Source organism: Rhodocaloribacter sp., assembly GCF_056451265.1.
Genome location: NZ_JBWOPL010000054.1, coordinates 1 through 90,949 on the forward strand (window position 1 = coordinate 1; position 90,949 = coordinate 90,949).

77 protein-coding genes and 2 pseudogenes are annotated in these 90,949 nt (G+C 67.0%); 31 read left to right on the forward strand and 48 right to left on the reverse strand.

Annotated features, from left to right (window positions below; all coding sequences use genetic code 11):
- The 4 genes from AC1HIY_RS10065 to AC1HIY_RS10080 form a co-directional block, all read right to left on the reverse strand.
- Positions 1-2,752 (reverse strand): Hsp70 family protein (locus AC1HIY_RS10065; RefSeq protein ID WP_479576602.1); only part of this gene is annotated, 2,752 nt, incomplete at its 3' end.
- Positions 2,753-2,810: 58 nt separating this feature from the next.
- Entirely contained in the window at positions 2,811-4,652 is a 1,842-nt protein-coding gene (locus AC1HIY_RS10070; protein ID WP_479576603.1) for an Hsp70 family protein, read from the reverse strand.
- A gap of 82 nt (positions 4,653-4,734) precedes the next feature.
- Positions 4,735-5,373 (reverse strand): DUF2760 domain-containing protein, encoded by a 639-nt coding sequence (locus AC1HIY_RS10075; protein WP_479576604.1) that lies wholly within the window; start codon positions 5,371-5,373, stop codon positions 4,735-4,737.
- Between the two features lie 669 nt (positions 5,374-6,042).
- Positions 6,043-6,642: a hypothetical protein gene (locus tag AC1HIY_RS10080; protein WP_479576605.1), complete on the reverse strand. Its 600-nt coding sequence runs from the start codon at positions 6,640-6,642 to the stop codon at positions 6,043-6,045.
- Between the two features lie 464 nt (positions 6,643-7,106).
- Between AC1HIY_RS10080 and AC1HIY_RS10085 the strand changes: the two genes are divergently transcribed.
- The 12 genes from AC1HIY_RS10085 to bshB1 all read left to right on the forward strand — a co-directional run bounded on the left by AC1HIY_RS10085 (position 7,107) and on the right by bshB1 (position 20,796).
- Positions 7,107-7,658 (forward strand): sigma-70 family RNA polymerase sigma factor, encoded by a 552-nt coding sequence (locus tag AC1HIY_RS10085; RefSeq protein WP_479576606.1) that lies wholly within the window; start codon positions 7,107-7,109, stop codon positions 7,656-7,658.
- A 3-nt stretch (positions 7,659-7,661) separates the two neighbouring features.
- Positions 7,662-10,445, forward strand: a complete 2,784-nt coding sequence (locus tag AC1HIY_RS10090; protein ID WP_479576607.1) for a serine/threonine-protein kinase — start codon at positions 7,662-7,664, stop codon at positions 10,443-10,445.
- A gap of 67 nt (positions 10,446-10,512) precedes the next feature.
- Entirely contained in the window at positions 10,513-10,968 is a 456-nt protein-coding gene (locus tag AC1HIY_RS10095; RefSeq protein ID WP_479576608.1) for a nuclear transport factor 2 family protein, read from the forward strand.
- A gap of 81 nt (positions 10,969-11,049) precedes the next feature.
- Complete coding sequence (locus AC1HIY_RS10100; protein ID WP_479576609.1) at positions 11,050-11,574, forward strand: DinB family protein; 525 nt, start codon at positions 11,050-11,052, stop codon at positions 11,572-11,574.
- Between the two features lie 34 nt (positions 11,575-11,608).
- A complete protein-coding gene (locus AC1HIY_RS10105) occupies positions 11,609-11,914 on the forward strand; it encodes a hypothetical protein (RefSeq protein WP_479576610.1) in 306 nt (101 codons plus the stop codon).
- 224 nt (positions 11,915-12,138) lie between these two features.
- On the forward strand, positions 12,139-12,552 hold the full coding sequence (locus tag AC1HIY_RS10110; protein ID WP_479576677.1) for a DUF6567 family protein: 414 nt from the start codon (positions 12,139-12,141) through the stop codon (positions 12,550-12,552).
- 269 nt (positions 12,553-12,821) lie between these two features.
- Positions 12,822-13,217 carry a RidA family protein gene (locus AC1HIY_RS10115; RefSeq protein ID WP_479576611.1) on the forward strand — a complete coding sequence of 132 codons (396 nt, stop codon included), beginning with the start codon at positions 12,822-12,824 and terminating at the stop codon, positions 13,215-13,217.
- 313 nt (positions 13,218-13,530) lie between these two features.
- Positions 13,531-14,196 carry a hypothetical protein gene (locus tag AC1HIY_RS10120; RefSeq protein WP_479576612.1) on the forward strand — a complete coding sequence of 222 codons (666 nt, stop codon included), beginning with the start codon at positions 13,531-13,533 and terminating at the stop codon, positions 14,194-14,196.
- A gap of 219 nt (positions 14,197-14,415) precedes the next feature.
- Positions 14,416-16,596, forward strand: coding sequence for a molybdopterin dinucleotide binding domain-containing protein (locus AC1HIY_RS10125; protein WP_479576613.1), 2,181 nt, complete (start codon positions 14,416-14,418; stop codon positions 16,594-16,596).
- A gap of 43 nt (positions 16,597-16,639) precedes the next feature.
- Positions 16,640-17,041: a DUF1330 domain-containing protein gene (locus AC1HIY_RS10130; protein WP_479576614.1), complete on the forward strand. Its 402-nt coding sequence runs from the start codon at positions 16,640-16,642 to the stop codon at positions 17,039-17,041.
- A gap of 196 nt (positions 17,042-17,237) precedes the next feature.
- A complete protein-coding gene (gene leuS / locus AC1HIY_RS10135) occupies positions 17,238-19,988 on the forward strand; it encodes a leucine--tRNA ligase (RefSeq protein ID WP_479576615.1) in 2,751 nt (916 codons plus the stop codon).
- Between the two features lie 43 nt (positions 19,989-20,031).
- Entirely contained in the window at positions 20,032-20,796 is a 765-nt protein-coding gene (gene bshB1 / locus AC1HIY_RS10140) for a bacillithiol biosynthesis deacetylase BshB1 (RefSeq protein ID WP_479576616.1), read from the forward strand.
- Between the two features lie 187 nt (positions 20,797-20,983).
- Here the strand turns inward: bshB1 and AC1HIY_RS10145 are convergent, their stop codons facing one another.
- The 16 genes from AC1HIY_RS10145 to AC1HIY_RS10220 all read right to left on the reverse strand — a co-directional run bounded on the left by AC1HIY_RS10145 (position 20,984) and on the right by AC1HIY_RS10220 (position 36,850).
- The gene (locus tag AC1HIY_RS10145) at positions 20,984-21,619 is read right to left on the reverse strand and encodes a hypothetical protein (RefSeq protein ID WP_479576617.1); all 636 of its coding nucleotides are present in this window, start codon (positions 21,617-21,619) and stop codon (positions 20,984-20,986) included.
- Positions 21,620-21,838: 219 nt separating this feature from the next.
- Positions 21,839-23,176, reverse strand: coding sequence for an RAD55 family ATPase (locus AC1HIY_RS10150; RefSeq protein WP_479576618.1), 1,338 nt, complete (start codon positions 23,174-23,176; stop codon positions 21,839-21,841).
- Positions 23,177-23,817: 641 nt separating this feature from the next.
- The gene (locus tag AC1HIY_RS10155) at positions 23,818-24,033 is read right to left on the reverse strand and encodes a hypothetical protein (RefSeq protein ID WP_479576619.1); all 216 of its coding nucleotides are present in this window, start codon (positions 24,031-24,033) and stop codon (positions 23,818-23,820) included.
- A 26-nt stretch (positions 24,034-24,059) separates the two neighbouring features.
- Positions 24,060-25,478 (reverse strand): Na+/H+ antiporter NhaC family protein, encoded by a 1,419-nt coding sequence (locus tag AC1HIY_RS10160; RefSeq protein WP_479576620.1) that lies wholly within the window; start codon positions 25,476-25,478, stop codon positions 24,060-24,062.
- 108 nt (positions 25,479-25,586) lie between these two features.
- Positions 25,587-26,171 (reverse strand): thioredoxin family protein, encoded by a 585-nt coding sequence (locus AC1HIY_RS10165; protein WP_479576621.1) that lies wholly within the window; start codon positions 26,169-26,171, stop codon positions 25,587-25,589.
- Between the two features lie 70 nt (positions 26,172-26,241).
- A complete protein-coding gene (locus AC1HIY_RS10170; protein WP_479576622.1) occupies positions 26,242-27,807 on the reverse strand; it encodes a glycoside hydrolase family 3 protein in 1,566 nt (521 codons plus the stop codon).
- Positions 27,808-27,844: 37 nt separating this feature from the next.
- Positions 27,845-28,429, reverse strand: a complete 585-nt coding sequence (nadD, locus tag AC1HIY_RS10175) for a nicotinate (nicotinamide) nucleotide adenylyltransferase (protein ID WP_479576623.1) — start codon at positions 28,427-28,429, stop codon at positions 27,845-27,847.
- Positions 28,430-28,468: 39 nt separating this feature from the next.
- Positions 28,469-29,278 (reverse strand): outer membrane protein assembly factor BamD, encoded by an 810-nt coding sequence (locus tag AC1HIY_RS10180; protein WP_479576624.1) that lies wholly within the window; start codon positions 29,276-29,278, stop codon positions 28,469-28,471.
- A 158-nt stretch (positions 29,279-29,436) separates the two neighbouring features.
- Complete coding sequence (locus AC1HIY_RS10185) at positions 29,437-30,882, reverse strand: ABC transporter substrate-binding protein (protein WP_479576625.1); 1,446 nt, start codon at positions 30,880-30,882, stop codon at positions 29,437-29,439.
- A 35-nt stretch (positions 30,883-30,917) separates the two neighbouring features.
- Positions 30,918-32,486 carry a glutamine-hydrolyzing GMP synthase gene (gene guaA, locus AC1HIY_RS10190; RefSeq protein WP_479576626.1) on the reverse strand — a complete coding sequence of 523 codons (1,569 nt, stop codon included), beginning with the start codon at positions 32,484-32,486 and terminating at the stop codon, positions 30,918-30,920.
- A gap of 126 nt (positions 32,487-32,612) precedes the next feature.
- A complete protein-coding gene (gcvH, locus tag AC1HIY_RS10195; protein WP_479576627.1) occupies positions 32,613-32,999 on the reverse strand; it encodes a glycine cleavage system protein GcvH in 387 nt (128 codons plus the stop codon).
- 132 nt (positions 33,000-33,131) lie between these two features.
- Positions 33,132-34,481 (reverse strand): acetyl-CoA carboxylase biotin carboxylase subunit, encoded by a 1,350-nt coding sequence (accC, locus tag AC1HIY_RS10200; protein WP_479576628.1) that lies wholly within the window; start codon positions 34,479-34,481, stop codon positions 33,132-33,134.
- An 88-nt stretch (positions 34,482-34,569) separates the two neighbouring features.
- Positions 34,570-35,094, reverse strand: coding sequence for an acetyl-CoA carboxylase biotin carboxyl carrier protein (accB, locus tag AC1HIY_RS10205; protein WP_479576629.1), 525 nt, complete (start codon positions 35,092-35,094; stop codon positions 34,570-34,572).
- A 58-nt stretch (positions 35,095-35,152) separates the two neighbouring features.
- Positions 35,153-35,722, reverse strand: coding sequence for an elongation factor P (gene efp / locus AC1HIY_RS10210; protein WP_479576630.1), 570 nt, complete (start codon positions 35,720-35,722; stop codon positions 35,153-35,155).
- Between the two features lie 79 nt (positions 35,723-35,801).
- Positions 35,802-36,356 (reverse strand): T9SS type A sorting domain-containing protein, encoded by a 555-nt coding sequence (locus tag AC1HIY_RS10215; protein ID WP_479576631.1) that lies wholly within the window; start codon positions 36,354-36,356, stop codon positions 35,802-35,804.
- 263 nt (positions 36,357-36,619) lie between these two features.
- The gene (locus AC1HIY_RS10220) at positions 36,620-36,850 is read right to left on the reverse strand and encodes a hypothetical protein (protein WP_479576632.1); all 231 of its coding nucleotides are present in this window, start codon (positions 36,848-36,850) and stop codon (positions 36,620-36,622) included.
- Positions 36,851-37,123: 273 nt separating this feature from the next.
- Here AC1HIY_RS10220 and AC1HIY_RS10225 point away from each other — a divergent pair, with 273 nt between their 5' ends.
- From AC1HIY_RS10225 to AC1HIY_RS10240, 4 genes are all read left to right on the forward strand, one after another.
- Positions 37,124-37,447 (forward strand): hypothetical protein, encoded by a 324-nt coding sequence (locus tag AC1HIY_RS10225; protein ID WP_479576633.1) that lies wholly within the window; start codon positions 37,124-37,126, stop codon positions 37,445-37,447.
- Positions 37,448-37,450: 3 nt separating this feature from the next.
- Positions 37,451-38,920 carry a dihydrolipoyl dehydrogenase family protein gene (locus tag AC1HIY_RS10230; RefSeq protein WP_479576634.1) on the forward strand — a complete coding sequence of 490 codons (1,470 nt, stop codon included), beginning with the start codon at positions 37,451-37,453 and terminating at the stop codon, positions 38,918-38,920.
- A 508-nt stretch (positions 38,921-39,428) separates the two neighbouring features.
- Entirely contained in the window at positions 39,429-39,728 is a 300-nt protein-coding gene (locus AC1HIY_RS10235) for a hypothetical protein (protein WP_479576635.1), read from the forward strand.
- Between the two features lie 269 nt (positions 39,729-39,997).
- Entirely contained in the window at positions 39,998-42,400 is a 2,403-nt protein-coding gene (locus AC1HIY_RS10240) for a protein kinase domain-containing protein (RefSeq protein ID WP_479576636.1), read from the forward strand.
- A gap of 24 nt (positions 42,401-42,424) precedes the next feature.
- Here AC1HIY_RS10240 and hprK read toward each other — a convergent pair whose 3' ends face one another.
- The 3 genes from hprK to AC1HIY_RS10255 all read right to left on the reverse strand — a co-directional run bounded on the left by hprK (position 42,425) and on the right by AC1HIY_RS10255 (position 45,925).
- A complete protein-coding gene (hprK, locus tag AC1HIY_RS10245) occupies positions 42,425-43,441 on the reverse strand; it encodes an HPr(Ser) kinase/phosphatase (RefSeq protein WP_479576637.1) in 1,017 nt (338 codons plus the stop codon).
- A 47-nt stretch (positions 43,442-43,488) separates the two neighbouring features.
- On the reverse strand, positions 43,489-44,484 hold the full coding sequence (locus AC1HIY_RS10250; protein ID WP_479576638.1) for an AAA family ATPase: 996 nt from the start codon (positions 44,482-44,484) through the stop codon (positions 43,489-43,491).
- A 190-nt stretch (positions 44,485-44,674) separates the two neighbouring features.
- Positions 44,675-45,925, reverse strand: a complete 1,251-nt coding sequence (locus tag AC1HIY_RS10255) for a galactokinase family protein (RefSeq protein WP_479576639.1) — start codon at positions 45,923-45,925, stop codon at positions 44,675-44,677.
- A 391-nt stretch (positions 45,926-46,316) separates the two neighbouring features.
- Here AC1HIY_RS10255 and AC1HIY_RS10260 point away from each other — a divergent pair, with 391 nt between their 5' ends.
- Entirely contained in the window at positions 46,317-46,916 is a 600-nt protein-coding gene (locus AC1HIY_RS10260; protein ID WP_479576640.1) for a hypothetical protein, read from the forward strand.
- An 18-nt stretch (positions 46,917-46,934) separates the two neighbouring features.
- Here AC1HIY_RS10260 and AC1HIY_RS10265 read toward each other — a convergent pair whose 3' ends face one another.
- Positions 46,935-48,020: a DUF1028 domain-containing protein gene (locus AC1HIY_RS10265; protein WP_479576641.1), complete on the reverse strand. Its 1,086-nt coding sequence runs from the start codon at positions 48,018-48,020 to the stop codon at positions 46,935-46,937.
- 168 nt (positions 48,021-48,188) lie between these two features.
- On the opposite strand from AC1HIY_RS10265, the gene AC1HIY_RS10270 reads away from it, so the two are divergent.
- Positions 48,189-48,758, forward strand: coding sequence for a TRAP transporter small permease subunit (locus tag AC1HIY_RS10270; protein WP_479576642.1), 570 nt, complete (start codon positions 48,189-48,191; stop codon positions 48,756-48,758).
- On the forward strand, positions 48,755-50,074 hold the full coding sequence (locus AC1HIY_RS10275; protein WP_479576643.1) for a TRAP transporter large permease: 1,320 nt from the start codon (positions 48,755-48,757) through the stop codon (positions 50,072-50,074). The genes AC1HIY_RS10270 and AC1HIY_RS10275 overlap by 4 nt, the downstream gene beginning before the upstream one ends.
- A gap of 10 nt (positions 50,075-50,084) precedes the next feature.
- On the opposite strand, the gene AC1HIY_RS10280 is transcribed toward AC1HIY_RS10275, so the two are convergent.
- On the reverse strand, positions 50,085-50,747 hold the full coding sequence (locus AC1HIY_RS10280) for an alpha/beta hydrolase (RefSeq protein WP_479576644.1): 663 nt from the start codon (positions 50,745-50,747) through the stop codon (positions 50,085-50,087).
- Positions 50,744-51,292, reverse strand: coding sequence for a DinB family protein (locus tag AC1HIY_RS10285; protein WP_479576645.1), 549 nt, complete (start codon positions 51,290-51,292; stop codon positions 50,744-50,746). Before AC1HIY_RS10285 ends, AC1HIY_RS10280 begins: the two co-directional genes overlap by 4 nt.
- Before the next feature lie 293 nt (positions 51,293-51,585).
- Between AC1HIY_RS10285 and AC1HIY_RS10290 the strand changes: the two genes are divergently transcribed.
- From AC1HIY_RS10290 to AC1HIY_RS10300, 3 genes are all read left to right on the forward strand, one after another.
- Positions 51,586-52,062: an Lrp/AsnC family transcriptional regulator gene (locus AC1HIY_RS10290; RefSeq protein ID WP_479576646.1), complete on the forward strand. Its 477-nt coding sequence runs from the start codon at positions 51,586-51,588 to the stop codon at positions 52,060-52,062.
- 32 nt (positions 52,063-52,094) lie between these two features.
- Positions 52,095-53,423, forward strand: coding sequence for a trans-sulfuration enzyme family protein (locus tag AC1HIY_RS10295; RefSeq protein WP_479576647.1), 1,329 nt, complete (start codon positions 52,095-52,097; stop codon positions 53,421-53,423).
- A gap of 398 nt (positions 53,424-53,821) precedes the next feature.
- Complete coding sequence (locus AC1HIY_RS10300) at positions 53,822-54,313, forward strand: N-acetyltransferase family protein (protein WP_479576648.1); 492 nt, start codon at positions 53,822-53,824, stop codon at positions 54,311-54,313.
- Between the two features lie 27 nt (positions 54,314-54,340).
- On the opposite strand, the gene AC1HIY_RS10305 is transcribed toward AC1HIY_RS10300, so the two are convergent.
- Positions 54,341-54,577: a hypothetical protein gene (locus AC1HIY_RS10305; RefSeq protein ID WP_479576649.1), complete on the reverse strand. Its 237-nt coding sequence runs from the start codon at positions 54,575-54,577 to the stop codon at positions 54,341-54,343.
- 253 nt (positions 54,578-54,830) lie between these two features.
- On the opposite strand from AC1HIY_RS10305, the pseudogene AC1HIY_RS10310 reads away from it, so the two are divergent.
- The 3 genes and pseudogenes from AC1HIY_RS10310 to AC1HIY_RS10320 form a co-directional block, all read left to right on the forward strand.
- Positions 54,831-55,508: pseudogene (locus AC1HIY_RS10310) on the forward strand (carboxypeptidase-like regulatory domain-containing protein); the annotation flags it as partial.
- Between the two features lie 78 nt (positions 55,509-55,586).
- On the forward strand, positions 55,587-57,095 hold the full coding sequence (locus AC1HIY_RS10315) for a TonB-dependent receptor (protein ID WP_479576678.1): 1,509 nt from the start codon (positions 55,587-55,589) through the stop codon (positions 57,093-57,095).
- Positions 57,096-57,103: 8 nt separating this feature from the next.
- Positions 57,104-57,952, forward strand: a complete 849-nt coding sequence (locus AC1HIY_RS10320; RefSeq protein WP_479576650.1) for a hypothetical protein — start codon at positions 57,104-57,106, stop codon at positions 57,950-57,952.
- A gap of 9 nt (positions 57,953-57,961) precedes the next feature.
- On the opposite strand, the gene AC1HIY_RS10325 is transcribed toward AC1HIY_RS10320, so the two are convergent.
- The gene (locus tag AC1HIY_RS10325) at positions 57,962-58,384 is read right to left on the reverse strand and encodes a hypothetical protein (protein ID WP_479576651.1); all 423 of its coding nucleotides are present in this window, start codon (positions 58,382-58,384) and stop codon (positions 57,962-57,964) included.
- A gap of 253 nt (positions 58,385-58,637) precedes the next feature.
- Between AC1HIY_RS10325 and AC1HIY_RS10330 the strand changes: the two genes are divergently transcribed.
- Together AC1HIY_RS10330 and AC1HIY_RS10335 are read left to right on the forward strand one after the other, a co-directional pair.
- On the forward strand, positions 58,638-59,444 hold the full coding sequence (locus AC1HIY_RS10330; protein WP_479576652.1) for a DUF6503 family protein: 807 nt from the start codon (positions 58,638-58,640) through the stop codon (positions 59,442-59,444).
- 96 nt (positions 59,445-59,540) lie between these two features.
- Positions 59,541-61,145, forward strand: coding sequence for a tetratricopeptide repeat protein (locus tag AC1HIY_RS10335; protein ID WP_479576653.1), 1,605 nt, complete (start codon positions 59,541-59,543; stop codon positions 61,143-61,145).
- Positions 61,146-61,151: 6 nt separating this feature from the next.
- Here AC1HIY_RS10335 and AC1HIY_RS10340 read toward each other — a convergent pair whose 3' ends face one another.
- The gene (locus AC1HIY_RS10340) at positions 61,152-62,189 is read right to left on the reverse strand and encodes an endonuclease/exonuclease/phosphatase family protein (protein WP_479576654.1); all 1,038 of its coding nucleotides are present in this window, start codon (positions 62,187-62,189) and stop codon (positions 61,152-61,154) included.
- Between the two features lie 244 nt (positions 62,190-62,433).
- Between AC1HIY_RS10340 and AC1HIY_RS10345 the strand changes: the two genes are divergently transcribed.
- From AC1HIY_RS10345 to AC1HIY_RS10355, 3 genes are all read left to right on the forward strand, one after another.
- Positions 62,434-63,846 (forward strand): TolC family protein, encoded by a 1,413-nt coding sequence (locus AC1HIY_RS10345; RefSeq protein WP_479576655.1) that lies wholly within the window; start codon positions 62,434-62,436, stop codon positions 63,844-63,846.
- A gap of 59 nt (positions 63,847-63,905) precedes the next feature.
- Positions 63,906-64,538, forward strand: a complete 633-nt coding sequence (locus AC1HIY_RS10350; protein ID WP_479576656.1) for an MlaC/ttg2D family ABC transporter substrate-binding protein — start codon at positions 63,906-63,908, stop codon at positions 64,536-64,538.
- Positions 64,539-64,635: 97 nt separating this feature from the next.
- Complete coding sequence (locus AC1HIY_RS10355) at positions 64,636-65,610, forward strand: hypothetical protein (RefSeq protein ID WP_479576657.1); 975 nt, start codon at positions 64,636-64,638, stop codon at positions 65,608-65,610.
- Between the two features lie 33 nt (positions 65,611-65,643).
- Here the strand turns inward: AC1HIY_RS10355 and AC1HIY_RS10360 are convergent, their stop codons facing one another.
- The 11 genes from AC1HIY_RS10360 to AC1HIY_RS10410 all read right to left on the reverse strand — a co-directional run bounded on the left by AC1HIY_RS10360 (position 65,644) and on the right by AC1HIY_RS10410 (position 80,920).
- Positions 65,644-67,284 carry a hypothetical protein gene (locus AC1HIY_RS10360; RefSeq protein ID WP_479576658.1) on the reverse strand — a complete coding sequence of 547 codons (1,641 nt, stop codon included), beginning with the start codon at positions 67,282-67,284 and terminating at the stop codon, positions 65,644-65,646.
- Between the two features lie 59 nt (positions 67,285-67,343).
- Positions 67,344-68,159 (reverse strand): undecaprenyl-diphosphate phosphatase, encoded by an 816-nt coding sequence (locus tag AC1HIY_RS10365; protein ID WP_479576659.1) that lies wholly within the window; start codon positions 68,157-68,159, stop codon positions 67,344-67,346.
- A 111-nt stretch (positions 68,160-68,270) separates the two neighbouring features.
- Positions 68,271-69,926 carry an Rqc2 family fibronectin-binding protein gene (locus tag AC1HIY_RS10370; RefSeq protein ID WP_479576660.1) on the reverse strand — a complete coding sequence of 552 codons (1,656 nt, stop codon included), beginning with the start codon at positions 69,924-69,926 and terminating at the stop codon, positions 68,271-68,273.
- Positions 69,927-70,164: 238 nt separating this feature from the next.
- Positions 70,165-72,207 carry a methyl-accepting chemotaxis protein gene (locus AC1HIY_RS10375; protein WP_479576661.1) on the reverse strand — a complete coding sequence of 681 codons (2,043 nt, stop codon included), beginning with the start codon at positions 72,205-72,207 and terminating at the stop codon, positions 70,165-70,167.
- Between the two features lie 658 nt (positions 72,208-72,865).
- Positions 72,866-73,696, reverse strand: a complete 831-nt coding sequence (locus AC1HIY_RS10380; RefSeq protein ID WP_479576662.1) for an N-acyl homoserine lactonase family protein — start codon at positions 73,694-73,696, stop codon at positions 72,866-72,868.
- A gap of 106 nt (positions 73,697-73,802) precedes the next feature.
- A complete protein-coding gene (locus AC1HIY_RS10385; RefSeq protein ID WP_479576663.1) occupies positions 73,803-74,492 on the reverse strand; it encodes an HD domain-containing protein in 690 nt (229 codons plus the stop codon).
- Between the two features lie 97 nt (positions 74,493-74,589).
- Entirely contained in the window at positions 74,590-76,242 is a 1,653-nt protein-coding gene (gene bshC / locus AC1HIY_RS10390; protein WP_479576664.1) for a bacillithiol biosynthesis cysteine-adding enzyme BshC, read from the reverse strand.
- A gap of 127 nt (positions 76,243-76,369) precedes the next feature.
- A complete protein-coding gene (locus tag AC1HIY_RS10395) occupies positions 76,370-76,948 on the reverse strand; it encodes a bifunctional nuclease family protein (protein ID WP_479576665.1) in 579 nt (192 codons plus the stop codon).
- A gap of 168 nt (positions 76,949-77,116) precedes the next feature.
- Positions 77,117-78,229, reverse strand: a complete 1,113-nt coding sequence (gene hisC, locus AC1HIY_RS10400) for a histidinol-phosphate transaminase (RefSeq protein ID WP_479576666.1) — start codon at positions 78,227-78,229, stop codon at positions 77,117-77,119.
- A gap of 247 nt (positions 78,230-78,476) precedes the next feature.
- Positions 78,477-78,902, reverse strand: a complete 426-nt coding sequence (locus AC1HIY_RS10405) for a DUF3276 family protein (RefSeq protein WP_479576667.1) — start codon at positions 78,900-78,902, stop codon at positions 78,477-78,479.
- Between the two features lie 275 nt (positions 78,903-79,177).
- The gene (locus tag AC1HIY_RS10410; protein WP_479576668.1) at positions 79,178-80,920 is read right to left on the reverse strand and encodes a trypsin-like peptidase domain-containing protein; all 1,743 of its coding nucleotides are present in this window, start codon (positions 80,918-80,920) and stop codon (positions 79,178-79,180) included.
- Between the two features lie 295 nt (positions 80,921-81,215).
- Here AC1HIY_RS10410 and AC1HIY_RS10415 point away from each other — a divergent pair, with 295 nt between their 5' ends.
- Entirely contained in the window at positions 81,216-81,713 is a 498-nt protein-coding gene (locus AC1HIY_RS10415) for a hypothetical protein (RefSeq protein ID WP_479576669.1), read from the forward strand.
- Positions 81,714-81,740: 27 nt separating this feature from the next.
- On the opposite strand, the gene AC1HIY_RS10420 is transcribed toward AC1HIY_RS10415, so the two are convergent.
- The 8 genes and pseudogenes from AC1HIY_RS10420 to AC1HIY_RS10455 all read right to left on the reverse strand — a co-directional run.
- Entirely contained in the window at positions 81,741-82,571 is an 831-nt protein-coding gene (locus AC1HIY_RS10420) for a purine-nucleoside phosphorylase (protein ID WP_479576670.1), read from the reverse strand.
- Between the two features lie 42 nt (positions 82,572-82,613).
- Positions 82,614-83,753 carry an AI-2E family transporter gene (locus AC1HIY_RS10425; RefSeq protein ID WP_479576671.1) on the reverse strand — a complete coding sequence of 380 codons (1,140 nt, stop codon included), beginning with the start codon at positions 83,751-83,753 and terminating at the stop codon, positions 82,614-82,616.
- Positions 83,754-83,852: 99 nt separating this feature from the next.
- Positions 83,853-84,506 (reverse strand): RecX family transcriptional regulator, encoded by a 654-nt coding sequence (locus tag AC1HIY_RS10430; protein ID WP_479576672.1) that lies wholly within the window; start codon positions 84,504-84,506, stop codon positions 83,853-83,855.
- Positions 84,507-84,589: 83 nt separating this feature from the next.
- A complete protein-coding gene (locus tag AC1HIY_RS10435) occupies positions 84,590-85,519 on the reverse strand; it encodes a DUF4249 family protein (protein ID WP_479576673.1) in 930 nt (309 codons plus the stop codon).
- A 34-nt stretch (positions 85,520-85,553) separates the two neighbouring features.
- Entirely contained in the window at positions 85,554-88,202 is a 2,649-nt protein-coding gene (locus tag AC1HIY_RS10440) for a TonB-dependent receptor (protein WP_479576674.1), read from the reverse strand.
- A 187-nt stretch (positions 88,203-88,389) separates the two neighbouring features.
- Positions 88,390-89,547, reverse strand: a complete 1,158-nt coding sequence (locus tag AC1HIY_RS10445) for a FecR family protein (protein ID WP_479576675.1) — start codon at positions 89,545-89,547, stop codon at positions 88,390-88,392.
- Positions 89,548-89,649: 102 nt separating this feature from the next.
- Positions 89,650-90,222 (reverse strand): RNA polymerase sigma factor, encoded by a 573-nt coding sequence (locus tag AC1HIY_RS10450; RefSeq protein ID WP_479576676.1) that lies wholly within the window; start codon positions 90,220-90,222, stop codon positions 89,650-89,652.
- 213 nt (positions 90,223-90,435) lie between these two features.
- Positions 90,436-90,949 (reverse strand): annotated as a pseudogene (locus tag AC1HIY_RS10455) (hypothetical protein); the annotation flags it as partial.

The window sequence follows — 90,949 nt, forward strand, 5'->3', positions numbered from 1 at the left end:
GGTTGAGCAGGCGTTCGCGGAAGTGCGCGCCGCCGGGGACGCGGGTCAGCCACCGGGCGACGCGGTTGACGACGGACTCGGGCAGGTCGCGTGCGCGGTCGCCGGTGCGGCGGGCGAGCCGGACGAGCGCGTGCGCCACGTATTCCTTGCGTTCGAGCCGAACGTTGAAGATGGTCTTGAACCACGTCGTCACCTCCGCCGGGGGCACGACGCCGTCGAGCGGGCCGTAGATGGGTCGGCGCGCGCCGATGCGGCTGAGCGACCACCACGCCATCTTGTGCGGCGCGAGCCCTTTCTTGAAGTGCGCGGCGAGGAGCCACCGTCCGAGGTTGGCCTTGAGGTCGGCCGGGAGGCGTTCGAGGCTCGCCATGGCCATCCACATCTCCATCCACTCGCGGGGCTCCATGCGGCGGGGGATGAAGCGGTGGGCCTTGCCCGTGCGCACCTTCGGCTGGAGATACGGGCGCACCTCGTGATAGACCTGCTCCTGCCGGGTCGCCGTCAGTCCCCCGGCCACGCGTCGCCAGAAGACCCACCACTCGAAGCGGGACTGCGCCTTTTCGGCGAAGGTTGGTCCTTCGAGCCAGAGTGCCCACACGCGCCGCATGCGCAGGTCGTCCATGGGGTCGCCGAAGCCGGGGCGCAGGCAATAGCCGAGGAGGTTGAGCCACCGCGCCTCGTGCGCCGCGCTGCGGTCGCGCGGGGCGGCGAGGATGGTGTCGGCGAGCTTGCGCAGGAGCGGGAGCGGCCACTCGGCGCGCGGCAGCTCGAGCGCCGTTTCGAGGCGTCGGCGGAGCGGGGCCGGGTCGTCGCCCGTCTCGAAGACCTCGCGGATGACGGCCTCGGCGCGTTCGACGAGGGTTTCGTCGAGGGTGGCTTCGAGGGGCGCGCCGGTCTCCTCGGGCGCGGCTTCGCGGCGCACGTCGAACTGGAGCCGCCACCGGTGCTCCGTCTGCTCGGCGAGGCACCACAGTTCGAGCGTGCCGACCTCGGTGAGGCGCACGGCGAGCCGGACGGGCAACTCCGTGACGGCGCCTTTCTTGCCGTACCGGAGCACCGTGCGGATGGGCGGGAGTACGGTCACCTCTTCGGGCGAGAGCCGCACGACCTCGCCGAGCCGGTCGCCGAGGCGGGTGCTGGAGGTGATGAGCTGAAAAGCGACGGGCTGGTTCGTGCGGGCGAGGAAGCCGGGGGCGTCGAGGTGGGCCTCCGCGCCTTCTTCCATGCCGCGCGGGGCCAGGCATACGGCGGTGTAGGCGTCGTCGTCGGTCCGTTCGTCCGACGTGACGACGACGTAATAGGCGCGCGGGCTGCCGCTCCCGACGCGCACGCCTTCGCCCAGTCGCACCTTGCCGTAATACGCCGCGCCGGCGGCCACGGCGAGGTCGGGGCGCGGGTTGGCGAGCTCCTCGGGTGTCCATCCCTCGCCCGCCGCCTCGCGAAACCACCCGCCGATGATGCGCCGGAGCCGCTCGCGGAGCGGCGCGGGGGCAAGCGCGCCGCCGTTGAAAAGGACGAAGTCGGGATAGACGTCGTCGCGGCCGGTCTCCTCTTTGAGATAGTCCGCAAAGCGATGCCAGAACGCGGTGAGGTGGCGGGTGACGGCGGGGTCGTGCTCGTAGGGCAGGCCCAGTTCGGTGAGCCCGCCGCGGCGGCTCGTCTCCGGAGCGGCGTCGGGCGGCACGTCGGGGAAGAAGCCTTCGAGGAGGAGCCGGTGCACGTCGTCGCGGGTGAGCGTGCCCTTGAGCGTGCCGGCGATGAGCTTGCCCGCCTCTCCCATGAGGGTGACGTCCACGGCATCGTGCGCCTCGGGCGCGCCGAGGAGCTTTTCCTTCGCTTTCCGGCACTCGTGGACGAGCTGATGCCAGCGCCGGGCCTCGAGCTTGCCGGGTCGCCCCATCAGTTGGGTTTCGAGGTGGCGCGCCAGCGCGTGATCCATGTTGTCGCCGCCGAGGAGCAGGTGATCGCCGACGGCGAGGCGGTCGAACCGGAGGCCGCGCGCCCCCGCTTTGACGCCGATGATCGAGAAGTCGGTCGTCCCGCCGCCGACGTCGCAGACGAGGATGAGCCGGCCGTCGGCCATGTCGTCTTGCCAGTGGGCTTCATGCGCCGAGAGCCAGGCGTAGAAGGCCGCGAGGGGTTCTTCGAGCAGGACGACGCGGGGCAACCCTGCCTGTCGGGCGGCTTCGAGGGTCAGTTCGCGGGCCACCTCGTCGAAGGAGGCGGGGACGGTGAGCACGACGAGCTGTTCTTCGAAGCGGAAGCCGTCGCGGCCTTCGGCGACGGCGAAGTTCCACGCCTCGCGGAGATGCAGGAGATACCGGCGGCCGGCCTCGACGGGCGAGACCTTCGGGACGCCTCCGGGCGCGCCCCAGGGCAGGATGGCGGCGGTGCGGTCCACGGCGGCATGGCTCAGCCACGACTTCGCCGAGGCCACGAGCCGCCCCGGCACGCGCGCGCCCTGCTCCCGCGCGAAGACGCCCACGGCGTACGCCCGCTCCGGGTCCCACGGCAAGGCGGTGCTGCCGGGCGGAAGGTCGTATGCCCCCGGCAGGTAGAGGAACGAGGGCAACACCGGGTGCGGCGCGATCTCTCCCGGCGCGACGAGCTGCGGCGGCTCGAAGAAGCGGATCCGCCGTTTCGCCCCGCGTTCGCCGAGGTCGACGTAGGCCACCGCCGAGTTGGTGGTGCCCAGGTCCACCCCGATGACGTATCGGAAAGGCGTGTCTTCGGCTTCGAGAGGGTGTTCCACGTCGTTCACGTTGCGGGTTTCGGCTGAGAGGCGCCGGGTCGCTTTCCGCCGGGCCGGGTCACGATCCGTGCGGTTCCGCCGCGTCCGCCTCGCGGGCTTCCCGGAGGTTGAATTCGAGCTTCCACCGCCGGTCGCCGTCGCGGGCGACGCACCAGAGCTCGAGGGTGCCGATCTCGGTGACGCGGCTCAGGAGCCATACCGGGATGATCGTCCCGCCCGCCTGATCGTCGGTGGCGGGCAGCACGGCCTCCATCGTCACGACCTCGTGAATCTCTCCGCCCCAGTCCTCGACGATCTCGCCTACGTGGTCGCTCTTCCGGGTGTTCGAGGCCAGGAGGGAGAAGACGGCGTCCTCGCCGACGACGAGGCCGAACTCTTTGCTTCGGATCTCGGCTTCGGAGCCTTCCTCCATGCCGAAAGGCGCCACGCACAGCGCCTTGACGGGCGTCGGGATGCCGGGCACGGCGGGCATTGCGCTCTCGACGCCGATGTAGTACGTCTGTGCCGTGCCCGCGCGGATGCGGATGCCGCGGCCCTTGCGGGCCAGCCCGTAATACGTCGCGCCGAGGGCCACGGCCTGATCGAGGTCGGCCGAGGGGAGGGCGCGGAGCGCATCGTTGCCGCTCCACCGGCGGAGCGCCGCGAGCACCTGTTCCTGAAGGATGCCCGCCTTCATCACGCCGCCGTTGAAGAGGACGGCGCTCGGGAAGGCCGTGCCCGCCTCGCCCTCGGCGGCCACCTGCCGGTTCAGGAAATAGGCGAGATGCCGCGTGATGGCGGGGTCGGACTCATACGGCAGCCCCATCTCGCGCATGCCCATGCGCGGCTTCCGCTGCGGAAACTCGTGCGCCTCGGTCTGCGGGAAGAAGCCGTTGACGAGGATCGTCTCGATCTCCTTCCGGGTCAGCTCGGTGCGAAGGGCGCCGCCGATGAGCGAGGAGCCGCGTCCGAGGACGACCACCGGCTCGGCGTCGAGGTCGGGGTTGCTCAGGAGGCGCTCCTTCGCCTTCCGGCAACTGTGCACGAGGCCGCGGAACTGCCAGGCGTCGAGGTTCGTGCCGCTTTGTGCGAGCCGGGCCCGGACGGCATAGGCAAGCGTCAGGTCCATGTTGTCGCCGCCGAGGAGGATGTGGTCGCCGACGGCGGCGCGACGCAGGTCGAGGTTGCCGTCCTCCTCCACGACCTCGATGAGGCTGAAGTCGGTCGTTCCTCCGCCGACGTCGCAGACGAGGATGGATTCGCCGACGGAGATGGTCTCGCGCCACGCGTCGCCCTGCGCCTCGATCCAGGCGTAGAAGGCGGCCTGCGGCTCTTCGAGGAGCGTCAGGTTCGTCAGCCCGGCGTGTTGGGCAGCCTGCACCGTGAGCTCCCGCGCCACGGCGTCGAACGAGGCGGGGACGGTGAGGTAGAGCTCCTGACGTTCGAGGCGCGCCTCGGGGTCGTCCGCCGCCATGAAATGGTTCCAGGCTTTGCGGAGGTGTTCGAGGTAGCGCGTGGCGGCCTCCACCGGCGAGATGCGGCGGGCGTCCGGCGGGGCGTCCCACGGCAGGATGGGCGCGGTGCGGTCCACCCCCGTATGACACAGCCACGACTTCGCCGAGGCGACGAGCCGGTTCGGGATCTCCGCGCCGCGCTCACGGGCGTAGACGCCCACGGCATAGTCCACGTCGGGGTCCCACGGCAGCGCCAGAGCGCCCTCGGGCACGTCGTGCGGGCCGGGCAAAAACAGGAACGACGGCAAAAGCGGCAGCGCCTTCACTTCGCCCGGACTCACCACCTGCGGGATCTCGAAGAGGTGGATCTCCGGCGTTTCGAGCGGGTCGGCGTCGGCCCTCGTGAAGGCCACGACGCAATGCGTGGTCCCGAGGTCGATGCCGACGATGTATTTCGATGTGCTCAAGGTCTTCTCGGATGGGTTGCACAGGCGAGCGCCGGGTCTCTCGTCCGGAGGATTCCTTCCCTGAAGTCCCGGTCGCTCTTCGTCACGCGACTTCCACCTCGGCGGGCGCGAGGACGCGATCCTTCGCCTGCATGAGCTTCGGCAGGTCGATCCGGGTCACGCGCCACCCCCGATGGCGGAGCGCGCCCTTGAACGGCGGGTCCCCGGCGATGTTGCCCGAGAGCCGGACGGCGCGGGCGTCGAAGTCGGGGGCGACGGTGACGACGCTGCCTTCCGGCACGTCGTAGATCGGCTCCAGCGTGACGTGTGTTTCGAGCGCGCGCTTGCAGCCCTCGTGGATGCTCCGCACCGCCGCGCCGATCTGCGCGTCATCGTACCGGCTGAGGTCCTCCTGCAAAAAGTCGATCAGGCGTCCCTCGCGCTGAAGGATGGACAACAGCTGGAGCGCCGAGGCCTCGGAGGGCTGTTCCGGCAGCGCCTTCGGCGCCGGTTTCGACGCCGGCTTCGGAAGCTCCGACGGCGCGCCCGCGCCGAGCTTCCGGACGAGCTGTTGGACCGCGCCCCACAGCGCCAGCGTGACCACCGCGCCGACGCCGAGGACGAGCAGGCCCTTGCCCGCCAACGCCTCCCCGGCAACGAGATAGATCGCCGCAATCAGAACGGCGTTCAGCACCAGAATCACGAGCAGACTCTGAAGGGCAAAACTGGACTTCTTTTCCATGAGAAACACCTTTATGACGATGGCCCCCAAAAAACCTCTGGCGTGCCCGTCTGCGGACGAGCCTGAGACCCGGCGCTGTCGTATTGCGTGTGGTTGCCGTTTTTACGAGACGCGCACGACGAACGACGGAAGCGCGCCTCCGGGGGGATCAGACCAGAGCGTCTTCGGGGCTCTTTGTTGGACAAGGGTTCGAGAGGCGCAAAATTACAGGAGAAAAAGGACTTAGCACAAGCGCCTCCCGTTAAGGCATGATGAGGAATCGTTCAAAGACGATCTCGCCGCGTGGTTCCCGGCGCTCCCGGTGCGTTGGGGGCTCGCCGTGAGAGGAGCGTCATCGTCGAAGATGCCTTCGTTTCCCACGAGACCTCCCCCGTGCGGAGTCGAAAGGCCGTCGCCTCACACGCGGCGCGCCGACCGGAATCAAGCGCCGGTTTCGGATCGACTCGCGGCGTTTCCGGCATCGCGAAGAGACGTGATTCGGTTCCCGAAGAAGTCGACGCGGCCGGCCTTCCGTGGTTTGACCGGAGCCGCGCGACGGGGAGCGGTCCGGTAAAAGAATGGGCCCCCGGCGACAACCGGAGGCCCACGTATGCCGGGCAGACGGGAAACGCTTGCCGGGTTCGCCCGTCTGCCCGGGTTCACGCGTCGGCAGGGCTCACGCGGATGAGGTCACGTGGTCACGGTGCGCCCTGCCGCTGTATACTGAAGGACGATCTGGCACTCTTTGCTGGCGCCGATGGTGATGGAACGCACGGTCGAACCCTGTTCGAAAGGTACGGTCTTCGAGCCGTGGCGGCGACTCATCCGGCTGTCGCGCACCGGGCCGTCCCACTCCGTCCCGTACAGGGTTACGCTGAGCGTCGGAGCTTCCCCCGTTTTGCGCCAGGTATAGGTCTCGTCGTCGAAGTCGATGAATTGACCGGCCACGCGTCCGGTTACGACGCCCAGTCTCGAATCGAAACCCTGGCTTTCCAGCGATTCCACTTCTCCTTCGCCGGTGAACTCGTATCGGTACTGAAACTCACCCTGAGTGGCCTGGCCGAGCACCTTGTCGCAGGATCCGTTGACCTCGATGTAGTGGGTGGTCACTTCCAGAAGGAAGGTCGTTTCCCGGGGTGTCGGGTCCGGGGTTTCGTTGTCATCCCCGTCGACGCCGGTCACGTTGTCTACGCAAGCGGTCAGGCTCAGGGAAAGAACAAAAAGGAGCAGCGCAGAGGCGCGTCGCAGTATCGTTCGGGGGAAGAGGGACGTTTTTTGTTGCCGTTTCATGATCATTCCTCAATTGAATGGTTGTTCGTTGGAGGTTGGAAGACAGCGCTCACCGCCTTGATTCTCTCCTCCTAACACAGCATCCGGTCGCCAAAGTGATAAGGGGGGCGCAAATTTTTTTTCCGGGCTTGCGCGTCTTCCGTTTCGTGTCGCGCGAGGAATTTGAAGAAGCGGGAGAAAAACTCGCGGGACGTGATCGCTCTCGCGTGGTTTTGCTGTTTCTATGCAGGAACGGTGTATGGAAACGGTTCGTCCGGGCCGTCGCCGCTTCGGAAGGCCCGACGTTCGCGCGCGCTTTTCGGGGAGGGCCGGTGGGCGTTCGGAGTCCTGGTTTTCGCTTGTAAAACTTTGCTTTGCCGGGAGGAATCCTTTAATTCCTGCGTTGCTCCCTGTGCAAGAGCGCGGGGGGTTGAGGGACGCCTTTCACCGTATCGATACCCATCATGTCGGGTTCAAAGGATCAAGTGACCGCATTGCTTGTCGCGATGGGCGGGGGCCGGCCGGAAGCGGCGGGCGCGCTGATGCCGCTGGTCTACGAGGAGCTGCGGGGGTTGGCCCGGCGGCAGCTTCGCGGCGGGCGGGCGGGCGCGACGCTGAACACGACCGCGCTGGTTCACGAGGCATACCTCAAGCTGGTCAATCAGCAGGAGGCGACGTGGAAGGATCGGGCGCATTTTCTTGCGGTGGCCGCCCTGGCGATGCGCCAGATCGTCATCAACTATGTGCATCGGCAACGCGCCCAGAAGCGCGGCGGCGGGATGGTTCCGGCTACGTTCGATGAGGCGCTGATGGGCGGGGGAGGTACCCGGGCCGAGGCGTTGCTCGCGCTCGACGAAGCGCTGGAACGGCTCGAGGTCATCAGCCCGCGGCAGAGCCGGGTGGTCACGTACCGCTTCTTCGGGGGGTTGACGCACGAAGAGATTGCCGGGGCGCTGGAGGTCTCGACGCCCACCGTTCGACGGGACTGGCGCATCGCCAAGGCCTGGTTGCTTAGAGAACTATCAGAAGACGGTTGAACGATGTCCATGACGCCGGAGCGCTGGGAGCAGGTACAGGCCCTTTTTGAAGCCACGCTGGCGCGCGCCGTCGTCGAGCGCGATGCCTACCTGCGTGAGGCCTGCGGGGGCGACGCCGACCTCTTGCAGGAGGTCGCCTCCCTGCTGGAGGCCGACGGGCAGTCCGGGTCGTTTCTGGAGGGCCATGCGCTGGAGGGGATCGACGTGTCGGCATGGGCCGACGATCGCTTGCCGGAGGGGACCCGGGTCGGGCCTTATCGGCTGCTGCGGCTGGTCGGCGAAGGGGGGATGGGGCTCGTCTATCTGGCCGAGCGGGCCGACGGGGTGTTCGATCAGCGGGTGGCGCTCAAGCTCATCAAACGTGGCATGGACACCGCGCTGATCGTGCGCCGCTTCGAAGCCGAACGCCGGATTCTGGCCCGACTCCAGCACCCGCACATCGCCCGCCTGCTCGATGGCGGCGTGACGGACGAGGGACGCCCCTACTTCGTGATGGAATACGTCGACGGACAGCCCATCGACCGGTACTGCGACGCCCACCACCTGTCGATCGATGCGCGGCTGGATCTCTTCGTGACGGTCTGCAAGGCGGTGCTCTACGCGCACGCCAACCTGGTCGTCCACCGCGACCTGAAGCCGGAAAACATCCTGGTGACGGCGGAGGGTACGGTGAAACTCCTCGACTTCGGCATCGCCCGGCTGCTGGAGGAGCGCGAAGACGGAACCCGTCTGACGCAGGCCGGCATGCGGGTGCTCACGCCGGGCTATGCCTCGCCGGAGCAGCTGCGCGGGGAAGTGGTCGGGACCTCGTCGGACATCTACTCGCTGGGGGTGGTGCTCTATGAGCTGCTGGCCGGTCAACGCCCGTACGGGGACCCCGCACCGGCATCGACGACCGTCACGACGGAGCCCGAGCGGCCCTCGAGTGCGGTGGATCGCGCCCTGCGAGAGCCCGACACCGCCGAGACGATCAGCCGGGCGCGGGGCACGGAGCCGGGGAAGCTCCGCCGAAAGCTCTCGGGCGACCTCGACGTGATCTGCCTCAAGGCCTTGCGCCCCGAACCCGAGCGCCGCTACGGGTCGGTGGAGATGTTCTCCGAAGACATCCGGCGGCATCGGACGGGACTGCCGGTCCGGGCACAGCCCGACAGCCTCGGCTACCGGGTGCGAAAGTTCGTCCGGCGACATCGCACCGGCGTGGCGACGACCGCCGTCCTCACGCTGTTGGTCTCGGCCCTCATCGGGTTCTATACGCTGCGCCTGACGCAGGCGCGAGACCGCGAGCATGCGGCGGCGGTGAAGGCGCAGGAGATCGCCGAGTTTCTACAGAGCCTCTTCGAGGTGTCGAACCCTTCGGAAAATCTCGGGGAGACGCTGACGGCGCGCGCATTGCTGGACCGGGGCGCCGAGCGGCTTGAAGCCGAACTGGGGGATCAACCGGAAGTCCTGGCTGAGATGTTGGGCGTGATCGGAGACGTTTATTCGGGGCTCGGGATGTATGAAGCCTCCCTGTCGATGTGGCAGAAAGCGCTCGACCAGCGTGTGCAACGCTACGGCGAGGAGCACGAATCGGTGGCGAAGGGTCTGCACATGATGGGCGAAGCCATGAGGCTGCTCGGCAACGTTCAGGCGGCCGATTCCCTGTATCGTCGATCGCTGGAAGTCATGCATCGGCTCCCGAAACCTGCGCGCGACGAAGAAGCCGTTCTTTTGACCGACATGGGCCTGTCCGCCTATAGCCGGGGCGATTATGCCGCGGCCGAGTCGCTCCACGCGGCGTCGTTGGCCATTCAGCGGGCCTTGCCCGAAGCCAACCGGGAGGACCTGGCGGCAAGCCTCAACAACCTGGCGTTGGTCTTCACCAGCCTCGGCAAGTACGAAGAAGCCGACTCGCTCTATCAGGAGGTGCTGGACATCTTGTCCCAGATGTACGGTGCGGTGCATCCTCACCTTGCCACGACCCTGAGAAACCGGGCCATCCTGCAGCGGCGGTCCGGAAATCCTGCAAAGGCGGAAGCTTTATTCCGCGAATCCCTGGCGATGCGGCGAACGCTGTACGAAGCCGATCACCCGCTGATCGCTTCCGGTCTGACCTCTCTCGCGAATGTCCTCATCACCAAAGGAGCCTATGATGAAGCCGAGTCATTGTTGATGGAAGCCCTGGCGATTCAGCGGGAGACCCTTGGCGACGAGCATCCCCGGACGGTTACCGTGATCGATGGCCTGGCCCGGCTTTATTCGAAAACGGGCAATTACGAAGCGGCCGACTCGCTCCGCCGCAAGGCTCTCGCCTTCAACCGGAAGCGCTTTGGACCTACGCATCCCCGGATTGCCGGAGATCTCGGCGCTCTTTCAACGTTGCTTTCCAGGCAGGGCGCGTATGCGGAAGCCCTGGCGTCACGGCGGGAAGCCCTGGCAATGTGGCGCGCCGTTTACGGAAAAGAACACCCCAATATCGCGCGCGACATGCACCTTACAGGCGAACTCCTCACGTACCTCGGGCAGTATGGCGAGGCCGAGCAAAAGCTGCGCGAAGCCCTGGAGATGCGCATCAAGCTCCAGGGGGAAGACCACATAGACGTAGCCCGGAGCCGCAACCGACTCGCCGAGGTGCTCATCAAAACCGGGCAGTTTGCGGAGGCCGAAACGCTGCTGTTGGCTTCCCGCTCGCGCTTCGAGTCAGCCGGTTCACCGGCCGAGGCGAAGCGGGCCGGGGAAGACCTCCGAACCCTCTACCAGGCGTGGGGCAAGCCGGAGCGCGCGGCGCCTGCATCGGGCGGCCCCTGATCCGCCTCACGCCGGGGCTCCTTCGGCGAAACGTTCGAACACAAACCATGCTGGAGCGCACGCGACCATGAATAGAAGAATGTGGGCGGCCGTGACGGGTATGCTGTTTCTCCTCCCGGCTTGCCGGGGCGATTCCGCCGCAGACAACGCCGCCGAAGCGCAACGCGTACTGGCGGCGGAAGACGCGTACGTTCAGGCCGAGATCCACAGCGACGAGGCGGCGATCCGCCGCATCGTGGACGACCGCTTCGTGTTCAACGCCAGTGACGGGACGACGTCCGGGAAGGAGGACCTGATCGAAATGGTCGTCGGCTGGAACATGACGGGGCAGACGATCTCGGAGCGGAGCATCGTGGTGGCGGGGGCGACGGCCGTGATCTTTGGGACGACGGAACTGCGTTTTGCCTCCAAAGGCGGGGGCGAGAAGGTGTCGCGCCTGCGATACACCGCCACCTATACGAAGGAACACGACGCCTGGCGTTTCCTCGCGTTGCAGATGGCCCCGCGCGCGCCTTCCCCGTGACGGGTCATATCGACGGGGTTGCCGCGCGCAACGAACGCGCGCATCGGCCCGCTATTTTTCCGCTAACCGACAGGATATCCCATGACGGAAAGACCTCATCCCGGCGAGATCGGAGCGTACTATCTGACCTACATCGACCAGGTCCCGGAAGGCGACGTTCTCGAGGTGCTCGAAGCCCGGGGACGGGAGACGCTCGCGCTCTTTCGCGGCCTCTCCACCTCCGAGTCGCTGTATCGTTATGCGCCGGGCAAATGGAGCATTCGGGACGTCGCCAACCACATCACCGATTGTGAACGCCTGCTCGTGAGCCGCGCGTTCTGGTTTGCCCGTGGGCACGAGGAACCCCTGCCGGGTTTCGATCAGGACGTCGCGGCAGAGGCGGCTCGCGCCGATGACCGTCCGTGGGAGAGCCACGTGGAGGAGTTCGAGGCCGTTCGGGCTTCCACCCTGTCGTTCTTTCGGTCGCTGTCGGCGGAAGCCTGGGAGCGACGCGGCATCGCGAGCGGCCATCCCTTCTCGGTGCGGGCGCTGGCATACGTGACGGCGGGCCACGCCATTCATCACACGAAGATTCTGCGCGAACGCTATCTGCCCCACCTCGGATGACGCCGCGCCCACGAAGGCCCACGGGTTGAATCTCATGAAAAGGCCGTTCTCTTTCCAGGCGCGATCATTCTGGGCTTTCGGGCTCGTTTCCGGCGCACTGGCCGCGTTCTTCGTCACGTTGTTCATGACGCTCCGGGAATGGATCGAAAATCCCGGCGGCATTTTTCGGGGCGCGGAGGGGACAAACTGGACGTTTGTATACGATACGGCGATGAGTTGGCTGGTCCCGACCTTCGTGCAAGTTGCCGTTGCCGCCTCGGCGATGTGTCTCGTCTATACGGGGCTCCGCTCGATGCTTCGAAGGCGCAGGGAGCGACGCTCGGGCGGCGCAAAAGCCTGAAGGGACGCCGCGTCGCCGGCGCGGGGTGCGCACCACCGAATCTTTTTTTTCGGCGCCTCGAATGAAGCTCATGAGGATGCTTTTCCCTCAATGAAGCGGGCTCCGCTGTATTGAAGCTGAGGCTAAGACGTGTACGGTAGAAAAAGCGTGGGCGTCGTGGCTGTGGAGGGCATGATCGACCGGTCGAGAGTTCATGAATCATGGAGGAAACGGACGTGAAAAAGATGATTTGCCTGGGGGGAATCGCCCTCGTTCTGACGGCGTTGACGGGATGCGCGAGCACGGGCGTATTCAACGCCGCCAACCTGACCAACGTGGAGCTCTCGAAGGATAATTATCGGGTCGTCGCCACGAACGTGCATGGGGAAGCATCGGCGGAATATCTGTTCGGCTTCAGTGTGGCTCAGCGCGGGGAGATGCAAACCCTGGCGCTGATTCCCCTCGGCGGAGACCGCCTGTTGTATCAGTCCGCGCTGGAAAACCTGTGGCAGAACTTCGCCGAGGCACATGGCGACGTCGAGGGGCGGAGTCTGGCGCTGGTCAACGTGCGCTTCGACTCCGACGCGCAAAACGTGCTTTTCTTCTACACGAAGCCCACCATTTCCGTACGGGCCGACGTCGTCGAGTTCGTCAAATAAGGACGGTTCGGCGGGCGCATGAACCGCGTCGTCGCCGGCGGCCCGCATCGGATGGGAGCGTTGCTCCGGGGCGCTTCGGAATCCGGGCGCTCGTCCCGCCCGTGTGGCTCGCCGGCCCGCGTGATGAGCCGATTGCGCGAAAGTGTCGTTTAGGAAGGTAGAGGCCCCGGCGAATCCTCCCACGAGGTCCATCGCCGCGCCTTCTCCCCCTCTCCTCTCACTCATGCGCGCCCCCGGCGGGTTGCGAACGGAAACCACGGAGAAAAACGATGAGCGTCACCAGAGAAGTCGCCCGCTTCGGACCGTTCAAGGATTTCATCGCCAACGGGGTCAGGGTCGGCGATGCGCTCTATCTCTCGGGACAGGTGAGCCTCGACGACGAGGGCGCCCTCGTGGGCGCCGGCGATCTTGCCGCGCAGGTGCGGCAGGCGTACGTCAACGTCGCAGAGGTGCTGTCCCGCTTCGGCGCGACGATGGACCACATCGTCGATGAGATGTGGCTCGTGACGGATAGGCAGACCACGATGACGAACCTCGAGACCTTGTTCGGAATCCGCGCCGAGGCGTACGGAAAAACCCCCGAAGTCTCGCAGACGCTGGTGCAGGTCGCCGGGCTGGTGATGCCCGAACTGCTCATCGAGATCAAGTGCATCGCGCACCTGTGACGCGGAACGCCCGCCCGCATCCTGCGGGCAAACCGGAATACAGCCTGCGTGTCCGGCTGTCACGACGGCGGTCCCTTTCCCCGGGGCCGCGCTCTTAAGAAACGGTCCGGGACGTCTGCTTGCAGCCCGGCATGAGACGAATCCGCCTGGCGAGGGCAAGGGATCGGACCGCTTCTAACCTTTCCACCCGTGAGGTAACCCTATGAAACATCCCCTAACTCTCCTGCTTGCCGTGTTGATCGGCATGGCTATGGCGATGCCCGCTCAGGCGCGCCAGAACGACATGGCTCAGCAATGGGAAATGTAGCCCAGGATGGGCCACACCGAAGCGCTTCAGACGGCGCTCGCGGCTCATGTCCGGTGGCGTCAGGAGCACGACGACCCCTGGACCTGGAGCGTTTTCGAGGTGATTACCGGGCCGACAGTCGGAACGCTCATCGCTCGCTCCGGACAACACACCTGGGCCGACTTCGACACGTATCGGACGTGGGAGCACGGAGCGGCGGCCGACCGGCACTACGAGACGACGGTGGCGCCTCACCTTGCCGCCGTGCGGTCGGCCATCACGATGGGGGACGAGGAGAATGTATACTGGCCCGAGGATCCCGCCGAGGCCCGGGTCATCAACGTAATCGGCTTTGACATCCGCCCCGGCATGATGGAGCAGTTCGTCAAGGGCGTCGGCGCCTATCACAAGGCCATCGTCGAAAACGACTTCCCCGCCTATCATTACGTGGACTATAATGTGAGCGGTGATACGCACGATGCGTTCCTCGTCATCCCCGGCGGATCCATGGCCGACTTCGCCCGTCCGGAGAAGACGGTGGAGCAGTTGATGGTGGAGGTGCATGGCGAGAAGGCGTTCAAAGCGCTGCAGAAGAGTTTCGATGCCGCCGTCGAGAACGTGGAGAGCATCATGCTCGTCCATCGTCCCGACCTCTCGATCGTCGGGGCGGGCGCCATGGCGACCGGCAATTAGCGCGTGGTCCTCCGCTTCGACCTTCTTTCTCGAAACCAGCCGAATCTTCGGCCCCGGCCCGGGCGAGCCTCACGCTCCCCGGGTCGTTTTCGTCGGCGCTGCCCGGGAAGGATTTGATGCGCTTTTTTTGTACCATGACATCCGCCGTTCTCCGGCTCGCTCGTCCCCGGCGGGTCCGGATCGGAACACCGCGGACGTATCATTACAGGGAGGACGAGCATGAGCGTCGCTCTGAAAAACGGGACGCATTTTCGCACGTGCAATCTGTGCGAGGCCATGTGCGGCATCGCCGTCGAGATGGAGGGGGGGCGCATCCGCCGCATCGCGGGGGACAAAGCGGACCCGTTCAGCCGGGGGCACGTCTGTCCGAAGGCGGTTGCGCTCCGGGACGTGCACGAGGATCCCGACCGGCTGCGCCGGCCGCACCGTCGCACCTCCCGGGGCTGGGAGGCGGTCTCGTGGGAAGCAGCCCTCGACGAGGCCGCCGTGCGGCTCCGGGAGGTGCAGGCGGCGCACGGCCGTGACGCCGTCGGCGTGTATCTGGGCAACCCCACGGTGCATCATCTCGGCGCGATGCTCTTCGCCCCGCCCTTCGTCCGTTCGCTGCGCACGCGCAACCGTTTCTCCGCGACCTCCGTCGATCAGCTGCCTCACCATTACGCCGCCCACTTCATGTTCGGGCACCCGCTTTTGTTGCCCGTGCCCGACGTCGACCGGACCGCCTTCTTCCTCATCTTCGGCGCCAACCCCGTCGTCTCGAACGGCAGTCTGATGACGGCGCCCGGCATGCGGCGGCGGCTTCGCGGCATCCGGGCGCGCGGGGGGAAGGTGGTGGTGGTGGACCCGCGCCGGAGCGAGACCGCCGCGCTGGCCGACGCGCACCACTTCATCCGCCCCGGCACGGACGCGCTCCTTCTTCTGGCGATGCTCCACACCTTCTTCGCCGAGGGCCTCGTGCGTCCCGGGCGGCTTGCCGGGTTCACCGACGGCATGGCGCGCATCGAGGCGCTCGCGGCGTCGTTCCCCCCGGAGCGCGTCGCGGAGCGGACGGGCATCGACGCCGCCGCCGTGCGGGAGCTGGCGCGGGCGTTCGCCTCGGCCGAGCGCGCCGTGTGCTACGGCCGCATCGGCGTCTCCACACAGGCTTTCGGCGCGGTGTGCCAGTGGCTCATCAACGTGGTCAACGTCGTCACGGGCAACCTCGACCGACCGGGCGGCGCGATGTTCACCACGCCTGCGGTGGACGTGGTGCGGCAGGCGAAGGGGCGGCGTCCGGGCCGGTGGAAGAGCCGCGTGCGGGGGCTGCCGGAGTTCGGCGGCGAGCTTCCGGCGGCGACGCTCGCCGAGGAGATCCTCACCGGGGGCGAAGGGCAGATCCGGGCGCTCGTCACTTTTGCCGGCAACCCGGTGCTCTCCACGCCCAACGGCGCCGGGCTCGAACGCGCGCTGCCGAAGCTCGACTTCATGCTGTCCATCGACCCTTATCTCAACGAGACCACCCGCCACGCCCACCTCATCCTCCCGCCCGCCGGCACGCTCGAGTCGGCGCACTACGACCTCGTCTTTCACCTCCTCGCCGTGCGAAACACCGCGAAGTATTCGCCCGCGCTCTTCGAGCCGGAGCCGGGCGCGAAGCTCGACTGGGAGATCCTTCGAGAGCTTCGGAAGCGGATGGAGGCGGGCCGGCGTCCGAAAGACGCGGGCGCGTGGTTCCGCCGCAAGGTGTTCGATTGGATGACGCCGGAGCGTATGCTCGACCTCGGGCTTCGGCGCGGGCCGTACGGCGTGTGGGGCGGGCGCAAGCTGTCGAGAGACGGGCTGAGCCTGAAACGGCTGAAGCGCCGGCCGCACGGCATCGACCTCGGGCCGCTCGTGCCGCGCCTGCCGGAGCGTCTCCATACCTCCGATCGCCGCATCCATCTCGCGCCGGAGGCGCTCGCGGCCGACGTGAAGCGCGTCGAGGACGAACTGCTGGCGACGGAGGCGGACGCCGGGTTCGACCTCATGCTGATCGGCCGGCGGCAGCTCCGGAGCAACAACTCGTGGATGCACAACACCGAGCGGCTGGTGAAGGGAAAAGAGCGCTGTACGCTGCTCCTCCACCCGCGCGATGCGGAGGCGCGCGGCATCCGGTCGGGGCAGCCGGTGGAGGTGCGCTCGCGCGTGGGCGCGGTGGTCCTCCCCGCCGAGGTGAGCGACGAGATGATGCCGGGCGTGGTGAGCCTCCCCCACGGGTGGGGGCACCACCGGCCGGGCGCGCGCCTGCGCGTGGCCGAACGACATCCCGGCGTGAGCCTCAACGACCTGACCGACGAGCGCCTCGTCGATCCCCTGTGCGGCAACGCCGCCTTCAGCAACGCGCGCGTCGCCGTGCGCCTGCACGAACCCGAGCCCGCGTGACCCCCCGCCCCCCTCGTATCGTACACCAAACGGAGCTTTCCCGATGAGAACGATTTCGCTGAACGAAGACGAACTTCGCCGTTTCATGGCGCACCCGGACGACGGGCCGGTGGTGATGATCAACCTCCTGCGTTTCCGACCGGCTACCGACGACGGTGAGCGCGGAGAGGCGGCGTACGCGCGATATGCCGGGCGTGCGGCGTCGTTCGTGGCGCAGGTGGGCGGGCGGCTGCTGTGGCAGGGCCGGGCGGACCAACTCCTCATCGGGGGCGAAGAGGATCGGTGGGACCGCGTGCTGATGGTCGAGTATCCCTCGCGAGCGGCGTTCCTGAAGATGGTCGCCATGCCCGAGTTTCAGGCGACGCAGGCCGACCGGGTGGCGGCGCTCGAAAGCACCGTACTCATCGCCGCGACGACGGAGCGGGGCGTCCTCTCCGAAGGCTGAGAGGCGTCGTCCGCGTGCGAACCTTTGCGCCGCGCCGGGCGTATGTCCCGCCCGCGTTGCCGGACCCGCCGTCGGGAGACCGGACCTCGTTTTACCGAATATGCATGGCCCGCCGCATGAGAAGGCAGGGCTTTTTGCATATTTTGAAAAGTCGCCGTTTACGCAGCCGAATCGAACACCCGCAAGCTTTCACGCCATGGCCGGATATTCATTTCAGGAAATCGAGGAGAAGTGGCAGCGATACTGGGAGGCGCACAAAACCTTCCACGTGCCGCGCGACGTCGATCAGCACAGGCAGAAGTTTTACGTGCTCGACATGTTTCCATACCCGAGCGGCGTGGGGCTTCACGTGGGGCACCCGCTCGGCTACATCGCCACGGACATCGTGGCGCGGTACAAGCGCATGCGCGGCTTCAACGTGCTCCACCCGATCGGCTTCGACGCCTTCGGGCTGCCCGCCGAGCAGTACGCCGTCGAGCATGGCGTGCACCCGCGCATCACCACGGAGCAGAACATCGCGAACATGATCCGGCAGCTCAAGGCCCTCGGGCTGAGCTATGACTGGGACCGGATGATCTCCACCACCGACCCGAAGTATTTCAAGTGGACGCAGTGGATCTTCCTCCAGATGTTCAAAAGCTATTTCGACGAGGAAACGCAGCGGGCCAGGCCCATCGAGCACCTCATCGAACGGCTGCGGAAGGAGCGTCCGGACTGGGACGAGATGACGCCGGCGGCGCAGGAGGAGATCCTTCAGCAATACCGGCTGGCGTACGTGGCCGAGGCGCCCGTGAACTGGTGCCCGGCCCTCGGCACGGTGCTGGCGAACGAGGAGGTGACGAACGAGGGCCGGAGCGAGCGCGGCAACTATCCGGTGTACAAACGCCCGCTCCGCCAGTGGATGCTCCGCATCACCGCGTACGCCGAACGCCTCGAAAAGGACCTCGCGCTCGTGGACTGGCCCGAGCCGATCAAGCTCATGCAGCGGAACTGGATCGGGCGAAGCGAGGGGGCGAACATCGACTTCCCCGTGCCCGGAAAGGAAGAGCGGATCCGCGTCTTCACCACGCGCCCGGACACCATCTTCGGCGCGACGTACATGGTGCTCGCGCCCGAGCATCCGCTCGTCGAGCAGCTGACGGCCGACGCCTGGCCCGAGGGCACGCCGGAGCGCTGGACGGGCGGCGCGCCGACGCCGAAGGAGGCCGTCGAAGCATACCGGCGCGCGGCCGAGGCAAAGTCGGACGTGGAGCGGCAGATGGAGTCCCGGGAGAAGACGGGCGTCTTCGTCGGGACCTACGCGCGCAACCCGGCCACGGGCAAAGACCTCCCGATCTTCATCGCCGACTATGTGCTCATGGGCTACGGCACGGGCGCGATCATGGCCGTCCCCGGTCAGGACGAGCGCGACTGGGAGTTCGCCGAGGCGTACGGCCTGCCCATCATCCGCACCGTGCAGCCGCCGCCGGACTTCGAGGGCAAGGCGTACACCGGCGACGGGCCGGCCATCAACAGCGGCTTCCTCAACGGCCTGACCATCGCCGAGGCCAAAGAAAAAATCATCGCGTGGCTGGAAGAACACGGCTACGGCGCGCGCGCGGTCAACTATAAACTCCGCGACTGGCTCTTCTCGCGGCAACGATACTGGGGCGAGCCGTTCCCGATTCTCTATGCGCCCGACGGACGCATCGTGCCGGTGGACGAGGAGGACCTGCCGGTGCCGTTGCCCGAGATGGAGGACTTCCGTCCCTCCGCCGGCGACGACCCGGAGGCCCCGCCGCGCCCGCCGCTGAGCCGCGCCCCGGAGTCGTGGCGCTTCGTCGAGAAGGACGGCGTGCGATACGAGCGCGAGTACAACACGATGCCGCAGTGGGCCGGCTCGTGCTGGTATTACCTGCGGTTCATCGACAACGAGAACGACGAGCGCTTCGTCGATCCGGCGCTGGAACGGTACTGGATGACGCCTCGCGGCGTGGACCTCTACGTGGGCGGCGCGGAGCACGCCGTTTTGCACCTGCTCTATGCTCGCTTCTGGCACAAAGTGCTCTATGATCTGGGCCACGTATCCACGCCGGAGCCGTTCGGTAAGCTGTTCAACCAGGGCTACATTCAGGCCTATGCGTACCGGGATCGGCGCGGCGTGGCCGTCCCTGCCGAGGAGGTCGTCGATCAGGAGGGGCGTCCGGCTACCGAGGTGCAAGATCAGCCCGGCCGCCGCTTTTTCTACAAAGGCGAGCCGGTCACGCAGGAGTACGGCAAGATGGGCAAAAGCCTGAAGAACGCCGTCAGCCCGGACGAGGTCAACGAGCAGTACGGCTGCGACACGCTTCGTCTCTACGAGATGTACCTCGGCCCGCTCGAAGCCTCGAAGCCGTGGAACACCCGGGACATCGTGGGGGTGCACCGCTTCCTCCGGCGCGTCTGGCGCAACTTCGTCGACGACCGCACGGACGCGCTCCGCCTGAACGACGCCGAGCCGCCGGAGGCGCTCCTGCGCACGCTCCACAAAACCATCGCGCGCGTGACGGAGGACCTGGAGCGGCTGAGCTTCAACACGGCCATCGCCGCGATGATCGAGATGAACAACGAACTCGTGAAACTCGAGGCGATCCCGCGCGCCGTGGCCGAGCCGTTCGTCCTCCTGCTCGCGCCCTTCGCGCCGCACGTCGCCGAGGAGTTGTGGCGTCGCATGGGGCACGAGGCGTCGCTGGCCTATGAGCCGTGGCCCGAGGCCGACGAGCGATATCTCCGGGAAGACACCGTTAAAATCGCCGTGCAGGTCAACGGTAAGATGCGGGCGACGATCACCGTGCCGGCCGGAGCGGACAAGGAGACCGTGCTCGCCGCCGCCCGCGCGCATGAGAACGTGGCCCGTCACCTCGACGGCAAGAGCCTCCGCCGCGAGATCTACGTGCCGGGGCGCATCGTCAACTTCGTCGTCGGATGAGGCGCCCCCCGCCGCTTCTTTCGTGCAAACCCTCCCCGAAACGATGATCCACCCTCGACTCGACGTGCTCGCCCTCGCCGCGCATCCGGATGACGTCGAGCTGTGCGCGGGCGGCACGGTCTGCCTGCTGGTGCGGCAGGGCTATGCCGTCGGCATCGTCGACTTCACGCGGGGCGAACTCGGCTCGCGGGGCACGCCGGAGCAGCGCCTGGAGGAAGCCGCCGAAGCCGCCGCCGTCCTCGGCCTGACCGCGCGCGAGAACCTCGGCCTTCCCGACGGCGACATCGCCCAGACGAAGGAGAACCGGGAGAAGGTCATCCGGATGATTCGCCGGCACCGCCCGCACGTCCTCCTCGTCAACGCGCCCGAATGTCGCCATCCCGACCATTGCGCCGCGGCGAAGCTCGCCACCGATGCCGCCTTTTATGCGGGGCTGCGGAAGGTGGTCACGCGAGAGGACGACGGCGCGGAACAGGAGCCGTGGCGGCCCCACCACATCCTGCACTACATGCAGGCCGTGCCCTTCACGCCAACGTTCGTCGTGGACGTGACGGAGACGTGGGCCCAGCGCATCGAGGCGATTCGGGCGTTCCGCTCACAGTTCTTCAACCCGGACTACGTGCCGGAAAAGGACGAGCCGGAGACCTATGTCTCGAACCCCGACTTTTTCCGGTGGATCGAGGCGCGGGCGCGGACGTACGGCTATCAGGTCGGCGCGACGTACGGAGAGCCTTTCCTCTATCGCGGCGGTCCCGTCGGCGTGGACGACCTCATGGCCGCGCTCGGGCGGGAGAGGCCCTTTCGCTAAAGCGGCGGCGCGGGAGGACGGCTAAGAGTGCCTGACAAAACCCTGCTTTGGAAAGTGAGCGTGAGCGAGCCGTTTCGTCGCAAGGCGCGCGAAGCAGACGTATCCGCAGCGATACGGCGATGCAGCGGAACGCCGCGACGGAGCGGCGCAGCCACGCGCAACCCGAATTGAGGTTTTGTTAGGTGCTCTAAAGCCAGATGAACGCGTCATCGTTCTCCTCCTCCGAACGCCGCGAGATCCGGACGGGGACGAGTTGCCCCGGTCCCACGTATTCCCGGAAGAATGGCTCCGGGAGCGCCTGCGCCCGCTTTTTCGCTTCCTCGGCTTCCATCGTCTCGGCTTCCATCGTCTCGGTCTCCATCGTCTCGGTCTCCATCGTCTCGGCTTCTATGGTCTCGGCTTCTATGGTCTCGACCTCCTTTGTTTCCGTTGCGGTCTCCTCCTCCGCAACTTCCACCGTTTCGGTCATCGTCTCTGGTTCGGGCGTTTTGGACTCCGTTCCTCGTTCGGGGCGCTCCGTCTTCGTTTCGTCTTTCGTTTCGGACGCCGGCGCGGCTTCGGATGCCGGCGCGGCTTCGGTTTTCGGCATCTCCTTCGGCGGCGTGAACATCTGTGCGGGCACGGGCGGTGCGGTCATGACGGGCGTTCGCTCGCGCGGCGTTGCGGGCGTCGGGGCCGACGGGGCGATTTCGGCTTCGCGGGGAGGGACCTCGGTCGTGCGGCGCGTCCGGATGCGATGGACGAGGTACGCCGCCGCGGCCATGAGCAGCGAGGTGAACGTGCAGGCGAGCACGACGGTGAAAAAGAGGGGAACGGGTTCCATGGCGAGCATGCGGGATAGAGAGAACATCGAACCGGAGTGGAAGGCAAGCCGCGTGCCCACTTTCGCAGGGGGGCGTTAGAGGCCGAAAAACGGCTGTTGCTTCTCGTCAGGAGACGAAAAGGGCAACGGACGGTCCATTTTGAGACGCCGCCGCGCCTTCTCCGGGTCCGGCGCCTCACGGGTATGACCCGGGGGGCGGACGCAAACCTGCGCGGGCCTTCACACTTCGTCGAGGGCGTACGAGAGGAACTCTTCGGCGGTCTGGAACGGGCGGCCGTCCGGCACCACGATGGCCGAGACCGAATGCAAGAGATGGTCGGCCTGTTGCGGCGTATCCTGGCGCAACCGGTTCTTGAGTTGGGAGAAGAAATTCTGTGCTTCCTCGGGACGGCTGTTTGCCAGGAGCACCACGAGGCGCTCCTGCTCCATGTCCGCAAGCATGGCATCCTGTTCCCGGAGCGACTCGCTCACCAGATCGAGGATGAACTCGAACTCGAACGGGCGCACGGTCTTCTGGTTGGTCCGGTCCATGCGCATGGCCAGCAACAGAAACGGCGTGTCGTTGAGGTCGCGTTCGAGGAAATGCTGTTGGAGAAGGTCCCGGAAGGCGGCGCGGTCGGTCAAGGTCTGCGGCGGCTCCGGTTCGGGTTCGGGGGTTGCCGGGGCGGGCGGGGGCGTGGCTTCCTGCGCGCTCGGCGGCGGCGTGACGAAGATGTCGAGGTGCTCGACGATGTCGGTGGCGCGGGACACCGGCGAGGCGGGTTGCTCCGGTTCGGGTTCGGGGGTTGCCGGGGCGGGCGGCGTCGGCGGTGGGGCGGTCTGCGGAGGCTCCTGCGCCGGGAGCATCCGCAGCGAGGAGGCCAGCGCCTCACTCGAAGCCACGAGCGACTCGAGGTCCCAGTTGTCCACGACCTTTCGCTTCAGATGCCCGATGTGCGGGATCAGCGTCAGGCGGCGCTTCGTGGATAAGTCGCCGTTGGGCACCATCTCGAGGTGGATGGAAGCCGTGAGCTGGCTCTTCATGAAATCGACCACCTCCTCCGAACGACGGCTGGCCGGCTCGGCGATGGCCAGCATCATCGTCGTGTCGAGCGGGTCGATCTGTTCGAGCATCTGGATGAACTCGGCCCGCAGCCGGTCGAAGGACCGGAACAGCACGAACGGCGTGAAGTCGTTCACCACCAGACGTTTGGGCTGGTGGCGGCGAATGATTGAGACGAGGTCATGGAGCGCCTGCGCCACGCTGTCGTCCCCCACGCTCTGGAGGGTGAACAGCGGGGGGATCCGCATCATGCGGACCGCGCCCTCGCGATGCGCTTTTTGAAGGTCGAAGCCGATGGAGGCCGCCTGAATCATCAGGTCCTTCGGGCGCTCGGGCGAAATGATGAGACAGGATTCGCCGAGCAGGGCGCCCGTCTGGAGGAACATCAGCGTGAGCAGACCGCGACCGCTGGCGGCGCGCCCGTAGACGAGGTACGAACCGCCCCGATACAGGCCGCCCCATTCCTTGTCGATGACATCGATACCCGAGAGTATTTTAGGGGCGAAAGTCGTCACTGGCGTCGAGGTGAGTTCCATTCTGAAGGCATATCATGAGGATAAAATAGGTGCTTCAGGGGCATAAACAAACGGTATGCCGCCTTTGGTTCGCAGGCGGGACACGCCGCGAAAACATCGATTATGAGTCAATAAAAGCAATATTGATCGACCCGGGCCGGGACTTCGCTCCTCATATCGAGATAAAAGGACGATCCCCTTTTGAGATTGCCCGGCGCGGCCGGCGACCTCTCCGAAGGTGTGCTTGAGGGGTCGCCGACCGCCTGAAAGGGTCATGCCTCCCGGAGCCTTCGACGCCGTTGGTCTTGCGCGGGCGTCGGCTTCTCCGACGCCGAAAGCCCGCTCTCGCGGGCATGTGGCCGGTCGTCACGGAGGTCGAGCTTCGCACGTTTGGTCCCAAATATAGACGAATTGGAACAGCGTAGCTCAGGCTGACCTCAAAATACTGGATTTTGTCGGGAAAATGACGGTTCCGTCACACTCGGCGCGAATTGGCCCGATGCTTGTGTACGTTTGGATGGAACGCCTGAAATATCCAAACGAGTCGATCGTTCCTTTGCTTGGCAGGCGGATAAGTTAGCTGACGTGCGGAGAAAGCCTCCGTCCCTGCCGGGGCGGAGGCTTTCGTTTGGTGGTGTGCATCACGTCTTCGGAGGGCCCAGTCGCCGGATGATCGCCGCCACGCCGACGTATCCGGCGAAGGCAAGCAACGCGAAGGCGGCGGTGTGGGGGGTTACGTGAAGAACGCCGTCGAAGAGGAGGTCCGCGAGCACCGCCGCGAAGCCGAAGAGCGCGGCGAACATCAGCGCGCCGGCGAAGATGAGCGGCCAGGTACGGAACGCGCGGTCGTCAAACATAGGTTTTTCTCCGGCGGAGGCGGCGCTCACAGGAGGATGCCCGCCACGATGAAGAGCACAAACGAGACGCCGGCCACGAGCAACGTGTAGGGCAACTGGGTGTTGATGTGATCGACGTGGTCGCTGGCGGCGGCCATCGAGGCGATGATCGAGGTGTCGGAGAGCGGCGAGGCATGATCGCCGAAGACGCCGCCCGAGAGCAGCGCGCCGAGCATCAGCGGCTGCGAGAGGCCAAGCCCTTCGGCCAGCGGAAGCGCGATGGGCATCAGAATGGCGAAGGCCGTCCACGACGAGCCGAGCGTGAAGGAGACGAAGCAACCCACGAGGAAAACCAGCCCGGGCAGCCACCACGACGGCCCCCCGCTCCCGATCAATCCCACGATGTACGGCCCCATCTCGAGCGCCCGAGACACCTGCCCGAGCGCGAAGGCGAACACCACCAGCAACACCACCCCCACCATGCCGGAGGAGCCCCTGACGACGAGCGCCATCGATGCGCGAAGTGACATCAGCGGCTTTCGACCCAGCGGCAAAGCGTACAGGATCATCGCCACGCCGATGGCCGTGCCCACCGCCCACAGCACCGACGTCGAGCCGCTGCCTTGCATGAAGTCGCCCTCGCCCGTGATGTACAGCCCGGCGAAGATCATCGCCACCATGACCGCGAGCGGGATGAGGAGGTCGCGCGCCTGCTCTTTCGAGCCCGGCACCGGCTCCATCTCGACGATCTCCTCGGCGATCATCGGCGTGGCGCCGGGGCGGAGGAGCGCGCCCGTGGCGGCCCGCTCTTCGGCGCGCTTCATGGGCCCGAAGCCCCGGCCCGTGAGCGCCAGCGCCAGCGCGAAGGCAATGGCGAGGATCGCGTAAAAGTTGAACGCGAGCGCGCCCGCCAGCAGCCCCACGGCGCCGGTGGTGACGCCCTGCGCGGCGAGCAACCCGAGCACGTAGGCGCCCCATCCGTTGAGCGGGATCATCATGCACACGGGCGCGCTCGTGGCGTCGCAATAGTAGGCGAGCTTCTCACGGGGCAGGCGAAGCTCGTCGAAGAACGGTCGGCTGACCGCGCCGACGACCAGGCACGTGATGCTCGACTCGATGAAGACGATCATGCCGACGACCCACGCCAGCAACTCCGCGCCCTTCCGCGTGGTGGCCCACCCGCGTCCCTGCGCCCACCGGACGAAGCCTTTCACGCCCCCCGAGGCCTGCACGAGCGCCATCAGCCCGCCGACGAGCAGGCTGAAGAGGATGATGCGCGTGTTGCCCGGATCGGTGAAGACGGCCACCGTCTGATCGGCCAGCTCCCGCAACCCGAGGATGGGGTTGCCGCCCGCCAGGATGGTCGTCCCCAGCCAGATGCCGGTGAAAAGCGAGAGGTACACTTCCTTCGTCCGAAGGGCCAGCACAATCGCCACGATGGGCGGGAGAAGGACGATCCAGTCCATGAGAGCCACTCCAAAATCGAAGGAAAACGAACGCGCCGCCGCAGGACGCGTCCCGAATCTAAGGGAAAGAGGGCAAGGATGGTAGGCGGGGGCCCAAACGCACGGGGATCAAGCGAAGGCGCGCTTCCACTTGATGCTGCAGCCCATCGACGGGAATTGCTCCATCGTGACCGCGCCGCTTTCGAGGAGTTCGTCGAGGGCGCGGCGGAGGTCGCTGCCGTCGGCGGTCCGGCCCGTGCGCGGGCGCGTGGCGTCGAAGCGGCCGTGATAGACGAGCTTCCGGTCCCGGTCGAAGACATACAGATCCGGGGTGCACACCGCGCCGTACGCTTTGGCCACCTCCTGGCTCTCGTCATAGAGATACGGGAAGGGATATCCCTTGTCGCGGGCGCGCTCGGCCATCTTTTCGAAAGAATCCTGTGGATACGCCCGGGCGTCGTTCGCGCTGATGCCCACGAACGCGACGCCTTTCGGCCGGTAGGCCCGGGCCACGTCGATGAGCGCGTCCTCGATGTGGATGACGTAGGGGCAGTGGTTGCACAGGAACGCCACCACGAGCGCTTCGGCGTCGGCGAAGTCGTCGAGCGCATAGGTTCGACGTTCCGGGTCGTCCTCGGGCGGGTTGGCGGCGGGCAGATCGAAGGCCGGGGCCTTCATGCCGGGCGCTATGGGCTGGGAATACGTGAGGGCCATGGATCGAAAAGGATGGAGGTTGGGAAACGGGAGGTCTTTGATGGTCGGAAGGGGTCGATGGATCCCGGCGTCACCGCGCGTGGATGCGTCTCTGGAGGAGGCGGACGAGGGCGCGCTGGGACGGCTCGACGTCGCTGTACGTGCACAGCCGTACGGGCGCGCGGGGGAAGGCGTCGAGGATGAGGGGGCTGCCGAGGGCGGCAAGCGTCACGGGGCGACGCGCCGTGAGGGTCTCGGCGAAGGCATGCTGCGCCGGCGTCAGACCGAACGCGTGCCACGCCGCGGGCTTGACGACGAGCGCGAGGACGACGTGCCGGGCCTTTTCCGCCTGCGCCGCCCGCCTTCGGAACTCCGCCTCCCCGGCGTCGGGGCCGATCTCGGCATAACCGGCGGCGGGGAAGGCGGCGCGCACCATCGCGCCGAGGGGCGCTTCGGGCGGGTCGAGGTGGGAGGTGTGGGGCCGGACGAGGAACACCATCATCCCCTCGCCGTCGGGCGCGTCGGGCCAGGCGTCCGGGGGGCCCTCGAAGATCGTCACGGCGCGTCCGGCCACGTCGTCCGCCACGGACCGGTGGGCCTTCGTGCCCACCCCGGCCCCGGGCGGGCGCGTGAACACATCGTCGCCGAACCGGGCCATGAGCGTTTCCTTGAGCCGCCACACCCGGGTGAAGGCTTCGTCGAGGCGGGTCTCGGAGAGGTCGCCGGCTTCGACGGCGCGGACGAGCCCGGCGACGGCGGCCTCGGGGTCGGGCACGTCGAGGAGGACGTCGACGCCGGCGCGGACGAGGGCGGCGGCCTGCGCGCCCACCGCTTCCGGCGCGGCGCGGACGGCGGCCATGAGCAGGCTGTCCGTGATGACGGTTCCACGAAAGCCGAGCTCGCCCCGCAAAAGGTCGTGGAGGATGGGCCGGGAGGCGGTGGCGGGCGCGCCGGCCGGGTCGAGGGCGGGATAGACGACGTGCGCCGTCATCATGAGATCGACGCCTTCCGCGACGGCGGCGCGGAAGGGGACGGCGTCGGTGCGCGCCCACTCGGCGCGGTCGTCGGGGACGACGGGCAGCTCGGCGTGCGAGTCGACGCGCGTGTTGCCGTGGCCGGGGAAGTGCTTGGCCGTGGCGAAGAGCCCTTCGGCGCGCGCGCCCCGCACGTACGCCCGGACGAGCCGCGCCGCCCGCGCCGGCTCCGTCCCGAAAGCCCGCGTGGCGATGATCGGGTTCTTCGGGTCGCGGTTGACGTCGGCGACGGGCGCGAAGGTGATGTGGATGCCGCAGGCGAGCGCCTCCCGCGCGGCAACCCGCGCCGAGGCTTCGACGGCGGCTTCGGCGTCGTCGCCGAGGGCGGCGAAGGCCATCGCGTGCGGAAAGACCGTCGCGCCGCGCACCTGTTGGCCCACGCCGCGCTCCATGTCGGTCGCCACGAGGAAGGGGAAGCGGCTCTTCGCCTGAAGCGCGGCGAGCGTGCCCGGCGTCTCGGACAGGCTGCCGTTGAACAGCGCGAAGCCGCCGAGCGGGCACCGTTCGAGCAAAGCCGCCACGCGCGCGGCATCCTCGGCCACCGTCACCGGCGGCGGCAGGTTCGAGCCGAGGCGGCCAAAGACGAGCTGTGCGGCTTTTTCGAAGCGGGAGGCGGGTCGCATGGGGCGTCTCTCGTGTGCGCGAAGGGGGGCGGCGGCATCATTCGCTCCGATACAGCCCGTGCGTCTCGATGTATGCCCGCACGGCGTCGGGGACGAGGTAGCGGATGGAGCGGCCCGCCCGGCGGCGCGCGCGGATCGTCGTGCCCGAGATCTCGAGGAGCGGCGCTTTCACGAAGCGCGTCCGTTCGAGGAAGCGCTCCGGCACGCCGGAGCGGTCCGCGCCGGGGCGGTCATACACGACGAGCGGCACGCGGGCGATGATCGCGTCGGGCGCGCGCCAGGACTCGAAGTCGCGCAGGCTGTCGCCGCCGAGGATGAGCGCGAACGTGTCGGCGGGGTGGGCCGTCTGAAGCGCTTGCACCGTGTCGATGGTGAACGAGACGCCGCCGCGGCGGATCTCGAGGTCGGAGACGGCGAAGGCGGGGTGGTCTCGCGTGGCGAGGCGCGTCATGGCGAGACGGTGTTCGGCGGAGACGAGCGCGGCGCCGGGCTTGTGGGGCGGCTGTGCGGCGGGCATCCACAGCACGCGGTCGAAGGCTTCCGCATCCCGCACCCACTCGGCGACGATCAGGTGCGCCGTGTGCGGCGGGTTGAACGATCCTCCGAAGATGCCGACGCGCATGGGGAGCCGTGGGAAGGTGGAGCGGGCGCGGGCCGGTTGTTAGCTTCTCTCGAGTTCATCGAGCCGTTTGATGCGCTCGGTGATCTGCTCGTACAGCGCCTCGGCTTCTTTGAGGAGGGGGCTGTCGGGGAAGAGCTGGATCAGGCGCTCATAATGCTCGATGGCGGGCTGAAGGCGCTCGCGCTGGCGGGCGCGGATGCTCTGGTCGGAGAAGGCGAGGTACGCCCGCATCGCGCCCACGAGGGCGTCGTCGGCCCACTGCGTGTCGGGGAAGCGGTCGAAGGCGGCCTCGAAGGAATACGCCGCCGCCTCGAAGAGCTCGCGGCGCTCATAGAGCTTGCCCGCCTCGTATTGCTTGTGGGCCAGTTTCTCACGCAGTTCACGGATGCGCGCTTCGGCGTCGGCGGCCTTCTCGTGGTTCGGATACCGGTTCAGAAAAAGCTGGAACTGTTCGATGGCGCGTTCGGTGTCCGTCTGGTCGAGTTGATAGGCGGGCGAGCGGTCATAATACGTCATCGCCAGTTCGTATTCGGCCTCGGGCACCCGCGGGTCGCTCCGGAAGATCTGGATGAAGCGGGTGTATTCGTTGGCGGCGAGGAGGTAGTCTCTGTTGCCGCGATAGGCGCGGGCGAGGTAGAGCTGGGCGTCGGCGGCGTATTCGTGCGTGCGCCCGAAGTCGAAGGCGCCCTGAAAGTAGAGGATGGCCTTGTCGTATTTCCCCGCCTCATAGCTCGCGATCCCTTTTTCGACGGCCTCGCGAGGGGTGTCGTAGCGCACGCGCCCGGAGCCGGAACAGGCGCTGAGCATCACGAGTGCGGCGAGCGCCGCGAAGGAGGAGATTCGGTGCAAACGCATAGGGTACATGGCCAACATGGAAAGCTCTATAAAAACGCACCTTGTCCTAACGCGGCAGGGGTGCGGAATCGTACAAAGAAAAAGCCGGGCCCTGCGGCGACCGGCCTGTGAGACGCCTCATACGTGAGCGCGCTCGGCGCTGTTCCGAGAGGTTAGCGCAGGAGCTGGAGCTTGCCGTCACGGTAGCGATGGTAGAAGAGCGCCTCGTTGACGTTGCTTCCGTTGAAGTGTATGCGCATGCCCAGCCCCTCATAGCGCGGGGCCTGTCGGAGCGTCTTTTCGAACCCGTCGCCGGGGTGGGCGAGGCGCTCCCGGATGAGGAAGCGCGCCACGTCGTAGCCGGTGAAGGCGAGGCGGTTCGGGGGCGCTTCGCTCAGCGCGCGGTAGCGGCGCTCGAAGCGTTGCACCTCGCTCCGGCCGTGGTCCACGAAGAAGTCGTTCGTATAGGTCACCTGAAAGAGGCTCGCGCGCGCGGTGATGGGGAGGTCGTGCCAGGTTTTTCCGCCGAGCACGCGGGTGGTCACGCCCGCCTGCTCGAGGCCGGAGAGGACGCCGTCGGCCAGCGCGACGCCGTCGGGCGGGATGGGCAGATAGAGCGCGCCGACCGAGGTCAGCGAGTCCACGCCGATCACTTCGGGCAGGCGGTGCCAGTGGCGCGCATCCGGCAGCAGCTCGAAGTACTGCACCGTCGCGCCGAGGCGGAGCGCTTCGTCCTGAAAGCCTTCGGCCATGCGCTCGCCCACGCTGTCGTTGAGCTCGGCGATGATGCCGAAGTCGCGGATGCGCAGGCCGTTGACGGCGAAGCGCGCCATCATGCGCCCGCGCCGGGTGATCGTGGGATTGGCCTGAAAGGCGTAGCGCCGTCCGTTGGAGACGGCCTCGTCCGTGGCCAGCGGGGTGACGAGCGCCACGCGGGCGCGCTCGGCGGCTGCGGCTGCGGCGACGGCCTCGTCGCTGTACAGCGGGCCGATGATCACGTCCACTCCTTCCGCCGCCAGCGCCCGCACCTGTTCCGCCGCCTGCCGCCGGTCGTTGTGCGTATTGCGAAACACCATGCGCACGAGCGGCGCGTCGCCGGCGGTGCGGTTGTGTTCCTCCACCGCCAGCCGGATGCCGTTGAAGAGCGCCTGCGTGCGCACCGCATCCTGCGCGTCGAGCGGCAGGGCGATGCCCAGGTTGATGACGCCGCGCCGGGCTTCGGCCAGCGCTTCGAGGGCAAAGCGACGCGTGCGCTCGGCCTCCGCCACGTACCGGCTGTCCGGATACGTCTCCACGAACCTTTCGAGGAGGGCCGCGGCGCGCTCGTAGGCGCCGTTCCGATACAAGGCCTTCCCGGACATCAGCCACGCCGCCGTCGTCTTTCGGTTGAACGGGTACTGGTCGATGACGACCTGGAAAAGGCGGAAGGCCCGGCCGTAGTCGCCTGCCTCGAACGCTTCAAGGCCCTCGCTGAAGACCTCCTCGGCCGCCTCGATGCGCGGCGGCGGCGTGCGAAGCTCCTGCCCCGCCGCGGAGCGGCCGCCGAAGAGGACGGCCAGGAGCACGAAGACGACCGCCAGGCCGACCCGTGCGCGCACCCCATGCTCAAGCATCTCCATAACGCCGGTCCGTTGGTTTCGTCGAAAGCACCCGCTCATTCCCACTCGATCGTCGCGGGCGGCTTCGAACTGATGTCGTAGACCGCCCGGTTGATGCCCCGCACCTCGTTCACGATCCGGCTCGAGACGCGCGCGAGGAAGTCGTACGGCAGTTGCGCCCAGTCGGCGGTCATGCCGTCGACGCTGGTAACGGCGCGGAGGGCGCAAACGTTCTCGTACGTGCGCGCGTCGCCCATCACGCCGACGGTGCGGACGGGCAAGAGCACGGCGAAGGCCTGCCACACGTCGTCGTAGAGTCCGTGGCTCTTGAGCTCGTCGATGAAGATGGCGTCGGCTTCGCGCAAAACCTCGAGGTCGAGGCGGGTGACGGGGCCGAGGATGCGGATGGCCAGACCGGGACCGGGGAAAGGATGCCGCCCGATGATCGTCTCGGGCACACCGAGCAGCCGCCCGATGGCGCGCACCTCGTCTTTGAACAACTCCCGGAACGGCTCGATGACCGCGAGGTCCATCTTCTCCGGCAGCCCGCCCACGTTGTGGTGCGTCTTGATGGTGGCCGAGGGTCCTTTGAACGAGACGCTCTCGATCACGTCGGGATAGAGGGTCCCCTGCGCCAGATACGCCGGCTTGCGTCCCAGCTCTTCGGCGATCTCCTCCGTGGCGCGGTCGAAGACCTCGATGAACGTGTTGCCGATGAGGACGCGCTTCCGCTCGGGGTCGGTCACGCCCGCCAGCCGGTCGAGGAAGAGGTCGGAGGCGTCCACGGCTTTGAGGCGGATGTTGTAATGGTCTCGGAAGGTATCCTGCACCTGCTCCCACTCGCCTTTCCGGAGCAGCCCGTTGTTGACGAAGATACACGTGAGGCGGTCGCCGAGGGCCTCGTGGAGCAGCACCGCCGCCACCGACGAGTCGACGCCGCCGGAGAGGCCGAGGATGACGTGCTCGTCGCCCACCTGCACCCGGATCTCCTGAACCTTCTCTTCGATGAAGGACGCGGGCGACCAGTCGCCGGCGCATCCGCACACGCGATAGGCGAAGTTTTCGAGGATCTGCCGCCCGTGCTCGGTGTGGACCACCTCGGGATGAAACTGCACGCCGAAGAGGGGCCGGTGGAGCGCCTTCACGGCGGCGATGGGGGCGTTGTCGGTGTGAGCGATGACGCGGAAGCCCTCGGGCAGGCGCGTCAGGTGGTCGCCGTGGCTCATCCACACCGTCGCGCCGGAGGGCACGCCCGCGAGCAGGTCGGCGTCGTCGTCGACGACGAGGTGCGCCCGCCCGAACTCGCGCCGCTCGGCTCGTTCCACCTCGCCGCCGAGCACCCGCGCCATCGCCTGAAGCCCGTAGCAGATGCCCAGCACGGGCATCGGCGACCCGTTGGGCCGGTAGAGATCGAGGAGCTCCGGGGCGAGCCCGGGCGCATCCTCGTCGTAGACCGAGGAGGGGCCGCCCGAGAGGATGAGCCCCTTTGGCTCCAGCGCCGCCACCTCCTCCGCCGCCATGGTGCACGGGTAAATCTCCGAATACACGCCCGCCTCCCGAATGCGCCGGGCGATGAGCTGCGTGTACTGCGAGCCGAAATCGAGTATGACGATGCGTTCGTGCATGGGCCGTCGGGGCGTTGTCGCGTTAGAACGTTGGAACGTTGGAACGTTAGGGCGTTGCCATGAGGCGATCACGGAAGCGTCAACGAATGACCGGTTTAACGTTCCATGCCCTAACGCATCACCGCATCAGCCTTTGACCATGGCTGCGTAGGCGTCGGCGTCCATGAGTTCGTCCACCTCGTCCGGGTTCGAGAGCTCGACCTCGACCATCCACCCCTCGCCGTACGGGGCGTCGTTGACGAGTTCGGGAGCGTCTTCGAGGGCCTCGTTGATGGCCGTGATCGTGCCCGAGACGGGCATGTACAGCTCGGAGACCGTCTTCACCGCCTCGACCGTGCCGAACTCGTCTCCGCGCGCGAACACATCGCCCACCTCGGGCAGTTCGACGTACACGATGTCGCCGAGTTCTTGCTGGGCGAAGTCGGTGATGCCGACCGTGCCGGTTTTGCCGTCGGCGCTCACGCGCAGCCATTCGTGATCTTTCGAATACCGGAGATCGCTGGGGAAGTCCATAATGTGTGCACCTGACTGGTTGGCGAGGAAAGGGGGGCTCGCGCGGCCCGCACCGGGAAAGTGCCGGAGTATAAAAATCAGCGGTCACAAAGCCGAGCGTCCACGTCGCAAAAGCGAAAACTCAACACAAAATCACGCGTCCTCGTCTTCGAGCGTGAAGCGTTCGAGGAAGCGCGTGTCAAAGAGGCCCGCGCGGAAGTCCGGGTTGCGGAGTAGTTGCCGGTGGAACGGGATCGTGGTCTGGACGCCTTCGATGACGAACTCGTCGAGGGCGCGGATCATCTTGTTGAGGGCGAGTTCTCGGGTGCGGGCGCGCACGATGAGCTTGGCGATCATCGAGTCGTAGTGCGGCGGGATGACGTATCCGGCATAGACGTGCGTGTCCACGCGGACGCCGTGGCCGCCGGGCGGGTGAAAGGTCTGGATCTTGCCGGGCGAGGGGCTGAAGTTCCGGAACGGATCCTCGGCATTGATGCGGCACTCGATGGCGTGCCCGTGCAACGGAACCTCGCGCTTGCGGACGTTCTCCCCCATCGCCACCCGGATCTGGTATTCGACGAGGTCGCAGTCGGCGACCTCCTCCGTCACGGGATGCTCGACCTGAATCCGGGTGTTCATCTCCATGAAATAGAAGTGCCCGTCGGCGTCGAGGAGGAACTCGACCGTGCCCGCGCCCTCATACCGGACGGCCTCGGCGCCCCGGACGGCGGCCTCGCCCATGCGGCGGCGCAGGTCCTCGTCCACGACCGGCGAGGGGGACTCTTCGAGGAGCTTCTGATGCCGTCGCTGGATCGAACACTCACGCTCGCCGAAATGGATGACCGTCCCCTTGCCGTCGCCGAGGACCTGGATCTCGATGTGGCGCGGCTTGGAGATGAACTTTTCGACGTAGACGCCGCCGTCGCCGAAGGCGGCCTCGGCCTCGTTCCGGGCCATGTCGAACTGGGTGGCGAAATCCCCGGCCTCGGTGACGAGGCGCATGCCCTTGCCGCCGCCGCCGGCGCGCGCCTTGATAATGACGGGATAGCCCATCTCATCGGCGATGCGCCGGCCCTCCTCCGCGTTCTCGACGATGCCCCCGGAGCCGGGTACGACGGGCACGCCGGCGGCCCGCATCGTGTCCTTGGCAAGGCTCTTGTCCCCCATCATGCGGATCGTCTGCGGCGACGGGCCGATGAACTTGATGCCGTGATCGGCGCAGATGGCGCTGAAGTCGGCGTTCTCGGCAAGGAAGCCGTAGCCGGGATGGATGGCGTCGGCGCCGGTGACCTCGGCGGCGGCGATGAGACGGTCGAAGCGGAGGTAGCTGTCGCGCGCGGGCGGCGGGCCGATGCACACGGCCTCGTCGGCGAACCGCACGTGGAGCGTGTCGCGGTCGGCGGTCGAGTAGACGGCCACCGTCTGGAGTCCCATCTCGTGACAGGTCCGGAGGATGCGGAGCGCGATCTCGCCGCGGTTGGCAATGAGGACTTTTTTGAACATAAGGGCTCGGTTCGCTCACGGCTTTCGGGCCGCGTCCCCGCGAAACCGTGCGGCGGGGCGCGTTCATCGGCGGCGGGGCCGCGCCCGGTCAGGCCTTTTCGATGATGAAGAGGGGCTGATCGTATTCGACGGGCGTCGCGTCTTCGACGAGGATGGCCTTGATGACCCCGCCTTCCTCGCACTCGATCTCGTTCATGAGTTTCATCGCTTCGATGATGCAGAGCACGTCGCCGGGCCGGACGGTGTCGCCGACCTCGACGTACGGGTCCTGATCGGGGGCGGGACGGCGGTAGAAGGTGCCGACGATGGGCGCGCGCACGAGCACTTCGTTGGCCGAAGGCGCCGCTTCTTCGGGCTCGGCCGGAGCCTGAGCGGGAGCGCCGGCGGGCGGTGGGGGGACGGCGCCCGCCGGGGGCGGGGGAGGCGCGTACGCCGCCGGGGGGTAGGCCGCCGGCGGGTACGGCATCCCGTACGGCGCCGGGGGCGGGTGCACCGTCACCGTCGGGAGCGTGTTGCGCACCACGAGCCGGAAGTCACCCTCCTCGATCTCGACTTCCGAGACGCCGCTCTCGGCGACCATGTCCAACAGTTGGCGGATTCGTTTGAGGTCCATACGCGGGGCCTTCGGTTCTGAAATGACCGGAAAAGGATGAGACGGCGGGCGGGCCGCCTCACGCCGTGGATACGCGGGTGATGTATTCGCCGGTGTCGGTGTTGACGCGGATGACATCGCCCTCGTTGATGAACAGCGGCACGTTGACGACGGCGCCGCTCTCGAGCGTGGCGGGCTTCGTCGCGCCGGTGGCCGTGTCGCCCTTGACGCCGGGGTCGGTCTGCGTGACGAGCAGGTCCACGCTCTTGGCGATCTCGGTGGTGAGCGGCTGCTCCGTCTCGGCGTGCACGAGCACGTCGATCATGCCGCCCTCTTTCAAAAACTTCCGCCCGGCCACGAGGTCGGAGGGCACCGAGGTCTGCTCGTACGTGTCGGTGTCCATGAGGTGGAGGCCGAGGTCGTCTTCGTAGAGGAACTGGTACCGCCGCCGCTCGACGCGCGCCTCCTGCACCTTCTCGCCCGCGCGGAACGTGTTGTCGACCACGCGCCCGGTGCGCACGTTCTTCAGCTTCGTGCGCACGAACGCGCCGCCTTTGCCCGGCTTGACGTGCATGAACTCGACGATCTGCCACACGTCGCCGTTCCAGATCATCGTAAAACCGTTTCGAAAATCGGTGGTGTCTGCCATGTGTATCGACAATAAGTAGAAATCGTGGGGGGATCCGAAAAGCCGGACCGGTAAATATACCCTTCGGTCCGGATGGGAGTCAATTTATACGTGGGGAGTTCCCGAAGCCGGTCCGAGGCCTATACGCCCGCTCCGGGCGGTTTTCCCCGTACCTCATGAACAATTCACCTCCCCCCGGAGCGCGTGCGGGGCGGCGGCGGGGCCGGTTTGGGGTGAAGAAAGGGCCGCCTCTACGCAAAGCGGCCCTTTCGTGCAAAAGAGATCCGGGTTTGTGAAGCGGGTGGACGATGTGCTCTACTTCATCAAGATCATGCGCCGGGTTTCCGTGTACGCACGTTTCCGCCGTCAGACGGTAGAGATAAAGCCCCGAGGGCATCGAGGAGGCTTCCCACTGCACCCGGTGATACCCCGCCGCAAGCGTCCCGTCCACCAGGCGGGCCACCTCCCGCCCGAGTGCGTCGTAAACTACCAGCGATACCGGGGCACGCTCCGGCAAGGCGAAGCGAATTTCCGTCGAAGGGTTGAACGGGTTCGGGTAGGCCGCCTCCAGTGCATAGGTCGTGGGCAACGCCGAGGCAAGGTCGCTCACCGGATAGGCGGCAGACTGCTCTACACGGGGGCCGGCCGCTCGCACCGGCCGGCGTGCGGGCCGCGCCGGTGGGGGGGTTGATGGGGTCGGTCTCGAACGCCGGCCGCTTGACGTTGAGCAGGTGGAGCGGCGAGATGTTGCCGCTCGGGGTGGGGCCGCCGGGCATGTCCTACCGGCACCGGCTCACGACGGACGCCTTCACCGTGGCCCGCCGGGATGACGCCGCTGAAGCAGCGCTCGCTTCGGAAGGAAGGGGGGCATGGATGCCGGTTCGGCGATCCTGCACCAGGGGCGGCCTGATCCGTTGCTCAGATCTGCTTGAAGAGCTTCACGTCGAGGTATGCCACCGTGCCGCCGCTGGGGATGTCGAACCGGGAGACCTCGAGGTCCACCTTGAGCTTCTGGCTCTGCGCTTTGACGAGCAACTGGTTCAGCTCCTCGACTTTGTGTTTGATCTCCTTGGAGAGAAGAAAATCCTGATCACGGAGCAGGTGTTCGACCAGTTCGTCGACGGACTTGTTGGAGGGAAGGGATTCCACAGCGGTGTAGTCAGGCAGGAGTGGAAACGGGACGATCCGAACAAGATAGCGAGCCGGAGGCAAACAACCCAGCCGTCTTCCCGTCCATTCGCCGAAAAAATGAGGGGTCTGGGCTACGCGAAGGCCGTTTCGACGCGCGGGCGAAACGAAAACGAACGCGGGACAACCAAGCCCCGATACCCGCGCCGGAGGTAAGAGGTTCGAGACCGAAGGCGTCCGGGAGTTGCGTGCCGGAGACCGGCGCGGCCCTTTTCCCCACAGACACGTGAGATCATGGACTGGCACATGATACAGGATTGGTTCCTCGGTCTGGGCGACCGATACGGGGTCCATCCGATCATTTTTGGAAGCATCTATGTGGGCGCGATCCCTTTCTTTACCCTCTCGGTGGGATGGATCGTGCGCAATTACCGTCGCGGAAAGTCGGTGGCGCTTCCGGCGCTTTCCGCCGCATTCTTTTTCGTCTCTGCGTACCTTTACCTGCTCGTGGCCGGGCGAAACATCCCCTTCTGGGTCTATGGCGTGGTGGCCGGGATGGTCGTCTTCGGTGTGTATTCCACCGCGAAGAAGATTCGCGCGCAGGTGAAGGAGGCCTGAGGTATGGCGTATGACTATGACCTGATCGTGATCGGGGGCGGCGCCGCCGGGCTGACTGCTTCGGGCATGGGCGCGACCTTCGGGGCGAAGACGCTGATGATCGAGCGCGCGCGCCTCGGCGGGGACTGCACGTGGCACGGCTGTGTGCCGAGCAAAACGCTCCTCAAATCCGCGAAGATCGCCCACCACCTCCGGAACGCCGGGCGCTTCGGGCTCTCCGACGCGCCGGTGCGGGTGGACTTCGCCCGGGTGATGGCGCACCTCCGCACGGTGCGGCAGGCGGTGTATGAGGAAGCCGACGCGCCGGAGATCTACGAGAAGATGGGCGTCGAGGTCCGCACCGGCGCGGCCCGTTTCCTCGACGCGCACACCGTCGAGATCGCGCGCGCCGGAGGAACGGACCGTGTCACGGGGCGCTTCTTCGTGATCGCGACGGGGGCGAGCGCCTTCGTCCCGCCCATCGACGGGCTGAAGGAGACGCCGCACCTGACCAACGAGACGCTCTTCGAACTCGAGGCGCTGCCCGGGCGCCTGGCCGTCGTCGGCGGCGGTCCCATCGGGACGGAGATGGCGCAGGCCTTCGCCCGCCTCGGGAGCGAGGTGACGGTGATCGACATGCTGCCGCGCCTGCTCGTGCGGGACGACGAGGAACTGGCCGCCCGGCTCCGCGAGAGGCTCGAAGCCGAGGGCGTGCGGTTCGTGCTGGGGACGGGGGTGGAGCAGATCGCGCGCGAAGGCGGCGAAGTCGTCGTCAGGCTCGCGCGGGACGGAGCGCCCGGCGAGGTCCGTGCCGACGCCGTGCTCATGGCCACGGGCCGCCGCGCCAACGTGGAAGGGCTGGGCCTCGACGCGGCGGGCGTCGCCTTCACCCGCAATGGCGTCACGGTGAACGACCGGTGCCGGACGAACCACCGGCATATCTATGCCGTCGGCGACGTGACGGGGCGTTATCAGTTCACCCACATGAGCGAGCACATGGCCAAGATCGCCGTGACGAACGCGCTCCTCAAGATCCCGATGAAGATCGACACGAAGCACGTGCCGTGGGTGACGTACACGGACCCCGAACTGGCCCACGTCGGCGCGACGGAAGCGGAACTCGCCGGGCGTGGGAAGCCGTTCGAGATCTTCCGCTTTCCGTTTTCGAAGATCGACCGGGCCGTGACCGAAGGCGAGACGACCGGGTGGGTCAAAGTCTTCGCGAAGAAGAACGGCAAGATCCTCGGCGCGAGCATCCTCGGCGCGAGCGCGGGCGAGATGATCGGCGAACTGGCCCTGGCGATGCGCAACGGCGTCACCCTCCGGCAGATCGCCGACACCATCCACCCGTACCCGACGTACGGTCTCGGCGTGCGCCGCGCCGCCGACCAGTGGTACGTCCGGCAACAGTCGCCGAAGCTGATCCGGGTTCTTCAGAAGCTCTTCCGCTATCGCGGTCCCATCCTTGCATTTGCCCCGGATCAGATCGTTTGAAAACGATAGAACGTCAAACGTCCCGACGTTCGACGCGCAAAATTTAAGTCCGCCGGTTTGGGATCGATACACGGATCAGGAGAGACGGTCCGTGACAATAAAGCAATCAATAAATCCTGGCGGTACGTCCTCTGAGCGAAGGCTCGGCCCCGTAAGGCCGGGCTTTTGCCGTCTGGGGGCGTAGGGTTCGGCCCTACATGGGGCATACAGGAAAACTGACCTTCGATTCGGAAGATACCCGGCATTCACAGGGCACGGGAATGCGTATCTAGCCCGTGGAGCGACAGGAAGAAGCCGGAGCGCGGAGGCTCCCGGGGTGATCCCTCGGCCCCAGGACGCCGGATCCGCGAACCGGCGCCTCCATGGTGAGAGAGCCCGGCGCGCACGATTGGGGCGTCGGGCTCTCTGTGTGGATCCCGGTGTGCGAGAGAAAGGGCGTTCGGGTCATGCGGGCCGGCAACACGAGCGTGGTCGCGCTATCCTGGAGGCCTCTTCGACGCCCTCCGCCTTGCCCGCCGCCGCCGATGACCGAAGCGGAGAACGCCGTCCTTCAGCCGTTGATCATTCCCCTCGAGAACTCATTCCGGGTTTCTGGGAAGAGACGCCGCTCGACGCCCTCGAAGCCGTCGTGGCGGCGCTCTGCGTGCTCGATCAGCCGCGCTCGGCCGGCGTGCGCGCCGCTACGTACTGCGGCCTTTACCGGCTCGACCGCGCCATGTTCAGTCGCGTGCTGACCCATTATCCCCGCATTGCCGAGCAGATCCAGGCCCGCGTCCGGGAGCGCCGCGGGCGGAGCAGGCGCCCATGAGACGGGCCGCGCGCCCGGTCCATCTCCTCCGAAGAAAGAGGATTTTCGGGGTGCGATGCGCTTTGGACTTGTAAGAATGCCGCGGAAGGATACCTTTCATGGAGGGGCGCCGGGCATCTTTCTTGCGGGAAAAACGGGGTCGCGTCGGCGGAGAGGAGCGCGACGACGAAACATCGTCCCGGCTTTGCCGAAAGCTTGAGAGGCATGGAAAAGCATCGGGGGAAGGTAGTCCGGCGTGTACACTGCGTTGTACACTGACAGAAGAAGCGATGGGAGAAACGATACGAACACCCGTTTTCCGTCGTTACGACGTCCGGGAAAAAATCGGCAGCGGGAGCATGGGGGCCGTGTACAAGGCCCGCGACGTTCGGCTGGACCGGTGGGTGGCGCTCAAGGTGTTGCCGCCGGGGCTCCGCGAGCACCCCGAGTCGCTCGAACGTTTCAAGCGCGAGGCGCGGATGCTGGCGCGGCTGAAGCATCCCGGCGTGGCCTCGGTCTTCGACGCCGACGCGGAGGGCGACTTTCCCTTTCTGGTGATGGAGTTCGTCGAGGGGGACAACCTCGAGCAGGTGCTCAGGGCGCGCGGGCCGTTGTCCGTCGAAGAGGTGATCCGGGTGGGTGTGGAGGTGTCCGAGGCGCTGGAACACGTCCATGCCCACCACATCATCCACCGCGACGTCAAGGCGGCGAACATCATCCTCGGGCCGGAGGGCAGGGCCGTGGTCACGGACTTCGGCATCGCCTTCACGGCCTCGCTCCCGCGTCTCTCGCGGGGGACGCTCGGCACGCCGGAGTACATGAGTCCCGAGCAGGCGGACGGACGGCCCATGGACGGGCGCTCGGACCTCTACAGCGTGGGCGTCGTCCTTTTCGAATGTCTGACCGGGCGGGTGCCTTTCGTGCGGACGGACGAGAGCCTGACGGGCCTGACGGCGCTTCTTCGGCGCATCCTCGAAGAGCCGCCGCCTTCGCTCCGGGAACTCCGGGACGACGTGCCGTCGTGGCTGGCCGAGGTTGTGGGCCGATGTCTGGCCAAAGACCCGAACGAACGTTTTATGCGGGCCGCCGACCTTGCCGCCGCGCTTGAGCCGCCCCGCGCCGCTGCCGGGCCGCCGTCGCGGGCAGAAGCGGCGGGAGGGCCGGAGCCGCTGCCGGACGAAGGGCCGCCGGCGCTTCTGCTCAGCCATGCCGAAGCCGTCGAGGCCGTGGGCTTCGGGCCGGGCGGCCGCCGCCTGGCGACGGCGTGCAAGGATCGCGCGATCCGCATCTGGGACGTCAAGACGGGCCGCCCCGTGCATCTGCTCAAAGGGCCGTCCGCGCGCTCGGTGTCGTTTCGTCCCGGCGGTGTGTATCTCGCCTCGGGGTGCGTCGACGGCGCGATCCGCATCTGGGAGGTGGAGACGGAGCGGCTCCTGCGCACCATTCAGGCGCACACGGGCTACGTCCTCTCCGTCGCCTATAGCCGCGAGGGCGACGCGCTCGCCTCCGGCGCAATGGACGGGGCCGTGCACATCTGGCACGCGAAGACGGGGCGGCTTCTGCGCACCCTCGGGCAGCATACGGGCTACGTGCTCTCGGTCTCCTTCAGCCCGGACGGCGCGAAGCTCGCCTCCGGAAGCGCCGACGGCGCCGTTCGCATCTGGGAGGTGAAGACGGGCCGCCTCCTCCACCGGCTCGAAGGGCATGCCGGCTACATCCCCTCGGTCTCCTTCAGCCCGGACGGCGCGAAGCTCGCCTCGGGCGGCGTCGACGGCGCCGTTCGCATCTGGGAGGTGAAGACGGGCCGCCTCCGCCACAAGCTCACCGGCCATTCCGATTGGGTCATGTCCGTCGCCTTCAGCCCGGACGGCGCGCGCCTGGCCAGCGCCGCGCGCGACCAGACCGTGCGCCTGTGGGATGCCCGGCGCGGCCGGCTTCTCACCCGTCTCAAGGGGCACACCGGCGCCGTGATGTCCGTCGCCTTCAGCCCGGACGGGACGCGCCTGGCCTCCGGGAGCGCCGATCACACCGCCCGGCTGTGGCGGCTCGGCGGGCGCGCGTTCCGCAAACGTCGCCGGCTCCGGCGCCTGGCGGCGGCGATGCTTGCGGGCCTGCTCGTGTGGGGCGGCCTCTCCATGGACCGCGTGCCGCTCGACAAAATCAGCCTCGACAAGATCAACCTGGCCGGCCTCTTTCCCCGCTCCGAACCGGCCGAAGCCGGGCGGGAGGTGCGGGAGCCGCCGCGACGCGCCGAGGATCGGGCCGGAGAGAAGCCTCCGGGCGCCTCGACGAGGCCGCGCGCGTTGCCGGCCGAAGAGCGCCGCATCGTGGCGGAGCCCGAGAGGGAAGCGACCGCTCCGCCGACGCCGCTCGAACGGCCGCCGCTGCCCGTTCCGGACCGTCGTCTCTACGGGCACGATCCCATCGAACTCACCGAAGGGGGCTATACGATGGTCGTCGCCATCGAGACGAGCCGCCGCCGGGCCCGGGAGATCGCCGCGCAGTTTCATGAGAAAAAGTTGCGCGTCGGGGTGCTGGGCGTGCTTTTCAAGGGCCGTCTCAGCTATCGCGTCGTCGTCGGGCAGTTCGAGACCCGCGCCGAAGCCTCCTCCGCGCGCCGGAGCCTCGTCGGCGACGAGACGCTTCCGTTCGACACGTGGGTGATGCGCATCCGCCCCGACCGGGCGTTCTGAGCAGGCCGCCCGGCCGCCGCCGGCCTATTCGTAGTCGTGCTCGAAGTACTCGATGCCGCGCGTCGGGACGGGGGCGGATTTCTTGCGGATGCGCTCGGCCAGCCGCTCGGCGAACACCTCGGCGGGGTCGTATCCATAGTGGCGGAGGAGGTGGTTCATCGCGATCACCTCGCACAGCACCGTCACGTTCTTGCCCGGCGTGATGGGCAGCTTCACCAGCGGCAACTCTACGCCGAGGATGTCCCGCGTCTCATCGACCATGCCGAGGCGGGTATACTCTTCGTCCCGGTTCCACGGATGGAGGCTGACGATCACCTCCACGCGCTTCTGGAACCGAATGGCGCGGATGCCGAACATGGCGCGCACGTCGATCAGGCCGAGGCCCCGGATCTCCATGAAGTGCTGGACGAGTTCCGTGCCCGAGCCCATCAACACCTGCGCGTCCTTCTTCGTCACGATCACCACGTCGTCCGCCACGAGCCGGTGCCCGCGTTCGACGAGATCGAGCGCCACCTCGCTCTTTCCGATGCCCGGCTTGCCCGTGATCAGCAGCCCGATGCCGTAGACGTCCACCAGGGCGCCGTGGATCGATTGCTGCGGGGCGAACTGGTCGAGCAGGAAATCACGCAGGATCGCCATGAAGTTCACGGAAGTGAGCGTCGTGCGAAAGAGCGGGACGCCGGCCTGCGTGGCCATCTCCACGAGGTCGTCTTCGAGGTCGTTGCCTTCGGTGAGGATGATGCACGGGATGGAGAACTTGAGCAGGTTGCCGAACGCTTTCCGGCGCTCCTCCGGCGTGAGGCTGCGCAGATAGCTGTTTTCGGTGTTGCCCAGGATCTGCACCCGGTGGTGGGTGAACAGATCCACGTAGCCGGCCAGCACCAGGCCGGGGCGGTGCAGCGTGCTCTCGACCACCTCGCGCTCAGTGGTGTCCACGTCGTTGAGGGCCTGTATGTCGATCCCCACCGTGCGGCGCAATTGCTCCACCATGAAGGCAACGGTGATCGACTCCTTCTGAAATATTTTCGGCTGATGCGGCATGATCCAGGTCGGCTTTGGGATGGCGGGTCGGGGCGGCCCTCGTCGGCTCAGGGCACCTCGACGGTCTCGAGGATGCGCTGAACGATGTGCTCGCTGGTGATGTCCTCGGCCTCGGCTTCGTACGTGATGGCGATGCGGTGGCGCATCACGTCCATGGCGATGGAGCGCACGTCCTCGGGGGTGACGTAGGCGCGGTGGTGGAGGAAGGCGTGGGCGCGGGCGGCCAGGTTCAGGTAGATCGAAGCGCGCGGGGAAGCGCCGTATTCGATGAGCGGCGCCAGTTTGGAGAGGCGGTAGTGCTCCGGCTCGCGCGAGGCCACCACCAGATCGACGATGTACTGCTCCACCCGCTTGTCGATGTAAAGCTCGTTGAGCACGCGCCGGGCCGAGAGGATCTGCTCGGGCGTGACCACGGCGCGGAGGGTCGCCTTGTCGCCCGTGCGGGCCTGCCGCCGCATGATCTCCAGCTCTTCGTCCCGCGACGGATAGCCGACTTTGATCTTCATCATGAAGCGGTCCACCTGCGCCTCGGGGAGCGGGTAGGTGCCTTCTTGCTCGATGGGGTTCTGCGTGGCCAGCACGAGGAACGGCTCTTCGAGCGGAAACGTGGTGTCGCCGATGGTGACCTGCCGCTCCTGCATGCTTTCGAGCAACGCGCTCTGCACCTTCGCCGGCGAGCGGTTGATCTCGTCGGCGAGAATGATGTTCGCAAAGAGGGGGCCCTTCTTGATGAAGAAGTTGCCTTCCTTCTGGTTGTAGACGAGGGTGCCGAGCAGGTCGGCAGGCAGGAGGTCCGGGGTGAACTGGATGCGCTGGAAGCGGGTGCCGATGGCCCGGGCGAGGGAACTGACGGTGAGCGTTTTGGCCAGGCCGGGCACGCCTTCGAGCAACACGTGGCCGCCGCCGAGCAGCCCGATCAACAGACGCTCGACCATGTAGCGCTGCCCGACGACCGCGCGGCTGATCTCCGCCAACAAGTCTTCGATAAACGCGCTCTCTTGCGCAATCTGTTCATTGACGAACGCCAGATCGAATTCGCTCATGCAATAGAGAAGGTTTGGAGATTCTGGATTCCGGAGGACGTTGGCTCAACGATCCGAGGCGCCGGGCGGTTACGGGCGCGTGCGGTCCCGTCGTCGCGGAGCCCCGGAAAAGGACGATAGAAAAAGTCATACCCTCGTTTTGCGCCGGAGGATCCATCGGAGGGGGACGCCGGGGCATAAACGTACCGGGCTACAGGAGTATTGCGCGAAGGGAGCGTTCGAATCGCGTTTCGAAGGCTTCCTGTATGCGCTCGAAGGCCTCGGGGATGGTGAAGGGCTGCCCGACGACGAGCACGCCGCCGCCCCGCCCGCTCATGCAACCGCCGTAGAGCCCCTCCAGCGTCATGGCCTGCACCTGATCCACGATGAAGTCGGCCTCGGGCGTGGTGATGCCCCAGTCGTTGCGGCGGCAGGCGTGCGAGATCAACAGCAACGCGCCGAACATTTGCCAGTCCTTCTTTCGGATGGCGAAGACGAGCTTGTGCACGTGCCGGTTTTCACTGACGAGGTATCGGACGAGAGGACGATAGCGGCGGGGCAGCGCCTCGAGTGCGCGTTGGAGGTCGGGGTGTTCGAGATCGCGGAAGGAGGTGAGATGGGGAAAGCCCTTGCGTTGAAGGAGGGTCAGCGCTGTCCCCACCCGCTTTTGACGCCGACGGTAGAAAGCGGCATCGACCGGGGCGGGGACTCCGGGGTCGAGCAGCCCCCAGCCAAGCTTTTCGCGGGGCGGCGCTTCGAGGGGCAGGTGTTCGAGCGTGTGGGTGTCGGTCAGGATGAAGGCGTCGGGGTGCGCGTCGTTGGCGGCCTGGAGGTAGGCCATGCTGACGGGACGCCCGGCGCACGCGACGAGGTGCGCCCGGACCATGCGCAGCAACGAAACGTCGTCGTCGGTGCGGGCGAAGAGCGCCTGAAGCGCGCGCGCGGCGGCCATGCCCACGGCGGACAGATACGCCTCCTCGCAACCTTCCGGGACCGTGCCCACGAGAACGGCCTCTAGGGCGACGCCCTCCGGCGCCATTTCCCGCGCAAGTGCCTCGACGACGCGCGCGGCAACGGGCGGAGCGCCGCGGGAGGCCTCCGTGCCGGAAGGGGCGGCGGGCTCGAACGTCCACGGCGGACCTCCTTCGAGCGCGACGCGTGAGGCGCCGCCGGAGGCTGCGCGCACGGCCACCGCCATCCCCCGCCGCATCGGCAGCATCAGCGCAAAGCCGTCGAAATAGTGCGTGTGCTCGCCGATCAGGCTCAGGCTGCCGTGGGCGAAGGCGGCTTCCGTCGGCCGCGCCGAAGGGCCGAAATACTCGACGAGAAGCGCCCGCGCCCGGTCCGTCAACTGCGCGGGCCGCAACGTCTCCCGCTCCTGCAAACGGTTGAGCGTGTGCAGGAACGGCTGCACGAAAGACGGCGTGGAAGGGCGCTCCGGCGGAAGAGGGGGCTTCTCCATAAAAAGCTGCGATGACCGGGTTTCGGGGCGCGAGGGGCTTCGTTGAAAAGGCCGAGACAAAGGATGACGATCAACAGACAATCTTCACGGCGTGAAACCCGGGCGCGGAAAAATGAACGAAAAGCGTAAGCGCTTACGCCAATTAATGCAACGGCGCGGCGGTCGGCTCGATGCTTTTTCGTGAGAACTACACAACGCGCCCGAGACACCTATGACCGCCGCCGAGCGTTGGTTTCCCGGGGCGCGCGTTTTACCGGGCGCGTCGGCCCCGGGTTGACACGCGGCGTTCCCCGTCGTACGTTTTCCCCGTGCGCCTTTTCATGTCGTATCGTTTCCCCGCGCGCCTTCAATCCGTGACGCATCCCCCCATTCACCACCGTGGAGGTCTCCCATGTCGAGCATCAGGCTTTCCTTTTTCCTTTTGATAGCGGTGACGCTCGTTCCCGTGCTCGGCTGCGAGGCGCAGGCGCCGAACGCCGAGGCGCAGATCGCCGGGGCCGTCAGCCCGCTGCCGGAAGACCTCCGTGCCGGAGCCGCAGTGATGGGCTATACCGCCGACGGGAAGCTCGTCACGATCCGTGAGGGCGAGAATGAGATGATCTGCCTGGCCGACGACCCGAACCGCGAAGGCTTCCATGCCGCCTGCTATCACGTCTCGCTCGAACCGTACATGGCGCGTGGACGCGAACTCCGGGCCGAAGGCATCACCGGGGCCGAGTCCTTCGAGGTCCGGCACCGGGAAGCCGAGGAGGGCGCGCTGAAGATGCCTGAAGCGCCGGCGAGCGTGTACAACCTCTCCGGCGACAGCTTCGACCCGACCACGGGCGAGGTGACCGGCGAACGGCGGCTCTATGCCGTGTACATCCCGTATGCGACCCCCGCCTCGACCGGGCTTCCGGATCATCCCATCGGCCCCGGCGCACCGTGGATCATGCGCCCCGGCACCCCCACGGCGCATCTCATGATCAGCCCGCCCACCACCGAAAACTAGCCCCGGCGCCCGGAGCGGTCAACGCACGCGCGGCTTCCACCGGCCCTCTCGGAACACCTTGCGGATGTCTTCGAGCACCTCGCGGTCGATCTTGAGCGTCTCCCCGGCGGCAAGGTCCACGTTCTCGACGGGCGGGATGCGGAGGTCGTAGTTTTCCCAGCCCATGTAATCGACGAGGATCTGTTGAAACTCGGCGTCCACGACGCCGTCGATGGGACCGTCGTAGAAGCCGCGCACCTTCCAGATCTGCTGAAGCTCCTTCGCGATGTCCTCCGTGACGGGGATCATGTGCTCCGGCTTCGATTGCGTGAAGTACAGGTTGTTGAGCCGGTACAGGCGGGCGAGTTCGGCGATGGGCGTCTGATGGTCGTAGACCGAGATGTCGACGAAGTTGTCCTGTCCGTCGTAGCCTGCGCCTTTGCGCACGACGAGCAGGGCCGCGCTTTGCTCGCCGCGCTGGTCGCCGCCGGCCTTGCCCCCGGCGATGAGGGCCGCCACGAGCCGGTCGGCGAGGCTGCCTTCGGTGGTCTCGAACGTCTCGGCCATGGCTTCGACGGTCTCCTTCGAGACGAGGATGTTGCCCTGCACGGTGTAGCCGTAGCCGGTGAGGACGGTCCCGTTGTTGCCCTGTTCGAGGCCGCCTTTCGCCGGGGGACCGTCTGCCTGCCCGACGCGGCCGCCGGCCCAGTCGAAGCACGCCGTCCCGGTCCACATCGCCGCGTTGCCGCGCGCGTCGACGATGCCGACCTGCCGCTGTTGCCGCCCCTCGTCGCCTCGGAGGACGATGCGCAGCGCCTCCTCGGCCGTCGCGCCGTTCTCCATCAGCTCCAGCCCCTTGATGCCGTAGTCGAGCTCGGCGAAACTCTGCGTGGCAACGGCTCCGACGCCCGCCTTCGCCCACGGCACGACGGGCCGGAGGTTCGGAAACTTGGACTGCACGGCGACGCCGAGGTCGCCCGTCTCGGGGTCGAAGCCGACGATGGAGAAGGTGGAGACGAGCGGCGGCTCTTCCGTTCCGAGATCGAAAGCGAAGAAGGCGGCGACGCCGAGGAACGCGACGGCTAGGGCGGAAAGGGCGAGGCGGTTCATCATCGAGACGAGCATGAGGTGAAAAGGAAAGCGAACGGTTCCAATCTCCACAACTACCGGGAAAGTCACAAGGGCAGATTTTTCGATTGCGCGCCCCCGGCGCCGGCAGTGGACTCCTATCCCGAAAGGTCCTAATTTCCGCCGGCGTCTCTCTCGCTGCCTTTTTCCCAGACCTTCCCGCCCATGCAACGCTGGCTTCGAGTGGCGTACGGCATCGACCGGTTCAGTGAACGGACGGGTCGCGTGGTGTACTGGCTGACGCTCGTGATGGTCGTCGTCGGGGCGTACAATGCCGTGGCGCGGTACCTCGACCGATACACCGGCCTCGGCCTCAGTTCGAACCTGTACATCGAACTGCAGTGGTACCTTTTCAGCCTCGTCTTTCTCCTGGGGGCCGCCTACACGCTCAAGCACGACGCCCACGTCCGCGTCGACGTGCTCTACGCCCGTCTGTCGCCGAGAGGCAAAGCGTGGCTCAATCTGGCCGGGACGGTGCTTTTCCTGATCCCGTTTTGCGTGTTGATGTTGTGGGTCTCGTGGCCGTCGGTGCGGAACTCGTGGCTGGTGCGGGAGATGTCGCCGGATCCCGGCGGGTTGCCGCGTTATCCGATCAAGGCGGTCGTTCCGCTCTCGTTTTTGCTCCTGCTCGTGCAGGGCGTGTCGATGCTGATCAAACAGGTCGCCGTGTTGCGCGGAGCGTTGCCGGGTGAGGGCGCCGAGGAGGCCGAGGTGCACGGCGGGGGGCACGTATGATGGAGGACTGGCTCGGCCCGCTCATGTTCGCCGGAGCGCTCGTGCTCATCTTCTCCGGCTATCCGGTGGCCTTCGCCCTTGGCGGCACGGCCTTGCTCTTCGCTTTCCTGGGCATCGAACTGGGGCTGCTCGACTGGCACCTCCTGCTCACCATGCCCGATCGCACCTTCGGCGTGATGTCGAACTTCGTGCTGCTGGCGGTGCCGTTTTTCATCTTCATGGGCACGATGCTCGAAAAGTCGCGCCTGGCCGAGGATCTGCTGACGACCATCGGGCAGCTTTTCGGGCCGATGCGGGGCGGACTGGCGCTGGCGGTGGTGTTCGTCGGGGCGTTGCTGGCGGCGGCCACGGGCGTCGTCGGCGCATCGGTGGTGGCGATGGGAATGATCTCGCTGCCGGTGATGCTGCGCTACGGGTACTCGAAAGAGCTCTCGGCGGGCATCATCACGGCCTCGGGCACGCTGGGGCAGATCATCCCGCCGAGCGTGGTGCTGGTGGTGCTGGCCGATCAACTCGGCGTGTCCGTGGGCGATCTGTTCGTGGGCGCGCTCGTGCCGGGTCTCATGCTCGCGGGGATGTACGGGCTCTATGCGGTGGGGGTGGCCCTCTTTCGCCCGGAGCAGGCGCCGGCGCTTCCGGCGTCGGTGCGCGGCCTCTCCGCCGGGGCGCTCCTCAGGCGCGTCGTCCTGGTGATGATGCCGCCGCTGGTGCTCATCCTGCTCGTGCTCGGCTCCATCTTCGCCGGCGTCGCCACGCCCACCGAAGCCGGAGCGCTCGGGGCGCTCGGGGCCGTCGCCCTGGCGCTCGTCAACCGGCGGCTGACGCTCGCCGTGCTCCGGGAGACCATGGCCGAGACGACGAAGCTCACCTCCATGGTGATGCTGCTGCTCATCGGCTCGACGGCCTTCGTGCTCGTCTTTCGCGGCCTCGGCGGCGACCTGTGGATCGAGGATATGCTGACCAACCTGCCGGGCGGCGTCGCGGGGATGCTCTTCGTGGCGAACCTCGCCATCTTCCTGCTGGGCTTCTTCATCGACTTCTTCGAGATCGCCTTCATCATCATCCCGCTCCTGGCCCCGGCGGCGCTCGCGCTCGGCATCGACCTCGTCTGGTTCGGCGTGATGATCGGGATGAACCTCCAGATGTCGTTTCTGACGCCGCCCTTCGGCTTTGCGCTGTTCTACCTGCGCGGCGTTGCTCCGCCGGAGATGAAGACGACGCATATCTATCGGGGCGCGGTTCCGTTCATCCTCATTCAGGCCCTCGGCTTGCTCCTCATCATCCTCTTCCCGCAACTCGTCACGTGGCTGCTTTGAGGAAACATGTTTACAGCTTCGCCACGCGGAGGAGCGTTTCGCGGTCGAGGCGGTGGGGGCCGTCGAAGGTGACGAGGCGATAGGGAAGGGCGAGCGTGCGGAGGCGGGCTTGCTCCTCGGCCAGTCGCTTCGCGCTGACGTACGCGTCCTTCGTGCCCACGACGAGGATCAGCGCGTCGTCCGTGAGGCGGGTGCGGAAGGCGTCGGCGTCGAGGTCGTGGGCGAGGGCGCCGGCCCAGAGGATGAGCCGCTCGGCGCGGGCGCGGCCCATGGTGAACCACCGCGAGGCGGTGGCCGTGCCCTGCGAGAACCCGAGCACGCGCACCGTCACGGAGGCGCGGTCGCACGTGGCGAAGACGGCGTCGTACACGGCGTCGAGGTAGCGCACGTAGTCGGCGATCTCGTGGAGGCGGTCCTCGCGCGTCATCCACGAGGCCCCCACCTTGTCGATGCCGCTCCGGAGGTAGAAGCGCGAGAGCGCCTCGGGAGCGACGAAGAGGCGGCTGCCGTCGTCGAGCGCCTCGAAGGGGCGGAGGAAGTCGGCGGCGAGCTGCCCGTAGCCGTGGAGCACGAACCACACCTCACGGGCCGTCCCGGCGTCGCCGAGCGTATAATACCGCGCCGTGCGGGAAACGGTGAGGAAATGCGGGTCGGGCGTGTGCGGGTCGCTCATTCGGAGGCTTCGGGCAAGGTCGTCCCGGCGTCGATCTCGCGGATGATGGCGAGGTGGTGGTCGGAGTGGACGCGCGCGAGCCGGAGCCACTCGTCGGCGCGAAGCGTGCCCATGTACGGATGCGGCAGGCCGCCGGTCTGCGCCGTCAGGACGGGGAGGAGGGCCGCCACCTCGGCGTACTTCTTCCGGCTGCGCGCCAGCGTCTTTGCGAGCTCGACCCGCGTCACGGTCTCCGGCGGCGCGACACCCACCGGCGCTTTTCCGCGCCCGCGCGTGAAGCGTCCCTGCGTCAGCGTCCGTTGCCCCGCCTCGTTGAGCGTCGCCTCCGGACGGACCATCGGGTGCCCCGCGCAAATGACCTCGGCGGCTTTGAGCATGCGGCTGTTCGCGAGAGCGACGTGATAGAGATGCTGTGCCGCCGACCATCCCGAAACGTCTTCGTTCACGCGGAAGAGCCGTTCATCCGGCCATTCGAGGAGCGCTTCGAGGTCGTCGTAACGCGCGCCGAGGGCGCGATACTCTTCGTGTATGTCTATGTCGGTCATGGTGCGGATGGATCGGGGGGCGGGGCGGCCCCGGGGACGTCGTCGATGATGGCAAGGTGAGGCCGGGTGTGGACGAGGCGCGCCGGAAGGCGGATACGGCGGTTTGGACGGCTGCTCGGCGGGAAAGATACGCTCCGGGTGGAAGGATGCCCAGCGTGATCCGGGAAAAATGCACGGCGCATGAATAAATGACCACGCAATGGTTAATTATCCGAATAATATTTGGCTCACGGGACGTTTCATTGTATTATAGTTGAGACAAGATTCATCTTCGCGATAAGCCGAGGGCGGCCATGCTCGAGTTTCTCGATACCATCGACCGGCAGATTCTGGACATCCTTCAGGAGGACGGCGCGATCACGAACGTCGAGCTGGCGCGGCGGGTGGGGTTGGCTCCGGCCACCACGCTCGACCGGGTCAAGAAGCTTCGTCAGAACGGCGTCATCCGGGGATACGTGGCCCTCGTCGACTCCTCGAAGGTCGATCAGGGGACCATCGCTTTCGTATCGGTGACCCTGGACGGGCACGGCGCGGACCGGGTGCACGCCTTCCGGACGGAGGTGCAGCGGCTGCCGGAGGTGCTCGAATGTTATCACACGAGCGGCGAGAGCGACTATCTCCTCAAGGTGGTGGCGGCCGACATCGAGCGGTACGAGGACTTCCTGCTGCACAAGCTGGCGGCCCTCCCGAACATCGGAAAGATCCACACGTCCTTCGTCTTGTCCACCGTCAAGCACGAAACCAAAATTCCCATCCAGCCGGCCGGTTGAGCGGGGGCGGGCACAGAAAAGAGGGCCAGGTCATGAAAAAGCAAGACGACAGGAAAAAGGGGGGCGAGATGCACCAACCCACCACGCGCCTGATCCACGGGCACATGCGTTCGGCGGCGTGGGAATACGGGCATCATCTGGTGCCGCCCATCTCCACTTCCACCACGTTCCGCCTCGACTCGACGGTGCGTGGCGCGCAGGGCTTTCAGGCATACGGGCACGACGAGGACGCCGACCGGCCCATCTACATCTATGATCGCCTCCGGGAGCCGAACAAGGATCTGCTCGAAGAGAATCTGGCGATGGCCGAGGGCGGCGAGACGGCGGTGACGTTCGCCTCGGGGATGGGGGCCATTGCGGCGGCCTTCGGGGTGCTGCTGCGGGCGGGCGAGCACGCGCTGACGCACCACACGCTCTACGGCTGCACCCACTCGCTGCTCAACAACTGGTTGCCGCGTTTTGGCGTCGCCCACACGCCTGTCGATCTGACCGACCCCGACGCGGTGCTCGAACACATCCGACCCGAGACGCGGGTGGTCTATTTCGAGACGCCCTCGAACCCCATCCTCGAGATCATCGACATCGCGGCGGTGGCCGAGCGTGTGGCGCGGGTGAACGAAGGGCGGTCGGAGGCGGAGCGCGTCTACGTCGTCGTGGACAACACGTTCGCCACGCCGTTTTGCCAGCGCCCGCTCGAATACGGGGCCGACTTCGTGGTGCACAGCCTGACGAAAGGCATCAGCGGCTTCGGCACGGACATGGGCGGCGTGGTCATCGGGCCGAAGAGCCGGCACGGCGAGGTGTTGCTCTACCGGAAGGATTTCGGCGGCGTGCTTTCGCCCCGCGCGGCATGGAGCATCCTCGCCTATGGCTTGCCGAGCCTGGCCGTGCGGATGCGGCAACAGCTGGCCACCTCGCGCGAGCTCGTGCGGTTCCTCGACAACCATCCGGCGGTGGCGGAGGTGCGGTATCCGGGCCTCCCCTCCTTCGAAGGGTACGAGACGGCGCGGCGGCAGATGGTGGACTATGACGGCAACTTCGCGCCGGGCAGCATCATCTATTTCGAGCTTCGCGGGGACACGCCGGCGGCGCAGCAGAAGGCCGGCATTCGGTTCATCAACCACCTCGCCGAGCATGCCTACACGATCACGCTGGCCGTCAGCCTGGGCAACGTGCGGACGCTCATCGAGCATCCCTCGAGCATGACGCACGCGCCGATCCCGCCCGAAGAGCAGGTGGAGATGGGCATCCGGCCGAGCGGCATCCGCCTCTCCGTCGGCCTCGAAGCCGTGGACGATCTCGTCCGCGACCTCGAAGCGGCCCTCGAAGCGGCGCACGTCCTGATGCCGGCGACTTCGTGAAGCGCCCGGAGGTCGTTGAGGCCTCGCGCGCGTCGTGATCATCGGGCGAATCGTTGGCCTCACCCGTGTCGGGGGAATGCATCGTCCGCCGGCAAGCGGCCATAGCCCCCGTCAGACCACCGTCCCCGCAACCCTGCCGGGCCTTTTCGGGCGGACGTTTCCGTCGCTGTTGCCTCCGGAAGAGCGGTTCGGTAGTTTGCCGCCGCGCGTCCGTCGGGTCTGAGCCGAAGGGTATGGCTCGGGCAGTCTTGTGGACGTGAGCGCCCGGCAAGACGCCGCCGGCCGTTTCCGTATGTTCGTCCGGATCCTTCGAGCTCCGGGGGGGCGAAATCTCAAACGGGCTATTCGGGCCGTTTTTCAAGTTTTACTTCAGACCGAAGCCGAGCGCCTCTTCTTCCATGTCCGACGCCTTTCTTCTTCGCTCCGCCACGCCGGACGACGCCGAAGCCCTCGCCCGGCTCATCACGGGGCTGGCCGTTTATGAGAAGCTCACCCACGAAGCCCGACCCGATGTCGAGGCGCTGCGGCGTCACCTTGCCGTCGGGGCGTCGCCGCCGCTCGAAGCGCTCGTGGCCGAGGATCGGGAAAGCGGCAGGGTGATCGGTTTTGCCTTGTTTTTCCCCCACTACTCCACCTTTTTGACGGCCTGGGGGTTGTACCTCGAAGACCTCTTCGTGGAGCCTGCCTTCCGGGGGCGCGGCGTGGGTCTGGCTCTGCTTCGGCGTCTCGCCGCCGTCGCCGTCGGGCGCGGTTGCCCGCGCCTCGACTGGAGCGTGCTCGACTGGAACGAGCCGGCGATCCGTTTCTATGAAAAGCTGGGCGCGGAGGCGATGGACGACTGGACGACGATGCGTCTCTCCGGCGCGGCGCTCGAAAAGCTCGCGGGATGATCGCCTCTCCTCGAGCGCACGCCCGAGCTATTTGGGCACGATCTGTCCCTGGCAGTTGATTCGCTCGTCGGGGTCGGGCGGGCGCGTCGGGGCATCGCCGGGAGTCACGGGCGGGTCGCAGTCCTTGGGGACGTAGTGCGTATGATTTCCGTGCGGGACCTCATAGTACGGGCGGTGGTCGAAAACGCCGAGCGAATCGGCAAGCGCAAAGGCGAAGAACAGCCCGAGAATGATGAGAAAGGTCCAACGAAGGCGCTTGTGCATCCGGACGGTACGGCATGAGGTAAGGAAACGTGGTCGGTGCGGCGCGTCCCGGAGCGGGAGCCGCTTGCGTTACTATCCCCCGAACACGCGCGCTGTTCCGCCGTAAGGACGTATTTTGCCTGAGAATCCGGAACATGCTTTTCCCGCACCCTTTTCTCGAAGAGAATTTTCTTTGAGGAGCGCGCCGACAAAGCCCGCGGACGCTTCCGGACCCTGCCCGCCCCTCCTCACTTCCTCGCGCCCGAGATCGCGTATGAGACCCCCGCACCCTTGGTGGACCCGGCGCGCGGCGCTGCTGTTTCTGCTGGCGCTCGGCGCGACGACGGCGGCGCAGGCGCAGTGGGCCGCGTTGCGCGGGCGCGTCACCGACGGCGCGGACGCGCAGCCGCTCGCCGGCGCGAGCGTGTTCCTCACCGGCGCGGCGGGGGAACGCCTCGGCACGGCCACCGATGCGGGCGGCTTCTTCGTCCTCACCGGCATCCGTCCGGGTCGCTATGCGCTGGCCGTCTCGTTCATCGGCTATCGTGCGTTCACCGACACGCTCGCCTTCGCCTTCGCCGAAGAACGGACGCTCGACGTTCGGCTGGCGGCGGACGAGGCCGAGATGGAGGAGGTCGTCGTCGAGAGCGAGCGTCGCCCCGACCGGCGGCTGGCGGGGCTGACGGCCATCGAGCCCTCGGCGCTCGCCCGCGCGCCCGCGCCGGACGTGACGTACGACCTTGCCGGATACCTCCTCACGCTCCCCGGCTTCGTCGCCCCCGGCGATCAGGGCGGGCAACTCTTCGTCCGGGGCGGCACTCCCACCCAAAACCTCGTGCTCCTCGACGGGATGCCCGTCTATCAGCCCTTCCACATCGTCGGGTTCTTCAGCGCTTTTCCCGCCGACCTCCTCGCGCACGCCGACGTCTACGCGGGCGGCTTCGGCGCGCGGTACGGCGGGCGCATCTCGTCGGTGATCGACGTGACGACGCGCAACGGCAACAAACAACGGGTAGTCGGCGCGGCGTCGATGGCGCCGTTTCTGAGCTCGTTGCGCGTCGAGATCCCCGTCATCCAAAACAAGGTTTCGGTGCTCGCCTCCGTGCGTGAGTCCGTCATCGAGCGCCTCTCGGGCAGCCTCATCGGGCGTGAACTGCCGTTCCGGTTCGGCGACCGATTCGTCAAGTTCCATGCGTTCCTCAGCCCGACGAGCAGCTTCGCCGCCACGGCGCTCCGCACCTTCGACGAGGGCAACATCGCCGGGGCCGAAGGGGAGGCGCGCCGCCGGTTCTCGACGTGGCGCAACGAGGCCTACGGGGGGCGATACACGTATCTGCCCGCCGAAGCGGCCGTCATGACGCAGGCCGCCGTCTACGTCTCGCGTCTGGCAAGCCGCTACCGTCTCACCGACGACGACGAACGCCGCGCCGACATCGACGGCTTCAACGCCGAGCTGACCTTCCGCTATCTCCTCGGCGACGCGCAGCTCCATTTCGGCATCTTCGGCAACACCACGCGGTTTGCCTTCGCGCGCAACGGACGTCCCCGAACGGGCAATGCCAACGTGACCAGCGGCGGCGGCTTCTTCGAGGCGCGCTTCGATCTCGGGGAGCGGCTGCGGCTGTCGCCGGGACTGCGTCTCCAGTCGTTCTCGAACGGCGTCCGCGCCGCGTTCGACCCCCGCCTCCGCGCACGGTGGTTGCCCCGCGGATCCGCGAGCACAACCGAGATCACCCTTGCATGGGGGCTGTACCATCAGCAGATCATCGGGCTGAACAACGAACAGGACGTGACGGACGTGTTCACCGTGTGGGCCGCCGCGCCCGAACGCCGCCCGCTCCCGCAGGCGGTTCACTTCATCGCCGGAGCCCGCCGCCGGCTCCTTTCGTGGATGGAGCTGTCCGTCGAAGGCTATTTCAAGCGGCTCAAAAACATCTCCTTTCCCCGTTTTTCGAAGGCCCTCTCGGACGACGTGGAGCGCTTCGTCCGGGTGGCGGGCGAGGCGCGCGGACTCGACCTCCGGCTGGAGATGAACCGTCCCGCGTTCTTCGCGCGGGTGAGCTACAGCCTCGGCGCGGTGACGTACGAACCGCCCGCCTTCGACGAGGACTTCGGCGAAGCCTTCTCCCCGCCGCACGACCGGAGGCATCAGGTCAACGTGCTCGTGGCGCTCGCGCGCGGGCCGTATCGCCTGAGTCTGGCGTGGCAGTTCGGCTCGGGGCTGCCTTTCACACGGATTAACGGCTACTACGAGACGCTCGCCCTCACGGAGCCGGACGACGACGCTTTCCACACCGCTTCCGGCGAGACGTTCGTCTCGCGCGGCCCGGCGTATCGGGGGCGCCTGCCCGCCTATCACCGGCTCGACGTGTCCGCCCGGCGCGAGTTTACCTTCGAGCGCGTCGTGGTCACGCTCCAGGCGGGCGTCATCAACGCGTACGATCGGGCCAACATCTTTCAGTACAATTTCTTCTCCGGCGAGCGGGTGAACCAGCTTCCGCTCATTCCGTCGGCGGGGCTGAAGGTGGAGCTGCGATGACGAGGCGTGTGCGTGTCATAGCCTGTTGCCTGGCGGCGTGCGCGGCGGCGCTCGGCCTCGTCGCGTGCGACAACGAGGTCGCGCCCCTGCTCGACGCGCCCGAGGCCTTCTTCGCGCTCCACGGCTTTCTCGACACCGCCGCCGACACCCAGTTCGTCCGTGTCGAGCCGCTCCGGGCTTCCATCCTCGACGCCACGGACGGGCCGCTCGAGGCCGTCGTGACGAGCACCCACCTCCAGACCGGCGCGACGACGACGTGGCGCGACTCCCTCGTCACGCTCGACGACGGGCGCACGGGCCACCTCTTCTTCGCCCGCTTCCGCCCGCTCCCCGGCGGCGACTACCGGCTGACCGTGCTTCGCCCCGACGGGCGCGCCTCCGAGGCGACCACGCACGTGCCCGAGGCGCCCGCCGTCCAACCTGCGCCCCCCTCTGGCGACGCCTTCAACCTCATGCAGCGCGTCACGCTCGCCGGCCTCACGCGCCCCGTCCATGAGGTAGACGTGCATTATCTCGTCTCCTCCGCCCTCACCGACTCGCTCCGAACGATCACCTTCGTCTACCGCGACGCCGGGCGCCAGGGCGCGCAGGGATGGGACGTGGACCTGTTTCTCGCCCGCGACCTCCGAACGATCCGCCGCCGCTTCGTCTTCGCCAACGAGAACGACACCACCCTCACCTTTTTCGGCCTGAGCATGAGCTTCGACCTGCCGAGCGTGGAGTGGCTCGCGCCGGAGACGCCCGCGAACATCGCACACGGGCACGGTTTCTTCGGCGCGGTGGGGCGGCACACCGTCTCCTGGCGGCTCGACACCGAGGCCGTCCACACGATGGGCCTCGTCGATCAACAACCGTGACGGACGCCCTCACTCGAGCACTTCGCACAACCCCCGGATGCGCTTGACCGACTCGTCGGTGGCATGCCCTCTGGCGTCTCCGTCGTACAGAGAGAGGCACGGTTCGCCCTGCCGACACCGCTCACGATAGGGCAGGCAGCCTTCCATGCACAGCTCTTCGAGCCGCCGAAGGTCCGTCGTGTCGATGGTCTCCTCGATCACCACGGGCGCTCCCACGTACGTCCATTGCTCCTTCACGTGCCGCCGCACGAGTTCGACCTCGACGTCGGTCAGGTAGTCTTCCTCCAGCGCCGCGGGCGCGCACCGGCCGATGTGCTGCGCCAGAAAGTCGTCGTCATATCGCTCGACGAACCACCGGACACGCACCTTCGCGTGCGTCGCCCCGCCCACTTCGAGGTCTTTGAGGTCCGAATACACCCGGTAGAGTTTCATGGTCGGTCTCGATGGTTTGATGTCGGATTTTACCTTTTTCCTTCCACATCATAGGCCTCCGGAAGTTCTCATGCCCGTCGAGGAAGACGGTTTGGTTCGTGCGGGAATCCCCGACGCCGCGTTCCCCTGACGCGAACCGGGCGGGGGGATGTGTGGGTGTGGGGGGATTATGAGGGTGCACGAACAGCGAGCCCCTGACGCGTTTCGTATATTGACCGGCGCGCCCCTTCTTTCCACCCTTACCCGCCTCGTCATGCGTTTCATGCTTCTCGTTTCGACGCTCCTTTTCAGCGCGGGGTTGAGCGCCTGTGAATCTTCTCCGAAAGCGACCTCGGGGGAGTCCCCGGAGCCCTCCGTCTCCTCCGTCCTCGCGCCCTACCTCGACGCCCACGGCGGCCTCGAGGCATGGCGGCGCTTCGGCACGCTCGAATACGACCTTCAGCGCGGCGAATGGACGGATCATCAGCTCATCGACCTGAAGGGTCGCCGCGTGCGCATCACGAGCGAGGCCTATACGATCGGCTTCGACGGCGAAGACGTGTGGATCACGCCGGACAAGGAAGCGCTCAATTACGGCGCGCCGCCCCGTTTTTATAGCGGCACGTATTTCTACTTCTTCGCCCTGCCCTTCGTCTTTGCCGATCCGGGGACGCGCGTCGAGAAACTGGAGCCGCGCACACTGGAGGGCAAGACGTACGACGTGCTCCGCGTCACGTACGAGGCGGGCGTCGGGGATTCGCCGGAGGACGAGTACCTCGCGTATTTCGACCCGGAGACGAAGCGGCTGCGCCTCGTGCTGTACACGGTCACGTACGGCCGCACGGCCGAGCCGGGCACGCCGCCCCGGTACGGCGCGCTGCGATACGACGAATGGCAGACGGTGCGCGGGCTCCTCGTGCCCGAGCGCGCCGTATACTTCCGGTGGGCGGGCGACCACCTCGGCGAAAAACGCCGCGAGGTGTGGTTTCACAACGTCCGGTTCGACCAGGCTTCGCCCTCCCCGGAGCAGTTTGCCCGGCCCGAAGGCGCGGTCATCGACGCGATGCCCGGGACGTCGTGAGCGAGGCGGCTTCGAGGATGGTTCGGCAGCCTGCCGCGCCGTATTATCTCGCTATCATAAAGGCATCGAAATCAAACGGATCACGGAGGAAACGCGATGAAACGTCTCATGTCCATGCTGGCGCTCGTGCCGGGGCTGCTCTTCGGGGCGGGCGCGGCGCAGGCGCAGATCGAAGCCCTGGGAAGCACCGACTTCGAGACGTCGGGCGCGCCGGAAGCGCACCAGGCGTTCCTCCGGGGTCTGTTGCTGTTGCACAGCTTCGAGTATGAGGACGCCGCCGAGGCGTTCCGCGAGGCCGAGCGGCTCGACCCCGACTTCGCGATGGCGTACTGGGGCGAGGCGATGACGTATAACCACCCGCTGTGGGCGCAGCAGGACCGCGCCGGCGCGCTCGAAGCGCTCGGCCGTCTCGCGCCGACGCCGGAGGCCCGCGCCGAGAAAGCCCCGACCGCCCGCGAACAAGCCTACCTCCGCGCCGTCGAGATCCTCTATGGTGAGGGCGACAAGCGCAGCCGCGACGATGCGTACGCCGAGGCCATGCGCCGCCTCCACGAGGCCTATCCCGACGACCTCGACGCCGCCGCCTTCTATGCGCTCGCCATCCTCGGCACGAGCCACGACGGGCGCGATTTCCGCACGTACATGCGCGCCGCCGCCGTCGCCGAGGAGGTCTTCGCCCGGAACCCGAACCATCCCGGCGCGGCCCATTATCTCATCCACTCCTTCGACGACCCGATTCACGCGCCGCTCGGGCTCCGGGCCGCGCGCGCCTATTCGAAGATTGCCCCCGCCGCCGCGCACGCCCTCCACATGCCCTCCCACATCTTCCTCGCCCTCGGCATGTGGGACGACGTGACGGCCATGAACGAGGCTTCGTGGGACGCCGCCTATGCCCGCGCCGCGCGCAAGAACCTCCCCGTCGATGCGCGGAATTATCACGCGCTGTGGTGGCTCGACTACGGCTATCTTCAGCAGGGACGGTATGAGGACGCCCGCCGCACGCTCGCCGTCATGAAGGAAGACACGGAGGCGAGCGGCTCGCGCCGAACGCGCACCCACCTCGCTCGCATGCGCGCCCACCACATCGTCGAGATGCGGCAGTGGGACGGCGACGCGGCGGCCCTCGTCGTGGACGTGAGCGACCTCGGCATGAGCACCGTCGCCGCGGACCGCCTGGCCACGGGCATGAGCGCCGTCGGGCGGGGGGACCTCGCGGCGGCGCGCGCCGTGCTCGCCGAGATGCGCGCCGCGCGGGAGCACCGGCCCGAGACGGAGGGGTATGCGCGCGGAGCCCATGCCGCCGACGTGATGGAATACGAACTCGCCGCGCTCATCCGGCAGGCCGAAGGGCAAACGGACGAGGCCCTCGCGCTCATGGATCGCGCCACGGTCGAGGAAGACGCCATGCCTTTCGACTTCGGACCGCCCGACGTCGTCAAGCCTTCGCACGAACTCTATGGCGAGATCCTCCTCGCCGCCGATCGGCCCGAGGCCGCCCGCGCGCAGTTTGAGGCCTCTCTCGACCGCACCCCCCGCCGTGCGCTCTCGCTTCTCGGCCTGGCCCGCGCCGCCGAGGCTATGGCCGACGCCGAAGCCGCCGAACGGGCCTGGCGCGACCTCGCCGGGGTATGGCGTCACGCCGACGACGGCGTCTTCGAGCGCGCCTCGGTCAAACGTATGGAGCCGGTCGGCGACCGGTAGGCACGCTCAGCGCACAAGGACGAAACGCATCACCACCGCCCGGTGGTCGGACGGCTGGTCCGGCCCGCCGGCGACGTACGCCTCGACGGGCCGGATCCGGTCGGCATTGAAAAAGACGTGGTCGATCTTGAGGCGCGGGGCGTCGGCGGGGAAGGTGCCGACGACCTCGGGCACGCGCTCCGGCGCGGGAAGACCGTCGAACGCCTCCCGCAGCCCTTCTTCGGCATGGAGGAGCGCGACGGCGTGGTCGTCCTCGAGCGCGGCCCGCATCTCCTCCGGCACGCCGGCCCGGTCCTCGGGGAGCACGCTGTTGAAATCGCCGAGGAGGAGGACGGGGTATGCGTCCCTGTACTGTCGATACAGCGCGAGCACCTGCTCGGCCTGCCGGTTGCGCGTGGCGGCGTCGAAGGCTTCGAGGTGGACGTTGATGAGGATGATCGGCTCTCCGGCGTCGAGGCGGACGACCTGCGCGAGGCGGTCGAGGTAGAAGGCGTCGTAATAGAACGGAGTCGGCGGACGTTCGAGGACGAGGCGTTCGTGGGCAAGGAGGGGGAGGCGACTGAGCACGGCCTCTCCGGAGCGGATGCGCCCGAAGTGCATCGAGGGGCGCAGGGAAGGGAAGGGGACGTATCGCTTATCCCAGTTCACCGCCCTTGCCGCCGCGTGAAAGCCGCCGCGCCGGGCGAGCGCGTCGAGTTGATCCACGTCGAAGGAACGCGCCGCGCCGAAGTCGATCTCCTGAAAAGCGACCACGTCCGGGCGCGCGGAGGCGAGGAGCCGGGCCGCCGCCGTCAGGTTCTCGTCGAAAAGCCGTTCGGTGCGCGCCACGGGTCGATTGTTCGTCATCCCCGAGAGATAGCCGAGGTTGTACGTCATCACGGTGAGGGTGTCCGGCGCGGGGACGGGCGCTTCGTCGTACACCGTGAGGGTCGCATACGCCGACGGCGGCAACGTGCTCGAACGGGCCCAGAAGAAAAAGCCCGCAAAAAGCAGCGCCGGGAGGACGAGCGCCCACCACAGACGGCTTCGCTTCGGAAAGGGCATGAGGGTTCGGGGCGAAGATGGCAGGTGCGTCGAAAATCCGTCGAACGAAGCTCCGCGGGAAACGTTCGGGAACGTCCCCCGGCGGCGCTCCGGAAGGAATCGAGGCGCCCTGACGGCGCGCGAACGTGAGTCCCCGGCGCGTGGCTTTCGCGGGTGGGCTTTCCTTGTTACCTTGCCCGCTCCGGCGGCGGCGTGGAAGCGCGCGCAGGGGAGTGTCTTTTCGATGCACGATTGCAGGAACGTGATGAAACAAACCGCCTCTCTTCTTTGCCTCTGGGTTCTTCTCGGGTTTTTCGGGGGGGCTTCGGCGCGCGCGCAGCCCGCGCCGGCGGATACGCTCCGGTTCGACCTCGCAAGCGCCGTCACCCGCGCACTGGAGGTGAGTCCGGAGGTGGGGGCGGTGGAGGCGGACCGGGCCTACGCCGAGGCGCAGTCGCGCCTGGCCCGCGCGAGCCGGTACCTGACCGAGTTCAAGATGACGTCGGTGCATGCGCCGGGGCCGGGGCTCAAGAACATCGACGGCACGCCGACGGACCGGCTCTATCTCAACCCGGACGTGCGGAACGACTGGTCCCGCCTGCGCCCGTTCACACGGGTGGAAGTGGAATTGCTTCAGCCGATTTATACGTGGGGGGAGCTGGGCGGCAACATCCGTGCGGCGCGGCAGGGCGTGGCCGTCGAGGCGGCGGCCGTGCGGGAGAAAGAGGCCGAGGTGGCGCTCCGCACGGGCGAACTGTACTACAACGTGCTCCTCGCCGAGGCCCTTTTTCGCGTGGCGGAGGAAGCCCGAGACGCTCTGACTCAGGCGAAGAAAGAGATCGAGAAACTCCTCGACGAGGGCGCAGAGGGAGTGGACGAAGCCGACCGTTTCCAGATTCTGATCGCCGAGCAGGAGTTCGAGCGGCGGAAGGTGGAAGTGGCGCAGCAACGGCTCACGGCGCGGACGGCGCTCGCCCGCCAGCTTTTCCTGCCCGACGGGGCCGTGCTCGCGCCCGAAGACGCCGCACTCACCCCCGTTCCTTTCTCGCTCGACTCGCTCGACGCCTACGTTGCCACGGCGCTGACCATGCGCCCGGAACTGAGCCGGGCCGCCGCCGGAGTCGCCGCCCGGCAGGCCCTCGTCGAGGTGGCGCGGTCGGATTATTACCCCAAGCTCTTTCTTGGCGCGTCGTTCAAGCTCTCGGCCATCGAGGGGCGGTACCGCCAGCGCAACCCGTACGTCAGCGATCCGTTTCTGTCTCGCGGGCTTCAGGCCGGGCTCGGTATTCGGCAGAAGCTCAACTTCGCGCAGACCCGCGCCCGTGTGGAGCAGGCCCGCGCGCAGCGCGACGAAGTCCGGTTCCAGGCCGAGGGTGCGCGGCAGTTGATCCGGTTCGAGGTCGAGGAGGCCTACCGGAACGTTCTCATCGCGCAGTCGGCGCTCGATGCGCGCGGGAAGGCGCTTCAGTTGAGCAAAGAGTGGCTGCGCACCGAGCAGATCAACTTCGACCTCGACATCGGCGACACCGACAACCTCATCAAAGCCGTGCAGACCAAACTGGAGTTGGAGGCGGCTCATCAGCAGGCGGTCCAGCAATACAACGTCGCCGTGTTGCGGCTGATGCGCGCCGCCGGCGTCCTGACGACCCGTCTTCAGAGCGGCACGCTTGTTGACTGATGCCGGGCGGCGCGCAGCCCCTGCCGTAACGTCATGCAATCTCCCTTGACCGATCATCGATGACCGATATGTTGAACAGCTTCCGTTTTCTCCTGCTCGCGCTTCTGACGGCGGCGGGCCTGCTGGCCGCACCGGCTTCGGCGCAGGATCGCGCCGCCGGGGATCGCGCCGCCGAGGTGCGCGCCCTCCTCGAACAACGCGACCGTGAAATCAAAGCCCTCCTCGGAGACCGGGAGACCTTCACCGACGAACAGCGCGAGAAGCTCAAAGAGGTCATCAACGACGGGATCGACTTCGAGGCGATGGGCCGGAAAGCCCTGGGGAAATACTGGGCCGACCTGACGCCGGAACAGCGCGCCGAGTTCGTCGAAGTCTTCAGTGACATCGTGCGGGCGCACTCGCTCTCGGACCTCGACGCGTACCGCTCGAAGGTCACGTACGATGCGATCACGGTCGAAGGCGATTCCGCCTATGTGAGCACCACGACGACGCACAAGGACGTGACGGTGAAGGTGGACTACGTCCTCGGCTATCACGACGGGCAATGGTGGGTGTACGACATCATCCTCGACGGGGTCAGCACGGCGGAGGGCTATGCGCGCTCCTTTCAGGCGCTCATCCGGAAGAAGGGATTCGACACCCTGATGGAACGCCTCCGCGCTCGCCGGGAGAAGATGCTGGCCACGGGTTGACCTTCTGCGTTCCCCCTTTTTTCAAAGAACCTCGCACCCGGATCGGCGTACCGTTACGGTTTAGCGGAGTTTACACGGCTTTTCACGGAACGAGATGATGCCGACGCCAGTCGAGGGGTATGTTCTGCATGCGTATGGGGACGAGAAGTACGTGCGGCACGTAGTGGCTTCCGTCGTGACGCTTCGCCGCCACGATCCGGACCGGCCCGTGGCGCTCTTCTGCCCGCCCGAGCACCAGGCGCTCCTGGCGCGGCACGGCCTCGACACCCTCTTTGCCCACATCGGCGACCTGCCCGAGGAGCACCGCTCCATCGTCGGCTTCAAACATCACCTCCACCGCTTTTCCCCGTTCGACCGCACCCTCTTCGTCGATGCCGACATGGTGTGGTGCCGCGACCCGGATCCCCTGTGGCGGCAGCTCTCGGCGTTCCCTTTCACGGCCACCGGGTTGCCCCGCGCCGACTTCTACTTCGGCGGGCCGAAGGGCCTCGGCGTCGTCGTGGATTTTCTGCTCGACCGCCGCGACCGGACGCTCCGCCGCTTCGGGCTGACGCACCTGCCGCGCGTGCAGGCGGGCATGATCTACAGCCAGGACCGCGCGTTGACGGAGCAGGTGTGCGGTTTCGCTTCCGAGTTCCTCGCGCGCCGCGACGAGACGCACTTCCGCAGCCGCCTCAGCGAAGGACGCAGCGAAGAGACGTGCGAGTGGAGCCTGGCGATGGCCATGAGCCGCCTCCACCTCCCGATCTACCTCTGGCACCAGGGATACAACAGCCCGCAACTCGACTTCGTGGAGGGGTTCGTCGCGTACGACCCGGACTTCGAGCGCGTGGTCTGCCGCTACTATTCCGACCGGTTCGTGCACAGCATGCGCTTCATGCCGAACGTTTGGCTCCGGGATGCGCTCCTGGCGTTGTTCACGCGGGTGCCCGGGCGCGGCGACTATCTGGACGTGACGCCCTTCGTGCTGCATTTCGGATGGATCCATCAAAAGCAGCCGTTCTACGACTTTGCCGACCGCACGTGGGCGCGTCTCACGCGTTCGCAGGCCGTAGTGGGCGAGAAGGTCTGAGAACAGGGCGGCGATCCCCGGCCCCGTCGCGCTTCACAGGCGGGTGATGAGATGCCGGAGGAAGGAGAGCCACGGGCCGAAGAAGGCGGCGGCGAGGAAGCAGGCAGGCACGCCGAGGAGGACGAAGGGATGGGTGAGCGCCGCCGTGAGCGTGCGGGACAGGGGCGCGCGTGTGATCCGGGAGAAGTCGAGGAGCGTGCGGGCCGTGGCCCACAGCGTAAGGAGCAACCAGGCTCCGGCGAGGGCCAGGGCTGCCCCGGCCGAGACGGGCTGAGAGGCCAGGACCATCGCGGCGACCATGAGCGGGAGCAACGTCCACCGGGGCCACACCACGAGCATGAAGACCTGTCCCGGCGCGAGCGGACGCCGGCGGCGGGCAACGAGGGCGAGCACACCGGCCCACACCGCGAGGGCCAGGGCATAGAGGCTGCCCGCCGTCAGGGCCAGGAGCCACGGCTGCCGGAGCAGGCCCGCGAGCGTTATCCGCACGCCCCCCGGAAGCCACTGGAGCGCCGGCATCATCGCCCGGCTGTCCAGGATCGCGCCGAAGACGACGCTCGCCGTCATCCCCACACTGACGGCGATGGCCAGGAGCAGGAGCGCGCTGGTCATCGGCAGCACGTCGCGACCCTCCCGGACGGCGTCGCAATAGAAGCCGTGCGCGAGAAAATAGCGCGGCGCCATGAACCGGAAGCGGGGCGAGCGCACGTAGTGCCCCGCGATCATCGCCACGACGGCCCATCCGAGGAGGACGATCCACGGCGCCCCCGGCCCCGGCGCTTCGCCGGTGGGGAAGGCGAAGACCCGCTGCCGCCCCGTATAGATGCCCGCCATAACGTCAAAGGCCGGGCGGGGCCGGCCGGCGCGGTCGTGGAGGCCGTACCGTCGTCCGTACGGGTCGGGCGGCTCCGGTTCGGCGTCGGCCTCCGGGTCGGCGTCGCGCCAGCGATGGACGAACACGGCCACGGGCGGGGTCTCGGCGTCGAGCAGCGCGTTGAGGTGGGTTTCGAGGAAGCGGGCCTGCGCTTCGGGCGCGTGCGCGTTTCGGAGGCCGCGTGGGCCGTCCGGGTCCACCCATGCGCCGAGCGTGGCCAGCCCGCGCCCCGTCCAGTCCGCCACCGGGGGCAGACGGTCGCGCGCGTCGAGCAGCGCGAAGTCGACGGTGTCGCGGCAGCGGTCCGCCGCCGTGAATGCACTGACGTAGTACAGCCTCACGCTGTCGGGGCGCATCCCGGCGAGGGTGCGGAAGAAGTCGCACGCCTCCGGGTCGCTCGTGTCGCTCCGGCGGGCGAGGCCGAAGTGGCGGGCGGAGCGATGGCCGCGCGCGCGCGCCAGGGCCCGGCGGAGCGTCTCCCGCGCGAAGGCGAGCGTGTCGGCGAGGCGGGCGGCGGGCAGGGCGTCGAGCGGCAGTTCCTGAAAGAGCCGAAGCCCGAGCGTGTCGGCGAGCGAAAGCAGGCGTTCCTCCCGGACGATCCCGGTGCGCACCGCCTCGACGCCCGCCTCACGCATGCGGATGAGGTCGGCTTCCGCATGCGCCACGTCGGCCGGAGCCGCCCACACCACGCCTTTCCACACCCTCGGCTGCGCGCGCACCGGAAGGCTTGCCGCGCACGCGAGGAGCGCCGCAAACCCCAGCGCGCACGCCGGCTTGAGGATCGGATGACGAAACGTCACGGCAATACCCGGCAGACGAAGAGGGACGGGCGTAAGGTAGGCCGGAAAGCGGCGGTTGCTCAAATGAAAATCAGGCCGAGCGTGCCGACGAGGAAACAATAATAGGCGAAGTACGCCAGGTTGCCCCGCCGGATGACGTCGAGCAGAAGCTTGATCGCCGCCACGCCCGAGACGTACGCCACCACCGTGCCGATGACCAGCGGCAGCCAGCCCATCGTGATGCCCTCTTCGGCCATCTCGAGGCTTTTGAGGAGCGTTGCGCCGAGGACCACGGGCAGGAGCATCAGGAACGAGAAGTCCGCCGCGCGCCGGGGCGTCACGTTCAGGTAGAGCGCCGTGCAGATCGTTGCACCGGACCGGGAGATGCCGGGAATCATCGCCGCCGACTGCGCCGTGCCGATGAGGAAAGCCTTTCCCGGCGTGATCGGGCCGTCCGGGTTTTTCCGGAGGAGCGTCAGGAGCAAAAGCACCCCCGTGACGATGAGCATGCCGGCGACGAAGTGCGGGTCGCCGAAACGGGATTCGAGAAAATCTTTGAAAAGGACGTACACCAGCCCCGTCGGGATCATCGTGATGAGAATGAAAACCGCCGTGCGCACCTCCTCTTCTCTCCGGTAGTGCTCGGCAAATTCCCCCGGCGCCAGCGCCGCCGCTATCGACTTTCGGAGGAGCGCGAGGACTTCGTACCTGTAGACCGTCAGAATGCTCAACACCGTGCCGAAGTGGACGAACACCTCGAAGGTCACGTTGTCCGCGCCCGCCGGATCGATGCCGAGGAGGTATTTGCCCAGCACGAGGTGCCCCGACGAGGAGATGGGCAGAAACTCGGTCAACCCTTGCACCAGACCCAGAAGGGCCGCTTCCCACCAGTTCATTCGAAATCAGATTTTGGAAGGGGGACTTTCGTGTGCGAAGCGAGGAAGGTACGATGCGCCGGGAGGAAGCGAAACGAAGCCGCCGTAAATTCTTTCAAACTCCCCCGCCGTTCACTTCGGCAGTTTCGGCTCGACGAGGAGCACGTCCTCGCGTTCGACGACGACGGCGCCGGGGGGCGCGCCCTTCGGCTTGCGCACGTACTTCCGCTCGGTGACGATGACCGGGACGAGGCCGCTGCCCCGCGCTTTGCTGAAATACGCGGCGATGCTCGCGGCGCGCTCGAGAAGGTCTTTGCCGGGTCGGGCCTGCCGGTTCGGGAGGCGGAGCACCGCGTGCGAGCCGCCGACGCCGCGCGCGTGCATCCACAGGTCGTGCTTCCGGGCGTGGCGGAACGTGAGCAGGTCGTTCTGTTTCGCATGTTTGCCCACCCATACCTCGAAGCCGCCGCCGAGCGGAAAGCGCCGGAACGGGACGCCGCTTTTCGCCCGCGCCTCCGGGGCGAGGAACGCCTCGAGCCGGTCGGCTTCCTTTTTCTTGAAGCGTTCGAGGTCGGCATACGTGTCGATGCGGCGGAGGCGTTCGAGGAGGGCCTCGGCTTCCTCGGCGCGGCGCTCGGCCTCGGCCATGCGCTCCTCGGCGTGGGCGCGGGAGCGCCGCGTCCGGCGGGCCTTCTCATAATACCGTTGCGCGTTCTCGACGGCGCTCTTCGCCGGGTCGAGGGGGATGGTGACGGGCGCGCCGCCGGCGAAGAGGTCGGGCAGCGTGACGGCTTCCGCGCCGGGCGGCACGGCGGCGGGGTTCGCCATGAGCAGGTGCGCCCATCGCTCGTACCGGTCGGCGCGGCTCTCGCGGGCGAGCTCTTCGAGCATGCGCTCGGCGCTCGCCCGGTAGCGGTCGCGCGCCGAGCGGAGCGCCTTTTCGAGCGGGGCGTATGCCTGCCGAAAACGCGCCTCGCCCAGGCTGCGACGGACGAACAGGCGCACGGCGGCGTCCACCGAGTCGAACGGCTCTTCGGTCAGGTCTTCGCGGCCTTCGAGGTGGCGGAGGCGGATGAGAGAGAAGACCTCGGGCGAGCGTCCGCGCCAGAAGATGCGTGGCGACGGGCCTTCGAGTTCGCTTCGGAGCGCGCGTGCGGCTTCGAAGAGGGCGCGGCGCTCGGCCTCGGAGCAGGCGGCGGGATGGGACGGCGTCACGCCCGCGCGGTGGACGGCCTCGGCGGCGAGGGTGCGGTCGAAGAGCGGGAGGGCGGCGGCGAGGGCCTGCGTCGTCGTCTTCCGGTCGATGCGCCACCGGGCCTCGAAAGCCTCGAACGTGTCGACGAGGGGGGCGGGATGCGGGGCGGGGGCCGCCCGCCCGGACCATTCGGCATCGGCCTGAAAGGCTTCGCGCACCCGTCCTTCGGCGTCGGTGAGGAAGACGTTGGCGTGCGGGCCGAAGAGCATGACCTGAAAGCGCAGGCCGCCCTCGAGGTCGAGGTAGAGGATGCGGTCGCGTTCGGCCATGCGCAGCCCCGTCACGCGCCGGTCGAAGCTCGTCTCGAACAGCGTGGCGACGTTTCGCCGGGCCTTGCTGTAACCTTCCGAGCGAAAGAGGAAACGGAGCGGCCCGCGCACCGACGCGCGAAGCATCCACGCGCGCTCCGGCTTCGCGAGGGCCAGCGTCAGTTCGTCGCGCGTCTGCGAGAACGCATCCCCCACCACCCCCCCGACGAGGTCCGGCGTCCACTCGCGCACGAGCGCCTTCAGCGTGTAATAGTTGGTGATCATGCGTGCTCGAATGCGAGGCGTCCTTTCCGCTCAGAAGACGGAACGGTTCAACGTCCGAGCGCGGAAACGTTTCACGCGCGGCTTCCTTTGGCTTCGCCGCCGTCCGCTGAACGCATCGCTTCCGGAGGAGGGGGACGAGCCACGCGCCGAAAAGGCACGCGCCGCCCCCGGGAGAGGCGGCGCGTGCGCGGGTCGAGAAAGACCTTTGGATTCGGTTCGTGTCGAGGAGGAGGCGCCGTTACTCCAGCGTGGGCGTGTGCGACCACCGGTGCTCCGTCGCCGCGCCGTCTCCGGCCGCCGCCGGCCGATCTGCGCGCGGCGACGGAGTTTCGGTATGGTCCACTTTGAACTGCGCGACGAGTGCGCTGAGTTGATCCATGGCCTGGTTCAGTTCGTCTGTGGAGCGGACGATCTCGCTGATCCCCCGCGCCGACTCATCCGAGACCATCGAGATGGCCTCGACGCTGCGCGAGATCTGCTCACTCGTTGCCGACTGCTCTTCGGTGGCTGCCGCAATCTGACCAATCAGATCAACGGTTTGCTGCGTCTCCGCCACGATTTTCTCCAGAGCCTCGCCGGCCTTGTCGGCGAGCACGATGCCGGTCTTCACTTCCTCAGTGCCCTGTTGCATCGACGTGACGGCGTCAGTGGTTTCGGATTGAATCGTCAGGATCATCTCGGCAATCTGCTTGGTGGCCTGGGTGGTCCGCTCGGCCAGTTTGCGCACCTCGTCGGCGACGACGGCAAAGCCCCGGCCCTGCTCTCCCGCGCGGGCGGCCTCAATGGCGGCGTTGAGGGCCAGCAGGTTGGTCTGATCGGCAATGTCGTCGATCGTCGAGATGATCTCTCCGATCTGCTGGCTCGACGCACCGAGACGTTCCACCATGCCGGCAGACTGCCCGACGCGATCGGCGATCTGGCGAATCTTGACGATGGTCTGCTCGACCACCTGTCCGCCCTGCTCGGCTACCTCGCCGTTTTGCTGGGCGACCGTGGCGGTGCGGGTGGCGTTCTTGGCGTTCTCGATGATGGTGCGGGTCATCTCCTCGACGGCGGCAGCGACCTCGGTTGCCTGGGCGGACTGCTCCTGAGCCCCGACCGCCAGCTCCTCGGTGGTTCTGGAGATGAGCGTAGCCGTCGTGACGGTCGCCTCGACCGCGCCGCGCACCTGATCGAAGAGACGGCGTATGTTCTGAACGGCCTTGTTGAAACCGCGAGACAGCTTGCCGATCTCGTCGTCGCCGTGTCCGGCATCGAGTTGCACCGTCAGGTCTCCGGCGGCGAAACGGTCCATTTCGGTCAGGATCTTGTCCACGCTTTGCGTGAGGTATTGCCGTTGTTCTTCCGACTCGCGCACGGCTTCTTCTACCTTCCGTTCCACATTCGCCTTCTCGGCTTCCAGGGCCTCGGCCGAAGTGCGGATGTCGCGCACCATCGTGTTGAACGATTGGCTGAGCGCGCCGATCTCGTCTTCTACGTCCAGTTCTACCTGAACCGTGAGGTCGCCTTCGGCCACGCGGCGGGTCCCCTGCTCCAGGGACTGAATCGGGCGGGTGACGAGGCGGGAGATGCCCCATGCCACCAGCGTCAACATCACCAGGGTAAGAAAAGCGATCAGCCCGATCATGCGGGCCTTCCTGGAAACGGCGGCATGCACCGGCTCCATAGACATCATGACCTCGAAAGCGCCGTGGATCTCACCGACTTTCCATCCCTCCATCTTCGTTCCGGTGATGTCGGTGCCGTCGGTGGTGCCCCAGTACTCAAAGGACTTGTTCGGGTCGCCGTGGCAGCGCATGCACTCTTCCGTCAATTCAATCGGGCGGAAGTAACGAAGTTTATCGGTTTCAGGGTCGATTTCCCAGAATTCCGGCATTTCCCGGTTCATGAGCCGGCGCAGCACCTGGGCTTCGTAAGGATCCGGTTCGTTGTCGGTATTGCGGGGCTGGAATTTGGGGACCTTGAACTCGAGTCCCAGTTCTTCGGCCTTCGCGCGCGTGGCGCGCATGGCGGCAAAGATGGGGACGGTATAGAGGACCTGCTTCTTCTCCGTAAGATCTTCCCTGAAAACGCCGTTTTTGATCTGTTCGGCAGCGTATTCACGGGTCGATTCCGCTTGCAGGATGAGCGTGCGCGCCTGTAAGACCAGCGCTTCGATCTCCTGCTTTTCGGTCATGGATGAGAAGTAGAAGTAGATGAAAAGACTGCTGATGACAGAGACGAGAACCAGCGGAAGGATAATTTTATATCCAAGCCGGAGCGCATTCCATTTGCGTTTCATTACTAACCTCAAGGCAATAGTGACGGTGGCACGTACAGGGAAGTCCGGGGGAACCCGGCAGATCACCTGATCCAGAGATGCGACAAACCTGCCGGCATCGGGAAGAAAAACTTCGTTCGGAACGGTTCTTTTCGTACGAACGGTTCTCTTCCACGATGGCGTGTGATGCGCTCACAGGGCGCTGACGGGAGACATTGCATCAGGGGTGTTCCTCGGCTCTCGCCCGGACGGACGCAGCAGGAGACGATCCCCGGATGGTGGTGCCGTGTCGGTGTCAGGTCCTACGGAGGCGGACATCAATCACTCCGGAGCGGTGGCGTTTCGCAGTGGCGTAGGGGGGTATCGTCCTTGAATGAAATACTTTAAAAAAAATTCATGCGCCGGATCTGAACCCGACGTTGTCCATCCGGCGACAGAGGCTGCTCGCTACCGGAGCCCTTCTGATCGCGTGCGCGGCCGCAAACGCCAGGCTCGCCTTGAAAGTGACGGCTGCCGGGTTGAACAGCGGCCTCAAGAGATCGGCTTCACCTCTTGGGCTCGTTCCCATGCGCTGCGAGGGAACGCCCGACGGGGATGAGAGAAGCTTTCACGACGTCAAGCGCCGCGACCGATGCGCACACGCACCCGGACGAACCTTTCGGAAAACGGCTCATCGGCATCACACCGCCGCATCGAGGATTTGCTCTTGCCGAAGCCTTTCGGCGGATTGGGGATCGTGAGAAGGCAGATATACGGTCGGCTCGCTCCGGGCATATTCCAGAATGGCGTCGAGGGTCTGCAGAGCGGCGGCCCGGTTCGGGCTGACGCCGTCGGGTTCTCTTTCCAGCAGGAGACGCTGCGTGTAGCTCGTATCTCCCGCCAGAAAATAGTTTATCCCGCCTTTCTTTACGATCACTGAAACGTGCCCCGGCGTATGCCCCGGCGTGGGCACGACGAGGACGTCGCCGGCCTTCGTCACCGCATAGCTTCTCCCGAAGGGGCCGATGGGGACGGCCTCGAACGGTATCGGCTTCGGCGCGAACCATGCGGGCCACCGGTGAGGCAGATATCCCTGGAGCTTGCCCATGAACCCCCGAGCGCTCTGGTAGTCCCGGCCTTGAACGAGGATCTCGCTCTCGGGAAAGTGATGAAGCCCTCCCGCGTGATCCGTATGAAAATGCGTCAGAATGACCGTGCGGACCTCCTTCGGAGCGATGCCGATCTTTTCCAGTTGGGGTCCGATTTCCTGCTCCGCCGCCACGTCCATACGGACCGAGGTGCGGAAGTAGGGGTGCCAGCGTGGAAAGTAGCCCGGCTCGGACGCACGCGCCGTCTCTCCGGTGTCCACGACGACGACGCCTTCCGGATGCTCGATCGCCCACGCGTAGATAGGAAGCCATTCGGTCCAGGTCCGGTCCAGGAGCACGCGCAAGAGCCCCCCCGTTTTCCTTCGCCGCTGTGCGACTTTAACCTGTACATGGCCGGTCAGGATGGGATGAATTTTGATCATGGAACCGAGGTTGAACTATGGATGCGATAAGCGACATAACGTTTGAGCCAACACGACGGGGCTGCAGACCGGACCACGAAAGATGAAATACGGTCGGTTTCGGCGCTCAGCCGGCGGCGGTGCTCGTGAGCCGTTCGAAGCGTTCGAGTTCGGCGCGGAGGGCCGTGCGGAGAGGGGCGAGGCGAGGGTCGGTGTGGGCGTCGGAGGCGTCGAGGACGGCGTGGAAGAACCAGCGCTGCGCCTCGGGTCCGGCGCTGAGGGGGCGACGGTTCGGCCCTTTCTCGAAAATGTTCAACCCGCTGGCCAGGCTCTCATTCATCGACCAGAGGTTGTGGAGCTTGTCGGCCAGGCTGATGGCGACGGCCCCGGCGGAGGCGGTGTGGAGACGGGCGGCGTAGTCCTCCTTCCGCGCGCGCCACGGGCGGAAGTTGCCGTGCGCGTCGTACTTCTCCTCGGTCACTTCGGCCACGCGGCGCGCGACGGCCTCGCCCATGAGCGCGCTCAGCTCGCCGTAGCGCAGTTCCTCGCCGTACTGGTTGGCGTCCTCGATGACGTCGTGGAGAAAGGCGGCGGCCACGGTCACCTCGTCCCACCCGGCGCGTTGCACGGTCATCGCCACCATCGTCACGTGCGCCATCACGGGCACGCCGAGCGCCTCCGAAGGCGGCACACCGAAGGCAGGGTCGCGCCACCGGCTCTTTCGGTACGTGCCGTCGTGCCACTGCGCCGAGAGCTCGACGGCCTGTTCGATGAGCGGACTGAAAAGCGGCTCCGCGGGGATCGTTTCGGATTTCATGGCATCAGGAAGCCTCGACCGCCCGCCGCTCTTCCCCTCTGCCATGCGGCGCACGCCGGACGACCGTCCTCACGCACTGCGCCCCCGGCGCGCCGTATCAAAGCTCCACGATCTGATGTTCCGTGGTGTCGAGGGAGAGGGTGACGAGCAGGTTTTCGAGCAGGTCGGAGCTGTATTTGTTCAGAAAATAGAGCGGAGAGACGACGCGTTCCTGGAGCTTGCCGTCCGGGAAAAGGTTCACCTGCGCCTTGTTCAGTTGTGCCCGGAGCGTGTCGTGGTGGCGTTTCTCGGCCTTGACGGCGCGTTCCTTCAGCCGCGTGAACTCTTTCACGAGCGCGACGCGGGCGGCCTCGGCGGCTTTCCCGAGCGAGCGGTCCACCTGTTCGACGACGGGCTTGAACGTGTTGACGGCCTCGTGCAGATGCCGCGCCGACGCCTGGAAGGCCGCCTCGATGTCCACCTCCATCTCGTCGAGGATGACGCGGCGGAACAGTCGGTCGTGCTCCTCGCCGAAGTCGGGCACGTCCACCGGATGACGATCGAGCACTTTCTTCACCTTCGGCTCGACGAGGGTGACGCTGGCGCGGGGATAGATGACGGGCATCGGCAGGCCGGCCCACGCATACATCGGCTTGAACTGTGCGAAGTACGACACCTCGCCCGGTCCGGCCACGTACGCCGCCGTGGGCAAGAGGGTATCCTGCATGAGCGGGCGGAGGACGACGTTGGCGCTGAAGCACTCGGGGTGGCGTTCGAGCCGGTCGAGGAGGGCGTCTTTCGTGAGCAGGTGCGCCGTGCCGCGCAGCCGGAAGCGGTCGCCCTCGGCGTCGACGGCGTAGCGCCGACCGGCTTCGAGGAGGAAGAGGTTCGTCGGGCGGATGTGGACCTGCGCGTGGTAGCGGTCGGCGAGGCGCGCGCTCACGGCCTCGAAACGTTCGAGCGCCGTGGCGTAATCCTCGATTTCCCGGCGGAAAAGCGGGGCGGTCAGGCGTTTGAATCGCCGGTCGTCCGGGGAGAGGAAGACGAGCCCTTCGTCGGGGAAGAAGGCGCGCATGAGGCGGGCGAAGGCGTCGAGGAGCGTCGTGCCGGGGCGATAGGCGTCGCGCACCTTTGCCATCAGCTCGGCCTTGAAGTCGGAGGGCGCGAGCATCGCTTCGACGGCGTCGAGCACGTCGGTGATCTGTTCGGTGAGCACGAGCCGCCCGACGGGCCCCAGGTTGCCGCCTTCGGGAAGCGTGTGCCCGTCGTATCGCACCTCGGCCACTTCGTTTCGGTGCAGAAGGCGCACGCCCGCCACCTCGTCGAAGTCGTGGTCCTCGCCTTCGAGCCAGAACACGGGCACGACGGGCCGTCCCGTCTCCTGGCGCAACCGCCGCGCGAGCTGGAGGGCGGTGATGGTTTTGTACGGCGTATAGAGCGGTCCGGTGAGCAGCCCCACCTGCTGTCCCGTCACCACGGCCACGGCCTCCGGGTCTCGGAGCGCCTCGATGTTCGCGCGTGCGGCGTCGTCGAGGCCCCAGCGGGCGTTCTGGTCGAGGAGCACCTCGACGAGGGCGTCGCGGTCGCGGGGGTGGGCGGCGGCGCGGGCGGCCGCTTCGGCACGGGCCCCGGCGCTCCGGAAGTCGCCCGCATAGTATGCGGCGAGCGCGTCGTAGTCCGCGCAATACTGTTCGAAGAGGGCCGGGAACGCGCGCATCGCCGTCAGGGGAACGCGGCGCACGGTGTAGGCGGTCGGAGCGACAACGGGCATGAATCTGCGGCGGAAGGATGAAAAAAAGAAACGCGAAACGAGTCACACGCAGGCGCCGGCGCGCGCGCCGGAACGGACAGCCTTACGAGGGACGTTTCACGTTAGTGACGGGGACGAGGCGGGCGCGTCAGTTGCTTTCGCTCTCGAGCCGTTGAATCTTGTCTCGGATCTGAGCGGCCAGCTCATAGTTTTCCTCGGCGATGGCGTCTTCGAGCTGTTTTTGCAGCCGGGCCAAGGGCGACTTGGGCAGGGGCTCTTCTTCTTCCACCGGTTCCTCCTTTGCCATGGTGACTTCCTCTTCGGTCGGGATGCCGGCTTCGTCGAGCACCTCCGGGGCTACATAGATGGGCGCTTCGACGCGGACGGCGAGGGCCACCGCATCGCTGGGCCGGGCATCGAGCTTGCCTTCGGTCCCATTGTGCACATACCGGATCTTGGCGAAGAACGTTCCGTCCCGCAATTCGTCGATCACCACTTCGATCACCTCCGCGTTGACGGCCTCGAAGAGGTCGCGCAGGAGGTCGTGCGTCATGGGGCGCGGCGGCGAGATCTTCTCGAGCTCCAGCGCGATGGCCTGCGCCTCGAAGGCTCCGATGATGATGGGCAGCCGCCGGTTGCCGTCGATCTCGCCGAGCACCAGCGCATATGCGCCGCCGCTGGAGGGGCTGGTGGAAAGTCCGATAATATCTACCTGAATTGCATCCATTGTGCTTATTGACAACGAAAAAAACGGTGATGATGGGGTTGGCTACCAGACATTTTCGAGTTCACGATCAGGGGCCGATCCGGCCCATTGTCACGAAAGAGATCACGCCTTTTCAACCTCCAACCAGGCGATGCGCCGGGGCTGTTTCGCCGGTCGCATGAACGCCGTTCAGACGCCGGCTTGCGCTCGCAGCGTTTCTTTCAACGCCGCCACAAACACCTGGTTCTCATTCGGCATTCCGGCGTTTACGCGGAGGTATCCGGGGAGTTCGGGATAGCCGCTCATGTCTCGCACGAGCACGCCGTGCTCGGCCAGGCCCGCCATTACGAGGCGCGGCTCCAGTCCTGTGCGGAAGAGCACGAAGTTGGTCTGCGAGGGGATCACCTCGACGCCGTCGAGGGCCTGAAGGTCGGCGGTGAGGCGGCGACACGAAGCCTTGAGTGCGTCGATGCGGGCCCGGACCAGCTCGGGGCGCTCCAAAAGCGTCATCGCCACGGTCTCGGCGAAGCGGTCGACCATGAAGGGCAGGCGCGCCTTGAGCAATTCGGCGATCACCTCGGGACGGCCCAAGAGATAGCCCACCCGCAGCCCCGCCAGGCCGAAGGCCTTCGAGAACGTGCGCATCACGAGCACGTTCGGATGCCGCGCCAGCAGACGGATCGCGCTCGGCTCCTCGTTGAACTCGACGTACGCCTCGTCGACGAGGACGAAGCCGGGGGCTGCCGCCACGACGCGCGCGATCTCGTCCGGCGTCATGGCCAGCCCCGTCGGGTTGTTCGGCGAGGCGAGCACGGTCAGGGCCGGCCGCGTTCGCTCGACGGCGGCGGTGAGGGCGTCGGCGTCGAAGCGCAGGTCGGGGCGCGGCGGCACGCCGATCACCTCGCCGCCGAAGATCCGCGCCATCGTGCCGTAGAGCGCAAACATGGGGCGGGGCAAAACGACGCGCGCGCCCGGTCCGACCAGGGCGAGGCCGAGCGTGTACGCGAGTTCGTTCGAACCGTTGCCGATGAGCACGCCGTCAGGGTCGTGACCGAGCCGCGCGGCGAGGGCTTCGCGGAGCCGGTCGGGCTGTTCGGTCGGATAGCGGTTGAACGGCGCCCGCATGAACGCCTCCAGCAGTTCCCGCTTGAGGTCCTCGGGGAGGTCGTACGGGCACTCGTTCTGATTGAGCTTTACCGTCACGTCCGGGGCGCTGCCCACGTGATAGGCGCGCTCCCGTCGCACCTCCGGGCGGATGAACCGCAAGGTCGCCTCCAGCTCCTCCTCCTGCCTGGTCGTCATGCCCGCTCTTCTCCGGTCGATTGCGAAAACGGAAGGCCCGACGGCGCTTCCTTTCCCCGGCCCGCCGACAACGCAAAAAGCCGGGACAACCCGGCCTGTATAATCAAATTCGCGTGATTTGATTCCCCCGCCAGGCCTGCCCCGTCGCCCTTCGCAAAAGGTTCACGGGGCCAAGCCGTGCGTAGTCCGTCCGGCGGCGCATCGCCTCCAGACCGGAGCGTCGTCGCCGCCCCTTCCGGTGGGAGGCTCAATAGTCCCGCTCGTCGTCGTGATACGACTCCTCGTAATTCTCCGACGGAAGCACCTCCGGAAGCCCCCGAAAATCGTACGCCGGCAGGCACTCGTCCCGGATGTATTGCACCACCTCGTGCATGGCCGTCATGAATTTGCCGAAGTCCTCCTTGTAGAGAAAGACCTTGTGCTTCTCGTATCGCCCGTCGCTCAATCGTTTGCTCTCGGTGATGGTGATGAAAAAATCTTCACCCGAGCGCGTCGTTTTCACGTCGAAGAAATACGTCCGTTTTCCGGCGGGCACCCGCTTCGAGAAGATTTCGTCCCGATAGCGTCCGGCATTCTGGCGATGGTTTTCCCTGCCCACGGCGTCGTCGTGCAGGGCTTCTCCGTCGGGATAGCCCTGTGCACCATGGTCCTGATGCTCCTGTTCGTAACTCATCGATCCTTGCTCCGACTGCTCCGCGCCCCGGGGCCAGAGCTTGTTAAGATTAAACAACGGCAAACGAAAGGTTAAGGGTTGGAGTAAGGCCTGGATCCTACCGTGGGTGATGTCTATGCGCACCAATATGCAAAGGAATTAGTGAAAATACAATGATCTGTGGCACTTGATGTCATTTGCGCTCCTTTCGGCGGTCTTCGCGAGGAGGAATGGAGCGCGGAGCGCGCGGCATTATTTACACAAGAATACGCGATTCGGCGGAGGGCGGCGCGGAATCACGGCGGGGGTTGATAGGCAGCCAGAGAGGCGCGGGGTCGCGGCAAGAGCGTGACCGGATGCAAGGCGGGTGTGTGGAGCACCGTTCGGAGCCGCCGCGCCCATCGCGGGCTGGTGTCGGTGAGGCGAGCCAGCAGGGCCTGCACGCGGGGTTCATCGCCGAGGGCGAGGCGGCAGAGGGCGAGGTCGTAGACGGCGGGGGTGAAGGCGGCGTCGTAGTTGAGGACGGCCTCCAGCAGCGCCGCCGCCCGATCATAGCGGAGGAGACCCATCAGCGCCTGCGCCCGCCCGTAGAGGGCCAGATGGGCGTACGGCGCATAGGCCTGTGTGCGCGCAAACAGGCGCTCGGCCGCCGCATACTCGCCCGCCTCGAGGTGCTGCTGAGCCAGCATGTAGGCCGCCGGGAAAAAGCCGTCGTACACTTCGAGGGCGTCGTGATAGGCGGCGGCGGCATCCTGCGGTGTGCCGAGCATCTGATAGATCATGCCGCGCATGAAGTGGAGGCCGGGGTCCGGCTCGTCCCACCGCGCGAGGGCGGCGTCGAAGTCGGCGAGCCACTGGTCGAACTGGGGCTCGTGGCGCCGCCCGATGGAGAGCATGGCCGAAAGGCGGAAGGCCTGCACGTGGGGCAACGCCTGAAAGGCGGGGTCGTCAAAGACCGCTTTGAGCGACCGGGGTCGCCGGACCCGAAAGCGCTGCCGGAGCGCCGGGCGCGGGTCGGTGGCGATGCTCACCTCTTCGCGAAGGATTTCGTGGCGGCGGCCCAGCACCGTGCCCGCCGAGACGACGCCGAGCACTTCGCCCTTCTCGTTCAGCAGCGGCCCGCCGCTGTCGCCGGGGCGTACGGGGTTGGCGCTGACCCAGAGCCGTTCGACGTCGTTGAGCGCGATCTCGGGGAAGCGCTCGCCCGCGGTGCTTCGCTGTACGCCGCCGGGCCACCCGTAGGTGAAGGCGACCCGTCCGTCGCTGTGCCGCGGCGCGTCCGTCACCGCGCCGAGCGGGAGCGGCTCCATGCCGGCCCGGCGCGTTTCTTTCGGATCCACGTAGAGCACCACCACGTCGCGCACCGGATCGACGGTCCACACTTTCTTGATGGAGAGACGCTTGCCGCCGGGCAGCGTCAGCCGGATGCGGTCGGCGTCCATGACCACGTGATAGCTCGTGATGAAAGCGTCCGGGGCGACCAGAAAGGCGGAGCCGTTGCGCAGGTAGATGCGCTCTTGATCGGGGTCGTGCACCTCCACGTCGATGGACACCACGGCCTGCCGCGCCGAGAAGATGCGGGGCGTCACCCGGTAGGCGAGGATGTGGTGCGTCCGCGCGGCATAGGTGCGCCCCTCATAGCGCACCTCGAAGGCCGGCGTCGTCAGCGCGCCGGCGCGCAGCGCCCGCAAGACGAAGCGCCCCGTCACCACCAGCACGGAGCCGCCGTCCGCGTTCGTCTGTCGCCGTGCCGGGGCGTCTTCCCGCGAGAGCAGCTCGAGGCCGTCGAGGCCGCCGGCGAACGTGCCGTGCCGAAACGCCTCTTCGAGGCGCGCCTTCGTGCCGGAGGCCGCATATACCTCCACGCGCATCACGAGCGGCGCCCCCACCGCCACCGCCGTCCGCTCGACGACGCTGAAGATCTGCACCCCCGCCGCTCCCGGCGAGGCACGCGGCGCCTCCACCGGAACCCACGCGCCGAGCCAGAACAGGCTCGCCACGCCCAGAACCATGATTCTTCGCAATCCGTGGTTGCGCATCGGATACCTCCTCCTGTCGCGCACACGCTCGAAAAACACCTTTATAAGTGCGCCGGGCGCGTAACGATCAGCACCCGATCCCTCCATCAGTACACGATCTCCGCCCCGAATGAAAGGCATTTTTTCATGCGTCTTTCCGGCGGGCGGTTGCGACTCTCGGGAAAGTATGGGAACTTGCGTCCGACCTCGCGTTGCTTCGTTCCGGTGCGCTCTGTCCCGAAACGGTGGATTGAGGCGTTGCTTCCCGTGGCCTGAGAAGTTCGAGCGCATTATTCATAACGAAAAGGAACCGAACGTGAGAAAGCAAACGATGATCGTGATTTTTGCGCTGATGGCGCTGTTGCCCGTCTCGGGCGCGCTGGCCCAACTGGGCAACGACACCCCGGAGCACGACGCCCGCGTCGCGAAAAGCCTCAAGGAGGCCGGCGTCAAGTACACCATCGACGAGGACGGAGATTACAAAGTGATCTTCGACACGGGAAACGGTCGAACCCAGCTGGCCTACGTTCGGTCCGCAACCAACGAGTACCGGAATTTCGAGGTGCGCGAGATCTGGTCCTTCGGCTACCGCGCCGAAGGCGACAGCTTTCCCGCGCTCGTGGCCAACGCCCTGCTCGAAGACACTTTCTCGAAAAAGCTCGGCGCGTGGACCAAGAGCGGCTCCTCGGCAATCTTCGTGGTGCGTCTTTCCGCCGGCGCCGATTCGGAGTCCCTCTTCAGTGCGCTGAACCTGGCCGTCACCTCCGCCGACGCGATGGAAGAGAAGCTCACGGGAGACAAGGACCAGTTCTGACCGGCCTGCCGCTTCCGAGCGCGGGTCTCAGGCGGTCTCCCGGACGACGCTGCGGACGAGGCGTTCGAGGGCGCCGCGGATCTGCCGGCCCACCCGGAGCACGTCTTCATGGACGAGCGGGTCCGCATGAAGCCCGGCGGCGTAGTTCGTGATGGTGGAGATGCCGAGCACGCGCATGCCGAGGTAGCGCGCCTGGATCACCTCGGGCACGGTGCTCATGCCCACGGCGTCGGCTCCGAGCTTTTTGAACGCCTGGATCTCGGCCTTCGTCTCGTAGCTCGGCCCGCGTGTCCACAGGTAGACACCGCGCCGCGTGGCGATGCCCTGCCGGAGCGCCGCCGCCTCGGCCCGGTCGGTCCATGCCGGATCGTACGGGGCCGACATGTCGGGGAAGCGGGGGCCGCCGTCCGTGTTCGGCCCGGCAAGAGGGCTGGCGAAGGTGAAGTTGATGTGGTCCGTGATGAACATGAGCGTGCCGGGCACGCACAACGGATGGATGCCGCCGGCGGCGTTCGTCACGAGGAGGCGGCGCGCGCCGAGGGCGTGCACGAGGCGGACGGGGAACGTGACGGCGCGCATGGGATGGCCTTCGTAGAGATGCACCCGCCCCTGGATGAACACCACGTCCCGCCCTTCGAAGCGCCCGAAGACGAGCCGCCCCCGATGGCCCGCCACGGTGCTTCGGGGATAGCCGGGCAGGTCCTCCGTCGGGAACGCGCGGGCGTCCTCGGCGGCTTCGGCGAGCGCGCCGAGGCCGGAGCCGAGCACCAGCGCGACCTCGGGCACGCGCGGCTCCGTTTCACGAATCATCGCCACGGCGGCGCGCACGTCGGCGTCTGGTGCGTTGGTCTCCGTCATAATCTTTTCGCTTTGATGCATCAGAAGGATCGGGCGCCCGGATCACGCCGTTCTCAAGATCCGATAGTTTCTCAAACTCCACAAGACCTGTTCGACGGTCACGCGGATGGTGGTCGTCAGCGGGATGGCGACGAGCATGCCCACGATGCCCGCCAGCTGCGCCCCGATCAGCACCACGAAGAGGATCACGAGCGGGTGCGTCCGCGCCGCGCGTGAGAAGATGAACGGTTGGAAGAACACGTTGTCGGCGATCTGGGTGAGCGCCATCGCCAGCACCACGCCCGGCACCAGCGAGAAGTCGCCCGTCTGCGCAACCCCCACGAGCGTGCCGGCCAGAAAGCCGATGATCGGGCCGAAGTACGGGATCGTGTTCGCCAGCCCCGCAAAGATCCCCACGGCCAGCGCATACTTCAGCCCGACCACGTAGAGAAGCACCGTCGCCACCGTGGCAATCGAGATGCTCTGCAACAGCAGCGCCCGCAGGTAGCGCCCGATGTTCGCCTCGATCTTCTCGATGATCGCCAGCGTGACTTCGAAGTACCGGTTCGGAGCCAGGCGCAAGAGGCTCCGGCGGATCTTCGCGCCGTCTTTCAGAAAAAAGAACGTGATGAAGGGAATGACGATGACGGCGTAGAAAATGTTGGTAAAGATGTCCACCACCGATCCGACGACGTTGGTGAGGCGGTCTTCCCGGAAGAGGGTCTGGAACACGTTGGTGACGCCCTCCCGAAGCCGCCCTTCCTTCAGCGGGAACACCTGGCGGATCCGGTCTTCGACGGCCGTCGCCACGCTCTGGATGCGATCCGGAGAGATCTCCTGTGCGATGTCGTTGATCTGGGTGACGAGGAACGGCGCCAGATACGTCAGCAGAATGCTGACGCCGCCGAAGACGAGCACGAAGGTCATGAGGATGGCGGGGATGCGTCCGAGCCCCAGCCCTTCGAGGCGGTGCATGATGGGCCGCATCAGGTAGGACAGGGCCATGCCGATGGCCAGGAAGACGACCAGCCGCGAGAAGTACCACAACAGCAGCGCCACGGTCGCCACGACGGCGGCGGCCAGCAGACCGCGCACCACCCGGTCGACGGTGAGGCGGGGCGGCGGCGGGGCCAGATACGGCGGCGGACTTCCACGCCCCGGCACGGGCGATGCGAGATCCTCGGTGGTGACGTCACGTTGCATAAGCCGCCGCAGGTTGTTCGGAGACGCGGGTGCGATAAAACCTTCTGTACGCCGGACGGTCCGCGCGGTTTTCCCGCCCGTGCGAAGGCCGCGCGTCGTTCACGTCTCCTCCCGCGCCAGCTCGTCCACCACGCGGCGGACCACGTCGAAGGAGAACCCCCGGCGCACGAGGTAGTCGGTGAGCTTTTTCCGGCGTTTGCGGGGATCGGGTTCGGAGGCGAGGCGGGGCCAGCGTTTGGCCGCGTGTCGGCGCGCCTGCTCCGCCACGTCGTCCTCGGCGAGCAGCTCGGCGAGCGCGGCGTCGGCGTAATCGCGGCGGACACCCCGGCGGAGGAGCTCGGCGCGGATGCGCTGCGGGCCATAGCCTCGGCCGGCGAACCGGGCGCGGACGTAGGCGCGGGCATAGGCTTCGTCGTCGAGGTAGCCGAGCGTATAGAGCCGCCCGACGACCTCGTCGATGACGCCTTCCTCGAACCCTTTCTCGGACAGCTTGCGCCGCACCTCGCCTTCGGTGCGCGCCCGGTAGGCGAGATAATGAAACGCCGCCGACTTTGCCCGAAACACGGCGTCTGCCGCGAGGATCTCTTCGCACGCGGCCTCGGTCAGCGCGCGTCCCGGAGCCAGCCCGAACGCCAGCGCCACATCCATGTGCACCCCGAAGGCAAAGGCGCCGTCGAGAAAGACCGAGACGCGGTCGGGGTCCTTTTTTTGCGCGACGAGCCGGGTGACGACGCCTGCCGGGTGTTCGGTCATGAGGAGAACGCGGAACGAAAAGGAAACACCATCCGATGACCCCCGAGATCGGGGCGTGTTCCCGCCCCAGGGTTCGCCCGGACCTAGGGTCCGCCCGGACCGACCCGCACCCGGAGCGAATCCACCGAGATCCCGGCGACGATGCCGAGCGCTCCCTCGACGTTCGAGGTCGGCTCGCGGCGCTCGGGAGTGTCGCGGCTGGTGGCGAAGCGCGCGTAGTCCTGCCCGCTTCGGAGCAAAGCCACCTTCAGGTCATGCGCCGGCAGGGGATCCGTCTCGGCCTCGACGGGGACGGCATAGACGCCCGTCCACGCGCGGCGACCCCGGGCATCGCGCGGCATTGCGCGCTCACGGAGGATCTGCTCGGGCAAGAGGAAAAAGTCCACGATGGTCGAGGAGAACGCCGTGCGGGGCTGAAGCTGCGTTTCGATCCAGTACAGGCTGTCGAGCCCCGTCTCCTCGAAGTCGACGGTCCACCACAGGGTGACTTCGACGGGATAGATGAAGCCCTTGCGGGACTGCACGTCGACGCTGAGCGAGTCGATGCCGAGGTTGAGCGAGTCGAGGAGGACGGCCTGCACGGGGCGTTCGGGCACGCGGACGTTCACGCTGTCGAGGGTGATGGGCGGAGGGAGGGTTCCGGCGGCGACGGCCGTCTGCCGGCGCCATTGGATGCGGAGGCGGAAGGCCGTCCGCGCTGCCGCCTTCGGGCCTGCGGCCTCCGGCACGTACCGTCCCGGCTGCGCGTCGTCAGGCCGATACGCGACCCTCCGCCCGTCGATCTCGAGCGCGACCTCGGCATCGGCGACGGCGGCCTCGTCGAGCGCGTACGGAGCGGCCGGCGGGCCGGTGCGCCGGAGCGTCAGCGGGGGGAGCGGCTTGCCGGCCTCGAGGAAGGCCTCCACCACGAGGCGCGCCTCCTCCACCGGCTCGACGGCGTCGCAGCCGGCCGCCGTCAGGAGCGCCGGCAACAGGCCGAGAAGCAGGATTGCCAGGTGCGATCGGATCTTCATGGGAGGGCGGGGACACGTGCGGGCACGCTTTCGTTCACAGTTCCATTTTAAATTCGAAGAGCGGCAACAGGGGAAGACCGCGTCGGTCTTTGCCGCGCACCACCTCCTCCGCCGGATCGTAGAAACGTCCGATGACGTTGCGACGGTTGAGCGCGTTGTAGAGGTGAAGCTCGGCCTGCCACTGCGCGCCGAGCCACGCGAAGCGATAGCCTGCCGTCACGTCGAAGCGGAGGTAGGCCGGCAGCCGTCCGTTGTTGATGCGCGGGCGATGGAGGTACAGCGTCGGGGCGTCGTCGAGCGGGCCGTTGAGGGCGTAGCGGGCCACCGGCACGGTGATCGGATAGCCGCTTCGCCAGAGCGCCGCCAGCGCCAGCCGCCACTGACGGTTCTCCCACCGGAGGAAGCCCCGAAGCGCGCTTGGCGCGTCATACCGCGTCGGGCGATAGTCCGTCTCTCCGAGTTCGGGCGCCCGGTTGAGCGAGCGCCCGGCGGTATAGCTCACCAGGACCTGCCACGCTCCCCGGTCGGCGCGCGCCGTCAACTCCACGCCATAGGAGCGCTCGCGTCCGCTCACGTACTGTCCGAGGAGCGTCCCCACCTCGATGCCGGGCCCTTCTAGCCCGTCTTTCGTCTGAAACTCGTCGCGGGGCAAGAGCACCCGGCGCGCCCCGCGCGCGTAAGCCTCTGCCGAGAGGACCAGCCCCGCGCGCGGGCGCCCCTCCATTCCGAAGCTCACCTGCCCTCCCCGCGAGGGACGAACCCCCTCGCCCGCCGGAATCCACCGACTCGAGACGAGATCATAGAGAAAAGAGAACCGATCGCGGAGACGCTGGACGTATTGCACCTGGGTGCTGACGCTCGCCCGAAAGACGAGCCGCTCCGGCGATGCCGCGTATTGCACGCTCAGACGCGGGTCCAGACGCGTATAGGCTCCGCCGCTGAAGAAGCTCAAACGCACCCCCGGCTGGATCTGCCATCGCGGCGAGGGTTGCCACACGTCCTGGGCAAAAGCGGCCATCTCGAGGTCGCGCTGGCGACTGCGCCCGTTCACCGTATCCACCGTCCCGGGCGAGCGCGTGAGCACGGCGTGGAGGTCGCTCCGGAACCGGTGATCCACCACCTGAACGCCCGCGCGTATGCGGTGGGCAAGCGAGCGGTAATAGTCCACGTCCACCTTCAGCCCCAGGTCTTCGAGCCGCACGCCGTATTGCGAGACGACCGAAGCGCTGCTCGTTGGCTGAATGAGCGTACCCTCGGCGGCTTCATATCTCGAATGGTACCCCGTCACGGTCACGTACACCCGGCGCGAGGCGAGGTACTGATACCGGGCGCTGTAGAGCGTATTGCCCCACTTTTGATCGACCTCGAAAAAAAGATCCGCCGGGCGGAGCCACGACGAGAAATCGAGCGAGAGGTCGAAGGGCAGGCGCAGGTCGAGGATGTCCCGGCCCGTATAAAAGCTCAGCGAGAGGCGGCTTCGCGCGCCGGGCCGGAAGGTCATTTTCGCGTTCCAGTCATAAAAATAATAGCCCGTCCGGAGGGTGTCGCGCCGCCCGCTGTTGTCCGTCACCGGGTGGCTCCGCCCGATGATTTTGTCGAGGTACGAGCGTCGTCCGGCGATCATGAAGGAGCTGTTTTTCGTGACGGGGCTTTCGATGACGAAGCGGGCATTGAGCGGGTTGATGGCCGCCACCACGCGGGGTTGCACCCGGTTGCCGTCCTTGAGTTCGGCGTCGAGCACCGCCGAGAGGCGCCCGCCGTGCTCCGCCGGGAAGGCGCCCTGATAGAGCTTGATGTCCTTGAACGTGTCGGTCTGAAACGTGGAGATGAGGCTGAAGGCATGCCACGGATGATAGACGGGCGCGCCGTCGAGGAGGTAGAGGTTCTGATCGAGCCCGCTGCCGCGCACGATGAGGCCGCCCGTCACCTCGCCCGCGCGCTGCACGCCGGGCATCCATTCGAGCGCCTGAAACAGATCCTGCCCCCCCAGCGACGAGGGCAGGTCTTCGAGCCGGCTGACGGGGAACGCCACGGCGCCCAACGCCTCATTGAGGTCTATCGCCTCTCGCCGGTCGGCCTCGACGACGAGTTCCTCACCCGTCAGCGTGATGGGGTGAAGCGCGACGGTGGCGGCCATCGTCTCCATCACGAGGAGCGTATCGATGACGTGATAGCCGAGATAGCTCACGCGCACCCGGTGCGGCGCGATGCTGACCGCCGGCAGGGCAAAGTACCCCGCCTCGTTCGTCGTCGTGCCCACCTGTCGGTCCACGAGGAAGACGTGGGCGCCGGGGAGCGTCTCGCCCGTCTCGCCGTCGATGACGAAGCCGGAGAGCGTGCCCAGAGGCAACGGCGGGGAGCGGGGCGAGGTCTCCGCCGCGCCGTTCTCGGCCACGAGCACGTACTGCCCCTCCCGCACGAAATCCGCCCGCAACCCCGTTTTTTTCAGCACGCACGCGAGCGCCGCGGCGGCATCGGCGCCGGTGTACCGGCAGGTGGCCCGTCGGCCGCTGACGAGCCGTTGCGCAAAGACCACGTCCACCCCTGCCTGATCACTCAGAAGCGCCAGCGCCTGGGCCAACGGCGCGGCGCGCACGTCGAGGTGGATCGCCTGCGCGCGCCCGTCGGGGGCTCCCGCCAGCGCCAGCCCCATCATTATGGCGAAGATCAGACCACCTCGCACGCCGCTGAAACCCCCGAAGTTCGAGAAGAAAGGCCCTGAAGAAACGGCCGGGTTCGCGCGCGCCGAACGGCGCAGCACCTCGGCCGGATGGTTGATACGAACCCCTGCCGGACGTGAGGGTTTCCGCTCGGGATCGTTGGGTCAAGCGCGGGGGCGAAGGGACGCGAAGGCGAAGCGACGGGGAGGCTTACCGGCTCGGGGCGAGGACGAAGCCGCCGCCGTCGGCCGGACGCACCTCGGCGGTGAGCGTGGCGGCGAGCGTACGGAGAATCTCTTCGAGCGGCTGATCCTGACCAAAGGTGCCGCTGATGGAGTCGGCCGCGAGTTCGGGGGCGAGGCTGACGGGCACGTGGTAATGGGCGCTCAGGCGCGAGACGGCGTCGGCCAGCGAGGCGGCGCGAAAGATGAAGAGGCCCGTCCAGTCGAGCGCCTCGGCCAGGTCGACGGAGACGGGGGGCGTGGGCAAGGCGTCGGAGGCCACGCGGCTTTGCTGACCCGGTTCGAGCACGACGAAGCGCTCACGCGCCTGGCGGGACGCCAGCGAGACGCGCCCGGTCACGAGCACGACCTCCGTCTCGGCGTCGTCGGCCCGCACGCCGAACGTGGTGCCGAGCACCGTGGTCAGAGCCGTCGGCGTCTCGATGGTGAAAGGCCGGCGGTCCGGCGCGATGTCGAAGAAAGCGCGACCCGTGAGGCGGGCGCGGCGGGTGAAGCCTTCGCCCTTCGTCGGGGCCGCATACGTCAACGCGGAGCCGCCCATCAGCCGCGCCGTCGAGCCGTCGGCCATCTCGACGAGGCGCACCTCGCCTTCGGCCGTGCGCAGCGTGACCATGCCGCGCTCGCGTTGAACGAGCACCGTGACGACGGCGGCGAAAATCACGAGGCTCACCGTCGCGGCGATGCGTCCTCCCCACCGTTGTGCGGGGCTCCGCCGCCTCCGCCGCGACGGACGGTCGGCATGCGCGCGGGGCGTCGTCGCCGCGGCGTGCGCCTCCCACACCGCCTCGAAGTCGTCGGCCTCCGCCTGTATGCGCCGGACCACGTCGCGAAGCGCGGGATGAGCCGCGAAGGCGCGTTCGAGCGCCGGGCGAGCCGCGTCGAGGGCTTCGCGCTCGGCCGCCGTGAGCAGGTCCGCGCGCCCCTGCGCGTCGAGGGCATAACACACGAGCGCGTGCCGGTCGGGGACGCGCTCGTCGAGGCTGCGTCGGACGGCGGCGCGCACCCGGCGCCACCGCGCATAAGCCTCCGCCAGCGCGGGATCGGCTTCAAGCGCGGCGCGGAAAGCCTGTCGCGCCTCCGGCGTCAGCGCATCGTCGAAAAGGGTGGGGTCGAACGCTTCGCTCATTACAATCCGTGGGTCATCTGCACGGCCCGTCGAAAGGAGAGGAACGGACCTTTACCATAGCCGCCTGCATCCCCGAAAAAGTAACGGGGCCGCCGCATACGCTCAGCCGCCGCCCAGAAGGAGGAGGGCCGTCAGCCCCCCGGCGACGAGGCTCACGAGGGCGTTTCGCATCTTTGCAAAAGCTCGTTTGACCTGCATTTTGATGGCCGCTTCCGTCGAGCCGATCATCTGTGCGATCTCTTCGTAGCGGTATCCGTATTCGCGCAGTTCGATGATGCGGCGGGCGCGGGGCGAGAGCGCCGAGAGCGCCCGTTCCACATCCACCCGCACGCCGCCCGTCTCCTCCGGCGAGGCGGACTCGGGCGGGCCGAAGGGATCGTAGAGCCGCTCCTTCGCGCTGTATCGCCCCCGGTACAAATCCTGAAGCTCAAAGAGCGCGGCTTTCATGGCGAAGGCCTTCAGGCGCTTCGGGTCCTTGAGATCGACGAGGCCGTTGTGCACGCGCACGAGGGTGTTTTGGATGAGGTCGTCCACGTCCGGGCGCATCCCGATCCTTTTGATGAAGAAGGCGCGGAGCACCGGTTCGAGACGCTCCAGGAGCGTCGCACGCGCGCGTTCATCGCCGGCCTGAGCCTGCGACACCAGCGCGCTCCCGAATGCATCCGACCCTGCCATGTGCTTGTGATGGTTCTCGTGCCGCCCTCGTTTGAAAGGTCCCCGGTACGTTCGGTCCCGTGGAAGGTTGCCCGTCGCCGCGCGTCCCGAAGCGTGGATCTCCGGCGCCGGAAGGAGGGGCGGAGGCCGCTTACCGTCCCGGAGGGAGTTCCACCGAAAGCATCAACCTCATTGGTGTCCCAAAGTTCACAGACGATACGCGCGTCCCGGCCGTCAGCCGGTCACACCGGCGAACGAGAACGCCGCCAACCCCACCACGAGCGCCGCTTTGACGAGGTCGGCGGGCGGCGCGACGCCCGTCTCCGGCGCATAGAGTTTCCGGACGGCGCTCAGGAGCAGACCGCCGGCGAGGAGCATGAGCAGCAGGTAGAGGCCGCCGTAGTCGAGAAAGAGATAGGGCGCCGGTGCGAGGGCGACCGCGAGCGCCGGCGCCGCCGTCGTGAGCGGGCGCATTTCCCGGTCGTCGAGGGCGCCGAGCGTGAAGGTGAGGAGGAAGACGTAAACCGCCCCGAGCGTCGCCGGACCGGGTGCGCCGGCTGCCGCGCCGCCATAGACGAGCGTCATCGCCGCCACCACCGCCACGAGGAGCGGGCCGACGGGACGCAGCCGCCGGAGGTGCACGACGTACGCATAGAGCAGCACCGCCGCCATCGCTGCGATCAGGACGTGCGCCGCCGTCAGCCGGAGGCTCAGCGCCAGCCCCGCCGCCGCGCATAGGCCCGCCGCC

Bases quoted from the DNA above. Each gene is read 5' to 3' on its own strand.
- AC1HIY_RS10075 (WP_479576604.1), bottom strand. From the start codon at position 5,373: ATGGAAAAGAAGTCCAGTTTTGCCCTTCAGAGTCTGCTCGTGATTCTG.
- AC1HIY_RS10080 (WP_479576605.1), bottom strand. From the start codon at position 6,642: ATGAAACGGCAACAAAAAACGTCCCTCTTCCCCCGAACGATACTGCGA.
- AC1HIY_RS10090 (WP_479576607.1), top strand. From the start codon at position 7,662: ATGTCCATGACGCCGGAGCGCTGGGAGCAGGTACAGGCCCTTTTTGAA.
- AC1HIY_RS10095 (WP_479576608.1), top strand. From the start codon at position 10,513: ATGAATAGAAGAATGTGGGCGGCCGTGACGGGTATGCTGTTTCTCCTC.
- AC1HIY_RS10100 (WP_479576609.1), top strand. From the start codon at position 11,050: ATGACGGAAAGACCTCATCCCGGCGAGATCGGAGCGTACTATCTGACC.
- AC1HIY_RS10105 (WP_479576610.1), top strand. From the start codon at position 11,609: ATGAAAAGGCCGTTCTCTTTCCAGGCGCGATCATTCTGGGCTTTCGGG.
- AC1HIY_RS10110 (WP_479576677.1), top strand. From the start codon at position 12,139: ATGATTTGCCTGGGGGGAATCGCCCTCGTTCTGACGGCGTTGACGGGA.
- AC1HIY_RS10115 (WP_479576611.1), top strand. From the start codon at position 12,822: ATGAGCGTCACCAGAGAAGTCGCCCGCTTCGGACCGTTCAAGGATTTC.
- AC1HIY_RS10120 (WP_479576612.1), top strand. From the start codon at position 13,531: ATGGGCCACACCGAAGCGCTTCAGACGGCGCTCGCGGCTCATGTCCGG.
- AC1HIY_RS10125 (WP_479576613.1), top strand. From the start codon at position 14,416: ATGAGCGTCGCTCTGAAAAACGGGACGCATTTTCGCACGTGCAATCTG.
- AC1HIY_RS10130 (WP_479576614.1), top strand. From the start codon at position 16,640: ATGAGAACGATTTCGCTGAACGAAGACGAACTTCGCCGTTTCATGGCG.
- leuS (WP_479576615.1), top strand. From the start codon at position 17,238: ATGGCCGGATATTCATTTCAGGAAATCGAGGAGAAGTGGCAGCGATAC.
- bshB1 (WP_479576616.1), top strand. From the start codon at position 20,032: ATGATCCACCCTCGACTCGACGTGCTCGCCCTCGCCGCGCATCCGGAT.
- AC1HIY_RS10145 (WP_479576617.1), bottom strand. From the start codon at position 21,619: ATGGAACCCGTTCCCCTCTTTTTCACCGTCGTGCTCGCCTGCACGTTC.
- AC1HIY_RS10155 (WP_479576619.1), bottom strand. From the start codon at position 24,033: ATGTTTGACGACCGCGCGTTCCGTACCTGGCCGCTCATCTTCGCCGGC.
- AC1HIY_RS10160 (WP_479576620.1), bottom strand. From the start codon at position 25,478: ATGGACTGGATCGTCCTTCTCCCGCCCATCGTGGCGATTGTGCTGGCC.
- AC1HIY_RS10165 (WP_479576621.1), bottom strand. From the start codon at position 26,171: ATGGCCCTCACGTATTCCCAGCCCATAGCGCCCGGCATGAAGGCCCCG.
- AC1HIY_RS10170 (WP_479576622.1), bottom strand. From the start codon at position 27,807: ATGCGACCCGCCTCCCGCTTCGAAAAAGCCGCACAGCTCGTCTTTGGC.
- nadD (WP_479576623.1), bottom strand. From the start codon at position 28,429: ATGCGCGTCGGCATCTTCGGAGGATCGTTCAACCCGCCGCACACGGCG.
- AC1HIY_RS10185 (WP_479576625.1), bottom strand. From the start codon at position 30,882: ATGGAGATGCTTGAGCATGGGGTGCGCGCACGGGTCGGCCTGGCGGTC.
- guaA (WP_479576626.1), bottom strand. From the start codon at position 32,486: ATGCACGAACGCATCGTCATACTCGATTTCGGCTCGCAGTACACGCAG.
- gcvH (WP_479576627.1), bottom strand. From the start codon at position 32,999: ATGGACTTCCCCAGCGATCTCCGGTATTCGAAAGATCACGAATGGCTG.
- accC (WP_479576628.1), bottom strand. From the start codon at position 34,481: ATGTTCAAAAAAGTCCTCATTGCCAACCGCGGCGAGATCGCGCTCCGC.
- accB (WP_479576629.1), bottom strand. From the start codon at position 35,094: ATGGACCTCAAACGAATCCGCCAACTGTTGGACATGGTCGCCGAGAGC.
- efp (WP_479576630.1), bottom strand. From the start codon at position 35,722: ATGGCAGACACCACCGATTTTCGAAACGGTTTTACGATGATCTGGAAC.
- AC1HIY_RS10225 (WP_479576633.1), top strand. From the start codon at position 37,124: ATGGACTGGCACATGATACAGGATTGGTTCCTCGGTCTGGGCGACCGA.
- AC1HIY_RS10230 (WP_479576634.1), top strand. From the start codon at position 37,451: ATGGCGTATGACTATGACCTGATCGTGATCGGGGGCGGCGCCGCCGGG.
- AC1HIY_RS10240 (WP_479576636.1), top strand. From the start codon at position 39,998: ATGGGAGAAACGATACGAACACCCGTTTTCCGTCGTTACGACGTCCGG.
- hprK (WP_479576637.1), bottom strand. From the start codon at position 43,441: ATGCCGCATCAGCCGAAAATATTTCAGAAGGAGTCGATCACCGTTGCC.
- AC1HIY_RS10250 (WP_479576638.1), bottom strand. From the start codon at position 44,484: ATGAGCGAATTCGATCTGGCGTTCGTCAATGAACAGATTGCGCAAGAG.
- AC1HIY_RS10255 (WP_479576639.1), bottom strand. From the start codon at position 45,925: ATGGAGAAGCCCCCTCTTCCGCCGGAGCGCCCTTCCACGCCGTCTTTC.
- AC1HIY_RS10260 (WP_479576640.1), top strand. From the start codon at position 46,317: ATGTCGAGCATCAGGCTTTCCTTTTTCCTTTTGATAGCGGTGACGCTC.
- AC1HIY_RS10265 (WP_479576641.1), bottom strand. From the start codon at position 48,020: ATGCTCGTCTCGATGATGAACCGCCTCGCCCTTTCCGCCCTAGCCGTC.
- AC1HIY_RS10270 (WP_479576642.1), top strand. From the start codon at position 48,189: ATGCAACGCTGGCTTCGAGTGGCGTACGGCATCGACCGGTTCAGTGAA.
- AC1HIY_RS10275 (WP_479576643.1), top strand. From the start codon at position 48,755: ATGATGGAGGACTGGCTCGGCCCGCTCATGTTCGCCGGAGCGCTCGTG.
- AC1HIY_RS10280 (WP_479576644.1), bottom strand. From the start codon at position 50,747: ATGAGCGACCCGCACACGCCCGACCCGCATTTCCTCACCGTTTCCCGC.
- AC1HIY_RS10285 (WP_479576645.1), bottom strand. From the start codon at position 51,292: ATGACCGACATAGACATACACGAAGAGTATCGCGCCCTCGGCGCGCGT.
- AC1HIY_RS10290 (WP_479576646.1), top strand. From the start codon at position 51,586: ATGCTCGAGTTTCTCGATACCATCGACCGGCAGATTCTGGACATCCTT.
- AC1HIY_RS10295 (WP_479576647.1), top strand. From the start codon at position 52,095: ATGAAAAAGCAAGACGACAGGAAAAAGGGGGGCGAGATGCACCAACCC.
- AC1HIY_RS10300 (WP_479576648.1), top strand. From the start codon at position 53,822: ATGTCCGACGCCTTTCTTCTTCGCTCCGCCACGCCGGACGACGCCGAA.
- AC1HIY_RS10305 (WP_479576649.1), bottom strand. From the start codon at position 54,577: ATGCACAAGCGCCTTCGTTGGACCTTTCTCATCATTCTCGGGCTGTTC.
- AC1HIY_RS10315 (WP_479576678.1), top strand. From the start codon at position 55,587: ATGGCGCCGTTTCTGAGCTCGTTGCGCGTCGAGATCCCCGTCATCCAA.
- AC1HIY_RS10325 (WP_479576651.1), bottom strand. From the start codon at position 58,384: ATGAAACTCTACCGGGTGTATTCGGACCTCAAAGACCTCGAAGTGGGC.
- AC1HIY_RS10330 (WP_479576652.1), top strand. From the start codon at position 58,638: ATGCGTTTCATGCTTCTCGTTTCGACGCTCCTTTTCAGCGCGGGGTTG.
- AC1HIY_RS10335 (WP_479576653.1), top strand. From the start codon at position 59,541: ATGAAACGTCTCATGTCCATGCTGGCGCTCGTGCCGGGGCTGCTCTTC.
- AC1HIY_RS10340 (WP_479576654.1), bottom strand. From the start codon at position 62,189: ATGCCCTTTCCGAAGCGAAGCCGTCTGTGGTGGGCGCTCGTCCTCCCG.
- AC1HIY_RS10345 (WP_479576655.1), top strand. From the start codon at position 62,434: ATGAAACAAACCGCCTCTCTTCTTTGCCTCTGGGTTCTTCTCGGGTTT.
- AC1HIY_RS10350 (WP_479576656.1), top strand. From the start codon at position 63,906: ATGACCGATATGTTGAACAGCTTCCGTTTTCTCCTGCTCGCGCTTCTG.
- AC1HIY_RS10355 (WP_479576657.1), top strand. From the start codon at position 64,636: ATGCCGACGCCAGTCGAGGGGTATGTTCTGCATGCGTATGGGGACGAG.
- AC1HIY_RS10365 (WP_479576659.1), bottom strand. From the start codon at position 68,159: ATGAACTGGTGGGAAGCGGCCCTTCTGGGTCTGGTGCAAGGGTTGACC.
- AC1HIY_RS10370 (WP_479576660.1), bottom strand. From the start codon at position 69,926: ATGATCACCAACTATTACACGCTGAAGGCGCTCGTGCGCGAGTGGACG.
- AC1HIY_RS10375 (WP_479576661.1), bottom strand. From the start codon at position 72,207: ATGAAACGCAAATGGAATGCGCTCCGGCTTGGATATAAAATTATCCTT.
- AC1HIY_RS10380 (WP_479576662.1), bottom strand. From the start codon at position 73,696: ATGATCAAAATTCATCCCATCCTGACCGGCCATGTACAGGTTAAAGTC.
- AC1HIY_RS10385 (WP_479576663.1), bottom strand. From the start codon at position 74,492: ATGAAATCCGAAACGATCCCCGCGGAGCCGCTTTTCAGTCCGCTCATC.
- bshC (WP_479576664.1), bottom strand. From the start codon at position 76,242: ATGCCCGTTGTCGCTCCGACCGCCTACACCGTGCGCCGCGTTCCCCTG.
- AC1HIY_RS10395 (WP_479576665.1), bottom strand. From the start codon at position 76,948: ATGGATGCAATTCAGGTAGATATTATCGGACTTTCCACCAGCCCCTCC.
- hisC (WP_479576666.1), bottom strand. From the start codon at position 78,229: ATGACGACCAGGCAGGAGGAGGAGCTGGAGGCGACCTTGCGGTTCATC.
- AC1HIY_RS10405 (WP_479576667.1), bottom strand. From the start codon at position 78,902: ATGAGTTACGAACAGGAGCATCAGGACCATGGTGCACAGGGCTATCCC.
- AC1HIY_RS10410 (WP_479576668.1), bottom strand. From the start codon at position 80,920: ATGCGCAACCACGGATTGCGAAGAATCATGGTTCTGGGCGTGGCGAGC.
- AC1HIY_RS10420 (WP_479576670.1), bottom strand. From the start codon at position 82,571: ATGACGGAGACCAACGCACCAGACGCCGACGTGCGCGCCGCCGTGGCG.
- AC1HIY_RS10425 (WP_479576671.1), bottom strand. From the start codon at position 83,753: ATGCAACGTGACGTCACCACCGAGGATCTCGCATCGCCCGTGCCGGGG.
- AC1HIY_RS10430 (WP_479576672.1), bottom strand. From the start codon at position 84,506: ATGACCGAACACCCGGCAGGCGTCGTCACCCGGCTCGTCGCGCAAAAA.
- AC1HIY_RS10435 (WP_479576673.1), bottom strand. From the start codon at position 85,519: ATGAAGATCCGATCGCACCTGGCAATCCTGCTTCTCGGCCTGTTGCCG.
- AC1HIY_RS10445 (WP_479576675.1), bottom strand. From the start codon at position 89,547: ATGAGCGAAGCGTTCGACCCCACCCTTTTCGACGATGCGCTGACGCCG.
- AC1HIY_RS10450 (WP_479576676.1), bottom strand. From the start codon at position 90,222: ATGGCAGGGTCGGATGCATTCGGGAGCGCGCTGGTGTCGCAGGCTCAG.